Consider the following 115343-nt stretch of genomic DNA (forward strand, 5'->3'; position numbering starts at 1 on the left):
CTCTTCGTGGTCCTGCTGCTCGTCGCGGGCGTGCTGCTGTGGCGCCGGGACCGGAGCTGGAACACGTGGCTGCGCACGGCGGTGACGGCGACCGGGGTGTTCCTGGGGACGACGCTGGCCGTGGCGCTCGCCCTGCCTGCGGACTCGAAGCGGTTCTGGACGGAGACGCTGTTCGAGACCGGCCGGGTCGGCTTCGCCGAGGAGACGGGCAACCAGTCGATCCGTGGCGTCCTGGCGCGGCTGATGCACACCGACGACCCGGGCATGTGGTGGGCGGTGACCGCGGCCGTGCTGGGTGGTGTGGCGATGGTGCTCGCGGTACGGGCCGCGCTGCGCGGCGACAAGGCGGTGGCGGTGATCGTCTGCGCGTTCACGGCGCTGATGATCAGCCCGATCTCGTGGTCCCACCACTGGGTCTGGTGTGTGCCGCTGCTGATCCTGCTCGCGGACCGCGCCACGCGCGTGTGGCCGGTGACGGGGGCGGTGGCCCTTGCCTTCGCGTCGTTCGCCCTGTGGTGGGTTCCGCACGACCCGGGCCGGCCCGAACTGGACCAGAACGTGGGTCAGATGGTGCTGTCCGCGATCTATCCGCTGACGACGACGGCACTGCTGGTGGGGTACGTGCTGACGCTGCGGCGTCAGGCGGTGGCGAAGGAGTAGAACCGCTTGAGGGTGCAGTGCTCGTCGAGGAGCCGACCGTAGATCGGCTCCCCCTCCAGCTCGCGGTACGTCTCGATGGGGTCGCCTTTTATGATCAGCGCCCGCGCGCACTCCTCGCACCAGTACTGGAACCCTGGGTTGACGGGGTCCATGTCGCGCACGATGGGCGTGCCGCTGCCGCACCAGTCGCACTTCCGCCTGTGTGCACCCATCAGTCAGCTCCAGCTGTGGCCGCAGGCCGTGCACCCATAGGACACCCCGCCGTTGTCGCCGAGCACTTGGGCCACCCTCCCGTCCGGATCCTCGTCCCCCTCCGGCCGTCCGATTCTGCCATGGCCCCGCAAGGGGGTCAGCGTGCTCGGCGCCACGGTCCGGCCATCGCGCCGGCGACGGCGGCGACAGCCAGGGCGATCATGGTCGCCCACAGCGCGTCGGCGGAGTTCTGCGCTCCGGATCCGTCCGCCGCGCCGAGGAACAGGGTCCCGAACGCGGCGACCCCGATGAGCTGACCGAGCTGGGTCACCGTGGCGAGCAGTCCGCTCGCGTCGGCCGCGTCCTCCGGTCGTACGCCGGCCAGCGCGCCGGTCAGGGCGGGGCTGAACGCCAGCGAGATGCCGGCGCCGAGCGCGCCCAGGGCCGGGTAGAGCCCCCAGCCGCCCGTGCCGCCGTCCGCGAGCAGCCCGCCGACGCCGAGGGCTCCCGCGGCGGCGAGCAGGAATCCGCCCGGGACCAGTGCGCGGTGCAGCCGGGCAGGCCAGCGCCGCCAGGTCAGTCCGACGGTGCCGAAGACGACGGCCGCGGGACCGAAGGTGAGTCCGGCGCGCAGCGCGCTGAGGCCGAGCCCGCCCTGCAGATGCAGGGTGAGGGTGAACAGGAAGCCGGCGTTGACTCCCATCGACACGGCGATCCAGAAGACGGCCCGTCCCATACCCGGGAGCCGCAACACGCGCGGGGCGATGAGCGGGGCGCCGCCGCGCCGGGCGAGCCGCGACTCGTACGCGCCGAAGAGGGCGAGGAACACCAGGGAGCCGCCGAGCGAGAGCCAGGACCACAGCGGCCAGCCCTGTTCCTGGCCGAGGACCAGGGGGACGGTCAGCAGGGACACGGCGCCGGCGAGGAGGACGAGGCCCGGCAGATCGAGGGCACGCGCACGCGTGGGTGCGGTCCGGGCGTCACGGGGCAGGACCCGGGCGCCGAGGACGAGCAGGACGATGCCGATCGGGACGTTGACGAGGAAGACGGGCCGCCAGCCGGTGCCGAAGAGGTCGGCGCTCACCAGGACCCCGCCGACGACCTGTCCCGCGGCGGCGCCGGTGGCCAGGACGGCGGAGTACGCGCTGAGCGCCCTCACCCGGTGCTCGCCGGTGAACTCTCGCTGGATGAGGCTGAGCACCTGAGGGATCATCAGGGCGGAGCCCGCGCCCTGGACGAGCCGGAAGGCGATCAACTGGCTGCTTCCGGCGGCGAGTCCGCAGGCGAGGGAGGCCACGGTGAAGAGGGCGAGGCCGCCGAGGTACATCCGGCGGTGCCCGACGAGGGCGCCGAGGCGCGCCCCGGTGATCAGTAACACCGCGTAGGCGATGGTGTATCCGGCCACGACGAGCTGGAGCGCGGCTCCGGACGCCGAGAGTTCGACGCGGATCGTCGGGGCGGCGACGTTGACGATGAAGACGTCGAGGAGCGCCATGAACTGGGCGGCGAGGACCACGCCGAGCAACAGTCCGGGGCGGTTGTCGGTGCCACCGTCTTTACTGAGTACGGGACGTGTTGTGGTCGAGGTCATGCGTCGAGCGTGACCTCGATCGGATACGGGTAACGAGAGCCCGCTGATGCTGGTACTGACAGCACCTGGCAGCGGCGGCACGGGGACTCGACCATGGGGGTGTGACGATCGTGGCAGCAGTACCGACACAGCGACGCAGACGGCCGGAGCTGGCCGCGTTCCTGCGCGGCCGCCGGGCCAGGGTGACACCGGAGGACGTGGGGATGCCCCCGGGACTCCGCCGCCGTACGCCGGGGCTGCGCCGCGAGGAGGTCGCCCAGCTCTCCGGGGTCGGCGTCACCTGGTACACCTGGCTGGAGCAGGGGCGCCCGATCAACGCCTCGGCGCAGGTGCTCGACGCGGTGGCCCGGACCCTCCGGCTCGACCGGCCCGAACGCGAGCACCTCTACCACCTGGCCGAGGTGCCGTACGCGCCGGAGCGGTCGGCAGCGGACGTGTCGGTGGTGAGCCCGGAGATCCAGGGCATCCTCGACGCCCTGGACCCGCACCCGGCGGTGCTCTACAACGCGCGGTACGACGTGCTCGCGACCAACTCGATGTACGAGCGGCTCTTCTTCCAGGAGGGCCGGGACGACCTGGACACGGGCCCGTTCGGCGTACGCAACGTGCTGTGGGCACTGTTCAGCGTGCCCGGGCCCACCTGCCCGGTGGTCGACCGGAAGCGGGAGCTGCCGCTGATGGTGGCCCAGCTGCGGGGCGCGTACGGACGCCATGTCGGCGAGCCGGCCTGGGAGGAGTTCGTACGGGCCCTCGCGGAGGCCAGCACGGAGTTCGCCCGGCTGTGGCGCAGCGGCGACGTGGTCCCGCCGGGGACGCGGGTGAAGGTCTTCCGTCACGCGTTGATGGGCGAGGTCCGGTTGACCTCGGTCTCCCTCTCGGTGAACGGGATGCCGGAGTGCAGGATCGTGGCCTACACGCCGAACGACGAGGAGAGCCGCCAGGGGCTCGCGTCCCTGCGGGAGGTGACGTAACGACGAATCCCGCCCCCTGCTGGGGACGGGATCCGGTGATTGTGGAGCTAAGGAGAATTGAACTCCTGACCTCCTGCATGCCATGCAGGCGCTCTACCAACTGAGCTATAGCCCCTCGTGTTCTTCGCGCTCTGCGCTGCGAACAAGAAGAACTTTAGCCTGTGACCTGCCGGAAAGTGAAATCCGGGTCCGGCAGGCCGGTCGCGGGGCTCAGTCGTCGTCGCCGAGGACCGGCTCGGGCAGGGTGCCCGCGTTGTGCTCCATCAGACGCCAGCCGCGGGCGCCCTCACCGAGGACCGACCAGCAGCAGTTCGTGAGGCCACCCAGGCTCTCCCAGTGCTGGGACTCCAGCCCGAGGAGCCGGCCGATGGTGGTGCGGATCGTGCCGCCGTGGCTCACCACGACGAGCGTGCCGTCCTCGGGAAGCTTGTCGGCGTGCTCCAGAACCACCGGGGCGGCCCGGTCGGCCACCTCGGTCTCCAGTTCGCCGCCGCCCCGGCGCACGGGCTCGCCGCGCTTCCAGGCGGCGTACTGCTCGCCGTACCGCGCAACGATCTCGTCGTGGGTCAGCCCCTGCCACTCCCCCGCGTACGTCTCGCGCAGCGCGGAGTCGTGGGCGACGGCGTGGCCGGTGAGCACGGCCAGCTCGGCGGCGGTGGCCGCCGCCCGCTTCAGGTCGGAGGCCACGATGGCGTCCGGCTTCAGCGCGGCGAGCAGCCGGGCGGCCCGGCGCGCCTGGGCGACGCCGGTCTCCGTCAGCTCGATGTCCGTCGAGCCCTGGAAGCGGCGCTCCAGGTTCCATGAGGTCTGACCGTGACGCCAGAGGACGATTCGGCGGCCAGTGCCGCCCTTGGTGGTGCTCAGCTCAGCTCACCGTCCGGTCCGTCGGGCAGCCCGGCGGCGTGCTCGGAGAGGTCGACACCGGTCAGGGCGGCGTGCTCGGCGCCCTTGCCGCGGGTCTTCGCCGCGTCCTCGGGGAGCGGGAGCTCGGGGCAGTCCTTCCACAGGCGCTCGAGCGCGTAGAAGACGCGCTCCTCGCTGTGCTGGACGTGGACGACGATGTCGACGTAGTCCAGGAGGATCCAGCGGGCGTCGCGGTCGCCCTCACGGCGGACCGGCTTGGCGCCGAGGTCCTTGTTGAGGCGCTCTTCGATCTCGTCGACGATCGACTTGACCTGGCGGTCGTTGGGCGCGGAGGCGAGCAGGAAGGCGTCGGTGATCGACAGCACATCGCTGACGTCGTACGCGATGATGTCGTGCGCGAGCCGGTCGGCGGCCGCCTGAGCGGCGGCGTTGACGAGTTCGATGGAGCGATCCGTGGCGGTCACAAGCAGGCTTTCGTCGGCGGTCGGTTACCCCTCCAGGGTCTCACGGACCGCCGACGGCCCCGCCAACGTTTTCCGGAGCGCCGTTACCGGGCCCCCGGCAGCTTGTAGTCCTGGCCCAGGACCACGGTCACCACGGCCGCTCCCGAGGGCCTGCCCTTGGTGACCGAGCCGGCCGGCAGACCCAGCGTCTTGGCCACCTCGGCCGCCGTCGCCTTCTGGAGATCGTCACCGTAGACGACCTGCGACTTCTCCTGGGTGTCCGCCTCGCCGCCACCCACGAAGGCGTAGCCGCCGTTGATCAGCACGATCCGGGCCGCCTCGGTCGCCTTCTTGCCGGAACCGTCGCGCAGCGAGACCCGGGGCACGTCGCCCGCCTCGGGAGCGGTGACCTTTCCGCCGAGGATGTCCTTCACCACACTGTCGCTCGCGCCCTCGGTCAGCGTGCCGTCCTGCCCCACCGGGAGCAGGGCCGTCTTGTAGTCGCCGATCTTGGCGTGCTCGGCGAGCTTGGCCAGGGCGGCGCCGAGGTCCTTCTCGGAGAGCGAGGGGTCGAAGATCTGGGTGAGGCTCTCGACGGTCATCGTGGCGGACTCGGGATTGTCCGAGATCTTGCGCAGCACCGCGTACATGACCTGGCCGAAGCGCTGGAGCTGCTTGGTCTCGGCCTCGCCGGGCGCCCGGTAGGTCGCGTAGGCGACGGCGGCGCGGCCGTTGAGGGACTGCTTCTCGCCCTTCTTGACCAGCGGCTCGGCGCCCTTCTTCGGGTCGGGCACCTCGGTGTCGGTGTCGGTCTCGATACCGCTGACGAGGTCGACGAGGGTGTCCAGGTACGGCGTGTCCAGCCGCCAGGTGCCGGTGATCGGCGCGCCGAGGAGGTTGCCGATCGCCTCGCGGGTCCCGCTGGACCCGTCGTCCTCGACCGACTTGCCGAGGGTGGTCGCGTCGCCCTCGCCGTCGGCGACGACGACGGAGTTGGGGATGAGGACCGAGGTGCCCTGGCGGGTGGTGGTGTTGTTGACGAGCAGGACGGTGGAGGTCCCGCCTCCCGTGGTGTTGTGGAGGTGGACGACGATCGTGTCGCGCTTCTGCGGACCGGTCGCGGTGTTCTCCTTCTGGTCCCCTTCGGACGCCCCGGGGAGCAGCCCCGCGGACCAGAGGTAGCCGACGCCGCCCACGGCCGCGAGGACGAGCACGACGACGAGCGCGATGATCCGGTTGCGGCCCCGGCGCCTGGCCTCTTCGCGACGCTCCGAGCGGCTCTCGGTGAACTTCAGCCAGTCGATGACGTCCTCGGAGTCCTCGTCCGGCTCCTCGATGAACGAGAACTGCTCGGTGCGGTACTCGCGGTCGTCGTCGGTGCCGGGCCGGGCCGGGGCGGAGCGCTCGGATGCGGGGCGCTGGCCGGGGACACCGACCGGCGCCGCGACGGGCGCGGCCGGCGCTGCCTGCACATGGGCCGGGGCGGAGGCCTGGGCCGGTGCCTGGTCGGCGGGGTCCGCCTGGACGGCCCACTGCTGCCCCGTGTCGTAGGACGGGTACGCGTAGCCCTGCTGCCCGTACGGGTCGTACTGCGGCTCCTGGGGCTGCTGAGGCTGCCCCTGGTACTGCTGCTGGGCGTAGGGGTCGTAGCCGTACCCCTGCTGCGGCTGCTGCTGGGCCTGCTGCTGACCGCCGTACGGGTCGTAGTGCTGCCCCTGAGCCTGCTGGGGCGCCTGCGGCTGCTGGTACACCGGTTGCCCGTACTCGTCGTAGCCGATGATCTGCGGCTGCGGATAGTACGGGTCGTACGGATGCTGCTGATCGTTCACCGGTGCCCCTCCCCGAAGCTCACTCGCCGCGGTACAGCTGGCGCTTGTCGATGTAGCGCACCACGCCGTCCGGGACCAGGTACCAGACGGGATCGCCCTGCGCGACCCTCGCCCTGCAGTCCGTGGAGGAGATGGCGAGCGCGGGCACCTCGACCAACGAGACGCCGCCCTTGGGCAGTCCGTCGTCGGTGAGGTCGTGGCCCGGCCGGGTGACGCCGATGAAATGCGCGAGCGAGAAGAGTTCCTCGGCGTCGCGCCAGGTGAGGATCTGCGACAGCGCGTCGGCCCCGGTGATGAAGAAGAGGTCCGAGTCGCTGTTGAGGGAGCGCAGGTCCCGCAGGGTGTCGATGGTGTAGGTCGCGCCGCCGCGGTCGATGTCGATCCGGCTGACCGAGAACTGCGGGTTGGAGGCCGTCGCGATGACCGTCATCAGATAGCGGTCCTCGGCCGCCGACACGGTCGTGTCGCTCTTCTGCCACGGCTGACCGGTCGGTACGAACACGACCTCGTCCAGATGGAACAGGGCGGCGACCTCGCTGGCCGCCACCAGGTGTCCATGGTGGATCGGGTCGAAGGTTCCGCCCATCACGCCGAGTCGGCGCTTCCCGCGCCCGCCAGTAGGCATTTCCTGCTCTCCCATGCGTGCAGAGCCTACTGGCACGGCAGCGGACGCCGGATCAGGGTCGCCGGTTCAGCGGTCGCGGTTGAAGCGGGTGGTGATCCACAGCAGCAGAAGCAGGGCACCGAAGGCGCCGAAGCCGGTGAGGTAGGGGCTGAGGCTGTCGTGGTTGCCGCCGTGCTCGGCGCCCTCGGCGAGAGAGACCAGGTTGGCGGCGGTGCTGTGGAGGCTCATCTTCGGCAGACCTATCGATCGGGGATGGGAGCGGAGACTTCGCGCACATCGTATGCGGGCGGTCCGGACGGGCTCACGCCGACTCAGGCACTCGCGTCACGGTCCGTGTTGCCTTCGGTGTTGCCTTCGGTGCCGCCGTCCGTGCCGCGGGTGGTGCTGCCGTCACCCGTGTCGTCGGTGCGATAGCCGCGCAGCAGGAACCAGGCGAGCAGGGCGCCACCCACCATCGAGACGAGCAGCACGATGCGGAGCGTGTCACCCGGCCCCTGCTGCGCGGTGGCCGCGAGCAGGGCGGCAGCGGTGTCGGCGGTGTCCGGCATGTCGGTCGTGCTCCTCGGTCGTCCTCGGTGCCCGAGTTATCCACAGGCCCCGGCACACGGTAGCGCCAGCACCTAGGCTGGGGTTCGTCAGGGGGACGAGCACCGACTCGTACGAACAGGGGGCATCCATGACCGAGAAAGACCAGGGGAACGTGCCGAGCAGGCAGCGGAAGCGGTTCCCCGGTATCTCCTCGCGGTCCTACGAGCATCCGGCCGACCGCTCGGCGCTGGTGGCGCTGCGCAAGCTCAGTGGCTTCGACACGGTCTTCAAGACGCTCAGCGGACTGCTGCCCGAGCGCAGTCTCCGACTGCTCTTCCTCTCGGACTCCGTCCGGGTGAGCGACGCACAGTTCAGCCATCTCAACGACATGCTGCGGGACGCCTGTTACATCCTGGACCTGGAGAAGGTCCCGCCGATGTACGTGACGCAGGACCCGAAGCCCAACGCGATGTGCATCGGCCTGGACGAGCCGATCATCGTCGTCACCACCGGTCTGGTGGAGCTCCTCGACGAGGAGGAGATGCGGGCGGTCGTCGGCCACGAGGTCGGCCACGCGCTCTCCGGGCACTCCGTGTACCGCACGGTGCTGCTCTTCCTCACCGGTCTGGCGCTCAAGATCGCCTGGATCCCGCTGGGGAACGTCGCGATCATGGCCATCGTCACGGCGCTGCGCGAGTGGTTCCGCAAGTCGGAGCTCTCCGCCGACCGGGCCGGGCTCCTCGTCGGGCAGGACGTGCAGGCCTCGATGCGCGGTCTGATGAAGATCGCCGGCGGCAACCACCTCCACGAGATGAACGTGGACGCGTTCCTCGCCCAGGCCGACGAGTACGAGAAGGCCGGGGACCTGCGGGACTCCGTCCTGAAGATCCTCAACGTGCTGCCGCGCACGCATCCCTTCACCACCGTCCGGGCGGCGGAGCTGAAGAAGTGGTCGGAGAGCCGCGACTTCCAGCGGATCATGGACGGTCACTACCCGAAGCGCTCGGAGGACAAGGACACCTCGGTCACGGACTCGTTCCGCGAGTCGGCGGGGCACTACGCCGACACGGTGCGGACCAGCAAGGATCCGCTGATCAAGCTGGTCGGCGACATAGCCGGGGGCGCCGGTGACCTGGCGGGCGATCTGGGCGGGAAGCTGCGCAACGCCTTCGGCGGCGGCCAGGGCCAGAAGAAGCAGGACACCGAAGGGACAGCCGGTACCGACGGAACCGCGGGCGACGGCAGGAACAGCTCGGACGGCGGCGGGACCGCTCAGAGCGAGGGCTGAGCGCTCGGCGCCAGTGCTCCGCACAGTGAGGGGGTGGCGGGCCGGCCCGTGGCGTACGGGTCGGTGACCGCCGGTCCGCCGCCCGCCTCGGGTGCCCGCGCTCCCGCCAGGAGCGGCTTCAGGGAGCCTGTGGTGTCCGCGCCGCACGCCTGCGGACCCGCCTCGACAGTGCTGGTCACCAGCTCGGCCCGGTGCATGCGCAGGTCCTCGCGGTCGAAGCGGAAGTGCACCTCGCGGTGGACGGTGAAGAGCGAGGCCTGGGCGACCGGCCCGGCACCCTGGGCGGCCGGGCGCAGGGCGTAGGTGTACGTGTGGTCCGCGGTGACGTCCAGCGTGTCGGGGCTGGTCTCCTCGAAGCGGAGGGTGCCCTGGACACGGGTCCCGGGGTCGGCGAGGACGACCTGCCGGGGGTCGAAGCGGACGAGCCAGCCGGCGAGGGCGTGCCGGCCGTCGTCGGCCGGTGCCTCCACGCTCCGGTCGAACTGTTCCAGCTGGTCGGGGTCGAGCAGCAGGCGCGCGGGCCGCACGGTCACCCCGGACAGGACGTCGGGCTCCAGGGAGGAGGCCACCAGGTAGTCCTTGGCGATGCTGAGAGCGGTGACGACCTGGCCCTCGGCGAAGTGGGTGGTGCGTCCCGCCACGGGCAGGTTGATGCCGGCGGCCCCGGTGCGATACTCGGCGACCGGGCTGTGGTCGAAGAGCCGGTCGGGCACACCGCCCGCGACGGTGCCCTGCGGGGCGAGCGGGACCACAGTGGTCCGCAGCGGCTCGGCCCGCTGGTCGACGGGGGGCTGGTACGGGTTGCGGACGCCCAGATAGATGGCCGTACCGAAGGCGAGGAGGATCAGCAGGACCAGCATGAGGGCCTGGCGGGAGCCGCTCCGGCCCTGCCAGGAGGAGGGGCGGCTGCGGACGGCCTCGGCGTGCTCACCCATCCGCTCCCGGGCCGAGAACTCCTGGAGGTGGGCAGCACGGACGAACGCCTCGTCGAAGACGACGGACCTGTACTCGTCCTCACCACCGGGGAGACCGTCGGGCGTCCCCTCAGGCGGGTCGCCACGCCCTGCCATACCTTCAGGGTAGGTCTGCGGGGGCTTCGGTAAACGCCGAGGTACACGACAAGTTCGGAAGAATTCCGCCGTCCGGGTGTCCCGGCGCCACCGTGGCGCCGGAAACGGCTCGGCCACTCGGGGGACTCGGACTCCACGGAGACGGAAGCCGACCCTACCGAGACGGAAACGGACCGCTACCCGGGGGACGCGGAGCGTGCCGCGGGGGCATGGGCGGCGGGTGGGGCCGGGTTCGGGTTGGGCGTGTCGACGCCCGTCGTGGCCGGCGGAGGGACCTGGTCCTGACGGTTGGCGGCCGCGCCCCGGTAGACGGCGCTGAAGGCCAGGGCGACCATGCCGACCCCCATGACGAGGGCGAGGACCCAGGCGACGGGCCGGAGCCAGCGGGCCCTGCCCCGGTAGGGGCGCAGAGCGCCGCCGTGGCGACCGTAGGGGCTGGCGTCGTCGCCGACGTCGTCCGGCTCGTAGGTGAGGCCGGAGGGGTCGTGGAACTCCTCGTAGAGGTCGTCGTCGCCCGATCCGCCACCGGCACGGGCGCGGGCCGCCTCGGCCTCCGCGCGGGCCTGGGCGGCGGCGAGGAGCCGCTCGACCGCGGTGGGCTCGTGAATCGTCGCGGCCCGTACGAAGTCCTCGTCGAACACCACGTCGGCGTAGACCTCGTCGGCGCCTCCGCGGTCGACAGAGTCCTCAGGGTCCCCGCCGTCCTGGAACGGCCTGCCCCCCACGTCGTCCGGCACGGATTCAGAGTAGACCCGCGAGGTGCTTTTGGGCAGGGAGAGTGCGAACCCTCCCCGCCCGTACCGAAAGGAGCGATTACCGCACGTGACCGTCACCGGTGACGATGTACTTGGTCGAGGTCAGCTCCGAAAGGCCCATGGGGCCCCGGGCGTGCAGCTTCTGGGTGGAGATGCCGATCTCCGCGCCGAAGCCGAACTGTCCTCCGTCCGTGAACCGGGTGGAGGCGTTCACGGCGACCGTGGTCGAGTCGACCAGCTGGGTGAAGCGGCGCGCCGCGGCCTGCGAGGTGGTGACGATCGCCTCGGTGTGGCCCGAGGACCACGTCCGGATGTGCTCGACGGCCTTGTCGAGGGAGTCGACGACGGCGGCGGCGATGTCGTACGAGAGGTACTCGGTCTCCCAGTCCTCCGGCGTGGCCGGTACGACGGTGGCCTTGGTGCCCTCGGCGAGGGCGAGGACCCGCTCGTCGGCGTGGACGGTGACGCCGGCCGCGGCCAGCGCGTCGAGGGCCCTGGGCAGGAAGGCCGCGGCGACGTCCTGGTGGACGAGGAGGGTCTCGGCCGCGTTGCAGACGCTGACCCGGTGGGCCTTGGAGTTGATCAGGATGTCGACGGCCATGTCGAGGTCGGTCTGCGCGTCGACGTAGACGTGGCAGTTGCCGGTGCCGGTCTCGATGACCGGGACGGTGGACTCCTCGACGACCGTGCGGATCAGGGAGGCGCCGCCGCGCGGGATGAGGACGTCGACGAGGCCGCGGGCGCGCATCAGTTCACGGACCGATTCGCGGGACTCGCCGGGGACGAGCTGGATGGCGTCGGCGGGCAGCCCGGCGCCGCCGATGGCGTCGCGCAGGACCTTCACCAGGGCGGTGTTGGAGGCGTACGCGGAGGACGAGCCGCGGAGCAGGACGGCGTTGCCGGACTTGAGGCAGAGGGCGGCGGCGTCCACGGTGACGTTGGGCCGGGCCTCGTAGATGATGCCGACGACGCCGAGCGGCACGCGGACCTGGCGCAGGTCGATGCCGTTGGGCAGGGTCGAGCCGCGGACGACCTCGCCGACGGGGTCGGGCAGCGCGGCCACGTCACGGACGTCGGCGGCGATGGCCCGGACCCGCTCGGGGGTGAGGGTGAGCCGGTCGACGATCGCCTCGCTGGTCCCGGCTTCGCGGGCCTTGGCGATGTCCTCGGCGTTGGCCTCGACGATTTCGGCGGTGCGCACTTCGAGGGCGTCCGCGATCGCCAGCAGAGCGTCGTCCTTGGTCGCGCGCGGGAGTGGCGCGATTTCGGCGGCGGCGCCACGGGCCCGGTAGGCGGCCCGGGTGACCGGGGACAGGTTGTCGAGGGGCGTGAGCGAGGTCATGCCCGCAGGGTACTGGCACCCCTGCGGACATCCCTCACGTATCCCGCACTCCGAGACGTACCCCGGTCGTTCCGAGACGCCCCGCACGGGGGGGCGTCTCCAAGGCTCCCGCTCAGTACGGGTGGACGCCGACCGGGGCCGCGGGCGGCGGGCCGTAGCCCTCCGCGATCCGCTGGTGGTAGGTCTCGCGGTCGATGACCTCGAGGCCGACGATCTCCCACGGCGGCAGCTTGGCGGTCTGCCGGTGCTCGCCCCACAGGCGCAGGGCGACGGCCGCGGCGTCGTGCAGGTCGCGGGCCTCCTCCCAGTACCGGATCTCGGCGTGGTCGTTGGCATAGCGGCTGGTCAGCAGGAAGGGGTGGTCGTGGGCCAGCTGTTCGAGCCCGCGTCGCACCTCCTTCAGCGGTGACTCCACACCCGACACGCTGAGGGTGATGTGCCAGAGTTTGGACACTGGCTGTTCCTTGGCGCGTGCCTCACGTGCCTCGCGAACCTCGCGTGTCTCGGTGGTGGTCTCGGTCTTCGTGTCCGTGGACCTGTCCCGTGCCTCGTCGAAGTCGGCTCCGGCCTCGACACTGGTCAGGGCGCGTTCGGCAGTCCCTCGGGGCGGTGCCCCTGGGCGCGCTCGTCTCACCGGCGGCCTCCTGTGTGATGCGTGTGGTGCTGTACCCCGCCCTGGTCTCTTACCCCCGAGACAAAGTTGACCAGCCCGAGGCGGCACTTGGGGCGGTTTTGGTAAACGTCCCTTCCGGATGGCCGCACTTTCAGCCGTTTCGGGAGGGGCGCGAGGGTCAGCGGATGACGACCAGGTCGTCGCGGTGGACGACCTCGCGCTCGTACTCGGGTCCGAGCTCCTTGGCGAGCTCGGGGGTGGAGCGCCCGAGCATCCGGGGCATCTCCTTGGCGTCGAAGTTGACGAGACCGCGGGCGACGGCCCGGCCCGCGGTGTCGCGCAGTTCGACGGGGTCACCTGCCACGAAGTCGCCCTCGATGCCTGCGACACCGGCCGCGAGCAGGGACTTCTTGCCCTCGACGACGGCGCGTACGGCTCCGTCGTCCAGGGTGAGGGAGCCCTGCGGGGTGGAGGCGTGGGCGAGCCAGAGGAGCCGGTCGGCGGAGCGGCGGCCGGTGCGGCGGAAGTACGTACCGGTGTCACGGCCGGCGAGGGCGTCGGCGGCGCGGCTCGCCGAGGTGAGGACGACGGGGATGCCGGCGGCCGCGGCGATCCGGGCGGCCTCGACCTTGGTGACCATGCCGCCGGTGCCGACGCCCGCCTTGCCGGCCGAGCCGATCTCCACATGGGCGATGTCTGCGGGGCCCTCGACCTGCGCGATCCTCGACGTGCCGGGCTTGGCCGGGTCCCCGTCGTAGAGGCCGTCGACGTCGGAGAGCAGGACGAGCAGATCGGCGCGGACGAGGTGGGCGACGAGGGCGGCGAGCCGGTCGTTGTCGCCGAAGCGGATCTCGTCCGTGGCGACGGTGTCGTTCTCGTTGACGACCGGCAGCGCGCCCATCGCGAGGAGCTGGTCGAGGGTCCGGTAGGCGTTGCGGTAGTGGGCGCGCCTGCTGGTGTCGTCGGTGGTGAGGAGGACCTGTCCGACGCGGACGCCGTAGCGGGCGAAGGAGGCGGTGTACCGGGCGACGAGGAGTCCCTGGCCGACGCTGGCGGCGGCCTGCTGCCGGGCGAGGTCCTTGGGGCGGCGGGTGAGGCCGAGCGGTGCGAGGCCTGCGGCGATGGCGCCGGAGGAGACGAGGACGATCTCCTTCTCGCCGCCGCTGCGGACCTTGGCGAGCACGTCGACGAGGGCGTCGACGCGGTCGGCGTCGAGGCCTCCGGAGGCGGTGGTGAGCGAGGAGGAGCCGACCTTGACGACGATCCTGCGGGCCTCCGTCACATACTGCCTCGACCCGTCCGTGTCACCGGTCATCTGCGTCGTCACCTGTGCCGCCACCTGCGTCGTCCTCACTCGGCTGTCCCACGCGCCGCGTGTTCCCCGCCGCGACTGCCAGGCAATCTACGCGAGCCGGGAGGGCTGCCGCTCGTCCGTTTCGCTCCCTGGACCGGGGGCCCCGGTGTCCTGTCCGGTGCTCCGGGGCACCAGGATCCGCTGGGAGATCAGGTAGGTGAAGGGGATGGCGACGACGGCCGCGACGAGTGGCGCGATTCTGTCGTCCATGCCGGCCCAGGTGACGAGCGCGTACAGACCGACGCTCTGCACCAGGTAGTTGGTGACGTTGGTGAGCGGGAAGAGGGCGAACTTCTTCCAGGTCGGCCGGGTGCGGTAGGTGAAGTAGGTGTTGAGGAAGAAGGAGCCGACCATGCTGAGGAGGAAGGCGAGGGAGTACGCGGCGAAGTACGGCATCCAGGGGTGGAGCAGCAGGTAACAGCCGAAGAAGGTGACGGTGTTGACGCCGCCGACGAGTCCGAAGCGGAAGATCTCGGCGAGCCGTGCGCGCCTCGCCGGGCCTGTCACCTGCTCCGTCCGCCGCTCGGGCGCCTGCTTCGTCGGCCTGCCGGTCACCTGCTCCGTCAGCCCGTCGGGCGCCTGCGCCATCAGTGCTCTCCCTCGGTGGCCACGACGCGGATCCGCTCGGCGGCGGCGCGTTCGGACGCCCCGCGGCCGAAGGAGCGGTGGGTCTCCTTCACGAGGAAGTGCGGTCGGCGCTTGGTCTCGTAGTAGATACGGCCGATGTACTCCCCGATCAGCCCCAGCATCACCATCTGCACGCCTCCGAGTCCCGCGATGATCGCGACCAGGGTGACGTATCCGGGGGCGGTGACGCCCTGGGTGAGGGCGGCGGCGACGACCCAGACCGCGTAGAGGGCAGCGAGCCCGGTCAGCATCATTCCGAGCCAGAGGGCGATGCGCAGCGGACGGTTGTTGAAGGAGATCAGTCCGTCCATGCCGTAGTTGATCAGGGAGCTGAACTTCCACTTCGTCTCACCGCCTTCGCGTGCGGCGTTCTGGTAGTCGAAGGTGACGGTGTCGAAGCCGATCCAGGAGAAGAGGCCCTTGGAGAAGCGGTTGTACTCGGGCAGCGAGAGCAGCGCGTCGACGGCGGGGCGGGACAGCAGCCGGAAGTCGCCGACGCCGTCGGTGAGTTCCACGTCGACCCAGCGGTTGACGGCCCGGTAGTACATGCGGCTGAGCGCGGAGCGGAGCTTCTTGTCCCCTTCGCGGGTCCGGCGCGCCATGACCTGGTCGTGGCCCTGGTGGTGCAGGTCCAGCATGCGCGCGAGGAGCTCGGGCGGGTGCTGGAGGTCGGCGTCCATGATGACCACGGCGTCGCCGGTGGACTTGCGCAGGCCGGCGAGCATGGCGGCCTCCTTGCCGAAGTTGCGGCTGAAGGAGGCGTACTGGGTCTGGTGGGGGTGCCGGGCGGCGATCTCACGCAGCTTGCCCAGCGTTCCGTCGGAGCTGCCGTCGTCGACGTAACAGATCTCGTATCCGACGGGCAGGGTGTCGAGCACCTGGCGCATCCGCGCGTCGAAGCGTTCGACGACGTCCTCCTCGTTGAAGCAGGGGACGACGACGGAAAGCCTGGTCATGAGCGGTCACTCCAGAGGGATGGGCAAGAGAACGTCCTGAGGGACCGCCACCGAACTCTCCTTCGAGCAGCGCGGCCAGGGTACGAAGCGGCGGTGACCGTCCGGCGTCGCCCGGGTGGCCGCCCCCGGTCGGCATGTCGTCCATGCGGCAAAGCATGCGGGGCAGATATTGATATACGTGGCATTTTTTATCTTTTGTCACCCATAGAGCCCCGTAGCTGGAGCGATGAACCGTGAGTAGAACGACCCTGTCGGAGCGCGGTGACGTACGAATGTCGGACGACGACGGAGAGAACATCGACGCGGCACGCGGACTCCGGCAGGCACTCCCCTGGGTCGCGCTCGTCATCGCCATGGGGGCCGGGGCGCTGCTCTCGGTCGGCGCCTTCCTCGGTGTGTACCTGCGCCCCACGTCGGACGACTGGTGCGCCCTCTGGAAGACCCGGGACATGGGAGTCCTCGGCATCACCGCGGACTTCTACCGCACCCAGAACGGACGGGTCACCAACGCCTTCCTGACCGGGCTGCTCTACACCGACGACATGCGGGGGCCGAAGCTGCTCCCCGCCTTCCTCGTGGTGACGCTCGGGGCGGGACTGTTCCTCCTTGCCCGCGCCGCGCTGCGCGCGCTCCGCCTGCCGTTCCCCGCCACGGCGGCCGCGGCGGCCGTTCTGGTACTCGAAGCGCTGCTGTTCTTCGCGGGAACGCGCTCGTACCAGGTACTGCTCTGGGCTCCCTCCACCATCTCCCACACCCTCCCGAGCGTCCTCGGCGTCTGGGCGGTCCTCTCCGGTGTGTGGGGGGCCCGCAGTCGCCGGCGCTGGGCGCGGGGCACCGCCGTCGGCGCCGCCGCCCTGCTCGGCACGGCGGCCGGCATGCTCAGCGAGCCCTTCGTCGCGATGTCCGGGCTGATCGCCGCGGCGACGGGCGTGCTCTGTCTGCCCCGGTTCGGCCGGACGCGCGACCGGTTCGCGTCGACCTGGTGCGCGGCCTGGTGCCTCGGCCTCCTGATCGGTCTGGTGATGCTCACCACGTCCCCGGGCGCCCGCTGGCGGCGCGCCCAGCAGCCGAAGGAGCCGCTGAGCCTGTCCGGGGTCGGGGAGACGTTCCACGACTGGTGGCGGATCTGGGAGACGATCGGCGGGCAATGGGCGTACGCGGGCGCTCTCGGCGCAGGGGTGCTCCTCGGCCTGGCGGTGGCCCTCTCCGACCGTCGCGACCGCCGCGGGGAGGATGCGCGGGCCGGCCGGACCTCGTCGGGAGGAACGTTTCAGGTCGCCGTCGTGCTGCTGCCCCTGCCGCTGATCGTGCTCGGGAGCCTCGTGGCCGCGTACGGACTGCGCAGCGGTTACGGAGCGAGCGGCTGGACGTACGCGCGCACGTGGACCAGCTTCCTCGTGCCGTTCCTGCTCGCACTCAGCGGCTACGGGGCCTGGTTCGGGTACCGGCTGGGGCGCGGGCTCCGGGACGGACATGCGACGAGCAGCGAGGGCGACGGGCCCGGAGGCCGACCCGCACCGGGAGACGGACACCGGCTCGGAGGGTCGCCGTCACCGGCCGGTGTCCGTGCCGCCCGGCTCGCCGCCCTGGTCGTCACCGGCGCCGTCGCCGTGGCGAGCCTGGCGGCCCTGGTGCCCGCGGTGCGCGCCCTGACGGAAGAGACGGTGGTGCGCAGCGTGGCGTGGGACCGGCAGGACGCCCGGATCCGCGCGGAGGTGGCGGCCGGCCGCCGCGAGGTCACGTACCGTCCCCTGTACATCGGCGCGCTCGCCGAACCCTTCTTCACCGAGGTGTACGAGAAGGACTGGGCCGCCCGGTGCACGGCCTCGTACTACCGCGTGGACCGACTGGTCCGCCCGTGACCCCGGTCCGGTCCCGCCCGACCCCCGTCGGCACGCCCGGGCACTGTGTTCCCTGTCACCTCGCGTGCCCGGAGGTGGGCAGGTTTGGGGTAAGTTCTCGCCTCATGTGCCGCCGTCCGGGCCGCCGCACCCCGACAACGCCCCTGAGTGCGACTCCGCAGGCGTGTCGATGGTTGCCCCCGAGACCCTCTCGGCCCCGTAACGATCCGGGCACGGCGGTCATTGTCACGCCCTCGGGCGCGGCAAAGCACGGGGGGAACACCAGGTAGCTTGGGTGTGTCTGGAGGAAAGACAAGTGGATCGAGGTGGAAGTGCCTGACGTCTCCGTGGTCGTCATCGCATACAACGACGCAGAGCGTCTGCCGACGGCCGTACAGTCGGTGCTGGATCAGACCCTGCACAGCGTCGAAGTCGTGATCGTCGACGATTGCAGCAAGGACGACACCTTCGAGGTCGCCCAGGCGCTCGCCGCCGGCACCCCGGACCGGGTCCGGGCGTTCCAGCTGCCGCAGAACAGCGGCGGCTGCGGTGCGCCCCGCAACTTCGGCATCCAGCGTGCCACCGGCACGTACGTCATGTTCCTCGACAGCGACGACGTGTTGGAGCGCAACGCCTGTCGCAACATGCTCGACGCCGCCCAGAGCACCGGTTCCGACCTGGTCTCGGGCCTGTGCGTCCGCGTCCACCTGGACAGCCGCAACAAGAAGACCACCGAGTGGTACCCCTGGCTCTACTCGCAGACCCGGACGATCGAGTCGATCACCGAGCTGTCCGACCTGCTGGTGTTCGACACCCTCTCGACGAACAAGTGCTACCGGCGCGAGTTCCTCATCGAGCAGGGCCTGGAGTTCCCGGTCGGCATCCACTACGAGGACCTGCTCTTCTCGGCCCAGGCCTACGTCGCCGCGAGCCGGATCACGCTCATCCCGAACCACGTCTACTACTGGAACGTGCAGGAGAGCGCCGCCTCCAAGTCGATCAGCAACAGGCGCCACGAGATCGCCAACTTCGTGCACCGCATGGAGATCCACCGCCGCGTGGACGCCCTGCTGGAGAGCAAGGGCTACGACGAGCTCAAGTACCGCAAGGACATCAAGTTCCTCAAGCACGACCTGGTCCTCCACCTGCGCGACCTGCCGCTGCTCGGTGACGACTACCGGCGCGAGTTCGCCGAGCTGGCCAACGGCTACCTCGCCGAGATCGACCCGAAGGCGTACGAGGAAGTGCAGCGGATGCACGCCATCTGCGCCTTCCTGCTGAGCAAGGAGGACTGGCACAACCTCCTCCCGGCCACCGACGCGCTCACCAACCCCGGCCGGCTCACCGTCCCGCTCGCCGAGCGCGACGGAGAGGTCTACTGGTGTGCCGAGCACCTCGACACCGAGCGGGGCCGCCAGATCCTGGACGTCACCCCCTCCCGCTACGACACCAGGTCGCTGACCTCGCTCGCCCTGGGCAACCGGCTGACCTCGTACTCCAGCGATGACGGTGTCGTCAGCCTCGGCGGACGCGTGGTCAACCCGCTGGGCCGGATCAGCCCGGACGCGGAGATCAGCGCGGTCCTCGAGTTCTCGGCCCGCCGCAGCGTCGGCGGCAAGACCGCCCGCATCCCGGTCACCACGCTCCGGCACGCCGGTGCCTGGATCGAGTGGAAGGGCACGGCGGACATCGCCCGCACCGTCCGCCCGCTCGGCATCATCGACGCGGTCTGGGACGTCCGGCTGATCCTCACGGTCGACGGTCAGCACATCCGGACCCGGGTCTCCGTCGGCGGCACGCCCATCGACGAGGCCGACAGCCTGCGGATCCGCCCCCGGCTGACCAAGCTGGTCTCGGACCGCTTCGTGCCCGAGGTCACCAAGAAGGGCAACCTGTCCTACGTCCTCGCCGCCGAGGGCAAGGCGGCCGTGCACACCACGGCCATGATCGAGGGCGCCATGCACGGGCGCACCGCCCAGCTGGCGAAGACGAGCCTGCGCCGCCTGCTCAAGGCCAAGAAGGACCTGAACTCGGGCGAGACCAAGCTGCGCGTCTACCACGAGTTCTACAGCAAGCTGCCGATCCGCAAGGGCCTCGTGGTCTTCGAGAGCCACCTCGGCAAGCAGTACAGCGACAGCCCCAAGGCGATCTACGAGGAGATGCGCCGTCAGGGCGTCGCCTTCGAGGCCGTCTGGTCGTACGCGGGTGCCAAGCCGACCGGCTTCCCCGAGGACGCCACGCTGGTGAAGCGCTGGAGCTGGCAGTACCTGCGGGCGCTGGCCCAGGCCGAGTTCTGGATCGACAACCAGGGCTTCCCGCTGCGCCTCACCAAGCGCCCGGGGACCACGTACATCCAGACCTGGCACGGCACGGCCCTCAAGCGGATGGGCTTCGACGAGCCCAACACCAAGTCCCGCGGACTGGCCGCCCAGGCGTCGTTCCAGCAGGCTCTGGACCGCTTCGACCACTTCCTGATCCGCGGTGAGCACGACCGGCGCACCCTCGCCCGGGGCTTCCGGCTCCGCGAGGAGGTGCTGCTTCCCGTCGGCTACCCGCGCAACGACGACCTCGCCGAGGCTCGTCGCAAGGAGGCCGAGACGGGCCACCGCGACCGCGGTGCGCTCGCCGCGGAGCTGGGCATCGACCCGGAGAAGAAGGTCCTGCTGTACGCGCCGACCTTCCGTGCCGCCCCCGGCGGCAAGGTGCGTGCCTTCCAGGCCCCCTTCGACGTCGAGGAGTTCGCCGAGCGCTTCGGTGACACGCACACGCTGCTGATCAGGACGCACTACCTGAACAGCGTGTCGCTGCCGCCGTCGGTCCGGGGGCGGGTCATAGACGTCTCCAGCCACCACGACATCACCCCGCTGCTCGCCCTCGCGGACGGGCTGATCACCGACTACTCGTCCGTGATGTTCGACTACGGGCTGCTCGACCGCCCGATGATCTTCTTCACGTACGACTACGACGAGTACTCCAAGGAGAACCGGGGCACCTACTTCGACCTGAAGGAGCGCGCTCCCGGCCCCGTCGTGGGCACCGAGGAGGAGCTCTTCGGAGTGATCGCCAACTTCAAGGACGAGGCCGACACCAAGTTCGCGGCGGCCCGCCAGCGGTTCAACACGGAGTTCAGCGAGTACGACCGGGGCGACGCGGCCCGTCAGATCGTCGCCAAGTTCTTCACCAGGAGCGGGAAGTGACCAACCAGACCACCGTGTCCGGCGGCCGCGACATCTTCATCGTCTCCAACAGCGTGGACGAGATGGGCGGTGTCACGACCTGGACCCACCAGATGGCGCGGGAGTTCACCGACCGCGGCAACCGGGTCCACGTCATCGGCATCACCCCCGCCCCCGAGGGACGGCAGCACGAGTTCCCGGAAGCCCTGCCGTACGACACCACCACGCTGTACGACGCGCACCCGCCGCAGGTCCGTGCCCTGCGCGGCCTCAAGGGCAAGCTCAACGCGCCCGAGCGGCGGCGCCACGCGGCCCGCGCGGCCGGCATGCGGGAACGCGCCGACCGGATGACGGCGCTCTTCGCCGCCGCCCGGCCCGGTGCCGTCGTGATCGTCACCCAGGTCTGGGCGATGGAGTGGGTGGCCCTCGCCGACACCAAGGGCCATGTCGTCATCGGCATGAGCCACGAGTCGTACGCCGCCAGTGCCGGCTCCTCCCGGCTCGGCCGGGTGAAGCGGTACTACAAGGGTGTCGACCGGCTCCTCGTCCTCACCCCGGGCGACGCGGACCGGTGGATCCGGGCCGGTATGGACAACGTCGGGCACATGCCCAACGCCCTGCCCTTCATGCCCGACGTCCCGGCGCCGCGCACCGAGAAGGTCGTCGCCTGCATCGGTCGCCTCTCTCACGAGAAGGGCGTGGACATGGTGCTCGACAGCTGGGCCGAGATCGCGTCCCGCCACCCCGACTGGAAGCTGCGGATCTACGGGACCGGGGACGAGGAGGAGGCGCTGCAGCGTCGTACCACCCAGCTCGGTCTCGACGACTCCGTGGAGTGGATGGGGCGCACCAACGACGTCCTCGGGGCGCTCTCCGAGGCCTCGGTGTTCGCGCAGGCCTCCCGCGCCGAGGGCTTCCCGATCACCCTGCTCGAGGCGATGGCGGCGGGCGTGCCCTGTGCCGCCTTCGACTGCGCGCCGGGCGTCCGGGAGATCATCCGTGACGGTGAGGACGGTCTCCTCGCCCGTCTCGGCAACACCATGGAGCTCGGCGGCCACATCAGCACGCTGATCACCGACAAGGAGCTGCGGGACCGGATGGGCGACGCGGCCTTCGTGAACGTGAAGCGGTACGCCGCCGACGAGATCACCGACCGCTGGGAGGCGCTCTTCGCCTTCCTGGAGCGCTGACGGTTCGGCGAGAACGCCGAAGGGGCGGGGCGGGGAGTTCACACTCCCCGCCCCGCCCCTTTGCTGTCGCGGTCTGACCGTCGCTCGCTGCTGCGGTCAGACCGTCGCGCCGCGGCGCGCGACCCAGCCGGCCCAGGCCGAGTCGATCATGTCTCGCACGTCGTGCCGTGCCTTCCAGCCGAGCTCCGACGCGATGCGGTCGGCGGCGGCGACGACCCGGGCGGGGTCGCCGGCGCGGCGCGGGGTGACCACGGGCGCGATGGTGTGGCCGGTGATCTCGTTGATCAGCTCGACCATCTCGGTGACGGAGACGCCCTCGCCGCGGCCGATGTTGACCGTCAGGTCGCGCGGCTCGCCGGCCTCGGCCCACTCCGCGAGCTTGCGGGCGGCGACGAGGTGCGCGTCGGCCAGGTCCTCGACGTGGATGTAGTCACGGATGCAGGTGCCGTCGGGCGTGTCGTAGTCGTCGCCGAAGATCCGCGGGGACTCGCCCGCGTCGAGGCGCTCGAAGACCATCGGGACCAGGTTGAAGACCCCGGTGTCGGCCAGCTCGGGGGCCGCGGCACCGGCCACGTTGAAGTACCGCAGGCAGGCCGTCGAGATGCCGTGCGCGGCGCCCGCCGCGCGGACCACCCACTCGCCCGCCAGCTTCGTCTCGCCGTACGGGCTCAGCGGCAGGCAGGGGGTCTCCTCGGTGACGAGGTCGACGTCCGGCATGCCGTAGACCGCGGCGGAGGAGGAGAAGAGGAAGTTGCGCACGCCCGCGGCGGCGACCGCCTCCAGGAGGACCGTGAGACCGATGATGTTCTCGCGGTAGTAGTGCAGCGGCAGTTCGACGGACTCGCCGACCTGCTTCTTGGCGGCGAGGTGGACGACACCGGTCACGCCGTGCTCGGCGATCGTCCGGTCCAGGACCTCGCGGTCGAGCGTGGAGCCGACCACCAGGGGGACGCCTTCGGGCACCCGCGCCTCGTATCCCGTGGACAGGTCGTCGAGGACGACGACCCGCTCACCGGCCTGCGTCATCGCGCGGACCACGTGGGAGCCGATGTATCCGGCGCCGCCGGTGATCAGATAAGTCATAGCGCCCCAAACCCTTTCACTGTGAACTGCGGGCAAGCCGACGGAGCCGGGCCCTGACCGCCCGGAATCCGTCCCGGGCTCCAGGTGCGATCCGTACCGCCAGCGAACCGTTCGCCGTGGCGTACTGCTGCACCAGAAGTACACCGTACCGGCTGCTCGGAAGGACCGAGCGCCGCTGGGCGCCGTCCGGCAGCCGCAGAGACGTGGTGAACGACTCCCCGTTCGCACACGTCACGGTGACCCCGATGTCCCACAGCTGGACGCCCTCACGGCCGCGGCGGCGCCCCGTTCCGGCGAGCCCGGTGAGGCGGACCGGCACGCGGGCGGACCAGCCGCCCCCGGCCCCGTCCGACCCGTCGGCACCTTCCGGCGTGTCGCCTCCGTCCGGACCTCGGACGGCGTGCAGCTCGGCTCGTTCCGTGCGGGCGGGCTCGGTGTCGCCGCGCGGCAGGAAGGCGAGTTCGGCGGTACGAGGACCGGCCTCGGCCAGCCGCCCGTACAGGTCCCGGACCGTGAACAGCAGGTCGCCGCCCCCGCCGATGCGCAGCTCCGCGTCCACGACGAGCGGCAGCTCGTCGAGCGGCAGACCGTCCACGCCGTCCAGCGGGGCCTCCGGCAGGTCGTCGGCCCAGACGGCGGCGGTACGGGTGCCCGCGTACGGGGGCAGCAGCCGGGCCGGGTTCGCGGCGAGCCGGGACAGCCGGAGCAGATCGCGCGGCTCCTTCGCGGCGAGCAGGAACCGGGCGATCCAGCGGGCGGGAGCGACCGCGGCGGCGATCTCCGGCTCCTGGAAGCCGGCCAGGTGGTCCCGGGTGAGCGTCCACCACTCGGCCCGGTGGGCGGCGTCACGCAGCCGCAGGTCACGGGCGTACATACGGAGGTCGTGTTCGAGGAACTTGGTGCGGCAGGCCGCGGCGAGCTCCGCGCGTCCCGCCGTGGCGAAGGTGTCGACGGCGGCGCGGTGGGCGGCGATCCGGTCCTGCCAGTTGGAGACGCCGACACGGTCGAGGGAGATCGACAGCTGGGCGGCGGCGCGGCGCACATGCCAGACGTACACGGTGTCGGGGATCACGGCGACGCGGGGGGCGGCGGCGTACACCCGGGCGGTGAAGAGGAAGTCCTCGTAGACGAAGCGGCCCTCGGGGAAGAGGATGCCGTGCTCGGTGAGGAAGGCCCGGTCGTAGACCTTGTTGACGCAGAGCGTGTCGTGGACCAGCGGGCGCAGGTCCGCGGGCGTCTCCAGGACGGCGGCCTCCCGGTACAGAGCGGGCTGCCAGCGGACGTCCCTGCCTTCGGGCAGTTCGCGCCGGACGCAGACGCCGACGGCCACCTCGGTGCCGTGCCGCTCCGCGGCGGCGACCAGGGCCTCGGCGGCGCCGGAGGGCAGGATGTCGTCGCTGTCCAGGAACATGACGTACGGGGCGGTGGAAGCCCGGATGCCGTCGTTACGGGGAGAGCCGCATCCGCCGCTGTTCTCCGTGCGGTGGACCACGCGTACGCGGGGGTGCCGGGCGGCGAGCTCGTCGAGGACGCGGGCCGTGCCGTCGCTCGAACAGTCGTCGACGGCGACGACCTCCGCCACCACGGGGCCCTGGTCCAGCGCGGACCTGATCGCCTGGCCCACCAGCGCCTCGTCGTTGTAGGCGATGACGACGACGCTGAGCCTGCCTGCGGTCTCGGGCGGGGGGACGGTACTCACACCAGGATCCTACGGGAGACGCCCGCACCCCCCACCGGGGGTACGGGCGCCTGCCGAGCGGCTGCCGGGACGGTCACGCCCGCTGGAACGCCGGACTCCGTCCGTCGGACCGGCGTGCCGTCCGGCCCTGCTAGAACGGGTCGAACTCGTCGAACTCGCGCTGCGGGTCGTCCCGCTCCGCGTCGCGGTCGCGACGGCGCTGGGCTGCCGGACGCGGGGCCTCCAGGCGGTGGTCCTCGCCTCGGCGGCCGAGCATTTCGGCGCCGGCCATCATCGAGGGCTCCCAGTCGAAGACGACCGCGTTCTCCTCGGAGCCGATCGCGACACCGTCACCCGCGCGGGCACCGGCCTTCATCAGCCTGTCCTCGACGCCGAGGCGGTTGAGGCGGTCGGCCAGGTAGCCCACGGCCTCGTCGTTGTTGAAGTCGGTCTGGCGGACCCAGCGCTCCGGCTTCTCGCCGCGCACCCGGTACACGTCCTCGGCCTCGTCGTAGATGACCGTGAAGCCCGCGTCGTCGACGGCCTTCGGGCGGATGACGATACGGGTCGCCTCCTCCTTCGGCTTGGCCGCGCGCGCCTCGGCGACGATGCCGGCGAGGGCGAAGGAGAGCTCCTTGAGGCCCAGGCGGGCCACGGCGGAGGCCTCGAACACCTGGTAGCCGCGCTCCTCCAGGTCCGGGCGGATCATGTCCGCGAGGTCCTGGCCGTCGGGGATGTCGACCTTGTTGAGGACGACGATGCGGGGCCGGTCCTCGAGGCCGCCGTACTGCCGCAGCTCCTCCTCGATGATGTCGAGGTCGGTGACCGGGTCACGGTCCGATTCGAGGGTCGCGGTGTCGAGCACGTGCACGAGGACCGAGCAGCGCTCGACGTGGCGCAGGAACTCCAGGCCCAGGCCACGGCCCTGGCTGGCGCCCGGGATGAGGCCCGGCACGTCGGCGATCGTGTAGACGGTCGAACCGGCCGTGACGACGCCCAGGTTCGGGACGAGCGTGGTGAAGGGGTAGTCCGCGATCTTCGGCTTGGCTGCCGACAGGACCGAGATGAGCGAGGACTTGCCGGCGCTCGGGTAGCCGACGAGCGCCACGTCGGCGACGGTCTTCAGCTCCAGGACGATGTCCCGGGCCTCGCCGGGCTCGCCGAGGAGCGCGAAGCCGGGGGCCTTGCGGCGCGCGGAGGACAGCGCCGCGTTGCCGAGGCCGCCGCGGCCGCCCTGGCCCGCGACGAAGGTGGTGCCCTGGCCGACGAGGTCGGCGAGCACGTTGCCGTCCTTGTCGAGGACGACGGTGCCGTCGGGCACGTTCAGGACGAGGTCCTGGCCGTCCTTGCCGGAGCGGTTGTCACCGGCGCCGGGCTGACCGTTGGTGGCCTTGCGGTGCGGCGAGTGGTGGTATTCGAGGAGCGTGGTGACCGCCTGGTCGACGACCAGGATCACATCGCCGCCACGGCCGCCGTTGCCGCCGTCGGGTCCGCCGAGCGGCTTGAACTTCTCCCGGTGAACGGAGGCGCAGCCGTGGCCTCCGTTACCCGCGGCGACATGCAGCTCGACGCGGTCCACGAAGGTGGTCATGGTTGTGCCTCCATCTACTTACGTGCGGAATGTCTATCTAGTAACACGCGAAAGGCGGACCCGCTTCCCGAACGGGAAGTGAGGTCCGCCTCCGCAAATGAACCGATCAGGCGACCGGAACGATGTTCACGACCTTGCGGCCACGGTGGGTGCCGAACTGCACCGCGCCGGGCTGCAGGGCGAACAGCGTGTCGTCGCCACCACGACCGACACCCGAGCCCGGGTGGAAGTGGGTGCCGCGCTGGCGGACCAGGATCTCACCGGCGAGGACGGTCTGACCGCCGAAGCGCTTCACGCCGAGCCGCTGGGCATTGGAGTCGCGCCCGTTCCGGGTGGACGATGCGCCCTTCTTGTGTGCCATGTCTCAGTCCCTCTTACTTCGCAGCCGCGGGGATACCGGTGACCTTGATCGCCGTGTACTGCTGGCGGTGACCCTGGCGACGGCGGTAGCCGGTCTTGTTCTTGTAGCGCAGGATGTCGATCTTGGCGCCCTTGTGGTGGTCCACGATCTCGGCCTGAACCTTGATCCCGGCCAGGACCCACGGGTCGCTGGTCACGGCGTCGCCGTCGACAACGAGCAGGGTCGAGAGCTCGACCGTGTCGCCAACCTTGGCAGTGGGAATCTTGTCAACTTCAACGATGTCGCCGACAGCAACCTTGTGCTGGCGACCACCGCTGCGCACGATGGCGTACACGCGGATCTCTCTCTCACTCGGGATCGAAACCTCTGAGGCCAGCCGCTCACACGGACCCGAGGGCCCGCGGCGTTCCGGAATCGGACGAGCGGCCTCTCCCGGCGAGCGGGAGGGAAGTGCTCAGAGGCGCGACGCGTCGATAGACACGCCGACGGTCTAGGTTACGGGCGGCTGCCTCGGAGGGTCAAATTCGCCCGTTCGGTACGGGCCGCCGCCTCGACGTGCGGGGCGGCGGCCCGTACCTCACCGGTCAGTCCTGGGCCGGGGCGGCGGTCTTCTCCGCCGCCTTCTTGGCCGGGGCCTTCTTGGTGGTGGTCTTCTTCGCCGCGGTCTTCTTGGTCGCCGCCGTCTTCTTGGTGGCGGCCTTCTTGGCCGTGGCCTTCTTCGCCGCGGTCTTGCGCGCCGCCGTCTTCTTGACGGGGGCGGGCTCGGCCTCGGTCTCGGCCTCTGCGGGGACCTCGGCCGGGGCCGTGGTCACCACGAGGACGGCCGCCTCCTCGGCGCCCGAAGGCGAACCGGCGGGAGCGGTGGCCTTACGGACCACCCGGCGGCGGGCACGCGGCGGGGCGGCCACGGGAGCCTCCTCGACGACGGGCTCGGCGACGGCCTCGGCGACCGGCGCCACGACGGGCTCCGGCTCCGGGGCGGTCTCGACGACCGGCTCGGCCACGACCGGCTCGACGACGGTCGGCGCGGCGGCCGGCTCCGTGGTCGAGACGACCGGGGAGGTCACCCGGCGGGTGGCACGGCGACGGCCGCGCGGGGCCGGGGCCGCGGTCTCCTCGACCACCGGCTCGGCCACCGGCTCGACGACGGCCTCGGCGACCGGCGCCACGACGGGCTCCGGCTCGACGACCGGCTCGGGCGCCGCGACGGGCTCCGGCTTCCGCTTCGACTCGAAGACGACGGCCTCGGTCTCCACGACCGGCCGCGCGGCGACCGGCGCGGACACCCGGCGGGTCGCCCGACGACGGCCACGACCGCGCGTGGCGGCGGCCTCCGCCTCGGCGATGGAGCCGTACAGCTCCTCGTCCGCGGCGATCGGCTCGGGCAGGGCCACCGGGGCGGCCAGCTCGGCGGCGACCTCGGCCTCGGTCTCGGCCTCCGCGGTCTCGACCTCGGTCTCCGCGGCCTCGGCGTGCTCGTGCTCGTGGACGTGCTCGGCGCCGCCGCGGCCGCGCTTCTTCGAGCGCTTGCCGCCGCCACCGCCACCGGCGGTGGTCGGCTGCTCCATGTGCACGATGACACCGCGGCCGTTGCAGTGGACGCAGGTCTCGGAGAAGGACTCCAGGAGGCCCTGGCCGACCCGCTTACGGGTCATCTGCACCAGGCCGAGCGAGGTGACCTCGGCCACCTGGTGCTTGGTCCGGTCCCGGCCCAGGCACTCCAGGAGGCGGCGCAGCACCAGGTCGCGGTTGGACTCCAGGACCATGTCGATGAAGTCGATGACGACGATGCCGCCGAGGTCGCGCAGCCGGAGCTGACGCACGATCTCCTCGGCCGCTTCGAGGTTGTTCCTCGTCACGGTCTCTTCGAGGTTGCCGCCCTGGCCGGTGAACTTGCCGGTGTTGACGTCGACGACGATCATCGCCTCGGTCTTGTCGATCACCAGCGAGCCGCCGCTCGGCAGCCAGACCTTGCGGTCGAGCGCCTTCATGAGCTGCTCGTCGATCCGGTACGTCGCGAAGACGTCGACCTCGCTCGTCCACTTGGACAGGCGGTCGGTCAGGTCCGGGGCGACGTGGTGCACGTAGCCGTGGATGGTCTCCCACGCCTCGTCACCGCTGACGATGACCTTGGAGAAGTCCTCGTTGAAGATGTCGCGGACGACCCGGACGGTCATGTCCGGCTCGCCGTAGAGCAGCGTCGGGGCGTTGCCGCTCTTCGCCTTCTTCTGGATGTCCTCCCACTGCGCCTGCAGTCGCTCGACGTCGCGGCGCAGCTCGTCCTCGCTCGCGCCCTCGGCGGCGGTGCGCACGATGACGCCCGCGTCCTCGGGGACGATCTTCTTGAGGATGGTCTTGAGGCGGGCGCGCTCGGTGTCCGGGAGCTTGCGGCTGATGCCGGTCATCGAGCCCTCGGGCACGTACACGAGGTAGCGGCCGGGCAGCGAGACCTGGCTGGTCAGGCGGGCACCCTTGTGGCCGATCGGGTCCTTCGTCACCTGGACGAGGACCGACTGGCCGGACTTGAGGGCGGTCTCGATGCGACGCGGGCCGTGGCCCATGCCGAGCGCCTCGAAGTTGACCTCACCGGCGTACAGGACGGCGTTGCGGCCCTTGCCGATGTCGACGAAGGCGGCCTCCATGGACGGCAGGACGTTCTGGACCTTGCCCAGGTAGACGTTGCCGACGTACGAGGTGGCCTGCTCCTTGTTGACGTAGTGCTCGACGAGCACGTTGTCCTCGAGGACGCCGATCTGGGTGCGCTCGCCGCTCTGGCGGACGACCATGACGCGCTCGACGGCCTCACGGCGGGCCAGGAACTCGGCCTCGGTGATGATCGGGACGCGGCGGCGGCCCTGCTCGCGGCCCTCGCGGCGGCGCTGCTTCTTGGCCTCCAGGCGGGTCGAGCCCTTGATGGACTGGACCTCGTCGGCGCCGGTGCCGGGCTCGGCCTTCTCACGGGCCGGGCGGGGCTCGCGGACCTTGACGACCGTACGGACGCCCTCCTCGTCGGCGCCCTCGACGTCGGCGGAGGCGTCCCCGCTGCGACGGCGGCGACGGCGACGGCGACGGGAGCTGCTGGATCCGCCGGAGAAGCCCTCGGCCTCGTCCTGCTCGTCCTCGCCCTCCTCGGACTCATCGGTCTCGTCCTCGGCGCGCGGCTCCTCGCCCTCCTCGGCCTCGTCGACCTCGGTGAGCTCGCCGCGACGACGGCGACGGCCGCCACGGCGGCGACGGCGGGACGGGCGGTCCTCGTACTCGTCGGTCTCCTCGGCCTCGTCGGCCTCCTCGACCTCGTCGGCGACGGCCTCGACCTCGGGCTCGTCGGCGACGGTGGCCGGGACGGGCTCGACGGGGACGGCCTCGCCACGGCGGCGACGGCGACGGCGGGAACCGGCCTCGGCGCGCTCGGCGGCGGGCTCGGGGGTCTCCACGACCTCGGCCTCGACGGCCTCGACCGTCTCGTCCGTCTCGACGAGCTCGTCCTCCTCCGGCTCCACCGCGACGGAGGCTGCCGCGGCGGCGGCGGTCTCCGGGGTCTGGAACATGGGCTCCGCGAAGACCGGGGCCTGGAAGACGGCGACGGCGGGGCGCGCGGCACGGCGCGTCTCCCGGACCGGGGCCGGCTCGGAGGTGAACTGCGGGGAGGTCGCGCGACGGCGGCCACGGCCTCGGGTGGCCGCGGTCTCGGCGGCGGTGACCTCCGCCTCCTCGGCGGCGATCTGCGCGACGGCCGCCGTCGGCAGCGACTCGCCGGTGGCGGCCTCGGTGGTCGCCTCGGTGGTCGCCTCGGGCGAGGTGACCTTACGGGTGGCACGGCGGCGGGTACGCGGGGCGGGCGCGGCGGCCTCCTCCGTGACCTCGGCGGCCGGGGCGGTCTCGGCGACCGGAGCCACGACCACGGTCTCCTCGGCGGCGGCGGGCGCGCCGGCCGGGGCGGTGGCCTTGCGGGTGGCGCGGCGGCGGGTACGGGCCGGGGCGGCCTCGGGGGCCTCCTCGACGGCCTCGGCGGCCACGGCCTCCGGCACAGCGGTCTCATCGGGGGCCTCGGCGGCGACCGGGGAGGTCACCGGCGAGGTGGCCTTACGAGTGGCGCGGCGGCGCGTACGGGCCGGGGCGGCCTCGGGGGCCTCCTCCACGTCCTCGGCCACGGCGGCGACGGTCTCCACGACCGGCTCCGGGGTCTCCACGGCGGGTGCCGTGGCCTCGGCGGCCGATGCGGTGGCCTTGCGGGTGGCCCGGCGGCGGGTCCGCGGCGCGGGTGCGGCCTCGGCCTCGGCCGGGGCGGCCTCCACGGCTGCGGCCTCGGTGGCCGCTGTGGTGTCGGCGGTCGCGCCCGTCACCGGCGGACCGGCGGGGCGGGAAGCGGCGCGGCGCCTGCGGCGCGGCGGCAGCTTGTCACCGGGGGCGTTGGTGTCTTCGTTGGACTCGAGCATGCGGGGTTCTCCCGTCACGCTCCCGGGCGCCGCGCCTGGTTCCGGTCCGGCGGCACGGTCGCGCCTGTGGCGCGGTGCCGCCGTCCGGGGCGCGGGCGCCGCACGGGAGCTCTATGTCTGGCTCGCCGGTTCCGTACGCCCTGTGCGGACGGCCTGGCGAAAGTCTCCTGGTCAGTGCGCGGCCCGACCCAGGTGGCTCCCGAGTACCAGGGCTGCGCTACAACGACCGCTCCCTACGCGGTGCCGGCACCCGGCGCCGTCGCAGAGGCGGTCTCGGCGGCCGTGGTAGATGCGGCCGTGACTGCCTCGCGGTCGGGCGCGAGCGGGTCGGTCACCGTGCCGGACTCCTCGTCGAAGAGCCCCTGCGCCAGCCTGGTCACCGCAGCGGGGACCGGCGGCGCCAGGTCGGCCACAGCTCGGAGACCGGACAGGACGTCGTCGGGTCGTACGGCAGGTGTCACGTGCCGAACAACCAGCCGCAGTATCGCACAGGCGCTGTCCAGCGGCCTATCGCCCTGGGGATCGCCCTGGGGAGCGGCTGCCGTCAGCTCGGTGACCGCGGAACGCGCGTCGAAGGTGCGGACGCCGTTCTTGGTCTTGCGCTGTACTTCCACGGTCTCGGCCGCGAGAAACGCCTCGGTGGCCTTCTCCACGTCCTCGACGGTGACGCCTTCGAGGCGCAGCTCCCAGATGGAAGCGGTGAGCCGGTCGGCGAGACCCGAGGTCCGGGCCTCGACGGCGTCGGTGATGTCGAGGCCGGCCGGGAGGGACTCGTCGAGCAGGACCCGCAGGGTCTCCGGGTCGCGCGTCTCGGTGAGGGCGATCTCCAGGTACTCGGCCTCGGAGCCCGTGCCCGTCGGGGCGGCGTTGGCGTACGACACCTTGGGGTGCGGGGTGAAGCCGGCCGAGTACGCCATGGGCACCTCGGCACGGCGGAGCGCACGCTCGAAAGCGCGCTGGAAGTCACGGTGGCTGGTGAACCGGAGGCGGCCGCGCTTGGTGTAGCGCAGTCGGATGCGCTGCACCGCCGGTGCGGGCGGCGGGCCTTCGGGCTGTCGCTTGCCCAGTGGTTCTTCTCCTCGGTGCGGGGCGGCGCGGGTGGCGCCGTCCACGAGATGTACGGGTTGCCCTGGGGGTCCCGCCCGGTTCACCCCCGCTTTCGCAGGGAGATCTCGGGGGCGGGCGCCGCGCCGGGGACGTTCGTTGTACTACCCAGAGTACGCGCCCGGGCCACCTCCGGTTCCCCGGGCTCGGCCGACCTGACTCCGCCGACCAGGGCACGCCAGGCATCCCGGCGGGCCTCGCGCACGGCGGCGCGGGCCGAGGCGAGCGCGTCCCGGGCCACCCGCCCCGCTTCGACGGCGGCCTTGCGGGCGGGGGCCCACACGCTGTCGCGGACCCAGTGCCCGACGGGCGTGCAGACGTTCCGCCAGGCCCAGACCGTGGGCCGCCCGACCACATTCCAGGCCATCCACTTCAGCGCCCGCCCGACGGCCCGCGAGAGGTACCCGGCGACCCGCCAGCAGACGGCGAACGCGTCCCGGACCTCCCGCGCGACGGGCACGAGGACCCGCTTCCAGAGCCAGAGGACGGGCACGACCACCCCGTACCGGAACAGAGGGACCAGGACGTACCGGAAGAGTGCGGCGACCGGCACGAACACCGCCTTCTCCAGCAGGAACAGGAGCCCCGTGCCGAGCGGAGCGAGGACCTGCCGGTACAGCCATGCGGCGGGTACGGCGATCCCGTAGCGGCAGACGGGCACGACCACGTACCGCCAGAGCCCCACCCACGGCCACACGAACACGAGGTTGGCGAGCAGGCGACCGGCGGCCGACAGCCCCCGCCACAGCCATCCGGCCCCGACGGCGATCCCCCGCCCGACACCGGTGAACACCCACGCGATCCCCCGCCCCACCGGCGCGAGCACCGCCCCGTACAACCAGCGCGACGGGCGGCTCACCGTGTGACGGAAAACCCAGGCGAGGCCCCTCCCCACGCGGGTGAACACCCAGGCCAGGCCCCTCCCCACGCCCGTGAACACCCAGGCCAGACCCCGGCCGATCCCCGTGAACACCCACGCGATCCCCCGGCCCACCGGGCGGAGGGCCGTGCGGTCGAGGAAGTGGGCCGTGGCCGTGAGGGCGTCCCAGGTCATGCGGATCGGGAGGACGACCACGAGCACCACGATCCGGATCGGGATGCGGATCAGCGCGGGCGGCGGCGGGTTCTCCATGCTCATGCCGGAAATGACGCGACGGCCCGGTGGAGGGTTTCCCCTCGCACCGGGCCGTCGCCGGAGTGTTACCCGAACGGACCTACTTCACGACCGACAGCGGCAGCAGCTTCTTGCCGGTGGGGCCGATCTGGATGTGGGTGTCCATCTGCGGGCAGACACCGCAGTCGAAGCACGGCGTCCAGCGGCAGTCCTCGACCTCGGTCTCGTCGAGCGAGTCCTGCCAGTCCTCCCAGAGCCAGTCCTTGTCGAGACCGGAGTCCAGGTGGTCCCAGGGCAGGACCTCCTCGTAGGTGCGCTCGCGGGTCGTGTACCAGGCGACGTCGACGCCCATCTCCGGCAGCGTCTTCTCGGCGCAGGCCATCCAGCGGTCGTACGAGAAGTGCTCGCGCCAGCCGTCGAAGCGGCCGCCGTCCTCGTACACCGCGCGGATGACCGCGCCGATGCGGCGGTCGCCGCGCGAGAGGAGGCCCTCGACGATGCCGGGCTTGCCGTCGTGGTAGCGGAAGCCGATCGAGCGGCCGTACTTCTTGTCGCCGCGGATCTTGTCGCGGAGCTTGCGCAGCCGCTCGTCCGTCTCCTCGGCCGACAGCTGCGGGGCCCACTGGAACGGGGTGTGCGGCTTGGGGACGAAGCCGCCGATGGAGACGGTGCAGCGGATGTCGTTCTGGCCGGAGACCTTGCGGCCCTCGGCGATCACGTTCATCGCCATGTCGGCGATCTGGAGGACGTCCTCGTCGGTCTCCGTCGGCAGGCCGCACATGAAGTACAGCTTCACCTGGCGCCAGCCGTTGCCGTACGCGGTGGAGACGGTCCGGATGAGGTCCTCCTCCGAGACCATCTTGTTGATGACCTTGCGCATGCGCTCGGAGCCGCCCTCGGGGGCGAAGGTGAGGCCGGAGCGACGCCCGTTCCTGGTCAGCTCGTTGGCCAGGTCGACGTTGAAGGCGTCGACACGGGTGGACGGGAGGGACAGGCCCACCTTGTCCTCCGTGTACCGGTCGGCGAGGCCCTTCGCGATCTCACCGATCTCGGAGTGGTCCGCCGAGGACAGCGAGAGGAGGCCGACCTCCTCGAAGCCCGTCGCCTTGAGACCCTTCTCGACCATCTCGCCGATGCCGGTGATGCTTCGCTCCCGTACGGGGCGCGTGATCATGCCGGCCTGGCAGAAGCGGCAGCCGCGGGTGCAGCCGCGGAAGATCTCGACGGACATGCGCTCGTGGACGGTCTCCGCGAGCGGCACGAGGGGCTGCTTGGGGTACGGCCACTCGTCGAGGTCCATGACGGTGTGCTTGGAGACGCGCCACGGCACACCGGACTTGTTGGGCACGACACGGCCGATGCGGCCGTCCGGCAGGTACTCCACGTCGTAGAACCGCGGGATGTACACCGAGCCGGTCTTCGCGAGGCGGAAGAGGACTTCCTCGCGACCGCCCGGCCGGCCTTCGGCCTTCCAACCGCGGATGATCTCGGTCATGTCGAGGACGGCCTGCTCGCCGTCGCCGATGATCGCCGCGTCGATGAAGTCCGCGATGGGCTCGGGGTTGAAGGCCGCGTGGCCGCCCGCGAGCACGATCGGGTGGTCGACGGTCCGGTCCTTCGCCTCCAGCGGGATGCCGGCCAGGTCGAGGGCGGTGAGCATGTTCGTGTAGCCGAGCTCGGTGGAGAAGCTCAGGCCGAACACGTCGAACGCGCCGACGGGCCGGTGGCTGTCGACCGTGAACTGCGGGACCTTGTGCTCCCGCATCAGCTCTTCGAGGTCCGGCCAGACGCTGTAGGTGCGCTCGGCGAGGACGCCCTCGCGCTCGTTGAGCACCTCGTACAGGATCATGACGCCCTGGTTGGGCAGGCCGACCTCGTACGCGTCCGGGTACATCAGCGCCCAGCGGACGTCGGCGGACTCCCACGGCTTGACCGTGGAGTTCAGCTCTCCACCGACGTACTGAATCGGCTTCTGCACGTGCGGGAGCAGAGCTTCGAGCTGCGGGAAGACAGACTCGGCAGCAGACATCTCGAACCTTCGTGAGCTGGCAGGGGGGCGACTCTCAAGCGTACCCCGGTGCTCAGCGGGTCAGAGCCGCCACGAGTTCCGGTGCCGAGGCCCTGGCCCAGACCTCGGGGAGCTCACGCTCGGCGGCCTCCGCCGCGGCCTCCTCGTGTCCGTACAGAAGTCCCCAGGTGAAGGCCGATTCGCCGGCCCCGTGGGCCTGGATCCCGAGCTCGCGCAGCGCCCCGCGGGCGACGACGGCGTCCTGGTGTTCGCCGAGCAGGGTCTGGACGGCCTTCACTCTTTTCGCCAGCCGCTTCGCCGGCTTCCCGAGGGTGGGCCGGGCGGCCTCGGCCGCGTACCGCGCGCGCTTGGCGGCCTTGCGGGCCTCGTGGAGGGCGAGGTCGCGCTCGCCCGGGGATTCGAGGGAGAGGGCATGCCCGATCCGGCCGGCGAGGCGGTGGTGGTCCTTGCGGACGGCGCGGGCGAGGACCGTCCGGGCGTCGCGGGCGGCGTCCTTGCGCAGGGGCGGGTCGGCGAGGAGCGCGTCGAGGGTTCCGAGGAGGGCGAGATAGCGGGCGGAGTCGAGGGCGGCGAGGGCCTGGCGCCGGGCGCTCCTGCCGTGGGCGGCGTCGCGGCGGCGCAGCCGGGCCCGGACCGGGCCGAGGACGAGGGTGCGGGGCAGGTCCGTGAGGCGGGCGCGCAGCCGCTCGTCGAGGACCTCCTGGTCGCGGGCGACGCCGAGTTCGCCGGCGAGCCATTTGAGTTCCTCGCCGATCGGGTCGGTGACCTCCCGGTCGAGGACGCGTCCGTAGGTCTTGAAGGCGCTGCGCAGCCGGCGGCAGGCGACGCGCAGCTGGTGGACGGCATCGGGCAGGTCGCGCCGTACGGCGGGGTCGTACGCGACGATCGCGTCGACCTGTTCGCGTACGCAGGAGAGGACGGCGGCTCCGGCGGTGCCGGGCGCCGCGGGGGTGACCGGGGTCGCCTCGGACTCGGGGCCCCGGGCCTGGTCCCGGCCTTCGTCCTGTTCCGGGCCCGCGCCTGTCTCGGCCAGGGCGCGCGCCAGTTTCGACGGCGAGTCCGAGGGCAGGATGCCGGCCTTCCGGAGGCGTTTCTCGACGGCGTCGAGGATCGCCGGGTCGGTGTCGTCGGCGAGTTCGACCTCGATCTCGGTCCAGGCGGCCTCTCCCCCGCGCGTGAGGCCTTCGGCGTGGACGGTGTCCACGGAGAGTTCGGCGAGGAGGGTGCCGTCGCCGTCGCGGAGGTGGCGGACGTCCCGGGAGGAGCGGAGGCGGACGACGGGGACGATCTCACCGTCCCGGACGCGGGAACGCAGGAGCCCCGCCAGGGAACGCGGGAGCGTGTCCGAGAGCGGGGCTCTGATCTCGTCGCGGATGCCGGAGGCGACGGGGAACTTCAGGTGCCAGCCGGCGTCCTCGCCTCCGGTGCGGCGGCGCAGGGTGAGCGCGTCGGCGGCGAGCCGCAGATCGGGGGTGTCGTAGTAGACGGCGTCGAGTTCGGTGACGCCCTCGTCGGTGACCGAGGCCACCCCGGCCGCCCGGGTCAGGTCCGGGAGGCCGGTCCGGGTGGTGGCTTCGTACTTCCGCTCGATCTCTCGCTTCGTGTCCGCCATGAATCGAATCTAGACGGGAAGTGAACACATGGGCAGAGGGCCTCGGCGGCTCAGGCCGTCATCGGTCGCTGCACCCTGATCGACTGGAGCAGTCCGATCGCCACCCACACGGCGAACATGGACGAGCCGCCGTACGAGACGAACGGCAGCGGCAGGCCCGCGACCGGCATGATGCCGAGCGTCATGCCGATGTTCTCGAAGGACTGGAAGGCGAACCAGGCGATGATGCCGGCCGCGACGACCGTGCCGTAGAGCTCGGTGGTCTCGCGGGCGATCCGGCAGGCCCGCCAGAGGACGACGCCGAGGAGGAGGAGGATCAGGCCGGCGCCGACGAAGCCGAGCTCCTCCCCCGCCACCGTGAAGACGAAGTCGGTCTGCTGTTCCGGTACGAACTGGCCCGTCGTCTGCGAGCCCTTGAAGAGGCCCGCGCCGAGGAGGCCGCCGGAGCCGATCGCGATGCGGGCCTGGTTGGTGTTGTAGCCGACGCCGGCCGGGTCGAGGTCGGGGTTGGCGAAGGCCGCGAAGCGGTTGATCTGGTACTCGTCGAGCATGCCGAGCGCGGTGACGAGGACCGCTCCCCCGATGCCCGCGCCGATCAGGCCGAGGACCCAGCGGTTGGAGGCGCCGGAGGCGAGCAGCACGCCGAGGACGATGACGGCCATGACCATGACCGAGCCGAGGTCGGGCATCAGCATGACGATGCCCATGGGGAGCGCGGCCAGCGTGAGGGCCTTGGCGACGGTGCGGTGGTCGGGGTGGAGCTGGTCGCCCGCGTCGACCTTCGCGGCCAGCAGCATCGCCATCACCAGGATGATCGTGATCTTCACGAACTCACTGGGCTGGAGCGAGAAGCCGCCGCCGACGACGATCCACGCGTGGGCGCCGTTGATGGTGGCGCCGAGTGGGGTGAGGACGGTGAGGATCAGCACGATCGAGAGGCCGTAGAGGACCGGGACCGCGCCGCGCAGGGTGCGGTGGCCGAGCCAGATCGTGCCGATCATCAGGGCGACGCCGATGCCGGTGTTGAGCAGGTGCCGGAAGAGGAAGTAGTACGGGTCGCCGTTGTTGAGCTCGGTGCGCCCGCGGGTGGCGGACCAGACGAGCAGCGCCCCGATGAAGGAGAGCGCGAGCGCGGAGAGCAGGATCGGCCAGTCGAGCCGGCGGACCACCGAGTCGCGCGCGGCCAGCTTGGCGAGCGTGCCGCGCTCGGGGGCGTACCGGGAGACGGAGAAGCCGTGGGGTGCGGTCATCGGTTCAGTCCCTCCGCCAGGTGGCGGGCGGGCCCGCGAGTTCCTGCTGGTCCGGCTTGTCGGGGTCGGTCTGGCCCGGGTCGGCCGGGTCGGCCGGGTCGGCCGGGTCGGTCTGGCCCGGGTCGGCCGGCGTGTTCAGGGGCGCGTTCGGGTCGATCTTCCCGATCTCCGGGTCGTACGGCTTGATCTTCGGGGCGTCGATGGAGCCATCGGGCTCGATCTTCGGGAGGCTCCGCTGCGGCTGCGGCAGGAGGGCGCGCTTGAGGTCCTGGTTGCCGGCGTCGTCGAGTCCGTAGAGCGCGTCGTAGATGTTGCGGACGGCGGGGCCGGAGGCGCCGGAGCCCGTACCACCCTGGGCGATCGTCATGATGATCGCGTAGTCCTTGGTGTACGTGGCGAACCAGGAGGTCGTCTGCTTGCCGTAGACCTCGGCGGTACCCGTCTTGGCGTGCATCGGGATCTTGTCCTGCGGCCAGCCGCCGAATCGCCAGGCGGCCGTACCGCGGGTGGCGACTCCCGCGAGGGCTTCCTCTATCAAGGCCTGCGTCTTGGCGTCCATGGGGAGCCTGCCGTGCGCCTTGGGCTTGATCTCGGTGACCTTCTTGCCGTCGGGGCTGATGACGGCCTTGCCGACGGTCGGGTTCCAGAGGGTGCCGCCGTTGGCGATGGCGGCGTAGATGGTGGCCATCTGGATGGGGGTGACGAGGGTGTCGCCCTGCCCGATGGAGTAGTTGACGGAGTCACCGGCGCGCATCAGGTTGCCTTCGAGGCAGTTCTCGTAGGAGAGCTGCTGGACGTACGTGCCGCCGCGCTTGCCGATCTTGCACCAGTAGTCCTTGTTGGCCGCCCAGAAGTCCTGCTTCCACTTCCGGTCGGGGACACGGCCGGTGACCTCGTTGGGGAGGTCGATGCCGGTCTCGGCGCCCAGGCCGAACTGGTGGGCCGTCTTGTAGAACCAGTCCTTGGCGTCCTTCTTCGGCTTCATGCCGCCGTCGTTCAGCCACTGCTGGTGGGAGAGGGCGTAGAAGACGGTGTCGCAGGAGACTTCGAGGGCCTGGCCGAGGGTGATGGAGCCGTGGCCCTGGGACTCGAAGTTCTTGAAGACCTGGCCCCCGATGGAGTACGAGGACGGGCACGGGTAGCGGCCGTTGAAGTCGTATCCGGCGTTGACGGCGGCGGTGGTCGGGACGACCTTGAAGATCGAGCCGGGGGCGGCCTGGCCCTGGATGGCCCGGTTGAGGAGCGGGAAGTTGGAGTCCTTGCCGGTGAGGGCCGCGTAGTCCCTGGCGGAGATGCCGCCGACCCAGGCGTTGGGGTCGTAGTCCGGCTGGGAGGCCATGGCGACGATCCGGCCGGTCTTCGTCTCCATGACGACGACGGCGCCGGAGTCGGCCTTGTAGTTCTCGCTGGTGTTCTTGTCGTGGACCTTGCGGGCTTCCACCATCGCGTTGTGCAGCTCCCACTCGGCGACCGCCTGCACGCGGGCGTCGATGGAGGTGACGACGTTGGAGCCGGGGACCGCGGGGTCGTTCTTGGCCTGGCCGATGACCCGGCCGAGGTTGTCGACCTCGTAGCGGGTGACGCCGGCCTTGCCGCGCAGTTCCCTGTCGTACGTGCGCTCCAGGCCGGAGCGGCCGATCTGGTCGGAGCGGAGGAACGGCGAGTCGCTGTCCTTGGCCTTCTCGATCTCGGAGTCGGTGACGGGCGAGAGGTAGCCGAGGACCTGGGAGGTGCGGGACTTGCCGGGGGCCGGGTAGCGGCGGACGGCGGTGGGTTCGGCGGTGATGCCGGGGAAGTCCTCGGCGCGCTCGCGGATCTGGAGGGCCTGCTGGGTGGTGGCCTCGTCGGTGACGGGGATCGGCTGGTACGGCGAACCGTTCCAGCAGGGCTTGGGCGTCTTCGAGTCGCAGAGCCGGATCTTGTTGATGACCTCGTCGGGCTTCATGTCGAGGACGTCGGCGAGCCGGGTCAGGACCGTCTTGCCGCGGTCCTTCATCTTCATCAGCTCGGTGCGGGACGCGGAGACCACGAGGCGGGTCTCGTTGTCGGCGAGCGGCACGCCGCGGGCGTCGAGGACGGAGCCTCGCACGGCTGGCTGTACGACCTGCTGGACGTGGTTGTTCTTCGCCTCGTCCGTGTACTCCTTGCCGTTGCGGATCTGGAGGTACCAGAGCCGGCCCCCCAGGGTCAGCAGCAGCGAGAAGACGAGGATCTGGATGACGACGAGCCGGATCTGGACCCGGGGGGTCCGCCCAGTCTCGGGGATGTTGCTCATACCGCCGGTGCCCCCTCGGTCACAGTCGCTTGACTCCCTTGATGCGTCCGGCCCGTGAGGCGCGGCTGCGGGCGGCCTTGACGCGCAGGCCGCCGCGCTGGTTCCCGATCCTCAGGCCCGTGCCGGAGGAGAGCCAGCCGGAGGCGACGTCGGCACCGTTGCCCCCGCCGGCGTCGGCGAGCGGGTCGTTCTCGGCTCTGCGGGCCAGGGCCATGATGAGCGGCACCGTGAAGGGCGCGAGGAGCAGGTCGTACACGGCCGCGGTGAACAGCAGGAACCCCAGGCCGACATGGCGGGCGGCGGTGTCGCCGACGAGGGCGCCCACCCCCGCGTACAGCAGGGTGGAGCCGACGGCCGCCACGACGACGACGACCATGGGGCCGGTCGCGGAGGTCAGCCGGCCGTTCTCCGGGCGGGCCAGGCCGACCAGGTAGCCGATGACGCAGAGCACGAGGGCGTAGCGGCCGGCGGCGTGGTCGGCGGGCGGGGCCAGGTCGGCGAGGAGCCCGGCGCTGAAGCCGATGAGCGAGCCGCTGACGGGTCCGTAGACGAGGGCGAGGCCGACGACGGTGAGCAGGACCAGGTCGGGGACGGCGCCGGGGAGCTGGAGCCGGGCGAGGACGGAGACCTGCACGACCAGGGCCACCACGATCAGGGTGGCGGAGAGGAGGATCCGGTTGAACTTCACGGTGTCGCGTCCCCCTGGTCCTGGCCCTGCTGGTTCCGGCCCTGCTGGTCGGTGTTCGGCGGCTGCTGCCCGTCGGCGGCCTGCTGTCCGTCCGGTGGCGGTGGCGTGACCGTGACCGTGACGGTCGGCGCGGGCTTGGGCTTCTGCGGCAGGACCGTGTCGCGCGGGTCGGAGCGGGGGGCCTGGACGACGACGCCGACGATGTCGAGCTTGGTGAAGCCGACGTACGGGCGGACGTAGATGTTGCGGGTCAGGCCGCCGCCCGCGGGGTCGACGCGGACGACCTCGCCGACCGGGACGCCGGGTACGAAGGGCTTGTCGGCGCGCGAGCCGAAGGTGACGAGCCGGTCGCCGGGCTTCACCTTGGCCTTGCCGTTGAGGAGCTGGACGAGCAGCGGGCGGTCGCCCTGGCCGGTGGCGAAGCCGAGTTCGTCGGACTTCTCCATGCGCGTACCGACGGTGAAGTCGGGGTCGTTGGCGAGGAGGACCGTGGAGGTCGACGGGCCGACGGTGGTGACGCGGCCGACCAGCCCGGAGCCGTTCAGTACGGTCATGTCCCGCTTGATGCCGTCGCGGGCGCCCACGTCGACGGTCACGGTCCAGGAGAAGCCCTGGGCCGCTCCTATGGCGATGACCTGCGCGCCCTTGATGCCGTACTGCCCGGCGCCGGCGGTCTTCAGCATGGAGTCGAGTTCACGCAGCCGGTTGCGGTTGCGGTCGTCGCTGCCGAGCTCCGCCTTGAGCTCGGCGTTCTCCTTCTCCAGAGCGGCGATCCGGGTGTGTCGCTCGCCGGAGTCCCGGACCGCGCCTATGGCGTTGCCGATGGGATCGACGGCGGCCGCCACACCGTTCTCGACGGGCCCGAAGACCGCCGCTGCGGCCTGCCGGGCACCGTCGACGGGTGACTCCTGACCGCCGCGGATGTCCACCGTGATCAGTGCGAACGCGATGGCGATCAGCAGCACCAGGAGCAGCCGGCTCTCTCGTGTGTCCCTCACGTGCGGCGGCCGTGCCTTTCCTCGTGGTTCGTTGTTCGGCTGTGCGGGTGAAGCAGGTGCGGGTGAAGCGGCTGTGCGGTGGAAACGTTGCTTCTAGCGGCGCGGCTGGGCGTCCAGCACCTGCTGGAGGGCCTCGAACTCCTCCACGCACTTGCCGGAGCCGAGCACCACCGAGTCCAGCGGGTCCTCGGCGATGTGGATCGGCATGCCGGTCTCGCGGCGGAGCCGCTCGTCGAGGCCGCGCAGCAGAGCGCCTCCACCGGTGAGAACGATGCCACGGTCCATGACGTCACCGGAGAGCTCCGGCGGGCACTTGTCGAGGGTGGTCTTCACGGCGTCGACGATCGCGTTGACCGGCTCCTCGATGGCCTTGCGGACCTCGGCGGCCGAGATGACCACGGTCTTGGGCAGACCGGAGACGAGGTCACGGCCGCGGATCTCGGTGTGCTCGTCCTTGTCGAGGTCGTACGCGGAGCCGATGGTGATCTTGATCTGCTCGGCGGTCCGCTCACCGAGGAGGAGCGAGTACTCCTTCTTGATGTGCTGGATGATCGCGTTGTCCAGCTCGTCGCCGGCGACCCGGATCGACTGTGCCGTGACGATTCCGCCGAGGGAGATGACGGCGACCTCGGTGGTGCCGCCGCCGATGTCCACGACCATGTTGCCGGTGGCCTCGTGGACCGGGAGGCCCGAGCCGATGGCCGCCGCCATGGGCTCCTCGATGATGTGCACCTGGCGGGCGCCGGCCTGCGTCGAGGCCTCGATGACGGCGCGGCGCTCCACGCCGGTGATGCCGGAGGGCACGCAGACGACGACCCGGGGGCGGGCCAGGTAGCGGCGCTTGTGGATCTTGAGGATGAAGTAGCGGAGCATCCGCTCCGTGATCTCGAAGTCGGCGATCACGCCGTCCCTGAGCGGGCGGACTGCGACGATGTTGCCGGGGGTCCGGCCGATCATCTTCTTCGCCTCCGCGCCGACCGCGAGGATGCCGCCGGTGTTGGTGTTGATGGCGACGACGGACGGCTCGTTCAGAACGATGCCTCGACCCCTGACGTACACCAGCGTGTTGGCGGTCCCGAGGTCGACAGCCATGTCACGGCCGATGAACGACATTGAGTTCCCCTTGTTTCCCATGAGGATGCTTCGGGCCTTCCCCAGCGAGCGTTGACGGCTTCTCAGGTAGGCGAAACGGTGGCTGAAATGGGTGGCTGAAGGTGGTGCGGCGTGGAGTTTTCCATCGTAGTGCCGCCCGCCCGGATACCGCGCGGTGGTCCACCTCTGTACAGGTGACGGTAGGACGCGGCGATCCGTTCCCGGGATCGACGTTCATATGCCTGGGGGCGACCGAAATTCCTTCGGTCGCCCCACAGGCTGCTGCGTTCGGCTGATGCCGGGTCAGCATTGCTCAGACAAGACCCGGGAAGAAGATCTTCAGCTCGCGGAGGGCCGACTCCTCGGAGTCGGAGGCGTGGATCAGGTTCTCCCGGACGATGGTGCCGAAGTCACCGCGGATCGAGCCCGGAGCGGCGGCGATCGGGTCGGTCGGACCGGCCAGCTGGCGGACGCCCTCGATGACCCGCTCACCCTCGACGACGAGCGCGACGACGGGACCGGAGGACATGAAGCCCATCAGCGGCTCGTAGAAGGGCTTGCCCTTGTGCTCGCCGTAGTGCTGCTCCAGGGTCTCCTGGTCCAGCTCGCGCAGCTCCAGGGCCGCCAGGGTCCAGCCGGCCTTGCGCTCGATACGGCCGATGATCTCGCCGATCAGGCCACGGCGGACGGCGTCGGGCTTGAGCAGGACGAGCGTGCGCTGGCTCACGGGGGAACTCCTTCGGAAAAGCGGTGTGCGGGACCTCCGAGGCTACAGGTCCCGCACGCCCCTCGATTACGCAGCGTCAGGCCCTGCCGAAGCCCCTGCGGCCTGCGCCTCGGCCCAGCGTGCCTTGATGTCGTCGATCCGTCGCCCATAGTGAACGGATGCCCACCACAGGCCGGCGAAGACCGCGCCGAGGAAGAACATCGTCGGGACGACGAAGCCGCTGAGGATCAGGCCGATCTGCAGGGCCCAGCCGAGCTGCACACCGCCGGGGCGGGTGACCATCCCACAGAGCAGCACCGAGATGACCATCGCGACACCGCAGACCCACCAGACGGTGGACATCGCGAGGCTGTCGTCCTTCATGGCGACGAGACCGGCGAAGCCGATCACGAAGAACTCGCCGATGAGCGTCGAGGAACAGAGCGTACGCATCGGGTTCAGCCCCTTCGCAGCAGCAGCCGGGCGTCGCCGACCGTGAAGATCGAACCGGTCACGAGGACGCCCGCGCCGCCGTACTCGGCCTCTTCCTCGGCGAGGGTGATGGCCACCTCGATGGCGTCGGGGAGCCGCGGCTCGACGACGACCCGGTCCTCGCCGAAGACCTCGACCGCGATCGCGGCAAGCGCGTCCACGTCGGTGGCACGGGGGTTGGAGTTCGCCGTGACGACGACCTCCGCGAAGATCGGCTCGAAGGCCTCCAGGAGCCCCCTGGCGTCCTTGTCGCCGCTCGTGGAGACCACGCCGATGAGCCGGGAGAAGCCGAAGGCCTCGCTGACGCCCTCCGCCGTCGCGCGCGCGCCGTGCGGGTTGTGCGCGGCGTCCAGGATCACCGTCGGGGAGGAGCGGACGATCTCCAGCCGGCCGGGCGAGGCCACCTGGGCGAAGGCCTGGCGGACCGTGTCGATGTCGAGGGTCCGCGCGTGCTCCGCGCCGATCCCGAAGAAGGCCTCGACCGCCGCGAGCGCCACCACCGCGTTGTGCGCCTGGTAGGCGCCGTGCAGCGGCAGGAAGATGTTGTCGTACTCGCCGCCCAGACCGCGCAGGGTGAGGAGCTGGCCGCCGACCGCGACCTCGCGGGCGACGATGCCGAACTCCATGCCCTCGCGGGCGACGGTGGCGTCCGCCTCGACGGCCTTCTTCAGCAGGACCTGCGCCGCGTCCACCGGCTGCTGGGCCAGGATCACGGTCGCGCCCTGCTTGATGATCCCTGACTTCTCGCCGGCGATCTCGGCTGTCGTCCCGCCGAGCCGGTCGGTGTGGTCCAGGTCGATCGGGGTGACGACGGCGACGGAGGCGTCGATGACGTTCGTCGCGTCCCAGGTGCCGCCCATTCCGACCTCGACGACGGCCGCGTCGACCGGGGCGTCGGCGAAGGCCGCGTACGCCATTCCGGTGAGGACCTCGAAGAAGGAGAGCCGGTACTCCTCGCGGGCGTCGACCAGCTCCACGTACGGCTTGATGTCCTGGTACGTCTCGACGAACCGCTCGGCGGAGATCGGGGCGCCGTCCAGGCTGATCCGCTCGGTGATGGTCTGCACGTGCGGCGACGTGTACCGCCCGGTGCGCAGCTCGAAGGCGCCGAGCAGGGCCTCGATCATGCGGGCCGTCGACGTCTTGCCGTTGGTGCCGGTGATGTGGATCGAGGGGTACGCGCGCTGCGGGTCGCCGAGGACGTCCATCAGGGCCGCGATCCGGGTGACCGAGGGCTCCAGCTTGGTCTCGCCCCAGCGGGTGGACAGCTCGGTCTCGACCTCGCGCAGCGCCTTGTCGAGCTCCGGGTCCTCCGGGCGGCTCGGCACGGGGTCGCCCTGGGGCGCGCCGCCCTGCGTGCGCAGGGTGCGGCTGCCGGCCTCGATCACCGCCAGGTCGGGGTCACGGGTGGTTTCGGCGTCGACGATGTCGTCGAACTGGTCACTCGGGTCGCTCGGCTCACTCACGGGCCCAGTCTACGGACGGGTACCGACACCACGACCGACAGGACCATGGACCCGCCCTTTCGGGACTTTCGGTCCACCGTCCGCCGTACCGGCCCGGCAAACTTGGCGATCATGGACATAGGGATCGACCTCGGCACGGCCAACACGCTCCTCTACGCACGCGGCCAGGGCATCGTGCTCAACGAGCCGTCCGTGGTGGCGGTGCAGGAGGGCTCGCGGCACGCGCTCGCGGTCGGCACGGAGGCGAAGGAGACCATCGGGCGTACACCGGGTTCGATCACCGCGATCCGGCCGCTGCGGGACGGTGTGATCAGCGACTACGAGGCGGCCGAGGAGATGATCCGGCACTTCGTGCGCAAGGCCGTCCCAGGTCGCCGCCGGCCGCGCACGCGCATGGTGGTCTGCGTGCCGAGCGGGGTCACCCAGGTCGAACGGCGGGCGATCGTGCACGCCTCCCTCTCCGCGGGCGCGCGGGCCGTCCACCTCATCGAGGAGCCGATGGCGGCGGCGATCGGCGCCGGGCTGCCGGTCTCCGACCCGCGCGGCTCGATGGTCGTCGACATCGGCGGCGGTACGACCGAGGTGGCCGTCATCTCCCTCGGCGGGATCGTCACGGCCCAGTCCCTGCGGGTGGGCGGCGACCGGCTCGACGCGGCCCTCACCGAGTTCGTCCGCAAGGAGCACTCGCTGCTCATCGGCGAACGGACCGCCGAGGACGTCAAGGTCGCGATCGGCACGGCCTGGCCGGTGCCGGGCGAGGAGGAGCGGGAGGGGCGGACCTTCACCGTGCGCGGCCGGGAGAGGGTCAGCGGGCTGCCCCGGACGGTGGAACTGACGGTGCCGGAGGTACGGGCGGCGCTCGACGAGCCGGTCGAGGCGATCATCTCGGCGGTACGGGTGACCCTGGAGGAGTGCCCGCCGGAGCTGTCGGGCGACGTCATGGAGCACGGCATCGTGCTGACCGGCGGCGGGGCGCTGCTGCCGGGCCTCGACCTGCGGATGGCGTCGGCGACGGGCATCCCGGTCTTCGTCGCGGACCGGCCGCTGGACTGTGTGGCGCTGGGGTCGGGGCGGTGCGTGGAGGACTTCGACGGGCTGCAGAGGGTGATGGGGAAGGCGGAGACGGTGCGCTAGCCGGGGGTGATGCCGGTCGGCAGGAGCGCCGTCACCGCATAGCCCTCGCCCTCCCGGCGGGCCTTCAGCGTGCCGCCCATGCTGGTGACCCGCTCCTCCATCGAGAAGAGCCCGGTGCCGGTCGAGACGGGGGCCGGGTCCGGCGGGGTCTTCGGCAGGGGGTTGCGCACCTCGATGCGCAGATCGGGGCCCTCCACCGTGATCGCGACCGTCACCGGCAGCCCGGGCGCGTGCTTGGCGGTGTTCGTCAGGCACTCCTGGACGACCCGGTGAACGGCCGCCTGCCGCAACGGCGAGAGGGCCTTCGCCTCCTCGGCGACCGTCAGCTCGACGGGGCTGCCCATCCGCTCGCTCTCCTCGGCGAGCCCGGCGAGCCCTTCGAGGCCGGGGGTGGCCGCCTCCCGGTCGGCGCGGCGCACGATCGTCTCGTTGAGCATGAGGTGGGCCCGTCGGGCGGTGTCCGCGAGCTCCTCGAAGTCCTTCTGGTGACCGTCTCCCCTGGCCCGTACGGCGAGGACCTCGGCCCGTACCGCGAGGACGGTCAGCTCGCGGCCGACCAGGTCGTGGACGTCCCGGCCGACGGAGATCCGCTCCTCCTGGACGGCCTGCCGGGCGGCGGCCTCGCGCCGCTGGACCTCCAGGGCGCGGACGAGGTCCTGCCGGTAGGCGGCGATGCCGACGCCCGCGGCGAGGACGCCGATCGGGACGACCAGGCTCAGGAAGTCGCTCAGGGTGTCGCCGTGCCGGGCGGGCCAGCCGGGTGTCTGGAAGAGGCCGTAGGCGACACCGACGTACAGCAGGGTGGCGACGACGGCGGCGCGGCGGCCCCGGTAGCGGCCGATCGAGTACAGCGCGAACTGGATCATGGTCAGCTCGTGCAGCCACCCCATGAGCCCGAGCGCCACCAGGTACGGCAGCCAGGGCAGCCGTCGCCGGAGCACCAGGGTGGCGGCACCGGCGGCGAGGACCAGGGTGGCGGTGACCCCGGTCAGGGAGTTGTCGGCGCGGGCGAGCCCCGGCACGTCCAGGCACATGAGGCCGAAGGCGCTGAGCGCGGCGACGACGTCGAGGGCGCGGGGCGAGACCGCCCACCGGTCCACGCAACGGCGCAGCGCGGGGACGGTGGGGAGGCGGAGCATGCCTTCCATCATCCAAGGTCTTTCGTCCCGATGCCGTGGACCTGAAGTCCCGTCTGATGTGACATCGGGCACTTCGTCCCTATTCCTGCCCTGAGGGGCATGACGAAGGGGCCCGGAACCGTGTCACGGTTCCGGGCCCCTTCGTCATGCCGTACTAGGCCTGCGGCAGGCTCGCCAGCTGGGCCTCGATGCGGGCGATGTCCTCGTCCGCCTTGGCGAGCCGGGCACGGATCTTGTCGACCACGTTGTCCGGGGCCTTGGCCAGGAACGCCTCGTTGCCGAGCTTCCCGTTCGCCTGGGCCTTCTCCTTCTCGGCGGCCGCGAGGTCCTTCGCGAGGCGCTTGCGCTCCGCGGCCACGTCGATCGTGCCCGACAGGTCGAGCGCGACCGTGGCGCCCGCGACCGGCAGGGAGGCGGTGGCGGCAAAGCCCTCACCCTCCGGCTGGAGGCGCAGGATCTGGCGGATGGCGGCCTCGTGCGCGACGAGCGGGGTGCCGTCGACGGTCAGGCGGGCCGGCACCTTCTGGGCGTCCTGGAGGCCCTGCTCCTTGCGGAAGCGGCGGACCTCGGTGACGACCCGCTGGACCAGCTCGATCTCCTTCTCCGCGGCCTCGTCGCGGAAGCCGCTGTCCTTCGGCCACTCGGCGATCACCAGGGACTCACCGCCGGTGAGGGTCGTCCACAGGGTGTCGGTGACGAACGGGACGATCGGGTGCAGCAGCCGCAGCATGACGTCCAGGACCTCGCCGAGGACCCGGCCGGAGACCTTGGCGCCCTCGCCGCCCGCGAAGAACGTGGTCTTCGACAGCTCGACGTACCAGGCGAAGACCTCGTCCCACGCGAAGTGGTAGAGCGCGTCGGCGAGCTTGGCGAACTGGAAGTCCTCGTAGTACGCGTCGACCTGGGCGACGGTCTCGTTGAGGCGGGACAGGATCCAGCGGTCCGTGGCGGACATCTGGGAGGCGTCCGGCAGCGGGCCCTCGATCGTGGCGCCGTTCATCATCGCGAAACGGGTCGCGTTCCAGATCTTGTTGGCGAAGTTCCGCGACGCCTGGACCCAGTCCTCGCCGATCGGGACGTCGACGCCCGGGTTGGCGCCCTTGGCCAGGGTGAAGCGCAGGGCGTCGGAGCCGTACTTGTCCATCCAGTCCAGCGGGTTGACGGTGTTCCCGAACGACTTCGACATCTTCTTGCCGAACTCGTCGCGGACCATCCCGTGGAACGCGATCGTGCGGAACGGCGGCTGACCGTCCATCGCGTACAGACCGAACATCATCATCCGGGCGACCCAGAAGAACATCAGGTCATAGCCGGTGACCAGGACGGAGTTCGGGTAGAACTTCTCCAGGTCCGGGGTCTTCTCGGGCCAGCCGAGCGTGGAGAACGGCCACAGGCCGGACGAGAACCACGTGTCGAGGACGTCGGTGTCCTGCGTCCAGCCCTCGCCCGTGGGCGGCTGCTCGTCGGGACCGACGCAGACCAGCTCGCCGTCGGGACCGTGCCAGACGGGGATGCGGTGGCCCCACCACAGCTGGCGCGAGATGCACCAGTCGTTGAGGTTGTCGACCCAGTCGAAGTACCGCTGCGACATGTCGGCCGGGTGGATGTCGACCCGGCCGTCGCGGACCGCGTCACCGGCGGCCTTGGCGAGGGTCTCGACCTTGACCCACCACTGCAGCGACAGACGCGGCTCCAGCGTCGTCTTGCAGCGCGAGCAGTGGCCGACGGAGTGGACGTACGGGCGCTTCTCGGCGACGATCCGGCCGTCGGCCCGCAGGGCGGCGACGATCGCGGAGCGCGCCTCGAAGCGGTCCAGGCCCTGGAAGGGGCCGTGGACGGTGATCACACCGCGCTCGTCGAGGACCTCGATGGACTCGAGGTCGTGGCGCTGGCCGATGGCGAAGTCGTTCGGGTCGTGCGCCGGGGTCACCTTGACGGCGCCGGTGCCGAACTCCGGGTCGACGTGCGTGTCGGCGACGACCGGGATGGTCCGGTCGGTCAGCGGCAGCTTGATCCGCTTGCCGATCAGGTGGGCGTAGCGCTCGTCGTCGGGGTGGACGGCGACGGCGGTGTCGCCGAGCATCGTCTCCGCGCGGGTCGTCGCGACGACGATGGTGTCGTCACCCTCGCCGTACTTCATGGAGACGAGCTCGCCGTCGTCGTCCTGGTAGTCGACCTCGATGTCGGAGATGGCCGTCAGACAGCGCGGGCACCAGTTGATGATGCGCTCGGCGCGGTAGATCAGCCCGTCGTCGAACATCTTCTTGAAGACGGTCTGGACGGCCCGGGACAGGCCCTCGTCCATGGTGAAGCGGTCCCGGCTCCACGCGAGGCCCTCGCCGAGGCGCCGCATCTGGCCGGCGATCTGCCCACCGGACTCGGCCTTCCATTCCCAGACACGCTCGACGAAGGCTTCGCGGCCCAGGTCGTGGCGGGACTTGCCCTCCTTGGCGAGCTCACGCTCGACGACGTTCTGGGTGGCGATGCCCGCGTGGTCCATGCCGGGCTGCCAGAGCGTCTCGAAGCCCTGCATGCGCTTGCGGCGGGTGAGGGCGTCGATCAGCGTGTGCTCGAAGGCGTGGCCCAGGTGGAGCGAGCCGGTGACGTTCGGCGGCGGGATGACGATCGTGTACGCCGGCTTCTCGCTCTTCGCGTCCGCCTCGAAGTACCCGCGCTCTACCCAGCGCTCGTACAGCTCCCCCTCTACCTCGGCCGGCGCGTACTGGGTCGGCAGTTCGGTGGTGGGCGCTGTCTGCTGCTGAGTGTTCTCGGTCACGGGGCCAGTTTAGGGGTGTCCTCGCCTTGTCCTGAAACGCTTTGGTTCGGTAACGGTGTGGCCCCCGCCGCACTTCCGCCCCGGCGGTTCCGCCAGGATGTTCGGTAGGCATAAACATCCTGTGAGGGGAACCTGTCGATGAGCTACAACCAGCCGGGCCCGTACGGCCAGCAGCCGCAGCAGCCCGGGCCCTACGGCCAGCAGCCGGGCCCTTACGGCCAGCAGCCGCAGCAGCCGGGCCCGTACGGCCAGCCGCAGGCCCCCCAGCCTGGTTACGGGTACCCCCAGCAGGCCCCGCAGGGCGTCCCGCCGCAGCAGCAGCAGCCGTACGGCTACCCGCAGGCCCAGCAGCCCGGCCCCTACGGCCAGCAGCCCCAGTACGGCGCCCCCCAGGGCCCCGGCGGCTACATGCCGCCCCCGCCGGCCGCGAAGAAGTCGAAGGCCGGCTGGATCATCGGCGCGGTCGCAGTGGTCGCGGCGCTGGGCGTGGGCGCGTACTTCGTGTTCGGCGGGGGCGGCGCCTCGGTCGCGGACGACGGCCCGCACAAGCTGACCACCCCGGAGACGGTCCTCGGCGAGTACAAGAAGGACGCCAAGGACCAGGACTCCGACGGGAAGAAGTTCCTGGAGAAGGCGGAGCAGAGCGGCGTCAAGAACGCCACCCAGGTCCAGGCCGGCTACAAGGTGGAGAACAAGGCCAACCCCCTGGGGGGCAAGGCTCTCTCCTTCAGCGGTCTCTACGGCGAGATCGACGACCCCGAGAAGGTCGTCGACGGCATCTTCGCCAGCATCAAGGCCGAGGCCGAGAAGGACAAGGGCAAGGGTGACGAGCCGCAGCTCGTCGACAGCCCCAAGACGTACACGCCGGCGGAGGCCGACGGCGCGGTTCTCAAGTGCCAGCAGGCCAAGACGGAGGCCGACGCCACCGAGGGAACCCCCGCGATGACCATGAACATGTGTGTCTGGGCCGACCACAGCACGGTGGGCTTCGTCGTCCCGATCGATGTGGCCTCGCTGCTCGCGGGCAAGTCCGGGACCGGCGAGGAGGCGGCCGCCATCACCGCCAAGTTCCGCAAGGAGATCCGCGTCAAGGTCTGATCCGCGACGCGCGTACGGAGAAGGGGCGCCCCGCCAGTCGGCGGGGCGCCCCTTCCATGTCCGTACGGCTCAGGCCGACTTCTCGTGCCTGCCGTCGTTCTTCACGATCCGCGGGACCAGCGTCGGGTTGACGTTGTTCCGGACGACGTCCGCCGTGATGACGACGCGGGCCACGTCCTTGCGGGACGGGACCTCGTACATCACCGACTGGAGGACCTCCTCCATGATGGCCCGCAGGCCACGCGCGCCGGTGCCGCGCAGGATCGCCTGGTCGGCGATGGCCTCCAGGGCCGGGCGGTCGAAGTCCAGCTCCACGCCGTCGAGTTCGAAGAGGCGCTGGTACTGCTTCACCAGTGCGTTGCGCGGCTCGACCAGGATCTGGAGGAGCGCCTCGCGGTCCAGGTTGTGGACGGAGGTGAGGACGGGGAGACGGCCGATGAACTCGGGGATCATCCCGAACTTCACCAGGTCCTCCGGCATGACCTCCTGGAACTGGTCGCTCGCCTCGATCTCGCGCTTGGAGCGGATGGTCGCCCCGAAGCCGATGCCCTTGGCGCCCGCCCGCGACTCGATGATCTTCTCGAGGCCGGCGAAGGCGCCGCCCACGATGAAGAGCACGTTCGTCGTGTCGATCTGGATGAACTCCTGGTGCGGGTGCTTACGGCCGCCCTGCGGGGGAACCGAGGCCGTGGTCCCTTCCAGGATCTTCAGGAGGGCCTGCTGCACGCCCTCGCCGGAGACATCGCGGGTGATCGACGGGTTTTCGCTCTTACGGGCGACCTTGTCGATCTCGTCGATGTAGATGATCCCGGTCTCGGCCTTCTTGACGTCGTAGTCGGCCGCCTGGATCAGCTTGAGCAGGATGTTCTCGACGTCCTCGCCGACATAGCCGGCCTCCGTCAGCGCCGTCGCGTCGGCGATGGCGAACGGGACGTTGAGCATGCGGGCCAGGGTCTGCGCGAGCAGCGTCTTCCCGGAGCCCGTGGGGCCGAGCAGCAGAATGTTGGACTTCGCCAGTTCGATGGCGTCGTCCCGGCCCTGCGCGCCGCCGTTCTCGCCGGCCTGGACGCGCTTGTAGTGGTTGTACACCGCGACCGAGAGGGCCTTCTTCGCGGGCTCCTGCCCGACGACGTAACCCTCGAGGAACTCGTAGATCTCGCGGGGCTTGGGGAGTTCCTCCCAGCGCACCTCGCTCGTCTCCGCGAGTTCTTCCTCGATGATCTCGTTGCAGAGGTCGATGCACTCGTCGCAGATGTACACACCGGGTCCTGCGATGAGCTTCTTCACCTGCTTCTGGCTCTTTCCGCAGAACGAGCACTTGAGCAGGTCGCCGCCATCACCGATGCGTGCCACGAGGTGCTTCCCCTTCGCCTGGGAGTGCTTGGTTCAGCGACTCCTGGTGCCTCATATTCGACGGTACCTTGCCGGGCCCCCCGTTCGGGCCCCCCTTGGCACGGTTCACATGGTCGTGATTCGGCCACACGGGCCGTGCCAGGGGAAGGTCGGGCGTCAGCGCTCGGCGGAGGCCGTGCTCTTACGGGTCGAGACGATCTGGTCGACCAGGCCGTACGCGAGGGCGTCCTCGGCGGTCAGGATCTTGTCACGCTCGATGTCGTCGCGGATCTTCTCGATCGGCGTCGAGGAGTGCTTGGCCAGCATCTCCTCGAGCTGGCTGCGCATGCGCAGGATCTCGCGGGCGGCGATCTCCAGGTCGGAGAGCTGCTCGCGGCCGGTGCCGCCGGAGGGCTGGTGGATCAGCACACGGGCGTTCGGCAGGGCCATCCGCTTGCCGGGCGTACCGGCGGCGAGCAGCACGGCCGCGGCGGAGGCCGCCTGGCCCATGCAGACCGTCTGGATGTCCGGCTTCACGAACTGCATGGTGTCGTAGATCGCCGTCAGCGCGGTGAAGGAGCCACCGGGGCTGTTGATGTAGATCGAGATGTCGCGGTCCGGGTCCATCGACTCCAGGCACAGCAGCTGCGCCATGACGTCGTTGGCGGAGGCGTCGTCGATCTGCACGCCGAGGAAGATCACGCGCTCCTCGAAGAGCTTGGCGTACGGGTCGTACTCGCGGATGCCCTGCGAGGTGCGCTCGACGAAGCGCGGCACGACGTAGCGGTTGTCCATCGGCGCGCCGGTGTAGAGGCCGCTCGCGGAGAGGTTGTTCTGCATCTGGGTGTTCACCGTCCTGGTGGCGTTCGGTGGGCTGGGGCTCTTGGGTGGGCGGACGGGGCTCAGGCGCCCGTACCGCCGCCGCCCGGAACACCTGCGGCGTGCGTGATGATGTCGTCGATGAGGCCGTAGTCCTTGGCCTCCTCGGCGGTGAACCAGCGGTCGCGGTCACCGTCGCGGATGATCGTCTCGACGGTCTGGCCCGAGTGGTGCGAGGTGATCTCGGCCATGCGCTTCTTCGTGCGCAGGAGGTACTCGGCCTGGATCTTGATGTCGGAGGCGGTGCCGCCGATGCCGGCGGAGCCCTGGTGCATCAGGATGTCGGTGTTCGGCAGCGCGAAGCGCTTGCCGGGGGTGCCGGCGGTGAGCAGGAACTGGCCCATCGAGGCCGCCATGCCCATACCGATGGTGACGACGTCGTTCGGGATGAACTGCATGGTGTCGTAGACCGCCATGCCGGCCGTCACCGAGCCGCCGGGGCTGTTGACGTAGAGGAAGATGTCCTTCTCCGGCTCGGCGGCCAGGAGGAGCATCTGAGCGGTGATCTTGTTGGCGATCTCGTCGTCGACCTGCTGGCCGAGGAAGATGATCCGCTCGCCGAGCAGCCGGTTGTAGACATGGTCGCCGAGGCCGCCACCGATGGACGGCTCACCCGCGGCGTAAGGCTTCAGATTCGTCACGTATCCACCTGCTCGTCTCCGACGGCCAGGGCCGTCTCAGCGTCTCGTACCGAGGGCACTGCCCTCTCTTCATGGACCCTAACGCGCAGGTAGGACAACGCCATCCCGGTTCCCGAACTGTTCGCTGGGAGCGCAAGGTAGTCGGGGGCGCGTAGCCGGGTCCTCGTACGTCCACGGGCCCGTACGCACAGGAGTGCGTACGGGCCCGTGTCACAGGGTCCGCGCGGGGCGGGGGCCCCTTACTTGTCCTCGGAGACCTCGGCCTCGCCGGTGACGGCCTCGACGGCCTCGGCGGCGGTCTCGACCTCGTCCTCGTCGTCCGAGAGGTCGACGACCTCACCGTTGCTGTCGAGGACCTTGGCGGCCTCGACGACGACCGCGAGGGCCTTGCCGCGGGCGACCTCGCCGACGAGCATCGGAACCTGGCCACCCTCGGCCACGGCCTGGGCGAACTGGTCGGGGCTCATGCCGGAGGAGGCGGCACGGCGGAACAGGTGCTCGGTGAGCTCCTCGCGGGAGACGTCGAGCTTCTCCTTGTTGACGAGCTCATCGAGGATGAACTGCGTCTTGATGCCCTTCTCGGCCTGCTCCTTGGTCTCGGCCAGGAACTCTTCCTCGGTCTTGCCCTGGATCTCCAGGTACTTCGCGAGGTCGAGGCCCATCTGGCCGAGCTGGTGGTGCTCCAGGTTGTGCTTGCGGGTGTTGATCTCGTCCTCGAGAAGCTTCTCGGGCATCGGGACCTCGACCAGCTTGAGGAGCTCGTCGAGGACGCGCTCCTGGGCCTGGGTGGCCTGGTCGAACTGCTTCATGTTCTCGAGGCGCTTGCGGCTGTCGGCCTTGAGCTCGTCGAGGGTGTCGAACTCCGACGCCATCTGCGCGAACTCGTCGTCGAGCTCGGGGAGCTCACGGGCGGAGACGGTGGTGACCTTGACGGTGACCTCCGCGTCCTTGCCCTCGGCGGAGCCGCCCTTCAGCTGCGAGGTGAAGGTGGCCTCGCCACCGGCCTCCAGGCCCTTGACGGCCTCGTCGATGCCGTCGAGCAGCTCGCCCGAACCGATGGTGTACGAGACACCGTCGGCGACACCGTCGGGGAGGACCTCGCCCTCGACCTTGGCCTCGAGGTCGATGGTGACGACGTCACCCTCCTGGGCGGCGCGCTCGACCGCGGAGGTCGAGGCGAAGCGCTCGCGGAGCTGCTCCACGGACTTCTCGATGTCCTCGTCGGTGACCTCGACCGCGTCGACGGTGACCTCGATGCCGGAGTAGTCCGGGATCTCGAGCGTCGGGCGGATGTCGACCTCGGCGGTGAAGGCCAGCAGCTCGCCGTCCTTCAGCTCGGTGATGTCGACCTCGGGCTGGCCGAGCGGGTTGACCTCGGCCTCGTTGACGGCCTCGGTGTAGAACTTCGGGAGCGCGTCGTTGACGGCCTCTTCCAGCACGGCGCCGCGGCCGAACCGCTGGTCGATCACGCGAGCAGGGATCTTGCCCTTACGGAAGCCCTTGACCGTGACCTGCTGGTTGATCTTCTTGTACGCCGCGTCGAGGCTGTCCTTGAGCTCCTCGAAGGGCACCTCGACAGTGAGCCGAACCCGGGTCGGGTTCAGGGTCTCCACGGCGCTCTTCACGGTTCGGTCTCCTTGTGGCTGATTCCTGGAATCCACCGGCGCCGCGTGAAGCGGTTCCGGTGGCTCGGCCCGGTCAGAAAGACACACGGGCACGCAGCTTGCATAGTAACCGCAAGCGGGATGACGCCCACAACGTGATCAAGAGCGCGCGAGGTGGCCGCGTGATCGTCATGGTCGGGGTGGCGGGATTTGAACCCACGGCCTTCCGCTCCCAAAGCGGACGCGCTACCAAGCTGCGCCACACCCCGTCGGTGCGACACGTAGGGTACATGGACGGGGACTGTCCGGCGCCCCCTGATTTCGGGGTGTGCACGATCGGCCCCGGAACCGCTACCATGCTCTTCGTGCCGCGGTCCTCGTGACCTGCGGCGCGATGCTGTGCGGGTGTAGCTCAATGGTAGAGCACTAGTCTTCCAAACTAGCTACGCGGGTTCGATTCCCGTCACCCGCTCCAACGGTCCACGGCCCGGTTCGCCTCGCGCGAGCCGGGCCGTGGTCGTTTCCCGGCCAAGTGCCGGTACGGACCTGCCGGATTCGCGTCAATCGCGCGACCCCCCGCCCGGCCAGTGGCTACGTTTCCCCCTTGCCGATGAGCTGTTGATCAACGGATCCGGGGAGGGGACCTCATGGAGAAGAGCCGGAGAAGACCCACCGTCGTGGCCTCGCTCGCGCTGGCCTGCGCGGCGGGACTGCTGGGCGGGGGGACCGCGCGGGCGGCGGAGTTCCCGTACACGGCGGCCGAGCCGACGGCGTGGCCGGGCGGATGCGTGACGGGCGGCGAGCTGCCCTGGGTGGGGAACACCGACGTCAGCCTGTCCGTGCGAATCGAGGGCGAGGACCCCGCCGGGAGCTCCTTGGACGCCCGGTTCCGGGTGTGGAAGGAGGGCGCCGCGGAGACTCCCGTCGTCGACACCGCCGTTCACACGTCGTCCGGATCGGCGGCCGGAACGGTGCTTCTCAAGGAGCAGATCCCGGCGGAGGGCCCGTACTGGTGGCAGGCCCGGGTCGAGAGCGCGGACGGCGCCTCGGCGTGGACCGCGCCCTGCGGGTTCGGCACGGACCAGACCCGGCCCGCCGCTCCCACGGTCGAGTTCCTGGACGCGGCGTCGTACCCGAACGGGGCGCCGTCCGGCACCGTCCGGACGGTGCGCATCAGCCTGCCGGCGGGGACGGAGGCCGCGTACTTCTGCCTCGACCCGCTCGCCGAATGGGGCACCTACGACTGCGCGGCCGACCGCCGCATCCCGGTCGGCGCGGACGGCACCACCACCACCACCACGTTCGTGACCCCGGAGCGCACCGGGCCGGCGGGCGTCTGGGTGCGGGCCTTCGACCGGGCGGGCAACCTCTCCGACACCGCGAGCGCCGACTACCGGGTCACCCACCCGTTCATCGAGCCGTTCGGCGACTACGACAGTGACGGCCGCCCCGATCTGCTCGGCGTCGACGCGGCGGGCCGGCTGACGCTGCTCGCGGGCCGGGAGAGCGGCGGTTTCGCGGCCCCGGCCGTGAGCGACACCCGGGACTGGGCGAACACGCGGGTGGCACGAGCCGGTTGGCTGATCAACCGGTACGGGCCGCAGGAGTCGAACGACGTCCGCAACGACCTCGTGGCGCTGCGGGACGGCCGGCTGTACGCGTACCCGGGCAATGGCGCGGGCGGTTTCGGGGAGCCGGTGGAGATCACCGGGTTCGACTGGTCCGGTGTCAGCCGGTTCGCGCTCAGCCGCCAGGACTACGGGAGTCCGAGCCTGGTCGCCGTGAAGGACGGGCGGTTGCTCCACTTCGAGGTGTACGCGAGCCGGCAGGGCATCCATGTCGCGGAGCCGACCGTGCTCGCCGCGAGCGGCTGGGACACGAAGGAGCTCAGAGCCTCGGACACCAACCCGGGTGCCGTCCTGGGGACCTTCTGGGCGCGTGACACCCGCAGCGGCACGCTGGAGTTCTTCGGCGTCGACTACGGGACGGAGGCCCCGTACACGCTGGTCGCACCGGTGACGGTCGCCGCCTCCGGGTTCGGCGCCCGGCAGGTGCCGTCGCTGGTCGCCGTCGGGGATCTGACCGGGGACGAGCGGATCGACCTGGTCACCGGTGACCGGCGGGGCGGGCTCGCCCTGCGTCCGGTGCAGGCGGACGGCGCTCCGGGCGCCCCTGGGCCGGTCCAGGGTGCGGTGCCGGCCGGGACGCGGCTGTTCTGAGTCGACCGGTCTCGCGCGAAGGGCCCCTGCCGGTCTCGGCGGGGGCCCTTCGTCGTACGCGCGGCACGCCGCTCAGAACTTTATGGAGGCGACCGTCTGCGTTATCGAGTCCAGGAAGCGCTGGATGTCGTCGGCCATGCCGGTGGAGGCGAGGAAGAAGCCGAAGAGCACCGCGACCACGGCCGGGCCGCCCTTGAGGTTCCCCCCGCGGATCAGCACCACCAGGATGATTGCCAACAGCAACACCACAGACAGTGAAATGGCCACAACTGATCACACCCTCGGTCGGTCCCGCCTTGCCCACCAGGGAGCCCGAATCCCGGATCACCCCCCGCTGTCTCCATCGTGCCACCAACCCCCCTGCCCCCGCTGCCCGGTGACGAATCGTCGGGGCCGAGGGGTTCCCGGGGGAGACAAACGGCACACAGGTACAACCAAGCGGCTTTTGCCCCGATTCAAGAGGGTTGAGTGTGCCTTATTGTGTCGATTCATGACCGAATCTGACGGTTCGAATACTCTCGGTCGACCGCTTTGCGCACAGGTAACACACAGCTAGCGTCAACGGCCATGTCGTCCATCACTCAACAAGGCTCCACCGATGCGGTGCACATATCCGTGGAGCCCGCGACGGTCCCCGAGGTCAGGACCCCGGCCGCCTCCCGTCGCGACCCGTACTTCGACAACGCGAAGTACCTGGCCATCCTGCTCGTGGCCCTCGGGCACATCCTGCCCGTCGTCGTCGAGGGCAGCCGGGCCACCCGCACGCTCTACATGTTCGTCTACTTCTTCCACATGCCGGTGTTCGTCCTGGTCTCCGGATACCTGTCGCGGAGCTACACCGGGCGGCCCGACCAGCTCAAGCGACTGCTCACGGGCGTCGCGCTGCCGTACGTGGTCTTCGAGGTCGTGTACACGCTGCTGATCCAGTACGGAACGGGAAGCGACCGGCCGATCAGCCTGCTGCACCCCTCGTACCTGATGTGGTTCCTGCTCGCGCTGTTCCTCTGGCGCGTGACCGCCCCGTTCTGGTCGGTCGTCCGGTGGCCGGTGGCGGTGTCGATCGCGATCGCGGCGCTCGCAACGGTGACCCCGGGCCTCGGCGGTGCGCTCGACCTGCCCCGTGTCCTGCAGTTCCTGCCGTTCTTCGTGATCGGACTGCGCATGAGGCCGGAGCAGTTCCGGGCCCTGCGCCGGCGGCCCGTGCGCGTGGCGTCGGCCGTCTTCCTCGCCGCGTCGCTGGTCGTCACCTACAAGGTGACCCACTCCATCCCCCTGAACTGGCTCTACCGGTCCCGGAGTGTGCAGGACCTGAACGCGGAGCTCGTCCCCGGACTGATGTGGGCAGGACTCCTCTTCGTCTTCACGCTGCTGCTGACGGCGGCCTTCCTCTCGCTCGTCCCCGGCAGCCACCGCTGGTTCACCGTGCTCGGCGCCGGCACCATCTGCGGCTATCTGCTGCACGGCATCCTGATCCGGACGGGTCAGTACGCGGGGGTCTTCGAGGAGCTCGAGTGGCTGAACACCCCGGCGGGCCGGGTGGTGACCACCCTGGCGATGGTCGCGGTGATGACGCTGCTGTGCACCCCGCCGGTACGCAAGCTGATGAAGCCGGTGACCGAGCCGGAGCTCGCGTGGGCGTTCAGGCGGGCCGAGAAAGCAGGAGCAGAGCGCGGTCGTCGTTGACGTCCTTGGCGACGGCCTCGATCAGGTGCCAGGCGACGCCGTCGAAGCCCTCGGCGACGCAGCGGTCGGCCTCGCCCGTGAGGCGGTCGATGCCCTCGGCGATGTCACGGTCGGAGGCCTCGACGAGGCCGTCGGTGAAGAGCATGAGGACGTCACCGGGGCGCAGCGAGCCCTTGACCGGGTGGAACTCGGCGCCGTCGTAGACGCCGAGCAGGGGTCCTTCGGCGGCCTTCTCCTCCCAGCGTCCGCTGCCCGCGTGGAGCTGGAGGGCGGGCAGGTGGCCGGCGGAGAAGAGCTCGTAGTCGCCTGACTCCAGGTCGAGGACGAGGTGGATGGACGTGGCGAAGCCCTCGTCCCAGTTCTGCCGCAGCAGATAGCCGTTGGCCGCGGGCAGGAAGCCGTGCGGCGGGAGCGAGCCGAGGAGTCCCCCGAAGGCGCCGGAGAGCAGCAGGGAGCGGGAGGCCGCGTCCATGCCCTTGCCGGAGACGTCGGTGAGGACGACCTCCAGGGTCCGGCCGCCGTGGGTGCGGGCGGCGACGACGAAGTCGCCGGAGAACGACTGGCCGCCGGCCGGGCGCAGTGCCATCTCGCGGTGCCAGCCCTGCGGGAGCCGGGGCAGGGCGCTCTGGACGCGGATGCGCTCGCGCAGGTCGAAGAGCATCGTGCCGCCGCGCCGCCACGGCACTCCGACCCGGGCCCGGAACTGCGCGATGAGCAGTCCGAAGAGGCCGCAGGCGGCGACGACCAGGACGGTGCCGGGGGTCACGCGCGCGGGGCCCTGGGTGTACGGGCCGAGGACGATGGACTCGACGATGAGAGCGCCGGCGGCCGCCGCGTACAGACCGAGCAGGCTCGCGGGGCGCAGCAGCAGTCCGCCGGCCACGATCGGCAGGACCAGTGCGGCGGGTGCGCACCAGACCGGGTCGAGCAGTGTTCCGCAGGCGATGGCCGGAATCATCAGCAGAAGTCCGGCGAAGGCGAGCCAGTCGGAGCCGTCCCCGCGGAAGTAGTCGACGCCGGACCTGCGCAGCGCGATGCGGGCCCGGCGGGCGCGTCGGCGCATCCGGGCCGCGTACGTGTTCACTCCGGCGCGGTGTCCCATTGGCCTGGACCCTATCCATCCCGTCCGACATCGCGCAGGGGTACCCCGGTGACAATGCGCGCGAAATCGGGTCGCCCCGGACGCGAGCCGCTGATATCGATGGCATATGACGACTGAACTGCGGGTTCTCGACCCGACCGAGTGGGACCGCTGGTACGGAGTTCTCGAACTCGCCTTCGGGGGTGTGCCCGAGGCCCCGGAGGAGCGGGAGCTGTGGCACGACCTGACCGAGTTCGACCGGTCTCTGGGGGTTTGGGACGGTGACCTGTGCGTCGGTACGGCGGGGGCGTTCACGTTCCGGCTCACGGTGCCGGGCGGGGCGTCGGTCCCGGCCGGCGGCGTGACGATGGTGAGCGTGGCCGGCACGCACCGGCGGCGCGGGATCCTGACGTCGATGATGCGGCGGCAGCTGGACGATCTGCGGGCCGCCGGCGAGTCGATCGCGGTGCTCACGGCCTCGGAGCCGGAGATCTACGGGCGGTTCGGGTACGGGGTGGCCGCGTACGCGGCGCGGGCGACGATCGACACCACACGGGTGCGGCTCTCGGTGCCGGAGGGCACGGACGACGTCGCCCTGCGCCGGGCGGATCTGACGGAGTCCTCTGCGGCGTGCGAGGCGGTGTACGCGAAGCTGGTGCCCAGGCGGCCGGGGATGCTCGCCCGGCAGCCCCAGTGGGAGCGGCTGCCCCTGATCGACCCGCCGGCCGACCGGGAGGGTTCTTCGCCGCGGCTGTGCGTGCTCGCCGAACGGGCCGGTGAGGTCGTGGGGTTCGCCCACTACGCGATCAAGCCGGAGTGGTCCTTCTCGGGTGCCGATGGGTCCGTCGCGGTCCATCAGTTGATGGGGCTCGACGCGGCGGCGGAGGCGGCGCTGTGGCGGTTCCTCTGCTCGGTGGACCTGACCAGGGAGGTACGGATCCACAGCCGGCCGGTGGACGACGCCTGGCAGCACCTGGTGAGCGACGTACGGCGCTGCGCCCCGACGGTGCGGGACTCGCTGCACGTGCGCCTGGTGGAGGTCGGCGCGGCGCTGGAGGCGCGGACGTATCAGGCGCCGGTGGATGTGGTGTTCGAGGTCGAGGACACGTTCTGTCCTTGGAACGAGGGGCGGTGGCGGCTGACCGGGGACGCGAAGGGGGCGAGCTGCGTCCGGACGGATGACGCGGCCGATCTCGCCTTGTCCGTACGGGAGTTGGGTGCGGCCTATCTGGGCGGGACCTCGCTGGTGTCACTCGCGGGCGCCGGGCGGGTGCGCGAGCTCCGCGAAGGGGCGCTGGTCGAGGCGTCCGTCGCCTTCGGGTCGCAGGTCGCGCCTTGGCTGCCGCACGGGTTCTAGCGGGGCGCGCCCTCTAGTGCTGCTGGCAGCCCGGGCACCAGAAGAGGTTTCGGGCTGCCAGGTCCGCCGTGCGGATCTCCGTGGTGCAGAGGTGGCACGGCATGTGGGCGCGGCGGTAGACGTAGACCTCGCCGCCGTGGTCGTCCACGCGCGGCGGGCGGCCCATCGCCTCGGGGGTGTGTTCGGGGCGGACCGTGTCGATGCGGTTCAGGCGGACGCCTTCCCGCATGAGTCCCACGAGGTCCGTCCAGATCGCGTCCCACTCGCGCGCCGTCACGTCCTTGCCGGCGCGGTAGGGGTCGATGCCGTGCCGGAAGAGGACCTCGGCGCGGTAGACGTTGCCGACGCCCGCGATGACCTTCTGGTCCATGAGCAGGGCGGCGATCGTGGTGCGGGACTTCGAGACGCGGCGCCAGGCACGGTCGGGGTCGTCGCCCTCGCGGAGCGGGTCCGGGCCCAGGCGCTCGTGTATCGCCTGCTTCTCGCCGTCGGTGATCAGCGCGCACGTGGTGGGGCCGCGGAGGTCGACGTACGACTCCGGGTTCGCGAGCCGCAGCCGGACCGTGTCGGTGGGCGGTGGGGCGGGCGCGTCGCCGAAGTTCACCTTGCCGAAGAGGCCCAGGTGGATGTGGACCCAGCCCATGCCGGTGAAGCCGAGGAAGAGGTGCTTGCCGTGGGCCTCGGTGGTGTCGAGCACGGCGCCGTCGAGCAGCGCGGCCGAGTCCGTGAACTTGCCCTGCGGGCTGGTCACCCGCACGGACCGGCCGCCGAACCGTTCCCGGTGGTCGGCGGCCAGTCGGTGGATCGTGTGCCCCTCGGGCATCAGGCGGTCGGCTCCTGCGGGTGGTGGGCCGGGATCGGGGGGAGCTCGCCGGTGTTCTCGTACGCGGTGAGCATGTCGATCCGGCGGGTGTGACGCTCGTCACCCGAGTACGGGGTGCTGAGGAAGATCTCGACGAACTTGGTCGCCTCTTCCCGGGTGTGCATCCGGCCGCCGACGGAGATCACGTTGGCGTTGTTGTGCTCGCGGCCGAGGGCGGCGGTCTGCTCGCTCCAGGCGAGGGCGGCGCGCACCCCCTTCACCTTGTTCGCGGCGATCTGCTCACCGTTGCCGGAGCCGCCGATGACGACGCCCAGGCTGTCCGCGTCCGCGGCCGTCTTCTCGGCGGCACGCAGGCAGAACGGCGGGTAGTCGTCCAGGGCGTCGTAGATGTGGGGACCGCAGTCGACGGGCTCGTGGCCGTGTGCCGTGAGCCACTCGACGAGGTGGTTCTTGAGTTCAAAGCCGGCGTGGTCGGAACCGATGTAGACGCGCATGAAGCCGAGTGTGGCATGTCAGGGGCCGGGTAGCAGGCAGCGGGGTCGGGACCTTCATCCGACCTGGTACGGACCTTCGACTCTCGCGCAGTGGTCCACACAACGATCCGGAATGAGGTCTTCCGATCACACCCGTTCACGGTGTTCAATGCTCGGGCTCGCGACCCGAGCGCCCCCCACACGCAAGGAAGCGTTCATGAACCCGCAACCGACCCTGACGAAGGACGGCGAGGAGACCGGTACCCCCGGGACACCGCACTCCTCCGACGGCCTCAAGGCCGGTCTCAAGAACCGTCACCTGTCGATGATCGCCATCGGCGGCGTCATCGGTGCCGGTCTCTTCGTCGGCTCCGGCTCCGGCATCGCCGCGGCCGGCCCCGCGATCCTGCTTTCCTACGCACTCGTCGGCGCCATGGTCGTCTTCGTGATGCGGATGCTCGGCGAGATGGCCGCCGCCCGGCCGTCCTCCGGCTCCTTCTCCGCCTACGCCGACCGCGCCCTCGGCCGCTGGGCCGGTTTCAGCATCGGCTGGCTCTACTGGTTCTTCTGGGTCGTCGTGCTCGCCGTCGAGGCGACCGCGGGCGCCAAGATCCTGGAGAGCTGGGTCCCGGCCGTCCCGCAGTGGGGCTGGGCGCTCATCGTGATGGTGGTGCTCACCGCCACCAACCTCGGCTCGGTCGCCTCGTACGGCGAGTTCGAGTTCTGGTTCGCGGGCATCAAGGTCGTGGCCATCGGCGGCTTCGTCGTCATCGGCATGCTCGCCGTCTTCGGCGTGCTGCCCGGCTCGGACAACCCGGGGGCCGGATTCGCGCACCTCACCGACAGCGGGGGCTTCTTCCCGATGGGTGCGGGAGCGATCCTCACCGGTGTGCTGATGGTCGTCTTCTCCTTCATGGGCAGCGAGATCGTCACCCTGGCGGCCGGCGAGTCCGAGGACCCGCAGAAGGCCGTCACCAAGGCCACCAACAGCGTGATCTGGCGGATCGGCGTCTTCTACCTGGGTTCGATCTTCATCGTCCTGACCCTGCTGCCGTGGAACGACAAGTCGATCGTCGACAAGGGCTCGTACGTCGCCGCCCTCGACTCCATCGGCATCGCGCACGCCGGTCAGATCATGAACGTGATCGTCCTCACGGCCGTGCTCTCCTGCCTGAACTCGGGCCTCTACACCGCCTCCCGCATGGCCTTCTCGCTCGGTCGGCGCGGTGACGCGCCCAAGGCCTTCGCCAAGGTCAACAAGCGGGGCGTGCCGACGGCGGCGATCCTCGGCTCGGTCGTCTTCGGCTTCGTCGCGGTCTTCTTCAACTACAAGTGGCCGGACACCGTCTTCGCGTTCCTGCTGAACTCCTCCGGCGCGGTGGCGCTCTTCGTCTGGCTGGTCATCTGCGTGACCCAGCTGCGGATGCGCGGCATCATCCTGCGCGAGACGCCGGAGAAGCTCGTCGTGAAGATGTGGCTCTTCCCGTACCTGACCTGGGCGACGATCGCCATGATCGTCTTCGTCCTCGGCTACATGCTCTACGACGGCGGCAGCGCCCGCGAGCAGGTCGTGCTCTCGCTGCTCGTGGCCGCGCTCGTGATCGTGATCGCGCTGGTCAAGGAGCGGTTCGCGAAGGCCTCGGCGAAGGCTTCGGCGGAGGTCTCCGAGCGCGTCTAGCGCCGGGGCACCCATGCGAGAGGGCCCGCCGTTCCTCGGGGAACGGCGGGCCCTCTTCGTGTGCGTACGGGGCGTACAGGCGTACGGGGCTCAGCCCTTGCGGCCGAGCAGCTTCCAGGCGGTCGGCAGGGCGCCCATCGCGAGCGCCGCCTTGAGCGCGTCACCGATGAGGAACGGGGTGAGGCCCGCCGCGACGGCCTGGCCGAGGGTCATGCCGGTGGCGAGCGCCAGGTAGGGCACGCCGACCGCGTAGATGATCGCGGAACCGAGGACCATCGCGCCGGCCGTGCGGAGCACCGAGCGGTCGGCGCCGCGGCGGGCGAGGGCTCCGACGACGGTCGAGGCGAGAAGCATGCCGAGGACGTAGCCGAAGGACGGCATGCCGTAGCCGGAGGAGGCCTGCGCGAACCACGGCACGCCCGCCATGCCGGCCACCGCGTACAGGGCCAGGGCGAGGAAGCCGCGGCGGGCGCCGAGCGCGGTGCCGACGAGCAGGGCGGCGAAGGTCTGGCCGGAGACGGGGACCGGGGAGCCGGGGACCGGGAGGGAGAGCTGCGCGGCGAGGCCGGTGAGGGCGGCGCCGCCGACGACCAGGGCGATGTCGCGGGTGCGGCTCGCGGGGAGGAGGTCGGCGAGGACGGTTCCCGCACGGAGGGAACGGACGGGGGCGGCGGCGGTGCTCATCGGTACTCCGCGGAGGTGAGGGTGGGTGGGACGCCTTGACCGTATGCCAGGAGTGAACGCTCGATCACCGTCAGCCGCCGACAAAGCGACGGTCGAGTGCTTCGTGGAGACCGAACAAACCTCGCCGATCACACCTCTCGCCACGTGACGCTTGTCACTGGGAACTCATGCGCGGAGGTCCCTTTTGCGCCAAGGGTCGTTCACTGGAGAGACTGTGGGGTCTCCATAAACCGTCAGAGAGCACGAGCCCCCACATGCACGACTCCCTCGCCTCCGAACCGGAGCCCCTCTCCCACGGTCTGAAGCAGCGTCATCTGACGATGCTGGGGCTCGGCGGTGTGATCGGCGCCGGGCTCTTCGTCGGCTCCGGCGCGGGCATCGCCGTCGCCGGGCCCGGCATCGTGGTCTCGTACCTGATCGCCGGGGCGCTCGCGATGCTGGTCATGCGGATGCTGGGTGAGATGTCGGCGGCGATGCCCGCGTCGGGGGCGTTCTCGGTGCATGCCGAGCGGGCGCTCGGGCGGTGGGCCGGTTTCTCGGTGGGCTGGCTGTACTGGTTCCTGCTCGTCGTGGTCCTCGCCGTGGAGGCGACGGGCGCGGCGCGGATCGCGCACGGCTGGGTGCCGGACGTCCCGCAGTGGGGCTGGGTACTGATCTTCATGATCGTGTTCACCCTCGCCAACCTCGCGGCGGTGAAGAACTTCGGCGAGTTCGAGTTCTGGTTCGCGGCGCTCAAGGTCGGCGCGATCGTCCTCTTCCTGGTGCTCGGCGTCCTCGCGATCGCGGGCTGGCTGCCCGACACGGACCCGGTGGGGCTCGCGAACCTGACCGGGCAGGGCGGCTTCCTGCCCAACGGCTGGTCGGGAGTGATCTCCGGGGTCCTCGCCGTCGTCTTCGCCTTCGGCGGTCTGGAGGTCGTCACGATCGCGGCGGCCGAGTCCGACGACCCGGCGCGGAACGTGGCGCGGGCGGTGCGCAGCGCGGTCTGGCGGATCCTCCTCTTCTACGTGGGCTCGATGCTCGTCATCGTGACGCTGCTGCCGTGGACCTCGATGAAGCCGGGCGAGTCGCCGTACGTGGCGGTCCTGGACGCGATCGGGGTGCCGGCGGCGGGCCAGATCATGAACGTGGTGGTGTTCGTGGCGCTGCTCTCGGCGCTCAACGCGAACCTGTACGGCTCCTCGCGGATGGTGTTCTCGCTGGCCGAGCGCGGCGAGGCACCGAAGGGGCTGCTCCGGGTCTCCGGTGGAGGGGTGCCGCGCCGGGCGGTGCTCGCCTCGGTGGCCTTCGGCTTCGTCTCCGTACTCCTCAATCTGAAGTGGCCGGATTCCGTCTTCCTCTACATGCTCAACGCGGTCGGCGCGGTGCTGCTCTTCGTCTGGGCGCTGATCGCGGTCTCGCAGCTGCGGCTGCGGCGCCGGATCGAGCGCGAGGCCCCGGAGACGCTGACGCTGAAGATGTGGGGCTTCCCCTGGCTGACGTGGGTGGCGCTCGCGGCGATGGGCGCGGTCCTGGTCCTGATGCTGACGGACGACGCGGCCCGGCCGCAGGTGCTGTGGTCGGGCGCGGCGACCGGTGCGGTGCTGCTCGTGGCCTGGGCGCGGGAGCTGCGTACGAAGCGAGGTTAGATCTTCACCTTGTGTGAAGGTCGTGCCCGTATAGCGGACATGCGTTCCCTGTGAGCGGTGGCGCCCCACAGACTGTGGACTCCCTCCCCCGTCTCAGCTAGTGAACAGGGCTCGCCCATGTCTCGGACCACCGCGCCCGCGCCGGCCGACCGCAAGGACGGCGCGACCGCACCTGCCGAAGGCCTCACCCACGGCCTCAAGCAGCGCCATCTCTCGATGATCGCCCTCGGCGGCGTCATCGGTGCCGGGCTCTTCGTCGGCTCCGGCGCCGGTATCGCCGCCGCCGGGCCCTCGATCGTGATCGCCTACGCGATCTCCGGCATCCTCGTGATGCTGGTGATGCGCATGCTCGGCGAGATGTCCGCGGCGAACCCGGCCTCCGGCTCCTTCTCCGTCCACGCCGAGCGGGCCCTCGGCCCCTGGGCCGGCTTCACCGCCGGCTGGGCCTTCTGGTTCCTGCTCTGCGTCGCCGTCGGCCTGGAGGGCATCGGCGCCGCGAAGATCATGACCGGCTGGTTCCCGGGCAGTCCCGAGTGGGCCTGGGTCGCGCTCTTCATGCTGGTCTTCTGCGTCACCAACCTCGCGGCCGTGAAGAACTTCGGCGAGTTCGAGTTCTGGTTCGCCGCGCTCAAGGTCGGCGCGATCGTCCTCTTCCTCGGCATCGGCGTCCTCGCGATCGTCGGCGTCCTGCCCGGCACGGACGCCCCGGGCACCACGAACCTCAGCGGCGACGGCGGCTTCTTCCCGCACGGCTCCGAGGGCCTGATCGTGGGTCTGCTCGCCTCTGTCTTCGCGTACGGCGGTCTGGAGACGGTCACCATCGCGGCGGCCGAGTCGGAGCATCCGGTGCAGGGTGTCGCCAAGGCCGTGCGGACGGCGATGTGGCGGATCGCGCTCTTCTACATCGGTTCGATGGCGGTCATCGTCACCCTCGTCCCGTGGGGCGACAAGGCGGTCGTCGAGAAGGGCCCGTACGTCGCGACCCTCGACCACCTGGGCATTCCGGCAGCCGGCCAGATCATGAACGTGGTCGTGCTCGTCGCCCTGCTGTCGGCGATGAACGCCAACATCTACGGCGCCTCCCGCATGGCCGGTTCGCTCGTCTCGCGCGGCCAGGGCCCGAAGGCGCTCGGCCGCACCTTCGGCGGCGTCCCCCGCCCTGCGGTGCTCGTCTCCTCCGTCTTCGGCTTCTTCTGTGTGCTGCTCAGCTACTGGCGTCCGGACGACATCTTCGTCTGGCTGCTCAACACGATCGGCGCGATCATCCTGGTCGTCTGGTTCTTCATCGCCGCCTCACAGCTGGTGCTGCGCCGCCGCACCGAGCGCGAGGCGCCCGAGAAGCTGGTCGTGCGGATGTGGGCCTTCCCGGTGCTGACCTGGGTGGCGCTCGCCGGCATGGCGGCGATCTTCGTCCTCATGGCCCGCGAGGAGGGCACGCGGGTGCAGCTGTACTGGACGGGCGCCCTGACGCTGCTGCTCGCCGTGGTCGGCTACGCGCGGCAGAAGCTGCGGGGGCCGGTGGCCGAGGAGGTCTGAGCCTCTCCCTTCCGACGCCGCGCCCCGTCGAGCTCACGCTCGGCGGGGCGCGGTGCCGTGTCCGGGCCGGCGCGGTCGGACTCCGCAGTGCTCAGACTCCGCGGTGCTCAGGCTCCGCAGTACGGGGCCGTCCTCACGAACCCGCCGGTGTTCTCGTCGTCCGTGCCGAGCAGGGCGTCGCCCGTGCCGGGCAGGCATTCCACGGCCTTCGACGGTCCGCTCCGGTGCCGCGGTCCGCCCACAACGCGGCGACCTCGATCGCCTGATTGCCCCGTCCGGCGGAGCGCGCGGAAGCACTCCGCGATGGGGCGAGCGGCCCGAGGGAGGCCTGGCACCGGCCTAGGACCGTCCTAGGACCAAGGGCTGATCAACTTCCACTGCACCTACTGTTAGCCTGCACTTGCATATAAGTTGCAATAAGCAGGAGCCGTTGAAGGGGCCGGGCACATGGCGATCTACACACTTCCGGAGCTGCCGTACGACTACGCGGCGCTGGAGCCGGTGATCAATCCGCAGATCATCGAGCTGCACCACGACAAGCACCACGCCGCGTACGTCAAGGGAGCGAACGACACCCTGGAGCAGCTGGAGGAGGCGCGCGACAAGGACCAGTGGGGCGCGATCAACGGCCTGGAGAAGAACCTGGCCTTCCACCTCTCCGGCCACATCCTCCACTCCATCTACTGGAACAACATGAACAGCCCGAAGGACGGGGGCGGCGGCGAGCCGCTGGCCGCCGACGGCGTCGGTGACCTCGCGGACGCGATCACCGAGTCCTTCGGCTCCTTCGCCAAGTTCAAGTCCCAGCTGACCAAGGCCTCCGCGACCACCCAGGGCTCCGGCTGGGGTGTCCTCGCGTACGAGCCGATCAGCGGCCGGCTCATCGTCGAGCAGGTCTACGACCACCAGGGCAACGTCGGCCAGGGTTCGGTCCCGGTCCTGGTCTTCGACGCCTGGGAGCACGCCTTCTACCTGCAGTACAAGAACCAGAAGGTGGACTTCATAGAGGCCATGTGGCAGGTCGTCAACTGGCAGGACGTGAGCAGGCGTTACCACGCCGCCAAGGCCTCCGTACCGTTGATCTCCTTCTGATCCGGAGCCTGCGAAGGCTCCCCCGTCGTCCTGCTCGTGATCGTCTTCTCAACCTTCGCTTGCAGGCGGATGAAAGAAGAACCCCCGTGATGACGTGAATCACGGGGGTTCTTCCATGCCTCCGGAGAGGCCGTGACGGCTAGTGGAAGCTGGGGTCAGCCGTCCGGGTGCGCTTGATCTCGTAGAAGCCCGGCGTCGACGCCACCAGGAGGGTGCCGTCCCACAGCCGGGCCGCCGCCTCGCCGCGCGGGGTCGGGGTGACGACGGGGCCGAAGAAGGCGACCTCGTCGCCGTCGGCGCCCGGCACCGCGATGACCGGGGTGCCGACGTCCTGGCCGACCTTCTCTATGCCCTCCGTGTGGGAGGCACGCAGCTCGGCGTCGTAGGTGTCCTTGTCGGCGTACTCGACCAGGTCCTCGGGCAGGCCGGCGTCCGTCAGGGCGCCGACGATCGCCTCGCGGGTCGGGCCCTCGCCGTTGTTGTGGAAGCGGGTGCCGAGCGCCGTGTAGAGCTTGCCGACGACCTCGTCGCCGTGCAGCTGCTGGGCGGCGATGACGACCCGGACGGGGCCCCAGGCCTGCGTCTCCAGCATCTCCCGGTACTCGGCGGGGACCTCGTCGAGCCGGTTCTCGTTGAGCACCGCCAGGCTCATGACCTTCCAGCGCACGTCGACCGGGCGGACCTGCTCGACCTCCAGCATCCAGCGGGAGGTCATCCAGGCCCAGGGGCACAGCGGGTCGAAGTAGAAGTCGGCGGTGGTCCTGCTCTCGGACATGTCACTCCTCGGTACGGCCGTGGGAAAGCTGGCGGGAAACAAGAAAGAAGGCGGAAAGACGACGGTGGTGCGCCGAAAGGAGGGAACCCGCGGACGCGCGACGGCATTCCCGTGTCTCGGGTGACAGCTGCACATGGGAGGATCGGTGCTGTTTCGAACGCGCCACGAAGGAGTGACCGTGCCCGGTGAGAATCTGTCCCGCGACGAGGCCCACGAGCGGGCGGCGCTGCTGTCCGTCGACGGGTACGAGGTCGTCCTCGACCTGCGCTCGGCGGTCGGCGACTCCGCCGAGGCGGTGCGCACCTTCCGCTCGGAGACGACGATCCGCTTCCGCCGCACCGGCGAGGGCACGAGCACGTTCGTGGATCTGATCGCCCCGTCCGTGACCGCGGTCACCCTCAACGGGCGCTCCCTCGACCCGGCGGTCGTCTTCGACGGCTCCCGGATCGCCCTCGACGGCCTCGCCGACGAGAACACGCTCGTGGTGGACGCGCAGTGCGCCTACAGCCGGACCGGCGAGGGCATGCACCGCTTCGTCGACCCGGAGGACGGCGAGGTCTACCTCTACACGCAGTACGAGCCGGCCGACGCCCGCCGGGTGTACGCCGACTTCGAGCAGCCCGACCTCAAGGCCCCGTACCGCTTCTCCGTGACCGCGCCCGAGGGCTGGACGGTCTGGTCGAACGGCGCGGGCGAGCAGGACGCCGAGGGCGTGTGGCGCTTCGCGGAGACGGCGCCGATCTCCACGTACATCACCTGTGTCGTGGCGGGGCCGTACCACTACGTCACGGACACCTACAAGCGCACGCTGGCCGACGGGACCGAGCTGGAGATCCCGCTCGGCGCGATGTGCCGCAAGGGGCTCGCCAAGCACTTCGACGCGGACGACGTCTTCCTGATCACCAAGCAGGGCTTCGACTTCTTCCACGACAACTTCGACTATCCGTACCCCTTCGGGAAGTACGACCAGGCCTTCGTCCCCGAGTACAACCTCGGCGCGATGGAGAACCCGGGCATGGTGACCTTCCGCGAGGAGTACATCTACCGGGGCAAGGTGACGCAGGCGGCGTACGAGCGCCGGGCGAACGTCATCCTGCACGAGATGGCGCACATGTGGTTCGGCGACCTCGTCACCATGGTGTGGTGGGACGACCTGTGGCTGAAGGAGTCCTTCGCGGACTTCATGGGCTCCTTCTCGCTCGCCGAGGCGACCCGCTTCACCAACAGCTGGGTGACCTTCGCCAACAACCGCAAGGCCTGGGCGTACCGCGCCGACCAGCTGCCGTCCACACACCCGATCACGGCCGACATCCGTGACCTGGAGGACGCCAAGCTCAACTTCGACGGCATCACGTACGCCAAGGGCGCGTCGGTGCTCAAGCAGCTCGTCGCGTACGCGGGCCGGGACGCGTTCCTGGAGGGCGCGCGCCGCTACTTCAAGCGCCACGCGTACGGGAACACGCGGCTCGCCGACCTCCTCGCGATCCTGGAGGAGACCTCCGGCCGCGACATGAAGACCTGGGCCAAGTCCTGGCTCCAGACCTCCGGCGTGAACACCCTGACGCCGGCCGTCACCTACGACGCGGAGGGCCGGATCACCGAGCTCGCCGTCGTCCAGGAGGGCGACGAGCTGCGCCCGCACCGCGCCGCCGTCGGCCTCTACCGGCTGACGCCGGACGGTTCGCTCACGCGGTACGCGCGCGCCGAGGCCGACATCACCGGGGCCCGGACCGTCGTCGCCGACCTGGCGGGCGAGGAGAAGCCCGACCTGGTCCTCGTCAACGACGACGACCTCACCTACTGCAAGGTCCGCTTCGACGAGGGCTCGCTCGCCACCCTGCGCGCGCACCTCGGCGACATCGCCGACCCCCTGGCCCGCGCCCTGTGCTGGTCGGCGCTGTGGAACCTGACCCGCGACGGCCTGATGCCCGCCCGGGACTTCGTCTCCGTCGTCCTCGCCTTCGCGGGCCGCGAGACCGACATCGGCGTCCTCCAGATGGTGCACGCCTGGGCCAAGTCGGCGGTCACCCACTACGCGGCCCCCGAATGGCGCGAGGAGGGCGGGCGGCTGCTCGCCGAGGGCGCCCTGCGCGAGCTGCGGGTGGCCGAGCCGGGCAGCGAGCACCAGCTGACCTGGGCGCGGTTCTTCGCCGCGACGGCCTCCTCCGAGGCCGACTTCCAGCTCCTCGAAGGGCTGCTCGACGGTACGGCCAAGATCGACGGGCTCGACGTCGACCAGGAGCTGCGCTGGTCGCTGCTCTCCCCGCTCGCCGTGCACGGCCGCGCGGACGAGACCCGGATCGGCGAGGAGCTGACCCGGGACGACACGGCGACGGGCAAGCGCCACCAGGTCCGCTGCCTCGCCTCGCGCCCCTCGGCCGCCGTCAAGGCGCAGGCCTGGGCGCAGGTCGTCGAGTCGGACACCCTGTCGAACGCGCTGGTCGAGGCGACGATCGCGGGCTTCGTCCAGCCCTCGCAGCGTGAACTGATCGCCCCCTACGCGGAGAAGTACTTCGCGGTGATCGAGCGGCTGTGGGCCGAGCGGTCGATCCAGATCGGCATGGACATCGTCCGGGGCCTGTTCCCGGGGCTCCAGGACGACGAGGCGACGCTGGCCGCGACGGACGCCTGGCTGTCGGCGCACGAGTCGGCCGCGCCGGCCCTTCGCCGTCTGGTCCTGGAGTCGCGGGACGACCTGGCGCGGGCGCTGCGGGCCCAGGACTGCGACCGGCTCGCCGCCTGACGTACCGGCGGATGACGGTGGGGGTCGCGGACTTCGGTCCGCGGCCCCCGTCGCCGTTTCGGTCGCTGGCCCCGTCGCCGTTTCGGTCCGCGTCCCGTCGCCGTTTCGGTCCGCGCCCGTCGCCGTTTCGGTCGCTGGCCCCGTCGCCGGGTGGGATCCGTCCGGGCGTGCCCCTCATCGGCACTCGAACGCGCGTCCTTTAGGGCGAGCTTGTCCCTAATTGTCGACGAGCGTGTAACAGGGGTTAGGGGAGCCTTCGGGCGCGGAAGACCCCCGACATGAACCACAACACCCCCATCACCCCCCGCCCCCTCCCCCTCGCCTCCCGCACCGGCCGGACCCAACGCATCGCGTCCGCCGACCAGTTGAGGGCCCAGGGCATTCCCGCCGGTGAGGTCGCCGCGCGCTGCCGGCCGGGCGGCTGGCAGCAGCTCCTCCCCGGCGTCTTCCTGCTCCAGCCCGGGCCGCCCACCAGCGAGGACCGGCTCCGGGCGGCTCTCCTCTACGCCCGCAGGACCGGGGCCGTACCCCCGCAGGGTCCCGACGCGATGATCACCGGGCTCGCGGCGCTGACCCTGCACCGCTTCTCCTCCGCTCCCCCGCTCACCGCCCTCGACCGGATCGACATCCTGGTCCCCCGCACCCGGCGGCTGCGCTCCACCGGCTGGGTGCGGGTCGTACGCGCCTCCGACTCCCCGGAGCCGGTCGAGCTGACGGGCGTACCCGTCGCCCCGGTCGCCCGCGCCGTCGCCGACGCGGTGTCCGGGCTCTCGGACGCGGAGACCGTACGCCGGCTGCTCACCGAGGCGGTACGCGGCGGGCACTGCGAACCGGGCGCGGTGGTACGCGAGTTGAGCCGCGCCCGGCTGCTCACCCGGCCGCACGTGGTGGACGCGGTGGACGCACTGCTCGCCGAGGGACGCTCGCTCTCCGAGGAGCGTCTGTACGAGATGGTCCGGGAGTTCGCCCTGCCGGACCCGCTGTGGAACGTGGACCTGCGGCTGCCCGGCGGCCCCCACCTGGGCGGGGTGGACGCCTTCTGGCCCGACCAGGCGGTCGCCGTCGAGCTGGACACCCGGGCGCCGCGGCAGGACGAGGACGCGCTGTGGTCCGAGTACACCCGCAAGCGGGAGCACCTGGAGCGGCTCGGCATCACGGTCGTCCACCTCACCCCGCGCAAGCTGCGCGAGGCGATGGACCAGCAGGCCACCGTGGTGCGTACGGCCCTGATGGCCGCGCCCGACCGGCAGCCCCCCGCGTATGTCGTCGTCCTGCCGCGGTGACGGCTCGCCGCGGGGGCTACTTCTTCGGCGCCGTGCCGCAGAACTCGGCCTCCACGACGGTGAGGGTGTCGCCCGTCCAGTCGGCGTTGAAGTTCAGGGCGAGCGAGTGGCGTCCGTCCTTGGTGGTGACGGCCTCCGAGGAGGAGCCGTGGATGCCGCCGCCGTGACCCCAGACCTCCTTGCCGCAGCTCAGCTTCTGCTTCATGAGCCCGAGTCCGTACCCGGCTCCGGGGAGTTCGGGAGAGACCTGGACGGTGGTGGTCATCTCCCTCAGCTCGGCCTTCGGGAGGAGCCGGCCCTTGAGCAGGGCGCGGTAGAAGGTCTGGAGGTCGTTGGAGTCGGAGATCATCTCGCCGGCCGCGTAGGCGATGGTGGGGCTCAGTCGGCTGACGTCGTGGACGGGCGCGTTCGGGCCGGCGTCGGGGACGAGCGTGGACCAGGCCGGTGAGCTCGGCTTCGGCATCGTCACGTCGGTGCCGGGGACGCTGGTGGCGCGGAGCTTGAGCGGCTTGATGATGCGGTTCTCGACCGCCTTGCCGTACGGGCGGCCCGTGACCTTCTCGATCACCATGCCGGCCAGGACGTAGTTGGTGTTGGAGTAGTTCCAGTCGGTGCCGGGGGCGAAGTCCGGTGCGTGGGTCATCGCGATGTCGACGAGCTGCTTCGGGGTCCAGCGGTCGTAGCGGTGCTCCAGGAAGCCGGGGCCGAAGATCTTCTCCTGGAAGCCGGGGTCGGAGGTGACGCTGTAGACGCCGCTGGTGTGGTTGAGCAGCTGGCGGACGGTGATCTTCCGGCCGTCGTGGCCGTTGCCCCGGACGACTCCGGGCAGCCACTTCTCGACCGGGTCGTCGAGGTCGATGCGGCCTTCGGCCTGGAGCTGGAGGAGGACGGTGGCGACGAAGGTCTTGGTGATGGAACCGACGCGGAAACGGTCGTTGCCCCCGCGCTCGCCGGCGGTGCCGGTCCAGTTGCCCCGGCTGTCCCGGGCCTGGGCGACGACGCCGGGCACGCCGGCGTCGACCGCGGCCCGGAGCGCCTCCTGGGCGGCGGCGTGGTCGCCCTTCGCCGGCGCGGACGCCGCCAGGGCGGGGGTGGCGAGCGCCGTGGCGGTGAGCCCCGCCACGAGGACGGCGGCGAGGACGGTGCGGGTCGTGCGTACGGCTGACATGCGGGCTCCCCTGAGACTCTGCTGCTGAGCGTGTACTGCGGTCGGCGGGGAGGACCGCGGGGCCTGCGGGACGGTTGAGCGGGGTTGCACCGGTTGAGCGGTTTCCGGCCGATCCTCAGCCGTTCGGCCGACCCTCAGCTGATCGACGGATCGGCGAGCCGGGAGCGGCCGACCGGGGGCCGCTCGCGCCACAGGTCGAGGCCGATGTCGACGAGTCCGACGCGGGGCAGTTCGGGGACGGTGTCGAGTGGATGCCAGGCGGCGAGGTCCGTGGAACCGCCGGTCTCGTTGCGCAGCGCACCGCCGGTGACCCGGGCCTCGTAGAGGATCCGGAGGCCCTGGAAGTCGCCGGGGCCGGCGAGGCGGCGCAGCCAGCCGCGGCGGATCGAGTCGATCCCGAGGAGGGCGGTGGGCTCGGTGAGATAGCCCGTCTCCTCCTCCACCTCACGGACGACGGTCTCCACGGGCTCCTCGCCGTGGTCCATGCCGCCACCCGGCAGCGTCCACCGCTTGGTGCCGTCGCTCGCCACCCAGCGGGCCAGGAGTATCTGCCCGTCCCGTACGCACACGGCGTAGGCCGCCACCCTCAACTCCTTCTTCATGAGCCGAGGTTAGAACCAGTACGTGGGGTACGTCCGGCCGGTGGCGCGGGCGGCCCCGAGACCGACGACGACGAGGAGGAGGCAGGCGAGGGCGAGAAGGCCGAGAAACAACCAGAACGGCGGGGCCGTGACGGCGACGATCACGGCGGTGGCCGCGGCGGGCGAGTGCGGGGTACGGGCCAGCATCATCACGCCCAGGGCGAGGCCGCCCGCGACGGCGGCGCCCCAGAGCCCGGGGCCGGCCACGGCGAGGACGGCGAATCCGGCGAGGGCGGAGAGCAGCTGGCCGCCGACGACCGAACGCGGCTGGGACAGCGGCAGGTCGGGGGCACCGGCGACCAGGGCCATGCTCGCGGCGAGCGGCGGTATGAGCAGGGGCTGATCGAGCACGGTCCCGACGGCGACCAGGAGGAGGAGCGCGGCGACGGTCCCGGCGGTGGAGGTGAGGAGGATCCGTGGACGGGGTCGCGGGGGCGGGCCGGGGCGACGGGGGGTTCCGGCGGCGGTTCCCGCGGATGCCGGGGCCGGAACCGGGAAGGGGGCGGTTCCGGTGGTGGGCAGGGTGGCGTCGGGGGCCGGGGTGGTGGTCACGGAGCGGTCCTCGGGGTGTCGGTTGATGTGCGGTGGGCGGTGGCGGTGGCGGTGGCGTACGGCATCGACGAAAGGCGCGTGGCCTCGCGGTGGCGCATCTCCGGGGCCGCACTGGCGCCGCCCCGTACTGACGCGGGGCGGCGGCGTGGGGATACGGCGTGGGGATGCGGCGCGGGGCGGCGGCGTGGGGCGGCGGCGTGGGGATGAGGCGGGTCGCCGTCAGGCCGCGGTCGGGTTGGCCGGGGAGTACTCCGGGGGCGACCAGCGCAGGGGGCTGGCGGCCGGGGTCTCGGCCGTGCGCTCGATGCGGAAGCGGGTGACGCGTCCCTCAGGACCGTACTCGGTGTGGGCGAGGCCGCTGAGCTGCAGGGTCGTCCCGGTCTCCCAGTCGAGGAACAGCAGGCCCGCGCGGCCGTCCGCCTCCAGGTTCCCCAGGGTCAGGAACATCGCGTTGCCCGGATAGTCGCGCCAGCTGAGCTCCCGGGGCGCGTCGACCCGGACGAACCCGGGGTTGCCCCCGCGATGACTGGTGTCGACGCGGTCGGGGGCGACGCTGGCCACGAAGAACGTGTCCGCCGCCCGGACGCGGCGCACCTGGTCGGGGGTGAGCACCTCGCCGTGCCGGACGGCGCCGGTCGCGGAACGGGCGGGATCGGAGCCGTACCACTCCCGTTTCTGGAGGTATTTCGGGCAGTTGGCGAAGACCTGCTCGGCCTCGATCGTGAAGCCGCGCACGCTGGGCCGGGCGGTGCCGTTGAGGCGCAGGCGGCGGCGGGTGCGGGGGTCGAGGGCGAGGGTGCCGACGGGCGTGCCGTCGGGGGTGATCACGCCGGCGAGCGGGTCGTACGCGGGGACGCCGCCGGCGACGGAGACGGTGTGCGGGCCGGTGGCGCGGGTGAAGCCGGGCGGGCCGGTGAGGAGGCTGCCCCAGACGCGGCCCGCGTGGTCCGCCGCGCCGATCATCAGCATCGGTTGGGCCTCCAGGAAGGCGGCGGCGACGGGGCGGATGCCGGTGCGCTCCGCGAGGTCGCGGACTCGGGCGCCCATGGGGTCCTCCTTGAGGGTACGGGGACTAACCTCTTACTTTGACTTTAGAGGTTAGCCTGAGAGGCGTCAACCGCTCACGTACTCTTGAGGGGTTAGTCCATCGAGAAGGGTTTCCCGCCATGACCGCCATCGACCCACGGCCGCTCACCGGCGAGCCCGTCTCCCTGGACCTCCTCAACACCCGCTGGAACGACGAGGGCGTCCGCCAGGACCTGCTCACCGGGGTCGAGGGACTCGCCGTCTGGCTCGCCGCCAACGGCCTGGCGGGGCGGTTCACCGCCGACGCCACCACCCTGCGCCACACCCTCACCGCCCGGGACGCGCTCGCCGCGCTCGTCGACCACCCCGGCGACCCCGCCGCCACCGCCCGCGTCGACGCCGTCCTCGGCCACGGCCGCATCCGGGCCACGCTCACCGCCGAGGGCCCGGGCGAGCAGCCCGAGTTCGCGGACCCCGCCCGGGGCCCCGGCTGGACCGCCGCCCGCGACTACCTCGACCTGCTGCGCACCGCCCCCGACCGCATCCGGGCCTGCGCCCACGAGGCGTGCATCCTGCACTTCTTCGACACCTCGCGGAACGGCACCCGCCGCTGGTGCTCGATGGCCATCTGCGGCAACCGCGCCAAGGCCTCCCGGCACTACGCCCGCTCGAAGGAGAACTGACGGGCCCCGCTCCGACGTCCCCGTAGCTGTCCCGTCCCTTGGACAATGGATTGGACAAGGCCACCCGGGACATACGCATCATGGACCGGCAGCAACCTGCACAAACGTACGGAGGAGTCCCCGTGAAGGTCGGAATCGTCGGAGCCACCGGTCAGGTCGGCACAGTCATGCGCAGCATCCTGGCCGAGCGCGGCTTCCCCCTCGACGAGCTGCGGCTCTTCGCCTCCGCCCGCTCCGCCGGCACCGTCGTGGACGGTGTCACGGTCGAGGACGCCTCCACCGCCGACTACACCGGCCTGGACATCGTCCTGTTCTCCGCCGGTGGCGCCACCTCCCGGGCCCTCGCCGAGAAGGTCGCCTCCCAGGGCGCCGTCGTGATCGACAACTCCTCCGCCTGGCGCGGTGACCCCGAGGTCCCGCTGGTCGTCTCCGAGGTCAACGCGCACGCGATCAAGGACCGCCCCAAGGGCATCATCGCCAACCCGAACTGCACCACGATGGCCGCGATGCCGGTCCTCAAGCCGCTCCACCAGGAGGCCGGCCTCACCGCGCTGATCGCCACCACCTACCAGGCCGTCTCCGGCTCGGGCGTGGCCGGTGTCGCCGAGCTGCGCACGCAGGCGTGTGCCGTGGCCGAGACCGCCGACCAGCTGGCGTTCGACGGCGGGGCCGTCGAGTTCCCCGAGCCCGCCGTCTACAAGCGTCCGATCGCGTTCAACGTGGTCCCGCTGGCCGGTTCGATCGTCGACGACGGCTCCTTCGAGACCGACGAGGAGCAGAAGCTCCGCAACGAGTCCCGCAAGATCCTGGAGATCCCCGAGCTCAAGGTCTCCGGCACCTGCGTGCGCGTCCCGGTCTTCTCCGGCCACTCCCTTCAGGTGAACGTCCGCTTCGACCGCCCGATCAGCGTCGAGCGCGCCTACGAGCTGCTGGGGGACGCCGAGGGCGTCGAGCTCTCCGAGATCCCGACCCCGCTCCAGGCCGCCGGCAAGGACGCCTCGTACGTCGGCCGCATCCGTGTGGACGAGACCGTCGACAACGGTCTGGCGCTCTTCCTCTCCAACGACAACCTGCGCAAGGGCGCGGCGCTGAACGCCGTGCAGATCGCGGAGCTGGTCGCGGCCGAGCTCAAGGGCGCCTGACGCCCGAAACGGTACGAGGGCGGCCATCCGGAGACGGGTGGCCGCCCTCTCGCGTTCGCCCTGGGAAATGTCCCGTGCGCTGCCGACACGCCCCGTGGAAGGATGGGCCAAACATCACAAAACCGAGGAGTTGACCGGGTGCCTGGCACAAACCTGACCCGTGAAGAGGCTCAGCAGCGGGCAGCGCTGCTCACCGTGGACGCGTACGAGGTCGAACTCGACCTCACCGGTGCGCAGGAGGGCGGCACCTACCGGTCCGTCACCACCGTCCGCTTCGATTCCGCCGAGGCCGACGCCGAGACCTTCATCGATCTCGTCGCGCCCGCCGTCCACGAGGTCGTGCTCAACGGCCACGCGCTGGAGATCGGCGCCGTCTTCCGGGACTCCCGGATCGCGCTGCGCCATCTGCAGGCCGGCCGCAACGAGCTCAAGGTCGTCGCCGACTGCGCATACACCAACACCGGTGAGGGTCTGCACCGCTTCGTCGACCCGGTCGACGACCAGGCCTATCTGTACACGCAGTTCGAGGTGCCGGACGCGCGTCGCGTCTTCGCCTCGTTCGAGCAGCCGGACCTCAAGGCGACCTTCCAGTTCACCGTGAAGGCACCGTCGGGCTGGAAGGTCATCTCCAACTCGCCGACCCCGGAGACGCCGAAGGACGACGTGTGGGTCTTCGAGCCCACCCCCCGTATCTCCACGTACATCACGGCGCTGATCGTCGGCCCGTACCACTCGGTGCACTCGTCGTACGAGAAGGACGGGCAGCGCGTCCCGCTGGGCATCTACTGCCGTCCGTCGCTCGCCGAGTTCCTCGACGCCGACCACATCTTCGACGTCACGCGCCAGGGCTTCGACTGGTTCCAGGAGAAGTTCGCGTACGACTACCCGTTCGCGAAGTACGACCAGCTCTTCGTGCCGGAGTTCAACGCGGGCGCGATGGAGAACGCGGGCGCGGTCACCATCCGCGACCAGTACGTCTTCCGCTCGAAGGTGACGGACGCGGCGTACGAGCGGCGCGCCGAGACGATCCTGCACGAGCTCGCCCACATGTGGTTCGGCGACCTCGTCACCATGGAGTGGTGGAACGACCTCTGGCTGAACGAGTCGTTCGCCACCTACACCTCCGTCGCCTGCCAGGCCTCGGTGGCGGGCACCCGCTGGCCCCACGCCTGGACGACCTTCGCCAACGCGGAGAAGACCTGGGCCTACCGCCAGGACCAGCTGCCGTCGACGCACCCGATCATGGCCGAGATCAACGACCTGGAGGACGTGCTCGTCAACTTCGACGGGATCACGTACGCCAAGGGCGCGAGCGTCCTGAAGCAGCTCGTCGCCTACGTCGGCCAGGACGAGTTCTTCAAGGGCGTCCAGGCCTACTTCCAGGCCCACGCCTTCGGCAACACCCGCCTGTCCGACCTCCTCGGCGCCCTGGAGGAGACCTCGGGCCGCGACCTGAAGACCTGGTCGAAGGCATGGCTGGAGACGGCCGGCATCAACATCCTCCGCCCGGAGATCGAGACCGACGAGAACGGCGCCATCACCGCCTTCGCCGTCAAGCAGGAGGCCCCCGCGCTGCCCGCCGGCGCCAAGGGCGAGGCCGTCCTCCGCCCGCACCGGATCGCGATCGGCTTCTACGACCTCGACGCGACCGGCAAGCTGGTCCGCACCGAGCGCCTCGAACTCGACATCGAGGCCGCCGCGCTGACCGCGGTACCGCAGCTCGTGGGCAAGTCCCGCCCGGCGGTCGTCCTCCTCAACGACGACGACCTGTCGTACGCCAAGGTCCGCCTCGACGAGGTGTCCCTGAAGAACGTCACCGCGCACCTCGGCGACTTCGCCGAGTCCCTGCCGCGCGCCCTGTGCTGGTCCTCGGCCTGGGACATGACCCGCGACGGCGAGCTGGCCACCCGCGACTACCTGGAGCTCGTGCTCTCCGGGGTCGCCAAGGAGTCGGACATCGGCGTGGTCCAGTCGCTCCAGGGCCAGGTCAAGGCCGCCCTCGAGCTGTACGCGGCGCCGGAGTGGCGGGCCACCGGCCTCGCGCGCTGGGGCGCCTTCGCCCAGGAGCAGCTGCGCGCCGCCGACGGCGGCAGCGACCACCAGCTGGCGTGGGCGCGGGCCTTCGCGGCGACCGCGCGTACGGACGCGGAGCTCGACGTGCTCGCGGGGCTGCTCGACGGCTCCGAGGTGATCGAGGGCCTCGCCGTCGACACCGAGCTGCGCTGGGCGTTCGTGCAGCGCCTCGCGGCCACCGGCCGCTTCGACGAGGCGGAGATCGCCGCCGAGCTGGAGCGCGACCGTACGGCGGCGGGCGAGCGGCACGCGGCCACCGCGCGCGCGGCCCGTCCGACGAAGCCGGCGAAGGCGGAGGCCTGGGCCTCGGTCGTCGAGGACGACAAGCTGGCGAACGCCGTGCAGGAGGCCGTCATCGGCGGCTTCGTCCAGTCCGACCAGCGCGAGCTGCTCGCCCCGTACACGGCGAAGTACTTCGCGTCGATCAAGGGCATCTCGGAGACCCGCAGCCACGAGATCGTCCAGCAGATCGTGGTCGGCCTCTACCCGACGCTCCAGGTCTCGCAGGAGACCCTGGACGCGACGGACGCCTGGATCGCCGAGCACAACCCGGCCCCGGCGCTGCGGCGTCTGGTGACGGAGAGCCGCGCGGGCGTCGAGCGCGCGCTCCGGGCCCAGGCGGCGGACGCGGCCGCCGCGAAGTAGTACGTACGCGGAGAAGGGGCCCCGGACCGCATCGGTCCGGGGCCCCTTCGGCGTATCGGCGTGCCGGTGGATCAGCCCAGGGCCTTCATCCACTGCCAGCCGCCGGTACCGATGGTGACCGGCGTGCCGAGCCCGGTCGGGACGCCCGGCAGGAACTCCAGGTTCTCGGCGGTGCCCGCGGTCCGGGTCGTCCACAGGTCGGGCGTGCCGTCACCGTTCACGTCGCCCGACGTCACGGCCAGGCGCCGGTCGGCCGGCGTCAGCGGTCCGCCGCCGAGGGTGCGGATCTCGACGAGCTCCTGGGCGCCGTCCGAGCGGTACTCCTTGAGGGCGCCGGTGGCACGGTCGCGCGCCCAGAGGTCGGCCCGGCCGTCGTGGTCGACGTCGCCTGGGACGAGCACGTCGTACCCCGCCCACTCCGGCTTGCCGATCAGGACGGCGGCGCGGGGGGCGAAGGTGGGCGCGCCGTCGACGGCCGCACCGCCGCGGTGCAGCCACAGCCCGGTGACGCTCCTGGCCACGACGTCCGGCAGTCCGTCGCCGTCGACGTCTCCGGCGCTGATCGGGGTGCTGTTCGTCCAGCCGGTGGGCCGGCCGCCCATGGCGATACGGGGGCCGAGCTCGCCGCTCCCGGTGTTGGGGTAGACCCAGAGGGCGTCGCCGATCCGGGCGACGACGTCCTCGCGACCGTCGCCGGTCCAGTCGCCGCGGTGGCTGATCACCGCGTCGGCCCAGCCGCCGGTGCCGACCTGGCGCTGGACGCCGACACTGCCGCCGCCGGTGCCGGAGTACAGGCGCAGGTTGCCGTCGTCCTTGGCGGCCAGGAAGTCCGGGCGGCCGTCGCCGGTGAGGTCGCCGCCGGTGCCGGAGCCCGCCCGGGTCTCGGGGTGGGCGGCGGCGCGCAGCAGCTTGTGGTCGGAGAGCGGGGGCGTGCCCTCGGGCTCGGGTTCGATCGCGTCGGCGCGCACCGTGTGGAAGTCGCGGGCGCTGAGGAAGACGTGGTCGAACTTCATGTCCTCGTAGGTCGTGCTCTCGCCCGACCGGCAGACGGTGGCGTGGTTGTCCTTGCACGCCTTGGTGAAGAAGTCCGTGTCGTTCTCGTCGGCCTCGGCGAACGGGCCGGTGCCGGGCAGCCCGGCGCGGATCGGATCGAGCTGGGAGTACCCGGGGCCCGCGTTGAAGTCGCCGCCGAGGATGACGGGGACTCCGGCGGCCCAGGAGTCGATCTTCGCGAGCGTCTCGGAGGTCCCGAAGTCCGGGACGATGTACTGGGCGAGGTGCGTGGTGCAGGCGAGGGTGGTGCGGCCGTCGACGGGTCCCCGGGCGCAGAGCACGGCACGCGCGGTCTGCCCGTCGGGAACGGTCAGCTGGGCCGCGTACCGGTCGGCCGACGGTGCCTTGAGGAAGACGCCCATGCCGAACCGGGTGTCGGTGGCGGACCACTTGGCGCATCCTTCGTGGGACCTGGCACTGGTCCACACACCGGTGTAGCCGGGCAGTGCGTCACGCAGGGCTGCCCACTGCCCGAAGCAGAGCTCCTGGAGCATGAGCGCGTCGGTGTCCCACGCGACCGTCTGGTCACGGAGCTTGCCGGTCCAGGTCGCGAGGTCCAGTTGACTCTGGCAGTCCCAGGCACCGCAGACGTTGTACGTGATCGTGCGCACCGGCGGCGCGGTGGCCGGGTCCACGGTGTCGGCCGCGGCCACGGTCACCGTGCCGGCGAGCAGCACCAGGACGGCGGTGAGCCGAACTCCCCAGCGCAGGGCGGTTCTTCGAAGGCGTGTCATTCGGATCAGCCTACTGATCATCATGACGCGTACCGATCATCCAGAACCGGCCGTGAGGTCCGCCCGGCGGGCGGGCGTCGGCGCGCTGCCGCGCCGCCGGGCGGAAGTCCGAGGGTCAGCCGCCGAGCGCCGTGAACCGGGCGCGCAGATCCGCCGCGCCCTGCTCCGTCAGCGCCCCGTGCAGCCGCATCCGGGCGACGCCACCGTCGGGGAAGGCGTCGAGGCGGACGTGGGTGACGACGGCCTGGGCCGGGAGCTTGAAGCGGTGGAGGGTGTCGGGCTGGAGCTTGGTCCGGGGGATGATCTCGAACCACTCGCCCGTGTCGCCGTTGCGGCCCTGGAGGGCGATCCAGCCGGCCGAGTTGCCCTTGAGGTAGGCGGTGTCGATCTCGACGGCACGGACGGCGCCCTGCGCGGCGAGCCGGAAGCGCACCCAGTCATTGGTGCCGCGCACCCGGCGGCGCCGGTTCTCCCAGCCGTCGTCCATCTTGCGGGAGGTGCCGGGCAGGATGATCTGGGTCGGCGACGAGTAGAACTTGTCCGAGGCGTCCTCGTACGAACCGCCGTTGAGCACGGAGATCAGGTCGAGGGTGCCGAGCAGCTCCAGCCACTCGGGGTCGGGCACGACCTCGCCGTGGACGCGGAGGCGGGCGATGCCGCCGTCGGGGTGCTGGCAGACGCGGAGGTGGGTCCAGCGGCGCTCGGCGGAGATCGTGAAGCCGTTGGCGGCGTGGCCGCGGACGGGGGTCGGCGGGACGAGCTCCTCCCACTTGGCGTCGAGCAGCTCCTCGGGGCTCGGCGACCCCTCGACCGAGGTGGCCTGGATGCTCACGCGCTGCGGGTAGTTGCCGCGGAAGTGGGCGGTGTCGACGATGATCCCGCGGATCACGCCGGGGGCGCCGAGCCGGACGATCGCCCAGTCGTGGTCCTCGGGGGCGGGAAAGACGTTCTCGGCGTCGGCGCCACGGCGGCGGCGGGTCTCCCAGCCGTCCATGATCTTGCCCTTGTGACCGAAGTGCTCCGGGTCGAAGACGGCGCGCTCACGGACGAGGAGGTTCTCCCGCTCGGCGAAGAACTCGTCGTTCGCGGCGACGACACCGGCGCCGAGACGACGGTCGGCGAGGTCCACCAGCTCGGTGAAGGGGAAGTCACCGGTGCGGTAGTCGGCGTACGGGTCGCCACCGGAGTAGGGGGCGGCGTCGTTGGCGTGCGGGTCCTGGCTCGTCTCGAAGGTCATGCGTCGACTGTGCGCCCGGAGGACCTGGTCGGTCCATCGAATGTTTTCGATGGGCATATTCAGCTCTGCTGAACAATGTCGGGGCAGCTCTGCTGAACAATGTCGGGGTAGCCGTGCCGAACGATGTCGGGGTCAGCTCTGCTGAACGACGTCGGGGTCAGCTCTGCCGAACGACGTCGGGGTCAGCTCTGCCGAACGACGTCGGGGTCAGCTCTGCCGAACGACGTCGGGGTCAGCTCTGCTGAACGATGTCGGGGTCAGCTCTGCTGAACGGTTTCGCGTTGGGCGGCCGCCTGCCGGAGCGCGGCGAGCACCCGGGCCACCGCCGGGCCCTCCTCCGCCCCGCGCCGTACGGCCGCGACGACATGGCGGCGGGGCTGGTCGGCGGCGAGGACGCGCATGACGATCCCGGCGCCGCCCCGGCGCTCCGCGGAGGCCATCCGGGGCACCAGGGCGATCCCCATCCCGGCCTCGACCATGGCGAGGATCGCGGTCCAGCCGGAGGCGCTGTGGGCCTGCTCGGGGACAAAGCCCGCGGCCTCGCAGGCGGCGGTGGTGATCTCCGACCAGGGTCCCGAACCGCCGAAGATCCAGGGCTCGGCCGCGAGGTCGGCGAGCCGCAGGCCCGGCGCGTCGGCGTGCGGGTGCCCGGCGGGCAGGGCCACGTCGAGGGGGTCGGCGAGCAGCGGGACACGGCTGAACTTGGGGTCGCGCACGGAGGGCGCGTGGGCGGCGAGCGAGAGCGCCAGATCGACCTCGCCGGCCGAGAGCAGCTCGTACGCCTCCCCCGCCTCGGCCTCCCGGATCCGGACGTCGAGCCCGGGGTGCGCGCTCCGCAACTGCCGTACGGCGGGCACGACGAGCGCGGGCACGGACGTCGAGAACGCCGCCACCCGCACCTCGCCGGCCTCGCCCCGCAGATACCCGTCGAGCTCGGCGTCGGCGCGCTCCAGCTGCGCGAAGACCACCTCCGCGTGCCGCAGCACGAGGTGGGCGGCGTCGGTGAGCCGGACCCGGCGGCCCTGGGCCTCGAGGACCGGTACGCCGAGCTGTCTGGCGAGATTGGTGAGCTGCTGCGACACGGCCGAAGGGGTCATGAGCAGCGCCTCCGCGGTCGCGGTGACGGTGCCCCGGTCACGGAGGGTGCGGAGGATCTGGAGCTTCTTGATGTCCCAGTCGGTCATGGGCGCAACCTACCGGGCCGAACTCAGGGCCACTCCGCCGAGGATGAGCGCCATGCAGGCCACGCCGAGGGCGCCGAGGCGCTCGCCGAGCAGCGCGTCCGACAGGAGGGCGACGCAGACCGGCTGGAGGTAGTAGACGATCCCGGCGCGGGCGGCGCCGATGAGGCCGATGGCCTTGTTCCAGGCGAAGAAGGCGACGGCCGAGGAGAGGACGCCGACGTAGACGAGCGGGCCGACGGTGCCGGCGGTGGGCTCGAAGCCGCCCTGGGCAGCGACGCTGACCACGTGCACCGGAAGCAGCATCAGGGCGCCGAGCAGGAAGGTCGCGTAGAGGAAGACGACCCCGCCGAGTCCGTCCGGACGGCGCTTGAGCAGGGCGCTGTACGAGGCGAAGCTGAGAGCCGCGGCGAACATCCACAGGTCGCCGGCGCCGAGCCGGGCCGGGAGTGCCCCCTTGCCGACCAGGAGCAGCACGCCGGCACAGGCGATCACCATGCCCGTCACGCGCCGGGCCCCGAGCCGGGCGCCGCCGAACCGCTCGTACAGCGCCATGACCACCGGCGAGGCGGCCATGATCATGCCCATGTTGCCGGCGGAGGTGGTGAGTCCGGCCTGGTTGACGAGGGTGTTGTAGACGGTGATGCCGAGGAGTGAGGCGAGGGCGACGAAGCCGAGGTGACGGCGGATCAGGTGCCGCTGCCGCCAGGTGGCGCGGGCGGCGAAGGGGGTGACGACGAGGATCGCCACGATCCAGCGCCAGAAGGCGGCCTGGACGGGCGGGACGGTGTCGTGCAGGGCGCGGGCGGCGACGAAGCTGCCGGACCAGACGACGGTGGCGAGCAGGGCGAGGAGCACGCCGAAGCCGGCGCCTCGGACGGGCGCCGGCTTCCGGGTGACGACTGTGGTCGGGTGACGGGCGGTGATCAGGCTCATGCGGCCTACCGTCGCACTCCCGAAACCTCCAGGTCCATCGAAACTTCTCGATCGATCTTTTCAGTCGAGCTGAACGATTCGGCGCTCCCAGGAGCGCTGCCGGTGGCTCCCTTCGCCGCACGGGGGCCCTTCGGCGTACGGGGGCTCAGCTGGCCCGCCAGGGTGGCACCGAAGGCGATCGTCATGCCGATCAGCTGCACCGGGCCGAGCGCCTGACCGAGCGCCGCCCAGCCGATGATCGCGGCGGTGATCGGCGAGAGCGGGCCGAGGAGGGTGGCGGAGGAGGCACTGAGCTGCTCGATGCCGCGGAACCAGAGGAAGTACGAGATCGCGGTGTTGCCGAAGGCGAGGTACGCGTAGCCGGCCAGGTTGGTGCCGGTCAGGGCCGGCGGGGCGCCCTCGATCAGGAAGGCGATCGGCAGGATGATCAGGCCGCCCGCGGTGAGCTGCCAGCCGGTGAGCGCGAGGGCGCCGACGCCCTCGGGGCGGCCCCAGCGCTTGGTGAAGACGATGCCCGCAGACATCGAGAGGGAGGAGAGGAGTCCGGCGAGCACGCCGACCGTGTCGAACGCCGCCCCGGCCTTCAGGACCACGAGGCTGACGCCGAAGGCGGCGGCGACGGCGGTGAGCAGGGTCTTCACCGTGGGCTTCTCGCCGAGGAAGAGGGCGGCGAGGCCGACGACGAAGAGCGGGCCGACGGAGCCGACGACGGCGGCGATGCCGCCGGGGAGCCGGTAGGCGGCGAGGAAGAGCAGCGGGAAGAAGGCGCCGATGTTGAGGGCTCCGAGGACGGCGGACTTCCACCACCAGGCGCCCTGCGGGAGTTTGCGGGTGAGCGCCAGGAGCAGGAGTCCGGCGGGCAGGGCGCGCATGAGGCCGGTGAAGAGCGGCCGGTCGGGCGGCAGGAACTCCGTGGTGACGAAGTAGGTGGAGCCCCAGGAGATCGGGGCGAGGGCGGTCAGTGCGACGACGGCTGCCTTGCGGGACATGGCGGGTTCCCCCTTGATGCGGGTGCCGGGACTCGCGGACTTACCGACCCCGGACTGGCTTGGCGATAATTAACTTACCACTAAGCTACTTACTTGCAAGTGGCTTTCTTGCCATCGAGTCACGAGGAAGAGGAGACTGGTCACATGGAGACGAAGAACCCCGGCCCCGCCCACGATGCCGTCGACGCCATCACCGACCAGTGGGCGGCCGTCCGGCCCGACCTGGACACCGTGCCGATGGCCGTGTTCGGGCGGATCTACCGGCTCGCCAACGCCATGCGCGGCCGGGTGGACAAGGCGTACGCGCCCTACGGCCTGGCGCTCGGGGAGTTCGACGTGCTCGCGACCCTGCGCCGCTCCGGGGAGCCGTACACGCTCTCACCGCGCGAGCTGACGGCCACGCTGATGATCACCACCGGCGGGATGACCGGCCGACTGGACAAGCTGGAGAAGGCGGGGCTCGTCACGCGCAGCCCCGACCCGCACGACCGGCGCGGGCTGCGCGTCACGCTCACCGAGCACGGCCGGGAGCTGGTGGACCAGTCCGTCACCGCCGGCCTGGCGCAGCAGCGGGCGGCGCTCGAAGGCGCGCTCTCCGAGGAGGAGGCGGAGCAGCTGGCCGGGCTGCTGCGCAAGCTGCTCGCGACCACGGCGTGAGGCGCTGAGCGGGGCCCGAACGGGCCCTGGAGCGCCCTCGACGCACGCGAGGGCGCCGCACGGTACGTCGTACCGTGCGGCGCCCTCGGCGAAGCGGAGGAGAAGGCGGTCAGACCTTCTTGGACTTGTCGAGCACCATCACCAGGCCGATGATCACCAGGAACAGCGCCAGCGGTGCGGCCACGAACAGGCCGAGGGTCTCGACGACCGACAGCTTGGGGGCCGGGTCGTCGCCGTCGTCGCGGGTGAGCGCGAGCGCGGGGGACGACATGAGCAGCATCATCAGCGTCGTACCGGCCGCGAGCGAGCCGGCGCGCAGTGCGTTCTTCTTGTCCACGGTGCAAACGTAGCGAACACCTAATCGGACCGCGCGCCCGGGGGTGCCGTACGGGCGTCCCGGGCCGCCACGCGAGCGTCCGAGGTCGCTGTACTCACCTCCTGGGCCGCCGTACGCGCGTGGAGTTCGCGCAGCAGGGCGTGCGCCCGGGGGGAGGCGGCGAGGCGCTCCAGGGTGATCGGCTGCCCGTCCGCGTCCGCGAGCGGCAGCCGCCAGTTGGGGTACTCGTCCCAGGTGCCGGGCAGGTTCTGCGGTCTGCGGTCCCCCACCGCGTCCGGCAGCCAGACCCCCACCATGCGGGCCGGGGTGTCGAGCAGGAACCGGTGGACGGCCCTGATCTCGGCCTCCTCGCCCCCCGGGCCCTCCGGGAGCAGCCCGAGCCGCTGGAACAGGCCCAGCCACTCGGCGGTCTCGGCCGCGTCCGACGCCCGCTCGCGCTCCAGGTCGCCGGGGAGCAGGCCGAGGCGGTGCCGCAGGGTGACGTGGTCACCGGCGAGCCGGGCCGCGGTCGGGGGCAGGTCGTGGGTGGTGGCGGTGGCCACGCACGCGGCGCGCCACTCGGCCGGCGGCAGCGGGAGGCCGGTGCCCGCCCAGTCCCGCTCGAACCAGAGCACGGAGGTGCCGAACACCCCGCGCGCGGCCAGCTCCTCCCGTACGCCCGGCTCGACCGTGCCGAGGTCCTCGCCGATGACGAGGGCGCCGGCGCGGTGGGCCTCCAGGACGAGGACGGCGAGCATCGCCTCGGCGTCGTACCGGACGTACGTGCCCTCGGTGGGCTCGTGGCCCTCCGGCACCCACCAGAGCCGGAACAGGCCCATCACGTGGTCGATGCGCAGCGCGCCCGCGTGGCGCAGGAGTTCGCGGAGGAGACCGCGGTACGGGGCGTAGCCGGTGGCGGCCAGGGCGTCGGGCCGCCAGGGCGGCAGACCCCAGTCCTGGCCACGGGAGTTGAAGGCGTCGGGCGGGGCGCCGACCGACATGCCGGCCGCGAAGGCCTCCTGCTGCGCCCAGGCGTCGGAGCCCTCCGGGTGGACGCCGACCGCGAGGTCGTGGACGATCCCGACCTCCATCCCGGCCTCGCGGGCGGCCGCGGCGGCGTCGGCGAGCTGCCGGTCCGTCAGCCAGGCCAGCCGGCAGTGGAAGTCGACCCGGGCGGCGAGGGCGGGGTCGTCACGGACGACGGCCTCCGCCGTGCGGGGGGCACGCAGCTCCTCGGGCCAGGTCCGCCAGTGGTGGCCGTGCCGCTCGGCGAGCGCCTGGTAGGTGGCGTGGTCCTCCAGGGCCCGGCCGCGGGCGGCGAGGAAGTCGTGGAAGTCGGCGCGCCGCCCGGGGCCGGGTTCGACGCTCCCGACGACGAGTTCGAGGGCCCGCCTCTTCACCTCCCACACCGCGTCCCGGTCGATCGCCGCGCCCTTGCCGAGGACCCGCTCGCGCAGGTCGGCGGCCTCGGCCAGGATCAGGTCGAGCTCCTCGCGGCGCTCGGGCCCGACCAGGGCGTACTCGGGGATCGCCTCGATCCGCAGATGGACCGGGTCCGGGAAGCGGCGCGAGGACGGGCGGTACGGGGAGGGGTCGCCGGGCGCCCCGGGCACGCCCGCGTGGAGCGGGTTGACCTGGACGAATCCGGCGCCGTGCGTGCGGCCCGCCCAGGTGACGAGTTCGCGCAGGTCGCCGAGGTCGCCCATGCCCCAGGAGCGGGTGGAGAGCAGCGAGTAGAGCTGGACGAGCAGCCCGTACGCTCGCCGCCCGGGTCCCGGCACGCGCGTGGGGCTCACGATCAGGGTGGCGGTGGCGGCGCGCCCGTCGGGGGCCTCCGCCTCGACCGCGTGGACGCCGGGGGGAAGCCGCTCCCAGTCCGGGCCGGTGACGAGGGCACCGTCCTCGGTGGTGACCCGGAGCCGGGTGCCGGGCGGCAGGTCCGCCGGCGGGCGGGCGGGCTCCGCACCGCGCCACCGGACCAGGGTCGGGGGCAACAGGCGCTCCCGGTCGCTCCGTTCGGCCGCGGCGAGAGCGGCGGCGACCGCTTCCGGCGTCGCCGCGTCCACGCCGAGGGCGCCGAGGACGGCCACCACGGTCGCGTCCGGCACGGGCACGGTGACGCCCGCGGAGGGGCTGTAGGCGGTGGCGACGCCGTGACGGGCGGCGAGACGGGCCAGGGTCACTTCACACTCCGGGGGACTCCGTGCCCGCACTTCCTGGGGCGGTGGGTTCGCTGGTGAGGGGGGCCGCCACGGTCAGGGGCGGTTCGCTGGTGAGGGGCGCGGCGTCGGGGAGCGGCGGTTCGCTGGTCAGCGGCTCGCCGGTACGGGCCGGCTGCTGCGGAATCCGTATCCGTCCGAGGTGCGGGGTGGTCGTGGCCACGGGGGTCTCCCGATTCGTCTCGACAGGTTTGACCTGGGTAACGACTGAGCCCTACCCACCGCACCTCGTTTTACCGGCGGAAAGTGACGAAGTGACGTCACCTCGCCGACGGCTCACCGGGCAAAGCCGACACATCGGCCACGCGCATTGACACCTCAGTGCGACGGGTGGTGGGCTCGTGACCCACTCGTGACCATCCGGCGAGCGGCCGGCGGCCCCGGCCGAAAGGGAGACCTCCGTGCACCTAGGGCACCTCGGGCGCAGGAAGCGCACCGCGACGGCCGTCGCCGCCGCCGTCATCGGCGGCCTCCTCGGCGGCGCGGTGCCGGGCTCGGCGCAGGCGACCCCGAGGACGGCCCCGTTCGCCCCCACGGCGCCCCTGGCGCCGACGGCACCGGCCGCGCCGGCGGACCCGACCGGCCCGGCGGACTCCGCGACCCCGGTCGCCCCCACGCCCCCCTCCCCCACCGCTTCCTCCCGCACGGCCGCGGACCCCGCCACCGCGCGCGTGCCCGCCGTCTGGCCGCGCCCGCAGTCGCTGACCGGCTCCGGGCCCGCCGTACGCCTCGGGGACGAGGTGACGCTGCTCGCGGACGCCGACGCCGATCCGTACGCCCTCGCCGCCCTGCGCGAGCTGCTGCGGGCCGCCGGGGTACGGACCGTCCACACCGGACTCCCGGGCCGGGGACCGCTCTTCCGGGTCGCGGGACCCTCCGGCGGGGCCGCCGAGGACGCGCTGAGCGCCCTGCGCGTGCCCGACCGACTCGATCTGCCGCGCGGCGGCTACCGGCTCGCCACGGGCCGCCTCCAGGGCCGGGACACGGTCGTCCTGGACGGGGTGGGCGAGGACGGTCTGTTCCACGCCGTGCAGACGCTGCGCCAACTCCTCGGCACGGGCCGGGAGATCCCCGGGGTCGTCGTGCGCGACTGGCCGGGCACGGCCGAGCGCGGGATCACCGAGGGCTTCTACGGCACCCCCTGGACCGCCGGACAGCGGCTCGCCCAGGTCGACTTCCTGGGCCGGACCAAGCAGAACCGCTATCTGTACGCGCCCGGCGACGACCCGTACCGGGGAGCGCAGTGGCGCGAGCCCTACCCGGCCGCGCAGCAGGCCGAGTTCCGCGCGCTCGCGGAGCGGGCCCGGGCCAACCATGTGACGCTCGGCTGGGCCGTGGCGCCCGCCCAGTCCATGTGCCTGTCCTCGCCCGGCGACATGGCGGCGCTGACGCGGAAGCTCGACGCGATGTGGGCGCTCGGGGTGCGCTCCTTCCAGCTCCAGTTCCAGGACGCCTCGTACGACGAGTGGCACTGCGACCGGGACGCCGACACCTTCGGGCGGGGTCCCGAGGCCGCGGCCGCCGCCCACGCGCGCGTGGCGAACACGGTCGCCCGCCATCTCGCCGAACGGCACCCGGACGCCGAGCCGCTGACGGTGATGCCGACGGAGTACTACCAGGACGGCCCGACCGCGTACCGCACCGGGCTCGCCGGGGCGCTCGACCCGGACGTGCGGGTGGCGTGGACCGGCGTCGGCGTCGTGCCGCGCTCGATCACCGGCGGCGAACTGGCGCAGGCCCGGAGCGCGCTGCGCCACCCGCTGGTCACCATGGACAACTACCCGGTCAACGACTACGCGCAGGACCGGCTGTTCCTCGGACCCGCGACGGGCCGGGAGCCTGCCGTGGCCGCCGGTTCCGCCGCCTTCCTCGCACTCGCCATGGAGCAGCCCGCGGCCTCCCGCGTCCCGCTCTTCACCACCGCCGACTACGCCTGGAACCCGCGCGGCTACCGGCCGGAGGAGTCCTGGCAGGCGGCCGTCGACGACCTCGCGGGACCGGAACCCACCGCCCGCGAGGCCCTGCGGGCGCTCGCCGGGAACGGCGCCTCCTCGGTCCTCGACCCGGCGGGCGAATCGGCGTACCTGAAGCCGCTCCTGGCGGCCTTCTGGGACCCCCGGACGAGCGCGGACACCGGCGCGAACGCACAGCGGGAGAAGACGGCGCGGGAGCTGCGGGCCGCGTTCACCGTGATGCGCGAGGCTCCCGGGCGGCTCTCGGGCAGCGCCGGCGGCACCCTCGACGACGAGACCGACCCCTGGCTCGACCAGCTGTCCCGGTACGGCCTGGCGGGCGAGACGGCGGTCGACATGCTCGTGGCCCAGGAGTCCGGTGACGGCGCGGCGGCCTGGCGGGCGCAGTTGAGCCTGGAAGCGCTGCGGAAGGACATCGCGGGGAGCCGGGTGACGGTCGGCGCGGGGGTGCTCGACCCGTTCCTCACGCGCGCGGTGGACCGGGCGAAGGCCTGGACCGGCGCGGACCGGACCCCGGCGGCCCGTGCCGAGCGCGCCACCGACTCGTACACCGTGCGGCTCGACCGGGCGCGGCCCGTGGAGGCCCTGACGGTGATGACGGAGCCGGGTGCAGGGGACGCGGGCGACGCGCGCGTGGAGGCGTACGTCCCGGGCGAGGGCTGGCGGCCGCTCGGCCCGCTGTCGGCGTCCGGCTGGACGCAGGCCGAGCTGAAGGGGCTGCGGGCCGAGGCGCTGCGGGTCGTGTGGAGCGGCGAGGGACCGGCGCCCGAGGTGCGTTCGCTCGTGCCGTGGTTCGCGGACGGGCCGCGCGCGGGACTCGACCTGGCCCGTACGGAGACGGACGCGGAGATCGGCGGCCGGTCCCAGCGGGTGGACGTGGAGTTGTCGGGCCTGCGCGCCGGCGAGGTGCGCGGGCCGCTGACGGCGAAGCCCCCGAAGGGGATCACGGTCACCCTGCCGAAGCAGGCGGTGGTCGAGCGCGGCGCCCGGTCGACCGTCCCGCTGGAGGTGTCGGTGGCACCGGACGCGCACGCGGGCACGTACCGGGTGCCGGTGTCCTTCGCGGGCGAGGAGCGGGTGCTGACGGTGCGGGCCTTCCCCCGTACGGCGGGCCCCGATCTGGCGCGGACGGCGACGGCCTCCTCCTCGGGCGACGAGACGCCGGACTTCCCGGCCTCCCAGGCGGTGGACGGCGATCCGGCCACCCGCTGGTCCTCCCCGGTGGAGGACGGCGCCTGGTGGCAGCTGGAGCTGCCGGAGCCGGCCCGGATAGGGCAGGTGGTGCTGCACTGGCAGGACGCGTACGCCTCCCGCTACCGGGTCCAGGTCTCGGCCGACGGGCGCGTCTGGCGCACGGCGGCCACGGTCGCGGAGGGCCGGGGCGGCCGGGAGTCGGTCCGGATGGACGCGGCGGACACGCGCTTCCTGCGGGTGCAGGGCGAGACGCGGGCGACACAGTACGGCTACTCGCTCTGGTCGGTGGAGACCTATGCCGTACTGCCGCAGGACCCGGTGAAGTCGCCTGCCGTACCGCCGCAGGACCCGGTGAAGTCGTCGCAGCCGACGGAGCCGACGGCTGAGGCCGAGGGCACGCCGGAGGAGCGGCCCGCCCCCTGAGGGGCACGCCGCTCCCGTGCCGTACCGCCCCCGCGTACGTACGCCGGTACCGCGTGCGTACGCGAAAGGCCCGGCTCAACCCGTCGTCAGCGCCCTCACGGGGGCGTCGGCGACGGAGTCGATCCGGGCCATCACATCCTCGGCTCCGTACGGCTGGAGGTACGGCAGCCAGCGGGGGTCCCGGTGTCCGGTCCCGATGATCCGCCAGGCCAGGCCGGTCGGCGGGGCCGGTTGGTGGCGCAGCCGCCAGCCGATCTCGCGCAGGTGCCGGTCGGCCTTGACGTGGTTGCAGCGGCGGCAGGCCGCCACCACGTTCTCCCAGGCGTGCGTACCCCCGCGGCTGCGGGGGATGACGTGGTCGACGCTGGTCGCGACACCCCCGCAGTACATGCAGCGCCCGCCGTCGCGGGCGAAGAGGGCTCTGCGGGTCAAGGGAACGGGCCCCCGGTAGGGGACCCGCACGAAGCGCTTCAGTCGCACCACGCTGGGCGCGGGGACGACTTGGGTCTCGCTGTGCAGGAAGGCGCCGGATTCCTCGAGGCAGAGAGCCTTGTTCTCCAGGACGAGGACGAGTGCGCGGCGGAGCGGTACGACGCCGAGCGGCTCGTACGACGCGTTGAGGACCAGGACATGCGGCACGGATGCCTCCTATGACGCCGGCGGCGCGTGGCTCGCGCCGGGACGAACTGCTCTCAGTCTCTCCTCATGCCTGGTCGGAACGCCACCACGTACCGGGATCGGGGTGACGGGCCCGGCGTGTTCTCGACCACATCGGCATGACTCCTTCTCTCTGCCCGGGTGAGGTCCGTCTCTCCCTCGAACAGGGCTACGGGACCACGTCCGACGCCCCGTTACTGTGGATGGTCTGCGTACGCGATGCCTGGAGGTTCCCCCGTGTTTTGGTCCGCCCCAGCGGCTGCCACCGAACCCGAGCCCATTCCGGTGACCCTCGACGAGGCGGCGGAGAAGGCCACGAACGCGGCGAGCTGGGTGGAGCAGAACTGGTCCACCTGGCTGAACACCGGCCTGCGCATCCTGCTGATCCTGGTCGTCGCGCTGCTCCTGCGGATGGCCGTCCGCCGGGCCCTGACGAAGCTGATCGAGCGGATGAACCGCTCGGCGCAGGCGGTGGAGGGGACGGCCCTGGGCGGCCTTCTCGTCAACACCGAGCGCCGGCGGCAGCGCTCGGAGGCGATCGGTTCGGTCCTGCGTTCGGTGGCGTCGTTCCTGATTCTGGGCACGGCCGGGCTGATGATCCTGGGCGCCTTCAAGATCGACCTGGCGCCGCTGCTCGCCTCGGCCGGTGTGGCCGGTGTGGCGATCGGTTTCGGCGCCCGGAACCTGGTGACGGACTTCCTGTCGGGTGTCTTCATGATCCTGGAGGACCAGTACGGCGTGGGTGACTCCGTCGACGCGGGCGTGGCCTCCGGCGAGGTCGTGGAGGTCGGCCTGCGGGTGACCAAGCTGCGGGGTGTGGACGGCGAGATCTGGTACGTGCGCAACGGTGAGATCAAGCGGATAGGGAACCTCAGCCAGGGTTGGGCGACGGCGGGCGTGGACGTGACCGTCCGGCCGACGGAGGACCTGGACCGGGTGAAGTCCGTGATCGTCGGGGCGGCGGAGTCCATGGCGAAGGAGGAGCCGTGGAACGAGCGCCTCTGGGGTCCGGTGGAGGTGCTCGGTCTGAACGAGGTGCTCCTCGACTCGATGACCGTCCGGGTCTCGGCGAAGACGATGCCGGGGAAGGCGCTTGGCGTGGAACGCGAGCTGCGCTGGCGGATCAAGCGGGGCCTGGACGAGGCCGGCATCCGGATCGTGGGCGGGGTTCCGGCCCAGGCCGAGGAGTCGGCCGCCGATCCGACGGCCGGCATGTCGGCCCCTTCGGCCTTCGCCTCGGCGACCTCGCCGCAGTCGGCGGCGGCGACCCCGCTGCCGAGGCCGGATCTCAACAAGTAGGAGCACGCGGACGAGCAGCAGCACGCGCGTACACGACGCCCCCGCAGGTAACGCTTTGGTTGCCTTCGGGGGCGTCTCGTGTGCCCGGGTATTGACGCCCCCGTGACGGCCGCCTTATTTTCCTCCCACCGAATAGGAAACTTTCCTAACAGTGGTAGGGGAAGACGGGCCGCCGACAGGCAGCAGAATGGCCCGACCAGAAGCCGAAGGGCAGGTGCGACCTCATGGCCGGTACGACCCCGGGAACGCCCGGCACGCCGCGCGTACTGCGTGCCATGAACGACCGCGCAGCCCTGGACCTGCTCCTGGAGCACGGCCCCCTCTCACGGACCCGGATCGGCAAGCTCACCGGCCTGTCCAAGCCGACCGCCTCCCAGCTCCTCGCCCGCCTCGAAGCGGCCGGGCTCGTCGTCGCCACCGGGACCACCGAAGGCCGGCCCGGACCGAACGCCCAGCTCTACGCGGTCGACGCGCGGGCCGCGTACGCCGCCGGACTCGACGTCAACCAGTTCCGCATCCGCGCCGCCGTCGCCGACATCACGGGCGAGATCGTCGGCGAGTACGAACTCCGCACCCCCGGCCGTGCCGCCTCCGGCGTCGTCCGCCAGGTCACCGACGCCCTCGACGGGGCCGTCAAGGCGGCCGGGATCGGCCGCGAGGACGTCCGGCGCCTGGTCATCGGCACCCCCGGTGCCTTCGACCCTGCCACCGGGCGCCTGCGGTACGCCTCCCACCTGCCCGGCTGGCACTCCCCCACCCTGCTGGAGGAGCTGGCCGCCGTCCTCCCGATGCCGTTCGAGTACGAGAACGACGTCAACCTCGTCGCCGTCGCGGAACAGCGCGTCGGCGCCGCCCGCGGCCACGCGGACTTCGCCCTCCTGTGGAACGAGGAGGGCATGGGCGCCGCCCTCGTCCTCGGCGGCCGACTGCACCGCGGCTTCACCGGCGGCGCCGGCGAGGTCGGCTTCCTGCCCGTGCCCGGCACCCCGCTCGTACGGCAGGTCACCAAGGCCAACTCCGGCGGCTTCCAGGAGCTCGCGGGCGTCCAGTCCGTGCCCCGGATCGCCCGCGCCGCGGGGATCGACACCCCCGAGCAGCCGTACGTACAGGTCGCCGCCCGGCTGCTCGGCCACGCCGTCGAGGCGCACGGCGACGACCCCCGGTACGCGGAACTGCTCGACCGGTACGCCGAGCGCCTCGCCACCGGACTCGCCTCCCTCGTGGCCGTCCTCGACCCCGAACTGATCGTGCTGTCCGGAGACGCCCTCGTCACCGGCGGCGAACCCCTGCGCGCGCGCGTGCAGTCCGAACTCGCCGACCTCGCCCCTTCCCGGCCGCGGCTCGTCCTCTCCGCCGTACGCCGGAGTCCCGTGCTGCGCGGCGCACTCGAAAGCGCCCTCGCCACCACGCGCGACGAGGTCTTCGACACCTCGCGCTGACCGTCCCTGCCCCTCCGCACGCCCCGACCCGCCACAGGGAGACACCGTCATGCCCGTACGTCCGCGCAGAGCAGCCGCCGCGCTCGCCGCCACCGCATCGATCGCCCTCTTCGCCTCCGCCTGTACGGGCTCCGCGAACAACGCGGCCTCCGGCGACCCCAAGGCCGAGACCACCATCACCTTCTGGCACGGCTGGGCGGCGCCCGCCGAGGTCAAGGCGATCGAGGACCAGATCGCCCGCTTCGAGAAGGCCCACCCGAACATCAAGGTGAAGGTCGTCGGCGGCATCAACGACGACAAGCTGGGCCAGGCGCTGCGCGCGGGCGGTTCGAAGGGGCCGGACGTCGTCTCCTCCTTCACGACGGCCAACGTCGGCAAGTTCTGCGCCTCGGGCGCGCTCACCGACCTCGAGCCCTTCATCGAGAAGGACAAGCTGGACCTGGACAAGACGTTCCCGAAGGTCCTCCAGGAGTACACGCAGTTCGAGGGCAAGCGGTGCAGCCTGCCGCTGCTCTCCGACGCGTACGGCCTCTTCTACAACAAGGACGCGTTCAAGGCGGCCGGCCTCGACCCGGAAGCCCCGCCGAAGACCTGGTCCGAGTTCACCGAGGTCGCCAAGACGCTCACCAAGACCAAGGGCGACTCCTACGAGCAGCTCGGCTTCATGCCGAACTACCTCGGCTACGAGACCGTCGTCTCGCACTACATGTCGCAGTGGGGTCACCAGGGGTACTTCGACGCCAGCGGCAAGTCGAGCGTCGGCAAGGACCCGGCGTTCGCCGAGATGATGACGTACCAGAAGTCCCTGGTGGACGCCCTCGGCGGCTTCCAGAAGCTCGACAAGTACCGCACCACCTTCGGCGACGAGTGGGGCGCCCAGCACCCCTTCCAGACCGGCCAGGTCGCGATGCAGCTGGACGGCGAGTGGCGGCTGAACTTCGTCAAGAACGCCAAGGTCGACTTCGAGGTCGGCGTCGCGCCGCTGCCCGTCGCCGACGACGAGGTGGCCGATTACGGCAAGGGCTACCTCTCCGGCACGATCATGGGCATCGCACCGCAGAGCAAGAAGCAGAACGCCGCCTGGGAGCTGGTCAAGTACATGACCACGGACACCGAGGCCGTGGTGAACTTCGCCAACAACATCGGCAACGTCCCCTCCACCCTGGAGGCGCTGAAGTCCCCGAACCTGAAGCTCGACGCGCGCTTCAAGACCTTCCTGGACATCGCCCAGCACCCCAGGTCCACCACCTCGGACGGCGCCGTGAACGGCTCCGCGTACCAGGACACCCTCCAGAAGTTCGCCCAGCAGTACGAGAAGGGCCAGGTCACGGACCTGAAGAAGGGCCTTGAGGACACCGCGGCCCAGATCGACCGCGACATCGCCGCGGCGAAGTGACGGCCGGGACCCGCCACCCATGAGCACGGACACCCTGCCCGCGAAGGAGGCGGCCGCCCCGGCCGCCCCCTCCCCCGGGGGACGGAACACACTGCGGTCCAAGCGCCGGCGCAACGCGCTCCGCACCCTGGCGTTCATGTCGCCCTGGCTGATCGGATTCGGCGTCTTCTTCGCCTATCCGCTCATCTCCACGCTGTACTTCTCCTTCATGCGGTACGACGGCCTCAACCCGCCGGAATGGCGGGGCCTGGGAAACTGGTCGTACGTCTTCGGCGACCTCCCGCAGTTCTGGCCGGCCCTGCAGAACACCCTCTGGCTGGCCGTCGTGATGGTCTCCTGCCGGGTGCTCTTCGGCCTCGGCATCGGCATGCTGATCACCAAGATCAAGACCGGCGCCGGGATCTACCGCACCCTCTTCTACCTGCCGTACCTGGCACCGCCGGTGGCCGCCACGCTGGCCTTCGTCTTCCTGCTCAACCCCGGCACCGGGCCGGTCAACTCGTTCCTGGAGGCGGTCGGCATCCCCGCCCCCTCCTGGTTCAACGACGCCGACTGGTCCAAGCCCGCGCTGACCGTCCTCGCCGTGTGGGGCGTCGGCGACCTCATGGTCATCTTCATGGCCGCGCTGCTCGACGTACCGAAGGAGCAGTACGAGGCCGCCGAGCTGGACGGCGCCTCGGCCTGGCAGCGGTTCCGCTACATCACCCTGCCGAACATCTCGCCGATCGTGCTCTTCGCGGTCGTCACCGGGATCATCGGCGCGATGCAGTACTACACGCAGCCGATCGTGGCCTCGAAGGTCGCCTCGGGCGCGATGGGCGGCTCCGGAGTCACCTTCGTCCCCGGCTATCCGGACGACTCCACGCTGACCCTCCCGCAGCTGGTCTACAGCCTCGGCTTCAGCCAGTTCAACTACGGCGCGGCCTGCGTCGTGGCACTGGCGCTCTTCGCCTTCTCCATGGCCTTCACCGCGCTCCTCATGCGCCGGCGCGGCGGCCTGATCGGCTCGGGTGACTGACTCATGACGAACGCAACCGCCCCCGCCCGTCCCGTGGAGAACCGCACGGTGAGCCCCGCCGAGAAGCGGGCCCGCCGGAAGTCGCTGCTGCACTGGATCGCCGTGCACTCGCTCGGCATCGCCGCGGCCCTGTTCTTCGTGCTCCCGTTCGTCTTCGTCTTCCTGACCTCCCTGATGAGCGACCAGCAGGCGCTCACCCGGGACCTGACGCCGAACTCCTGGCACTGGGAGAACTACGTCAAGGTCTTCGAGACGGACGGCTTCCTCACCTGGTGGAAGAACTCGCTGCTGTACGCGGGACTCGGCACCGTCCTCGTCGTGGTGTCGTCGATACCCGTGGCGTACGCGCTCGCCAAGCTCCGTTTCCGCGGCCGGCACCTGTCGCTGCTGCTCGTCATCTCGATGATGATGCTGCCGCCGCAGGTGATCATCATCCCGATGTACCTGTTCTGGGCCAAGCAGATGGACCTCTCCGGCAGCCTGTGGCCGCTCATCATCCCGATGGCCTTCGGTGACGCCTTCGCCATCTTCCTGCTGCGCCAGTTCCTGCTGACCATCCCGAACGAGTACATCGAGGCCGCGAAGATCGACGGGTGCGGCGAGTTCCGCACCCTGATCCGGGTCGTGCTCCCGATGGCGAAGCCCGGCATCGCCGCCGTGGCCCTCTTCCAGTTCTTCTACTGCTGGAACGACTACTTCGGGCCGCAGATCTACGCCTCGGAGAACCCGGGTGCCTGGACGCTCAGTTACGGACTGGAGTCCTTCAAGGGCGCGCACCACACCGACTGGAATCTGACCATGGCCGCGACCGTCCTGGTCATGGCCCCTGTGATCCTCGTCTTCTTCTTCGCCCAGAAGGCGTTCGTCGAGGGAGTCACACTGACCGGAGTGAAGGGCTGAACACACGATGAAGCTCACTGTCGTGGGGGGCGGTTCCACCTACACCCCCGAACTGATCGACGGGTTCGCGCGGTTGCGCGACACCCTGCCCATCACCGAACTCGTCCTCGTCGACCCGGCCGCCGAGCGGCTCGACCTGGTCGGCGGTCTCGCCCGGCGCATCTTCGCCAAGCAGGACCACGAGGGGAAGATCACCACCACCTCCGACCTCGACGCCGGGGTCGACGGCGCCGACGCCGTGCTGCTCCAGCTGCGGGTCGGCGGGCAGGCCGCCCGTCAGCAGGACGAGACCTGGCCGCTGGAGTGCGGCTGCGTCGGCCAGGAGACCACCGGCGCCGGCGGTCTCGCCAAGGCGCTGCGCACGGTCCCGGTCGTCCTGGACATCGCGGAGCGGGTCCGGCGCGCCAACCCGGACGCCTGGATCATCGACTTCACCAACCCGGTCGGCATCGTCACGCGGGCCCTGCTCCAGGCCGGACACAAGGCCGTCGGCCTGTGCAACGTGGCCATCGGCTTCCAGCGGAAGTTCGCCGGGCTCCTGGGCGTCGCCCCGTCCGAGGTCCACCTGGACCATGTCGGGCTCAACCACCTGACCTGGGAACGCGCCGTGCGCGTCGGGGGCCCCGAGGGCGAGAACGTGCTGCCCGGGCTGCTCGCCGAGCACGGCGACACGATCGCCGACGACCTGCGGCTGCCCCGCCCGGTCCTCGACCGGCTCGGCGTCGTCCCCTCGTACTACCTGCGCTACTTCTACGCGCACGACGAGGTCGTGCGGGAGCTCGGCACCAAGCCCTCGCGGGCCGCCGAGGTCGCCGCGATGGAGCGGGAACTCCTGGAGATGTACGGGGACCCGGCGCTCGACGAGAAGCCGACCCTGCTCGCCAAGCGCGGCGGCGCCTTCTACTCGGAGGCGGCCGTGGACCTGGCGGCCTCCCTCCTCGGCGGCGGGGGTTCGCCGTACCAGGTGGTCAACACGTACAACAACGGCACGCTTCCGTTCCTGCCGGACGACGCCGTCATCGAGACGCAGGCCGCGGTCGGCGCCCGCGGTGCCGCGCCGCTGCCGGTCGCCCCGCTCGACCCGCTGTACGCCGGTCTCATCGCCAACATCACGGCCTACGAGGACCTGGCGCTCGAAGCGGCGCTGCGCGGTGGCCGGGACCGGGTGTTCAAGGCGCTGCTCGCGCACCCGCTGGTGGGTCAGTACGCGTACGCCGACGGGCTCACCGACCGGCTGATCGCGCACAACCGGGAGCACCTCGCGTGGGCGTGAACCTGAACGGCGTGCTCCTCGCGATCGACGCGGGGAACAGCAAGACCGACGTCGCGGTCCTCGCCCCGGACGGCACCGTCCTCGGCGCGGCCCGCGGCGGCGGGTTCCAGCCGCCGGTGGTGGGGGTGGAGACGGCCGTCGACTCCCTGGCGGAGATCGTCGGGCGGGCGTGGGCGGAGGCCGGCGGCACCGGCCTCTCCCCCGCGTTCGCCCATGTCGCGGCCTGTCTCGCCAACGCCGACCTGCCCGTCGAGGAGACCGCCCTCCAGGCCGAACTCCTCCGCAGGGGCTGGAGCCGGTCGGTGCGGGTGCACAACGACACCTTCGCCATACTGCGGGCCGGGCTCGACGAGCCGCGCGGTGTCGCGGTGGTGTGCGGGGCGGGCATCAACTGCGTCGGGATGACCCCGGACGGGCGGACCGCGCGCTTCCCCGCGATCGGGAAGATCTCCGGCGACTGGGGCGGCGGCAGCGGCATGGCCGAGGAGGCGCTCTGGTTCGGGGCGCGCGCCGAGGACGGGCGCGGCGAGCCGTCCGAGCTGGCCAGGGCGCTGCCGGCGCACTTCGGTCTGGAGACGATGTACGCGCTGATCGAGGCGCTGCACCTGGGTCTTGTGCCCTTCGAGCGACGGCACGAGCTGACGCCGGTTCTCTTCCGGGTGAGCGCGGACGGCGACCCGGTCGCGCTGTCGCTGGTGCACCGGCTCGCCGAGGAGGTCGTCGCGCTGTCGGCGGTCGCGCTCGGGCGGCTCGGGCTGCTCGACGAGGAGGCGCCGGTGATGCTGGGCGGCAGCGTGCTCGCCGCGCGCCATCCGCAGCTGGAGGAGAAGATCCGTGAACTCCTCGCCGAGCGGGCGCCGAAGGCCGTCGTCGGCTTCGTGACGGCGCCGCCGGTCCTCGGGGCGGGGCTGCTCGCCCTGGACGAGGTGGCGGCGGGCCCGGAGGCGGCGGCGCTGCTGCGGGAGCACTACGGGTCCTGAGGAACGGGACCTGAGGAACAGGGCTTGAGGAACAGGGCGGTTCGCGGGGCGTCTCTTCGCTGTGAAGAGACGCCCCGCGACCATGTTCACCTGTTCGAGCGATGTCCGATACGGAACCGATCACGGCTTGGCGACGTATTCAGAGTGAGGGGATTCGCCCGCGGATGTGCCGGGGGCATGCGGCACGATAAGAACAAGATCCAGTCAATCCCGGTGTGCGGACGGCCCCCTGCGGCCATACTGCAGGCCGGACCGGCCGAAGTCGGCGACCAAGGGGGAGGTCACGTGACACACCCGCCGAACGCACCTGCCGCCCCGGCGGCGCGGAGCACGGCGCCCGCGCCCGCGCGCCCGGCCGGCGTGCCCGCGCAGCCGTCACCCGCGCCCGGCGCCGCCCCGCCCGCGGGGCAGAGCGCCTGGGCCGTGGGACGGGAGCGGCTGCGGGTCGCCACGACGACCGAGCCCGGCCGGCTCCAGATCCTCGGGGCCGTCCTCGCCCTGCTCGTCGTCGCGTTCGGGGCCGTCACCGCCCTCCAGGTCGACGACCGGGCCACCGCCGCCGACGACGTCGTCAGCCGCAGCCAGCCGCTGTCCGCCGACGCCGCCGCGATCTACCGCTCCCTCGCCGACGCGGACACCACCGCCGCCAGCGGCTTCCTCGCGGGCACCCTGGAGCCCGCGGAGTCCCGCGCGCGGTACGACCGGGACATCTCCACCGCCGCCCGGCTGCTCGTCAAGGCCGCCGCGAGCACCGACGGTTCGGGCGAGTCGGCCCGCGAGATCGCCACCCTCAACCAACAGCTCCCGCGCTACACGGGCCTGATCGAGCGCGCACGGGCCGCCAACCGGCAGGGCCTCCCGCTGGGCGGCGCCTATCTGCGGTACGCCAGCCAGCAGATGACCAGCACGCTGCTGCCCGCCGCCGAGCGGCTGTACGCGGCCGAGACGGTACGGCTCCAGAAGGACGACGAGTCGGCCCGCACCTGGCCCTTCCTCTCCCTCGGTCTCGGCCTGCTCACCCTCGCCGTCCTCGTCTGGGCCCAGCGCCGCAACTACGCGAGGACGAACCGGGTCTTCAACCACGGACTGCTCGCCGCCACCGCCGCCACGGTGATCGTCGTGCTCTGGCTCCTCGCCGCCCACACCGTCACGCGCGCCGGGCTCGACAGCGCGCGCAAGCAGGGACAGGAGTCCCTCCAGGTCCTCAACACGGCCCGGATCGGCTCGCTCACGGCCCGCGCCAACGAGAACCTGACCCTGGTCGCCCGGGGCGCCGTCCTCACCGAGGACGGCAAGACCGACAAGTACGAGGCCGAGTACACGGCGAGCATGGACACCCTGACGGAGTCGCTCGCCACGGCGCGGGAGCGGGCCGACGACGACGCCGGCCGCACCCCCGTCGACGAAGCCGCCGCCCGCACCGGGGAGTGGCAGAAGCGCCACAAGGACGCCCGCGCCAAGGACGAGTCCGGCGACTTCGAGGGCGCCCTCGGCCGGATCGTCGGCTCGAAGGATTCGACGGGCCAGGCCTTCGACCAGGTCGACGCGGCCCTGGAGCGCGCCCTCGCGCACGAGCAGGCCGAGTTCACCCGCTCCGCCGGGGACGCCAGGGACGCGCTGACGGCGCTGCCCCTGGGCGCGGCGGCCCTCGGGATCCTGGGCGCGGCCGGCGCCGTGCTCGGCATCAACCGCAGACTGTCGGAGTACCGGTGAGAGGGGGCGGGATGCCGAACGGCACGTACCCGCTGGTGCGGCGGACGGCGCAGCGCTTCCGGGGCTGGGGCGGGGTGGCCGCCATGGCCGTGGCCTGCGGGCTCACCGCCTCGCTCACCCTGCTCCCGCTGGCCCACGACGGCGCCGACGCGGCGGCCGTGCCCGGCACGCACGGTCCCGGAGCCGGCATCGGCACCGGGGTCCAGATCAAGGCGGACACCTGCGAGAAGCCCTGGGCCTCCCTCACGCCCTCGTCGGCGGACGGACCGTCGATCGAGGCGATCAGGAAGCGCGGGAAGCTCGTCGTCGGCGTCGACCAGTCCAGCTACCGCTGGGGCTACCGGAACCCGGAGACCCGCGCCCTCGAAGGCTTCGACATCGATCTGGCGCGGGAGATCGCCAGGAACATCCTGGGCAGCGAGGACGCCGTCATCTTCCGGGCGATCCCCACGAACCAGCGGATCGCCGCCCTCGACAGCGGCAAGGTCGACCTCGTTGTGCGCACCATGACGATCAACTGCAAGCGGATCCAGCAGGTCGCCTTCTCCACCGCCTACTTCCAGGCCGGACAGCAGGTCCTCGCGCCCAAGCTCGCCAAGGACATCACCGGCTACGACACCTCGCTGAAGGGCAAGCGGGTCTGCACCGCCGAGGGCTCCACGGCCTACGAGGCCCTGGAGGAGAACTCCTTCGGCGCGCTCTTCAAGGACGAGGCCGACGGCACCAAGGACGACAAGGACCTGCTGACCGTCCCCAACCAGCTGGACTGCCTGGCCAGACTCCAGATGGGCGAGGTCGACGCCGTCGTCACCGACAACGCCCTGGCGGCCGGCCAGGCCGCCCAGGACCCCGCGGTCGAGCTCAAGGGCCGCCCGTTCACCACCGAGTTCTACGGAGTGGCCGCCAAGCTCGGCAACGACGACCTGGTCCGCCGGGTCAACCAGGTCCTCGTGGGCTACCGGCAGGGCCCCTGGCAGCAGGCGTACAAGGACTGGCTGGAGAAGGACCTGCCGGGGATAACCGGGCCGCCCACTCCGCTGTACAAGTAGCCCTGCCCCGTACGACCAGCCCTGTACACGGAGAGGAAGAGGTGATCGATGGGCGTCACGGGACCCCCTGGGCCGGTGATGGACCGGGACGAGGTGGACCGTGCGCTGGCGCGCCTCGGCGCCGAGCACAAGGCGGTCGAGGACTCGCTCCTCGCGCTCCAGGACCACGCGGGCCGCAGGCTGCTCGAAGGGGCCGAGCTGACCGGCACGACCCGGGACCGCTGGGCGGCGACCGAGCGGACCATCACCCTGCTCTGGACCTGCTTCGACGTGTACACCGGCGCCCTGCGGGACGCCCGTGAGGTGCGTGCCCGGCGCCGCTGGCCCGGCCGTGAGGAGCTCGTGGAGCTGACCGACCGGCTGCGCGGCGAGAGCGTCCACGTGGCGGGCGGGGCGGGTGAGCAGGGGCTGCTCACCGAGCGGTTCACCCTGGAGGGCCTCGTCCGGCGGATGAACGAGCTGTACGCGTCCTCGCTCGACCTGGTGGTCACCGCCGACGCGGTCTGGTCGGCGCTGCCCGCCCGGATAGACCTCCTCGCCGCCGAGCTGGGCCGGACGCGCTCGCTCGCGCACTCGGTCGGCGTACGGCCCGGGGAGCACCCGGCCGGCGACGAGCTGGAGGACATCACCGCCGAGCTGACCGCGCTGCGCTCCCAGGTCGTGACCGATCCGCTGACGTTCTGGCGCCCGGCGGCGGGGAGTTCGGCGCCCGGTGGGGGCCGCCCCGACACCGAGCGGTACGACCGGGCGGCGCTGGCCCTCGAGGACATCCGGCGGGAGATCGAGGCGGTGCTCGCGGTCCGGCAGGACTCCGAGGACCGGCTGCTCCGGCTGCGGGACGTGCTCTCGCGGGCGGACCGTACGCTCGCCGAGGCGCGGGCGGCGCGCGGCGAGGTCCTCGCGAAGATCGCCGCCTCCGAGGTGCCGGCCGTCAGCGGGCCGCCGATCGTGCTCCAGGAGCGGCTCGTGGCCGCCGCGGAGTACCGCAGGCACGCCCAGTGGCACCGGCTCTCCCCGCTCCTGGAGTCCCTGGAGCGGGATGCGGAGGACGAACTGCTGCGGGCCCGGGAGTCGCTGACCGCGGTCACGGCCCCGCTCGCGGTCCGGGCAGAACTGCGCGGCCGGCTCGACGCGTACAAGGCGAAGGTGGCACGGCTCGGCGCGGCGGAGGACCCGCTGCTCGTGGAGCGGTACGACGCGGCCCGCCGGATGCTGTGGAGCGCGCCCTGCGATCTGCGGGTCGCGGAACAGGCCGTACTGCGCTACCAGCAGGCGGCGGCGGACGTACTGTCCGGCCCGAGAGACGCGGGAGGACGACAGTGGTGAGCGGGGAACAGTGGTGAGCGGGGAGACGGGCGTGGGGAGCTGTCAGCGTCCTTCGTGCGAGGGTTCGTACGAGGACATGGGAGGCGGCGAGCTGTACTGCGACACCTGCGGGCTCGCCCCGGTGGTCGCGCCCGGCGGGCTCATCGGGTCGACGCCGACCGGGATCGCCGTGCCGGGCAGGAACACGGGCACGGGCACGGGCACGGGCAGCAACGTCGGTTCCGGGGTCGGCGGGCCGGACTCCAGCTCCTCACGCAGCAGTTCGCGGGCGTCCTCGCGGGCCTCGTCGCGCTCCTCGACCTCCCGCCGTTCGGTCTCCGGGCGACTCTCGCGCGCGCTCTCCGGGGCCTCCACGTCCCGCTCGGTGTCGGTGCGCAGTTCCGGTACGTCGACGGGTCAGTCCGCCCGGAACCGGCTGGGCGCCGGCCTGGTGTCGATCCCCGAGGTGCCGCGCCCCGACCCGCGGGCCGCGGTCATGGAGAACCCCGAGGTCCCCGAGCGGAAGCGTTTCTGCTCCCGCTCCGACTGCGGTGCGCCCGTGGGCCGTTCGCGGGGCGAGCGGCCGGGCCGTACGGAGGGCTTCTGCACCAAGTGCGGGCACCCGTACTCCTTCGTGCCGAAGCTGCGCGGCGGGGACATCGTCCACGGCCAGTACGAGGTCGCGGGCTGCCTCGCGCACGGCGGCCTCGGCTGGGTCTACCTCGCCGTCGACCGGGCCGTCTCCGACCGCTGGGTCGTCCTCAAGGGCCTCCTCGACACCGGCGACCAGGACGCCATGGAGGCCGCGATCTCCGAGCGCCGCTTCCTCGCCGAGATCGAGCACTCCAACATCGTCCGCATCTACAACTTCGTCGAGCACCTCGACCAGCGCACCGGTTCCATGGACGGCTACATCGTCATGGAGTACGTCGGCGGCAAGTCCCTCAAGGAGATCGCCAACGACCGGCGCACCCCGGACGGCCGCCGCGATCCGCTGCCGGTCGAACAGGCCTGCGCGTACGGGATCGAGGCCCTGGAGGCGCTCGGGCACCTGCACAGCCGCAACCTGCTGTACTGCGACTTCAAGGTCGACAACGCCATCCAGTCCGAGGACCAGCTGAAGCTCATCGACATGGGCGCGGTCCGGCGGATGGACGACGACGAGTCCGCGATCTACGGCACCGTCGGCTACCAGGCACCGGAGGTGGCCGAGGTCGGGCCCTCGGTGGCGAGCGACCTCTACACGGTGGCACGCACCCTCGCGGTGATGACCTTCGACTTCCAGGGCTACACGAACGTCTTCGTGGACTCGCTGCCCGACCCGGACAACATCACGGTCTTCCGGACGTACGAGTCGTTCTACCGCTTCCTGGTCCGCGCCACCGACCCCGACCCGGCGCGCCGGTTCGCCTCCGCGCAGGAGATGGCGGAGCAGCTGACGGGTGTGCTGCGGGAGGTCGTGGCGCTCCAGTCGGGGCGGCCGCGGCCGGCGCTGTCGACGCTGTTCGGCGCGGAGGTACGGGTCACGGACACGGCCCTGTTCGCCGAGCTGACGGGGGACGTGTCGCTGTTGGGGGCACGGAGGGGGCGCAAGCAGCAGGCGGAGGCCGGTGCGAGTGCGGCACTGCCCGGCACTGCCCCCGGTGGGGCGTTGCCCGGCGGGCCCGGTGCCGTCCCCGGTGCGGTGCTGCCTGCCGGGCCCGGTGCCGTGGCGCCTGCCGCCGCGCCCGGGCTCGGGGCGTTGCTCGCGCCTCTCGACACGCCCGCCACCGCGCTCGCGCTGCCCGTCCCGCGCGTCGACACGGGCGACCCCAACGCCGGCTTCCTCGCCGGTCTCGCCGCCGCCGCTCCCGGCGAGCTGCTCGCCGCGCTCCATGCCGCGCCCGCGCCCTCCGCCGAACTGCGGCTGCGCACCCTGCGGGCCGAGCTGGAGCTGGGCGACCTGCCGTCCGCCGTCCGGACCCTGGCGGGTCTGGAGGAGCGGGACCCGGACGACTGGCGGGTCGTCTGGTACCGGGGCGTCGCCTCCCTGGTGACCGGCGACCACGAGCACGCGGCGCTCGCCTTCGACGCGGTGTACGACGCCTTCCCCGGCGAGCCGTCGCCGAAGCTGGCCCTCGGGATCTGCGCCGAGGTGCTGGGCCAGCTGGACAACGCCGCCGAGTACTACCGCCTGGTGTGGGCCACCGACCCCAGCTTCGTCAGCGCGGCCTTCGGGCTCGCCCGGGTGCAGCTCGCGGCCGGGGACCGGATCGGAGCCGTACAGACGCTGGAGTCCGTACCGGAGGCCTCGATCCACTACACGGCGGCCCGGGTGGCGACCGTACGGGCGCGGCTGCGGCGGCGCCCGGCGTGGGAGCCGCTCGGCGCCGATCTGACGGCGGCCGCGGCGCAGGTCTCGGCGCTCCAGGGCTTCGGTCTGGACGCGGTGCGCCGGGAGCAGTTGTCGACGGAGGTCCTCGGGACGGCCCTCGACTGGGTACTCTCCGGGAGTCCCGGTGCGGAACCGGGCGGCGGCGCGCTGCTGCTCGGGAGTGAACTGGACGAGCGCGGACTGCGCTTCGGCCTCGAACGCTCGTACCGGGTGCTGGCCCGGCTCGCCCAGCGGGGCGAGGAGAGGATCGAACTGGTGGAGCGGGCCAACCGCTTCCGCCCCCGGACGTGGGTGTGAGGATGTCCCAGAAGCCGAAGCCGTCGCACGGTCTGACCGTCTGCCCGGACTGCGCGGAGCCCCTCGAGTCGGGTGACCGGTTCTGCGGGGCGTGCGGTCACGACCTGACGGCCGTGCCGGCCGCCGGGGTCGAGCCGGACCGCCCGACCGTGGCCATCGGTGGCCCCGTGGCCTGGCCGGACGCCCCGCCCCGGGACCCCGGTTCGCTGTCGACCGCGACCCAGCACCCGGGCGACCTCCCGGGCGCCGACTCGGGTGGCCACGACCTGCCCACGATGGCGGTCCGCACGGACGGGCCAGTGCCGCCCGGCGCGACCGGGGCCACCGGCGCGACCGGGGCCACCGGGGCCACCGGGGCCACCGGGGCCACCGGGAAGACCACGACGGGCAGCGGGGACTTCGAGCTGGCGGCCCCGGACCCGCGTGCGGCGGTACGGGCGGACCCGGCGCCGCCGCCGGCCGCGCCTGCACCAGCCGCCGCACCCGCCCCTGCCTCCGGCTCCGGCTCCGGCTCCGCCCTGTGCGTGGCGTGCCGGGCCGGGCACGTGGACACCGACGGCTACTGCGAGAACTGCGGGCACGCGCAGCCCCGCGAGCGCGACCACATGGAGCGGGAGCTCGGCAGTGTCGCCGCCGTCTCCGACCGGGGCCTGCGCCATCACCGTAACGAGGACGCCTTCGCCGTCTCCGCGACCACGCTCCCCGACGGCTCCCCCGCCACCCTCGCGATCGTCTGCGACGGTGTCTCCTCGGCGACCCGGCCCGACGAGGCCTCCGCCGCCGCCGCCGCGGCGGCCGGCGCCTCGCTGCTCGCCGCGCTGCCCCGGGGCACCCACCCGCAGCAGGCGATGCACGAGGCGATCGTGGCCGCCGCCGAGGCCGTCAACTCCCTCGCGGAGGAGCCCGGCCAGGACGGGGCCGAGCACGACCCGCACCGCCATCGCAACGCCCCGGCCTGCACCATCGTGGGTTCCGTGGTCGCCGACGGTCTGCTCGTGGTGGGCTGGGTCGGCGACAGCCGCGTCTACTGGGTGCCGGACGACCGGGCCACCCCGGCCGCCCGGCTCACCGAGGACGACTCCTGGGCCGCGCAGATGGTCGCGGCGGGCCTGATGAACGAGGCGGAGGCGTACGCGGACGAGCGCGCCCACGCGATCACCGGCTGGCTGGGCGCCGACGCCTACGAACTGGAGCCGCACACGGCCGCGTTCAAGCCGGACCGGTCCGGCGTGGTCGTCGTCTGCACCGACGGCCTGTGGAACTACGCGGAGGGCGCCGAGGACATGGCCCGGGTCATTCCGGCCGACGCGGCCGACCGCCCGCTGCACAGCGCCCAGGTCCTCGTCGGCCACGCCCTGGACGGCGGAGGCCACGACAACATCACGGTCGCGCTCGTGCCGTTCACCGTCACTCCCCAAGGGGCAGGATCCGCCTGAGCGGTCGCCGGTCCCCTGTCCCCTTCACCGTTTGACCGTTGTTGCCCGAGGAGCCGTAACAGATGGCGAACTTCTCCAAGTCGACCGTGCCGCAGTTCTCGGTGGACGTCTACCAGAACGAGTTCCTGCCCGAGGGCGGCCGGGACGTCAGCGCGATCGTCACGGTCACCTCGACCGGGGGCGGCACCACCGGCCGGCAGCCGCTCGCCCCGGCGGGCGGCCGCGCCGCCGGTGTCGTGATCATGGTCGACTGCTCCGGCTCGATGGACTACCCCGCCACCAAGATGCGCGGCGCCCGGGAGGCGACCGCCGCCGCCGTCGACACCCTGCGCGACGGCACGGCCTTCGCCGTCGTCGCCGGTACGCACGTGGCGAAGGAGGTCTACCCGGGGAACGGCGGCCTCGCCGTCGCCGACGCCAGGACCCGGGCCGAGGCCAAGGACTCGCTGCGGCGGCTGAGCGCGGGCGGCGGTACGGCCATCGGCACCTGGCTGCGGCTCGCGGACCGGCTGCTCTCCTCCGCCGACCTCACCATCCGCCACGGCATCCTGCTCACCGACGGCCGCAACGAGCACGAGTCGCCGGAGGAGCTCCGGCTCGCGATCGACGCCTGCGCCGGCCGCTTCACCTGCGACGCGCGCGGAGTGGGCACCGACTGGGAGGTCAAGGAGGTCACCGGGATCGCCTCGGCGCTCCTCGGCACCGCCGACATCGTCGCCGACCCGGCCGCCCTCGCCGGCGACTTCACGGCGATGATGGAGGACGCGATGGGCAAGGGCGTGGCGGACGTCGCGCTGCGCCTGTGGACCCCGGTCGGGGTGGAGATCGCCTACGTGAAGCAGGTGGCGCCGACGGTCGAGGACCTGACCGGGCGGCGCACCGAGGCCGGACCGCGCGCCGGGGACTACCCGACGGGCTCCTGGGGCGACGAGTCCCGCGACTACCACGTGAGCGTGCGGGTACCGCAGGCCGCGGTCGGCCAGGAGATGCTGGCCGCCCGGGTCTCGCTGATCGCGCCGGACCCGCTGGGCGGCGACCCGAAGCCGCTGTCCCAAGGACTGGTACGGGCGGTGTGGACGGACGACCTGGCGATGTCGACGTCGATCAACCCGCAGGTCGCGCACTACACGGGCCAGGCCGAGCTCGCGGACGTCATCCAGCAGGGTTTGGATGCCCGCAAATCGGGCGATCACGACGGCGCGACGGCGAAACTGGGCCGCGCCGTGCAGCTCGCGGCGGCCTCCGGCAACGCGGATACGGCGAAACTGCTTTCGAAGGTGGTCGACGTCGTCGATGCGGCGACCGGTACTGTGCGTTTGAAGGCGAAGGTCGCGGAAGCGGACGAGATGACACTCGAGACCCGCTCCACCAAGACCGTTCGCGTCAAGAGGTAGCCCGGCCACGGGCCGGACGACGAGAGGGGGAAGCACCGACATGCCTACCTGCCCGAACGGACACCAGTCGGTCTCCGACGACTGGTGCGAGGTCTGCGGCCATCGCATGGCCGGGGCGGGTGCGCCGACGGGTGCCGTACCACCGCCTCCCCCGCCGCCGCCCCCCGCGTACGGATACCCCGGCCCAGGTGGCTACGACGCTCCCCCTGCTCCCGGCGGTTACGGCGGCCCCGAAGGCCCCGGTGGCTACGGCGGTCCCGCCGGTCATGGTGCTCCGCCCGCTCCCGGTGGCTTCGGCCACGGTGGCGACCCGAACGCGACGGCCCAGGCGGAGCTCTGCCCGCAGTGCCGTACTCCGCGCGAGCACATGGCGCCGTTCTGCGAGGAGTGCCGCTGGAACTTCCTCACGAACACGGCGACCTC

At 71.5% G+C, this 115343-nt stretch carries 94 protein-coding genes and 3 tRNA genes (2 of these 97 running past the window's edge); 37 read left to right on the forward strand and 60 right to left on the reverse strand.

Annotated features, from left to right (window positions below; all coding sequences use genetic code 11):
* On the forward strand, positions 1–660 hold the 3' portion of the coding sequence (locus OG462_RS16125) for a glycosyltransferase 87 family protein (protein WP_406058174.1). It extends 561 nt beyond the left edge of the window; 660 of the gene's 1221 nt are visible here — the last part of the coding sequence; the start codon falls outside the window, past its left edge; it ends in the stop codon at positions 658–660.
* On the opposite strand, the gene OG462_RS16130 is transcribed toward OG462_RS16125, so the two are convergent.
* Positions 639–872: a hypothetical protein gene (locus OG462_RS16130; RefSeq protein ID WP_015033559.1), complete on the reverse strand. Its 234-nt coding sequence runs from the start codon at positions 870–872 to the stop codon at positions 639–641. The genes OG462_RS16125 and OG462_RS16130 overlap by 22 nt on opposite strands.
* Before the next feature lie 137 nt (positions 873–1009).
* The gene (locus OG462_RS16135; RefSeq protein WP_406058176.1) at positions 1010–2443 is read right to left on the reverse strand and encodes an MFS transporter; all 1434 of its coding nucleotides are present in this window, start codon (positions 2441–2443) and stop codon (positions 1010–1012) included.
* Positions 2444–2544: 101 nt separating this feature from the next.
* Between OG462_RS16135 and OG462_RS16140 the strand changes: the two genes are divergently transcribed.
* A complete protein-coding gene (locus OG462_RS16140; RefSeq protein ID WP_406058177.1) occupies positions 2545–3414 on the forward strand; it encodes a helix-turn-helix transcriptional regulator in 870 nt (289 codons plus the stop codon).
* 42 nt (positions 3415–3456) lie between these two features.
* Here OG462_RS16140 and OG462_RS16145 read toward each other — a convergent pair.
* The 7 genes from OG462_RS16145 to OG462_RS16175 all read right to left on the reverse strand — a co-directional run bounded on the left by OG462_RS16145 (position 3457) and on the right by OG462_RS16175 (position 7723).
* Positions 3457–3529, reverse strand: a tRNA-Ala gene (locus OG462_RS16145).
* A 95-nt stretch (positions 3530–3624) separates the two neighbouring features.
* On the reverse strand, positions 3625–4278 hold the full coding sequence (locus OG462_RS16150) for a histidine phosphatase family protein (RefSeq protein ID WP_406066564.1): 654 nt from the start codon (positions 4276–4278) through the stop codon (positions 3625–3627).
* Positions 4275–4742, reverse strand: coding sequence for a ribosome silencing factor (rsfS, locus tag OG462_RS16155; protein ID WP_318211167.1), 468 nt, complete (start codon positions 4740–4742; stop codon positions 4275–4277). Before rsfS ends, OG462_RS16150 begins: the two co-directional genes overlap by 4 nt.
* Before the next feature lie 83 nt (positions 4743–4825).
* Positions 4826–6550, reverse strand: a complete 1725-nt coding sequence (locus tag OG462_RS16160; protein ID WP_406058179.1) for an LCP family protein — start codon at positions 6548–6550, stop codon at positions 4826–4828.
* A gap of 19 nt (positions 6551–6569) precedes the next feature.
* Positions 6570–7190: a nicotinate-nucleotide adenylyltransferase gene (gene nadD, locus OG462_RS16165; RefSeq protein ID WP_328944687.1), complete on the reverse strand. Its 621-nt coding sequence runs from the start codon at positions 7188–7190 to the stop codon at positions 6570–6572.
* Positions 7191–7241: 51 nt separating this feature from the next.
* Positions 7242–7403: a hypothetical protein gene (locus OG462_RS16170; protein ID WP_017239290.1), complete on the reverse strand. Its 162-nt coding sequence runs from the start codon at positions 7401–7403 to the stop codon at positions 7242–7244.
* 83 nt (positions 7404–7486) lie between these two features.
* Entirely contained in the window at positions 7487–7723 is a 237-nt protein-coding gene (locus OG462_RS16175) for a hypothetical protein (RefSeq protein WP_406066931.1), read from the reverse strand.
* 128 nt (positions 7724–7851) lie between these two features.
* On the opposite strand from OG462_RS16175, the gene OG462_RS16180 reads away from it, so the two are divergent.
* Positions 7852–8991 (forward strand): M48 family metallopeptidase, encoded by a 1140-nt coding sequence (locus OG462_RS16180; RefSeq protein WP_406058181.1) that lies wholly within the window; start codon positions 7852–7854, stop codon positions 8989–8991.
* On the opposite strand, the gene OG462_RS16185 is transcribed toward OG462_RS16180, so the two are convergent.
* The 7 genes from OG462_RS16185 to OG462_RS16215 all read right to left on the reverse strand — a co-directional run bounded on the left by OG462_RS16185 (position 8976) and on the right by OG462_RS16215 (position 15708).
* The gene (locus tag OG462_RS16185; protein WP_406058183.1) at positions 8976–10061 is read right to left on the reverse strand and encodes a hypothetical protein; all 1086 of its coding nucleotides are present in this window, start codon (positions 10059–10061) and stop codon (positions 8976–8978) included. The two genes, OG462_RS16180 and OG462_RS16185, sit on opposite strands and share 16 nt — an antisense overlap.
* A 176-nt stretch (positions 10062–10237) precedes the next feature.
* A complete protein-coding gene (locus OG462_RS16190) occupies positions 10238–10798 on the reverse strand; it encodes a hypothetical protein (protein WP_406058185.1) in 561 nt (186 codons plus the stop codon).
* A gap of 76 nt (positions 10799–10874) precedes the next feature.
* Positions 10875–12158: a glutamate-5-semialdehyde dehydrogenase gene (locus OG462_RS16195; RefSeq protein ID WP_406058187.1), complete on the reverse strand. Its 1284-nt coding sequence runs from the start codon at positions 12156–12158 to the stop codon at positions 10875–10877.
* Between the two features lie 112 nt (positions 12159–12270).
* Positions 12271–12792: a hypothetical protein gene (locus OG462_RS16200; RefSeq protein WP_187624528.1), complete on the reverse strand. Its 522-nt coding sequence runs from the start codon at positions 12790–12792 to the stop codon at positions 12271–12273.
* Between the two features lie 157 nt (positions 12793–12949).
* A complete protein-coding gene (proB, locus tag OG462_RS16205) occupies positions 12950–14086 on the reverse strand; it encodes a glutamate 5-kinase (protein ID WP_406066566.1) in 1137 nt (378 codons plus the stop codon).
* Between the two features lie 87 nt (positions 14087–14173).
* Positions 14174–14713 carry a GtrA family protein gene (locus OG462_RS16210; protein WP_406058189.1) on the reverse strand — a complete coding sequence of 180 codons (540 nt, stop codon included), beginning with the start codon at positions 14711–14713 and terminating at the stop codon, positions 14174–14176.
* Entirely contained in the window at positions 14713–15708 is a 996-nt protein-coding gene (locus OG462_RS16215) for a glycosyltransferase family 2 protein (protein WP_406058191.1), read from the reverse strand. The genes OG462_RS16210 and OG462_RS16215 overlap by 1 nt, the downstream gene beginning before the upstream one ends.
* Positions 15709–15941: 233 nt before the next feature.
* Between OG462_RS16215 and OG462_RS16220 the strand changes: the two genes are divergently transcribed.
* The 3 genes from OG462_RS16220 (at position 15942) to OG462_RS16230 (ending at position 21915) form a co-directional block, all read left to right on the forward strand.
* Positions 15942–17570 (forward strand): hypothetical protein, encoded by a 1629-nt coding sequence (locus OG462_RS16220; RefSeq protein ID WP_406058193.1) that lies wholly within the window; start codon positions 15942–15944, stop codon positions 17568–17570.
* A 305-nt stretch (positions 17571–17875) separates the two neighbouring features.
* Positions 17876–20746: a CDP-glycerol glycerophosphotransferase family protein gene (locus tag OG462_RS16225; protein WP_406058195.1), complete on the forward strand. Its 2871-nt coding sequence runs from the start codon at positions 17876–17878 to the stop codon at positions 20744–20746.
* A 62-nt stretch (positions 20747–20808) separates the two neighbouring features.
* A complete protein-coding gene (locus tag OG462_RS16230) occupies positions 20809–21915 on the forward strand; it encodes a glycosyltransferase (RefSeq protein ID WP_406066568.1) in 1107 nt (368 codons plus the stop codon).
* Positions 21916–22011: 96 nt separating this feature from the next.
* Here OG462_RS16230 and galE read toward each other — a convergent pair whose 3' ends face one another.
* The 18 genes from galE to folC all read right to left on the reverse strand — a co-directional run bounded on the left by galE (position 22012) and on the right by folC (position 45890).
* The gene (gene galE / locus OG462_RS16235; protein ID WP_406058197.1) at positions 22012–22998 is read right to left on the reverse strand and encodes a UDP-glucose 4-epimerase GalE; all 987 of its coding nucleotides are present in this window, start codon (positions 22996–22998) and stop codon (positions 22012–22014) included.
* A 16-nt stretch (positions 22999–23014) separates the two neighbouring features.
* Positions 23015–24697, reverse strand: coding sequence for a glycosyltransferase family 2 protein (locus OG462_RS16240; RefSeq protein WP_406058198.1), 1683 nt, complete (start codon positions 24695–24697; stop codon positions 23015–23017).
* Between the two features lie 130 nt (positions 24698–24827).
* Complete coding sequence (gene obgE / locus OG462_RS16245) at positions 24828–26267, reverse strand: GTPase ObgE (protein WP_406058199.1); 1440 nt, start codon at positions 26265–26267, stop codon at positions 24828–24830.
* Positions 26268–26373: 106 nt separating this feature from the next.
* On the reverse strand, positions 26374–26628 hold the full coding sequence (gene rpmA, locus OG462_RS16250; RefSeq protein ID WP_406058201.1) for a 50S ribosomal protein L27: 255 nt from the start codon (positions 26626–26628) through the stop codon (positions 26374–26376).
* Positions 26629–26641: 13 nt separating this feature from the next.
* The gene (gene rplU, locus OG462_RS16255; RefSeq protein ID WP_056558958.1) at positions 26642–26962 is read right to left on the reverse strand and encodes a 50S ribosomal protein L21; all 321 of its coding nucleotides are present in this window, start codon (positions 26960–26962) and stop codon (positions 26642–26644) included.
* 250 nt (positions 26963–27212) lie between these two features.
* The gene (locus tag OG462_RS16260; RefSeq protein ID WP_406058202.1) at positions 27213–31064 is read right to left on the reverse strand and encodes a ribonuclease E/G; all 3852 of its coding nucleotides are present in this window, start codon (positions 31062–31064) and stop codon (positions 27213–27215) included.
* Between the two features lie 233 nt (positions 31065–31297).
* The gene (locus OG462_RS16265; protein WP_406066570.1) at positions 31298–32089 is read right to left on the reverse strand and encodes a TIGR03936 family radical SAM-associated protein; all 792 of its coding nucleotides are present in this window, start codon (positions 32087–32089) and stop codon (positions 31298–31300) included.
* Positions 32090–32211: 122 nt separating this feature from the next.
* Positions 32212–33306, reverse strand: a complete 1095-nt coding sequence (locus OG462_RS16270) for a hypothetical protein (protein ID WP_406058204.1) — start codon at positions 33304–33306, stop codon at positions 32212–32214.
* Positions 33307–33382: 76 nt separating this feature from the next.
* Entirely contained in the window at positions 33383–35311 is a 1929-nt protein-coding gene (locus OG462_RS16275; protein ID WP_406058206.1) for a TIGR03960 family B12-binding radical SAM protein, read from the reverse strand.
* A gap of 52 nt (positions 35312–35363) precedes the next feature.
* On the reverse strand, positions 35364–36923 hold the full coding sequence (locus OG462_RS16280; RefSeq protein ID WP_406058208.1) for a CHAD domain-containing protein: 1560 nt from the start codon (positions 36921–36923) through the stop codon (positions 35364–35366).
* 50 nt (positions 36924–36973) lie between these two features.
* On the reverse strand, positions 36974–38173 hold the full coding sequence (gene rodA, locus OG462_RS16285) for a rod shape-determining protein RodA (RefSeq protein WP_406058210.1): 1200 nt from the start codon (positions 38171–38173) through the stop codon (positions 36974–36976).
* A gap of 4 nt (positions 38174–38177) precedes the next feature.
* On the reverse strand, positions 38178–40448 hold the full coding sequence (gene mrdA / locus OG462_RS16290; protein ID WP_406058212.1) for a penicillin-binding protein 2: 2271 nt from the start codon (positions 40446–40448) through the stop codon (positions 38178–38180).
* Between the two features lie 19 nt (positions 40449–40467).
* Entirely contained in the window at positions 40468–41136 is a 669-nt protein-coding gene (mreD, locus tag OG462_RS16295; RefSeq protein WP_406058214.1) for a rod shape-determining protein MreD, read from the reverse strand.
* Positions 41133–42134, reverse strand: coding sequence for a rod shape-determining protein MreC (gene mreC / locus OG462_RS16300; RefSeq protein WP_406058215.1), 1002 nt, complete (start codon positions 42132–42134; stop codon positions 41133–41135). Before mreC ends, mreD begins: the two co-directional genes overlap by 4 nt.
* A gap of 93 nt (positions 42135–42227) precedes the next feature.
* A complete protein-coding gene (locus OG462_RS16305) occupies positions 42228–43247 on the reverse strand; it encodes a rod shape-determining protein (RefSeq protein WP_376405907.1) in 1020 nt (339 codons plus the stop codon).
* A 292-nt stretch (positions 43248–43539) separates the two neighbouring features.
* Complete coding sequence (gene ndk / locus OG462_RS16310) at positions 43540–43953, reverse strand: nucleoside-diphosphate kinase (RefSeq protein WP_015033594.1); 414 nt, start codon at positions 43951–43953, stop codon at positions 43540–43542.
* Between the two features lie 66 nt (positions 43954–44019).
* Complete coding sequence (locus tag OG462_RS16315) at positions 44020–44385, reverse strand: DUF4233 domain-containing protein (protein WP_030317602.1); 366 nt, start codon at positions 44383–44385, stop codon at positions 44020–44022.
* A 5-nt stretch (positions 44386–44390) separates the two neighbouring features.
* Positions 44391–45890 carry a bifunctional tetrahydrofolate synthase/dihydrofolate synthase gene (gene folC, locus OG462_RS16320; RefSeq protein WP_406058218.1) on the reverse strand — a complete coding sequence of 500 codons (1500 nt, stop codon included), beginning with the start codon at positions 45888–45890 and terminating at the stop codon, positions 44391–44393.
* Between the two features lie 111 nt (positions 45891–46001).
* Between folC and OG462_RS16325 the strand changes: the two genes are divergently transcribed.
* A complete protein-coding gene (locus OG462_RS16325; protein WP_406058219.1) occupies positions 46002–47024 on the forward strand; it encodes a rod shape-determining protein in 1023 nt (340 codons plus the stop codon).
* Here the strand turns inward: OG462_RS16325 and OG462_RS16330 are convergent.
* The gene (locus OG462_RS16330; protein WP_406058221.1) at positions 47021–48163 is read right to left on the reverse strand and encodes a sensor histidine kinase; all 1143 of its coding nucleotides are present in this window, start codon (positions 48161–48163) and stop codon (positions 47021–47023) included. The two genes, OG462_RS16325 and OG462_RS16330, sit on opposite strands and share 4 nt — an antisense overlap.
* Before the next feature lie 154 nt (positions 48164–48317).
* Positions 48318–50939 (reverse strand): valine--tRNA ligase, encoded by a 2622-nt coding sequence (locus OG462_RS16335; RefSeq protein WP_406058223.1) that lies wholly within the window; start codon positions 50937–50939, stop codon positions 48318–48320.
* Between the two features lie 138 nt (positions 50940–51077).
* On the opposite strand from OG462_RS16335, the gene OG462_RS16340 reads away from it, so the two are divergent.
* Positions 51078–52037 (forward strand): hypothetical protein, encoded by a 960-nt coding sequence (locus tag OG462_RS16340; protein ID WP_406058225.1) that lies wholly within the window; start codon positions 51078–51080, stop codon positions 52035–52037.
* Positions 52038–52106: 69 nt separating this feature from the next.
* On the opposite strand, the gene clpX is transcribed toward OG462_RS16340, so the two are convergent.
* The 5 genes from clpX to OG462_RS16365 all read right to left on the reverse strand — a co-directional run bounded on the left by clpX (position 52107) and on the right by OG462_RS16365 (position 56762).
* Positions 52107–53390 (reverse strand): ATP-dependent Clp protease ATP-binding subunit ClpX, encoded by a 1284-nt coding sequence (gene clpX, locus OG462_RS16345; protein ID WP_015033605.1) that lies wholly within the window; start codon positions 53388–53390, stop codon positions 52107–52109.
* Between the two features lie 156 nt (positions 53391–53546).
* Positions 53547–54209 carry an ATP-dependent Clp protease proteolytic subunit gene (locus OG462_RS16350; protein WP_328944659.1) on the reverse strand — a complete coding sequence of 221 codons (663 nt, stop codon included), beginning with the start codon at positions 54207–54209 and terminating at the stop codon, positions 53547–53549.
* Between the two features lie 62 nt (positions 54210–54271).
* Positions 54272–54889: an ATP-dependent Clp protease proteolytic subunit gene (locus tag OG462_RS16355; protein WP_406058228.1), complete on the reverse strand. Its 618-nt coding sequence runs from the start codon at positions 54887–54889 to the stop codon at positions 54272–54274.
* Between the two features lie 239 nt (positions 54890–55128).
* Positions 55129–56514 carry a trigger factor gene (gene tig, locus OG462_RS16360; RefSeq protein ID WP_406058230.1) on the reverse strand — a complete coding sequence of 462 codons (1386 nt, stop codon included), beginning with the start codon at positions 56512–56514 and terminating at the stop codon, positions 55129–55131.
* A 171-nt stretch (positions 56515–56685) separates the two neighbouring features.
* A tRNA-Pro gene (locus OG462_RS16365) sits at positions 56686–56762 on the reverse strand.
* Positions 56763–56894: 132 nt separating this feature from the next.
* On the opposite strand from OG462_RS16365, the gene OG462_RS16370 reads away from it, so the two are divergent.
* Together OG462_RS16370 and OG462_RS16375 are read left to right on the forward strand one after the other, a co-directional pair.
* Positions 56895–56968 (forward strand) — tRNA-Gly (locus OG462_RS16370).
* 172 nt (positions 56969–57140) lie between these two features.
* Positions 57141–58712 (forward strand): hypothetical protein, encoded by a 1572-nt coding sequence (locus OG462_RS16375; protein ID WP_406058232.1) that lies wholly within the window; start codon positions 57141–57143, stop codon positions 58710–58712.
* A gap of 72 nt (positions 58713–58784) precedes the next feature.
* Here OG462_RS16375 and OG462_RS16380 read toward each other — a convergent pair whose 3' ends face one another.
* Positions 58785–58979 (reverse strand): hypothetical protein, encoded by a 195-nt coding sequence (locus tag OG462_RS16380; RefSeq protein WP_015033610.1) that lies wholly within the window; start codon positions 58977–58979, stop codon positions 58785–58787.
* A 300-nt stretch (positions 58980–59279) separates the two neighbouring features.
* Here OG462_RS16380 and OG462_RS16385 point away from each other — a divergent pair, with 300 nt between their 5' ends.
* The gene (locus OG462_RS16385) at positions 59280–60395 is read left to right on the forward strand and encodes an acyltransferase family protein (RefSeq protein WP_406058234.1); all 1116 of its coding nucleotides are present in this window, start codon (positions 59280–59282) and stop codon (positions 60393–60395) included.
* Here OG462_RS16385 and OG462_RS16390 read toward each other — a convergent pair.
* Entirely contained in the window at positions 60352–61497 is a 1146-nt protein-coding gene (locus tag OG462_RS16390; protein WP_406058235.1) for a PP2C family protein-serine/threonine phosphatase, read from the reverse strand. The genes OG462_RS16385 and OG462_RS16390 overlap by 44 nt on opposite strands.
* A 106-nt stretch (positions 61498–61603) precedes the next feature.
* Between OG462_RS16390 and OG462_RS16395 the strand changes: the two genes are divergently transcribed.
* A complete protein-coding gene (locus OG462_RS16395; RefSeq protein ID WP_406058236.1) occupies positions 61604–62833 on the forward strand; it encodes a GNAT family N-acetyltransferase in 1230 nt (409 codons plus the stop codon).
* 13 nt (positions 62834–62846) lie between these two features.
* Here OG462_RS16395 and OG462_RS16400 read toward each other — a convergent pair whose 3' ends face one another.
* The gene (locus tag OG462_RS16400) at positions 62847–63656 is read right to left on the reverse strand and encodes an Fpg/Nei family DNA glycosylase (RefSeq protein ID WP_406058237.1); all 810 of its coding nucleotides are present in this window, start codon (positions 63654–63656) and stop codon (positions 62847–62849) included.
* Positions 63656–64150 carry a ribose-5-phosphate isomerase gene (locus OG462_RS16405; protein ID WP_406058239.1) on the reverse strand — a complete coding sequence of 165 codons (495 nt, stop codon included), beginning with the start codon at positions 64148–64150 and terminating at the stop codon, positions 63656–63658. Before OG462_RS16405 ends, OG462_RS16400 begins: the two co-directional genes overlap by 1 nt.
* A gap of 196 nt (positions 64151–64346) precedes the next feature.
* Between OG462_RS16405 and OG462_RS16410 the strand changes: the two genes are divergently transcribed.
* The gene (locus tag OG462_RS16410) at positions 64347–65807 is read left to right on the forward strand and encodes an amino acid permease (protein WP_406058241.1); all 1461 of its coding nucleotides are present in this window, start codon (positions 64347–64349) and stop codon (positions 65805–65807) included.
* 90 nt (positions 65808–65897) lie between these two features.
* Here OG462_RS16410 and OG462_RS16415 read toward each other — a convergent pair whose 3' ends face one another.
* Complete coding sequence (locus OG462_RS16415; protein ID WP_406058243.1) at positions 65898–66491, reverse strand: biotin transporter BioY; 594 nt, start codon at positions 66489–66491, stop codon at positions 65898–65900.
* Positions 66492–66745: 254 nt separating this feature from the next.
* On the opposite strand from OG462_RS16415, the gene OG462_RS16420 reads away from it, so the two are divergent.
* From OG462_RS16420 to OG462_RS16430, 3 genes are all read left to right on the forward strand, one after another.
* Positions 66746–68119 carry an amino acid permease gene (locus tag OG462_RS16420; RefSeq protein ID WP_406058245.1) on the forward strand — a complete coding sequence of 458 codons (1374 nt, stop codon included), beginning with the start codon at positions 66746–66748 and terminating at the stop codon, positions 68117–68119.
* Positions 68120–68236: 117 nt separating this feature from the next.
* Complete coding sequence (locus tag OG462_RS16425) at positions 68237–69655, forward strand: amino acid permease (protein WP_406058247.1); 1419 nt, start codon at positions 68237–68239, stop codon at positions 69653–69655.
* A 447-nt stretch (positions 69656–70102) separates the two neighbouring features.
* Entirely contained in the window at positions 70103–70747 is a 645-nt protein-coding gene (locus OG462_RS16430; protein ID WP_406058248.1) for a superoxide dismutase, read from the forward strand.
* Between the two features lie 139 nt (positions 70748–70886).
* On the opposite strand, the gene OG462_RS16435 is transcribed toward OG462_RS16430, so the two are convergent.
* Entirely contained in the window at positions 70887–71522 is a 636-nt protein-coding gene (locus OG462_RS16435; protein ID WP_406058250.1) for a DsbA family protein, read from the reverse strand.
* A 178-nt stretch (positions 71523–71700) separates the two neighbouring features.
* Here OG462_RS16435 and pepN (OG462_RS16440) point away from each other — a divergent pair, with 178 nt between their 5' ends.
* Together pepN (OG462_RS16440) and OG462_RS16445 are read left to right on the forward strand one after the other, a co-directional pair.
* Positions 71701–74265: an aminopeptidase N gene (pepN, locus tag OG462_RS16440; protein ID WP_406058251.1), complete on the forward strand. Its 2565-nt coding sequence runs from the start codon at positions 71701–71703 to the stop codon at positions 74263–74265.
* A 278-nt stretch (positions 74266–74543) separates the two neighbouring features.
* The gene (locus OG462_RS16445) at positions 74544–75548 is read left to right on the forward strand and encodes a hypothetical protein (RefSeq protein WP_406058253.1); all 1005 of its coding nucleotides are present in this window, start codon (positions 74544–74546) and stop codon (positions 75546–75548) included.
* Between the two features lie 16 nt (positions 75549–75564).
* Here OG462_RS16445 and OG462_RS16450 read toward each other — a convergent pair whose 3' ends face one another.
* From OG462_RS16450 to OG462_RS16465, 4 genes are all read right to left on the reverse strand, one after another.
* Positions 75565–76716 (reverse strand): serine hydrolase domain-containing protein, encoded by a 1152-nt coding sequence (locus OG462_RS16450; protein ID WP_406058255.1) that lies wholly within the window; start codon positions 76714–76716, stop codon positions 75565–75567.
* Between the two features lie 134 nt (positions 76717–76850).
* The gene (locus tag OG462_RS16455) at positions 76851–77318 is read right to left on the reverse strand and encodes an NUDIX hydrolase (RefSeq protein WP_406058257.1); all 468 of its coding nucleotides are present in this window, start codon (positions 77316–77318) and stop codon (positions 76851–76853) included.
* A 9-nt stretch (positions 77319–77327) separates the two neighbouring features.
* Complete coding sequence (locus OG462_RS16460) at positions 77328–77909, reverse strand: HPP family protein (RefSeq protein WP_406058259.1); 582 nt, start codon at positions 77907–77909, stop codon at positions 77328–77330.
* Positions 77910–78128: 219 nt separating this feature from the next.
* Positions 78129–78956 (reverse strand): pyridoxamine 5'-phosphate oxidase family protein, encoded by an 828-nt coding sequence (locus tag OG462_RS16465; RefSeq protein ID WP_406058261.1) that lies wholly within the window; start codon positions 78954–78956, stop codon positions 78129–78131.
* Between the two features lie 119 nt (positions 78957–79075).
* On the opposite strand from OG462_RS16465, the gene OG462_RS16470 reads away from it, so the two are divergent.
* The 3 genes from OG462_RS16470 to pepN (OG462_RS16480) all read left to right on the forward strand — a co-directional run bounded on the left by OG462_RS16470 (position 79076) and on the right by pepN (OG462_RS16480) (position 83478).
* The gene (locus OG462_RS16470; protein WP_406058263.1) at positions 79076–79618 is read left to right on the forward strand and encodes a CGNR zinc finger domain-containing protein; all 543 of its coding nucleotides are present in this window, start codon (positions 79076–79078) and stop codon (positions 79616–79618) included.
* Positions 79619–79740: 122 nt separating this feature from the next.
* A complete protein-coding gene (locus tag OG462_RS16475) occupies positions 79741–80760 on the forward strand; it encodes an aspartate-semialdehyde dehydrogenase (protein WP_406058264.1) in 1020 nt (339 codons plus the stop codon).
* A 138-nt stretch (positions 80761–80898) separates the two neighbouring features.
* Positions 80899–83478: an aminopeptidase N gene (gene pepN, locus OG462_RS16480; protein ID WP_406058266.1), complete on the forward strand. Its 2580-nt coding sequence runs from the start codon at positions 80899–80901 to the stop codon at positions 83476–83478.
* A 71-nt stretch (positions 83479–83549) separates the two neighbouring features.
* Here pepN (OG462_RS16480) and OG462_RS16485 read toward each other — a convergent pair whose 3' ends face one another.
* The 5 genes from OG462_RS16485 to OG462_RS16505 all read right to left on the reverse strand — a co-directional run bounded on the left by OG462_RS16485 (position 83550) and on the right by OG462_RS16505 (position 89608).
* Positions 83550–85265 (reverse strand): FG-GAP-like repeat-containing protein, encoded by a 1716-nt coding sequence (locus OG462_RS16485; RefSeq protein WP_406058268.1) that lies wholly within the window; start codon positions 85263–85265, stop codon positions 83550–83552.
* 115 nt (positions 85266–85380) lie between these two features.
* A complete protein-coding gene (alc, locus tag OG462_RS16490) occupies positions 85381–86502 on the reverse strand; it encodes an allantoicase (protein ID WP_406058270.1) in 1122 nt (373 codons plus the stop codon).
* Between the two features lie 257 nt (positions 86503–86759).
* The gene (locus OG462_RS16495) at positions 86760–87686 is read right to left on the reverse strand and encodes a LysR family transcriptional regulator (RefSeq protein WP_406058272.1); all 927 of its coding nucleotides are present in this window, start codon (positions 87684–87686) and stop codon (positions 86760–86762) included.
* A 9-nt stretch (positions 87687–87695) separates the two neighbouring features.
* Positions 87696–88619, reverse strand: coding sequence for a DMT family transporter (locus OG462_RS16500; RefSeq protein ID WP_406058273.1), 924 nt, complete (start codon positions 88617–88619; stop codon positions 87696–87698).
* 5 nt (positions 88620–88624) lie between these two features.
* Positions 88625–89608 (reverse strand): EamA family transporter, encoded by a 984-nt coding sequence (locus OG462_RS16505; protein WP_406058275.1) that lies wholly within the window; start codon positions 89606–89608, stop codon positions 88625–88627.
* A 144-nt stretch (positions 89609–89752) separates the two neighbouring features.
* Between OG462_RS16505 and OG462_RS16510 the strand changes: the two genes are divergently transcribed.
* Entirely contained in the window at positions 89753–90265 is a 513-nt protein-coding gene (locus tag OG462_RS16510; RefSeq protein ID WP_406058277.1) for a MarR family winged helix-turn-helix transcriptional regulator, read from the forward strand.
* 109 nt (positions 90266–90374) lie between these two features.
* Here the strand turns inward: OG462_RS16510 and OG462_RS16515 are convergent, their stop codons facing one another.
* The 3 genes from OG462_RS16515 to OG462_RS16525 are packed head-to-tail and all read right to left on the reverse strand — an operon-like array spanning position 90375 to position 92963.
* Entirely contained in the window at positions 90375–90602 is a 228-nt protein-coding gene (locus OG462_RS16515; RefSeq protein ID WP_406058279.1) for a hypothetical protein, read from the reverse strand.
* A gap of 20 nt (positions 90603–90622) precedes the next feature.
* Positions 90623–92764 (reverse strand): 4-alpha-glucanotransferase, encoded by a 2142-nt coding sequence (gene malQ / locus OG462_RS16520; protein ID WP_406058281.1) that lies wholly within the window; start codon positions 92762–92764, stop codon positions 90623–90625.
* Position 92765: 1 nt separating this feature from the next.
* Positions 92766–92963: a hypothetical protein gene (locus tag OG462_RS16525; protein WP_406058282.1), complete on the reverse strand. Its 198-nt coding sequence runs from the start codon at positions 92961–92963 to the stop codon at positions 92766–92768.
* Positions 92964–93201: 238 nt separating this feature from the next.
* Here OG462_RS16525 and OG462_RS16530 point away from each other — a divergent pair, with 238 nt between their 5' ends.
* On the forward strand, positions 93202–96390 hold the full coding sequence (locus OG462_RS16530) for a beta-N-acetylglucosaminidase domain-containing protein (RefSeq protein ID WP_406058284.1): 3189 nt from the start codon (positions 93202–93204) through the stop codon (positions 96388–96390).
* A gap of 75 nt (positions 96391–96465) precedes the next feature.
* On the opposite strand, the gene OG462_RS16535 is transcribed toward OG462_RS16530, so the two are convergent.
* The gene (locus OG462_RS16535) at positions 96466–97029 is read right to left on the reverse strand and encodes an HNH endonuclease (RefSeq protein WP_030325842.1); all 564 of its coding nucleotides are present in this window, start codon (positions 97027–97029) and stop codon (positions 96466–96468) included.
* A gap of 237 nt (positions 97030–97266) precedes the next feature.
* On the opposite strand from OG462_RS16535, the gene OG462_RS16540 reads away from it, so the two are divergent.
* The 14 genes from OG462_RS16540 to OG462_RS16605 all read left to right on the forward strand — a co-directional run.
* Positions 97267–98346 carry a mechanosensitive ion channel family protein gene (locus tag OG462_RS16540; protein WP_406058285.1) on the forward strand — a complete coding sequence of 360 codons (1080 nt, stop codon included), beginning with the start codon at positions 97267–97269 and terminating at the stop codon, positions 98344–98346.
* 224 nt (positions 98347–98570) lie between these two features.
* Positions 98571–99785 carry an ROK family protein gene (locus tag OG462_RS16545; RefSeq protein WP_406058287.1) on the forward strand — a complete coding sequence of 405 codons (1215 nt, stop codon included), beginning with the start codon at positions 98571–98573 and terminating at the stop codon, positions 99783–99785.
* 49 nt (positions 99786–99834) lie between these two features.
* On the forward strand, positions 99835–101181 hold the full coding sequence (locus tag OG462_RS16550; protein ID WP_406058289.1) for an ABC transporter substrate-binding protein: 1347 nt from the start codon (positions 99835–99837) through the stop codon (positions 101179–101181).
* 136 nt (positions 101182–101317) lie between these two features.
* Positions 101318–102199: a carbohydrate ABC transporter permease gene (locus tag OG462_RS16555; protein ID WP_406066572.1), complete on the forward strand. Its 882-nt coding sequence runs from the start codon at positions 101318–101320 to the stop codon at positions 102197–102199.
* Between the two features lie 3 nt (positions 102200–102202).
* The gene (locus OG462_RS16560) at positions 102203–103099 is read left to right on the forward strand and encodes a carbohydrate ABC transporter permease (RefSeq protein ID WP_406058291.1); all 897 of its coding nucleotides are present in this window, start codon (positions 102203–102205) and stop codon (positions 103097–103099) included.
* A 7-nt stretch (positions 103100–103106) separates the two neighbouring features.
* On the forward strand, positions 103107–104372 hold the full coding sequence (locus OG462_RS16565) for a 6-phospho-beta-glucosidase (RefSeq protein WP_406058293.1): 1266 nt from the start codon (positions 103107–103109) through the stop codon (positions 104370–104372).
* Entirely contained in the window at positions 104363–105352 is a 990-nt protein-coding gene (locus tag OG462_RS16570; protein WP_406058294.1) for an N-acetylglucosamine kinase, read from the forward strand. The genes OG462_RS16565 and OG462_RS16570 overlap by 10 nt, the downstream gene beginning before the upstream one ends.
* A gap of 285 nt (positions 105353–105637) precedes the next feature.
* A complete protein-coding gene (locus OG462_RS16575; protein WP_406058296.1) occupies positions 105638–107065 on the forward strand; it encodes a hypothetical protein in 1428 nt (475 codons plus the stop codon).
* An 11-nt stretch (positions 107066–107076) separates the two neighbouring features.
* Positions 107077–108114, forward strand: coding sequence for a glutamate ABC transporter substrate-binding protein (locus tag OG462_RS16580; RefSeq protein WP_406058298.1), 1038 nt, complete (start codon positions 107077–107079; stop codon positions 108112–108114).
* A 48-nt stretch (positions 108115–108162) separates the two neighbouring features.
* The gene (locus OG462_RS16585; protein ID WP_406058300.1) at positions 108163–109440 is read left to right on the forward strand and encodes a hypothetical protein; all 1278 of its coding nucleotides are present in this window, start codon (positions 108163–108165) and stop codon (positions 109438–109440) included.
* A gap of 76 nt (positions 109441–109516) precedes the next feature.
* Positions 109517–112090: a tetratricopeptide repeat protein gene (locus OG462_RS16590; protein ID WP_406066574.1), complete on the forward strand. Its 2574-nt coding sequence runs from the start codon at positions 109517–109519 to the stop codon at positions 112088–112090.
* Between the two features lie 2 nt (positions 112091–112092).
* Positions 112093–113526: a PP2C family serine/threonine-protein phosphatase gene (locus tag OG462_RS16595; RefSeq protein ID WP_406058301.1), complete on the forward strand. Its 1434-nt coding sequence runs from the start codon at positions 112093–112095 to the stop codon at positions 113524–113526.
* A 62-nt stretch (positions 113527–113588) separates the two neighbouring features.
* The gene (locus OG462_RS16600; protein WP_406058303.1) at positions 113589–114920 is read left to right on the forward strand and encodes a vWA domain-containing protein; all 1332 of its coding nucleotides are present in this window, start codon (positions 113589–113591) and stop codon (positions 114918–114920) included.
* Between the two features lie 40 nt (positions 114921–114960).
* Positions 114961–115343 carry the 5' end (the start) of an FHA domain-containing protein gene (locus OG462_RS16605; RefSeq protein ID WP_406058305.1) on the forward strand. Its footprint extends 1054 nt past the window's final position, so the window shows 383 of its 1437 coding nt (coding positions 1–383); it begins with the start codon at positions 114961–114963; its stop codon lies beyond the right edge, outside the window.

The organism is Streptomyces sp. NBC_01077, from assembly GCF_045162855.1.
Taxonomy (GTDB): domain Bacteria; phylum Actinomycetota; class Actinomycetes; order Streptomycetales; family Streptomycetaceae; genus Streptomyces.

Bases quoted from the DNA above. Each gene is read 5' to 3' on its own strand.
- OG462_RS16450 (WP_406058255.1), bottom strand. From the start codon at position 76,716: ATGTCAGCCGTACGCACGACCCGCACCGTCCTCGCCGCCGTCCTCGTG.
- OG462_RS16505 (WP_406058275.1), bottom strand. From the start codon at position 89,608: ATGTCCCGCAAGGCAGCCGTCGTCGCACTGACCGCCCTCGCCCCGATC.
- OG462_RS16330 (WP_406058221.1), bottom strand. From the start codon at position 48,163: ATGCTCCGCCTCCCCACCGTCCCCGCGCTGCGCCGTTGCGTGGACCGG.
- OG462_RS16305 (WP_376405907.1), bottom strand. From the start codon at position 43,247: ATGTCGTTCATCGGCCGTGACATGGCTGTCGACCTCGGGACCGCCAAC.
- OG462_RS16500 (WP_406058273.1), bottom strand. From the start codon at position 88,619: ATGAGCCTGATCACCGCCCGTCACCCGACCACAGTCGTCACCCGGAAG.
- nadD (WP_328944687.1), bottom strand. From the start codon at position 7,190: ATGGGAGAGCAGGAAATGCCTACTGGCGGGCGCGGGAAGCGCCGACTC.
- OG462_RS16315 (WP_030317602.1), bottom strand. From the start codon at position 44,385: ATGCGTACGCTCTGTTCCTCGACGCTCATCGGCGAGTTCTTCGTGATC.
- OG462_RS16545 (WP_406058287.1), top strand. From the start codon at position 98,571: ATGGCCGGTACGACCCCGGGAACGCCCGGCACGCCGCGCGTACTGCGT.
- OG462_RS16215 (WP_406058191.1), bottom strand. From the start codon at position 15,708: ATGACCAGGCTTTCCGTCGTCGTCCCCTGCTTCAACGAGGAGGACGTC.
- OG462_RS16430 (WP_406058248.1), top strand. From the start codon at position 70,103: ATGGCGATCTACACACTTCCGGAGCTGCCGTACGACTACGCGGCGCTG.
- OG462_RS16555 (WP_406066572.1), top strand. From the start codon at position 101,318: ATGTCGCCCTGGCTGATCGGATTCGGCGTCTTCTTCGCCTATCCGCTC.
- OG462_RS16275 (WP_406058206.1), bottom strand. From the start codon at position 35,311: ATGTCTGCTGCCGAGTCTGTCTTCCCGCAGCTCGAAGCTCTGCTCCCG.
- proB (WP_406066566.1), bottom strand. From the start codon at position 14,086: ATGACCGGTGACACGGACGGGTCGAGGCAGTATGTGACGGAGGCCCGC.
- mrdA (WP_406058212.1), bottom strand. From the start codon at position 40,448: ATGAGCAACATCCCCGAGACTGGGCGGACCCCCCGGGTCCAGATCCGG.
- galE (WP_406058197.1), bottom strand. From the start codon at position 22,998: ATGACTTATCTGATCACCGGCGGCGCCGGATACATCGGCTCCCACGTG.
- OG462_RS16375 (WP_406058232.1), top strand. From the start codon at position 57,141: ATGGAGAAGAGCCGGAGAAGACCCACCGTCGTGGCCTCGCTCGCGCTG.
- OG462_RS16130 (WP_015033559.1), bottom strand. From the start codon at position 872: ATGGGTGCACACAGGCGGAAGTGCGACTGGTGCGGCAGCGGCACGCCC.
- OG462_RS16210 (WP_406058189.1), bottom strand. From the start codon at position 14,713: ATGGCGCAGGCGCCCGACGGGCTGACGGAGCAGGTGACCGGCAGGCCG.
- OG462_RS16135 (WP_406058176.1), bottom strand. From the start codon at position 2,443: ATGACCTCGACCACAACACGTCCCGTACTCAGTAAAGACGGTGGCACC.
- OG462_RS16590 (WP_406066574.1), top strand. From the start codon at position 109,517: ATGGGAGGCGGCGAGCTGTACTGCGACACCTGCGGGCTCGCCCCGGTG.
- OG462_RS16580 (WP_406058298.1), top strand. From the start codon at position 107,077: ATGCCGAACGGCACGTACCCGCTGGTGCGGCGGACGGCGCAGCGCTTC.
- OG462_RS16485 (WP_406058268.1), bottom strand. From the start codon at position 85,265: ATGACACGCCTTCGAAGAACCGCCCTGCGCTGGGGAGTTCGGCTCACC.
- OG462_RS16325 (WP_406058219.1), top strand. From the start codon at position 46,002: ATGGACATAGGGATCGACCTCGGCACGGCCAACACGCTCCTCTACGCA.
- OG462_RS16595 (WP_406058301.1), top strand. From the start codon at position 112,093: ATGTCCCAGAAGCCGAAGCCGTCGCACGGTCTGACCGTCTGCCCGGAC.
- rpmA (WP_406058201.1), bottom strand. From the start codon at position 26,628: ATGGCACACAAGAAGGGCGCATCGTCCACCCGGAACGGGCGCGACTCC.
- OG462_RS16510 (WP_406058277.1), top strand. From the start codon at position 89,753: ATGGAGACGAAGAACCCCGGCCCCGCCCACGATGCCGTCGACGCCATC.
- OG462_RS16585 (WP_406058300.1), top strand. From the start codon at position 108,163: ATGGGCGTCACGGGACCCCCTGGGCCGGTGATGGACCGGGACGAGGTG.
- OG462_RS16385 (WP_406058234.1), top strand. From the start codon at position 59,280: ATGTCGTCCATCACTCAACAAGGCTCCACCGATGCGGTGCACATATCC.
- rodA (WP_406058210.1), bottom strand. From the start codon at position 38,173: ATGACCGCACCCCACGGCTTCTCCGTCTCCCGGTACGCCCCCGAGCGC.
- OG462_RS16565 (WP_406058293.1), top strand. From the start codon at position 103,107: ATGAAGCTCACTGTCGTGGGGGGCGGTTCCACCTACACCCCCGAACTG.
- OG462_RS16495 (WP_406058272.1), bottom strand. From the start codon at position 87,686: ATGACCGACTGGGACATCAAGAAGCTCCAGATCCTCCGCACCCTCCGT.
- OG462_RS16170 (WP_017239290.1), bottom strand. From the start codon at position 7,403: ATGAGCCTCCACAGCACCGCCGCCAACCTGGTCTCTCTCGCCGAGGGC.
- OG462_RS16340 (WP_406058225.1), top strand. From the start codon at position 51,078: ATGAGCTACAACCAGCCGGGCCCGTACGGCCAGCAGCCGCAGCAGCCC.
- OG462_RS16600 (WP_406058303.1), top strand. From the start codon at position 113,589: ATGGCGAACTTCTCCAAGTCGACCGTGCCGCAGTTCTCGGTGGACGTC.
- OG462_RS16270 (WP_406058204.1), bottom strand. From the start codon at position 33,306: ATGAGCATGGAGAACCCGCCGCCGCCCGCGCTGATCCGCATCCCGATC.
- OG462_RS16390 (WP_406058235.1), bottom strand. From the start codon at position 61,497: ATGGGACACCGCGCCGGAGTGAACACGTACGCGGCCCGGATGCGCCGA.
- OG462_RS16410 (WP_406058241.1), top strand. From the start codon at position 64,347: ATGAACCCGCAACCGACCCTGACGAAGGACGGCGAGGAGACCGGTACC.
- OG462_RS16230 (WP_406066568.1), top strand. From the start codon at position 20,809: ATGGGCGGTGTCACGACCTGGACCCACCAGATGGCGCGGGAGTTCACC.
- OG462_RS16560 (WP_406058291.1), top strand. From the start codon at position 102,203: ATGACGAACGCAACCGCCCCCGCCCGTCCCGTGGAGAACCGCACGGTG.
- OG462_RS16280 (WP_406058208.1), bottom strand. From the start codon at position 36,923: ATGGCGGACACGAAGCGAGAGATCGAGCGGAAGTACGAAGCCACCACC.
- OG462_RS16415 (WP_406058243.1), bottom strand. From the start codon at position 66,491: ATGAGCACCGCCGCCGCCCCCGTCCGTTCCCTCCGTGCGGGAACCGTC.
- OG462_RS16185 (WP_406058183.1), bottom strand. From the start codon at position 10,061: ATGGCAGGGCGTGGCGACCCGCCTGAGGGGACGCCCGACGGTCTCCCC.
- OG462_RS16195 (WP_406058187.1), bottom strand. From the start codon at position 12,158: ATGACCTCGCTCACGCCCCTCGACAACCTGTCCCCGGTCACCCGGGCC.
- OG462_RS16405 (WP_406058239.1), bottom strand. From the start codon at position 64,150: ATGCGCGTCTACATCGGTTCCGACCACGCCGGCTTTGAACTCAAGAAC.
- OG462_RS16350 (WP_328944659.1), bottom strand. From the start codon at position 54,209: ATGCAGAACAACCTCTCCGCGAGCGGCCTCTACACCGGCGCGCCGATG.
- OG462_RS16400 (WP_406058237.1), bottom strand. From the start codon at position 63,656: ATGCCCGAGGGGCACACGATCCACCGACTGGCCGCCGACCACCGGGAA.
- OG462_RS16540 (WP_406058285.1), top strand. From the start codon at position 97,267: ATGCCTGGAGGTTCCCCCGTGTTTTGGTCCGCCCCAGCGGCTGCCACC.
- obgE (WP_406058199.1), bottom strand. From the start codon at position 26,267: ATGACCACCTTCGTGGACCGCGTCGAGCTGCATGTCGCCGCGGGTAAC.
- OG462_RS16445 (WP_406058253.1), top strand. From the start codon at position 74,544: ATGAACCACAACACCCCCATCACCCCCCGCCCCCTCCCCCTCGCCTCC.
- OG462_RS16455 (WP_406058257.1), bottom strand. From the start codon at position 77,318: ATGAAGAAGGAGTTGAGGGTGGCGGCCTACGCCGTGTGCGTACGGGAC.
- OG462_RS16260 (WP_406058202.1), bottom strand. From the start codon at position 31,064: ATGCTCGAGTCCAACGAAGACACCAACGCCCCCGGTGACAAGCTGCCG.
- OG462_RS16435 (WP_406058250.1), bottom strand. From the start codon at position 71,522: ATGTCCGAGAGCAGGACCACCGCCGACTTCTACTTCGACCCGCTGTGC.
- OG462_RS16425 (WP_406058247.1), top strand. From the start codon at position 68,237: ATGTCTCGGACCACCGCGCCCGCGCCGGCCGACCGCAAGGACGGCGCG.
- OG462_RS16465 (WP_406058261.1), bottom strand. From the start codon at position 78,956: ATGGGCGCCCGAGTCCGCGACCTCGCGGAGCGCACCGGCATCCGCCCC.
- OG462_RS16395 (WP_406058236.1), top strand. From the start codon at position 61,604: ATGACGACTGAACTGCGGGTTCTCGACCCGACCGAGTGGGACCGCTGG.
- OG462_RS16470 (WP_406058263.1), top strand. From the start codon at position 79,076: ATGACCGCCATCGACCCACGGCCGCTCACCGGCGAGCCCGTCTCCCTG.
- OG462_RS16420 (WP_406058245.1), top strand. From the start codon at position 66,746: ATGCACGACTCCCTCGCCTCCGAACCGGAGCCCCTCTCCCACGGTCTG.
- OG462_RS16180 (WP_406058181.1), top strand. From the start codon at position 7,852: ATGACCGAGAAAGACCAGGGGAACGTGCCGAGCAGGCAGCGGAAGCGG.
- alc (WP_406058270.1), bottom strand. From the start codon at position 86,502: ATGACCTTCGAGACGAGCCAGGACCCGCACGCCAACGACGCCGCCCCC.
- OG462_RS16550 (WP_406058289.1), top strand. From the start codon at position 99,835: ATGCCCGTACGTCCGCGCAGAGCAGCCGCCGCGCTCGCCGCCACCGCA.
- OG462_RS16175 (WP_406066931.1), bottom strand. From the start codon at position 7,723: ATGCCGGACACCGCCGACACCGCTGCCGCCCTGCTCGCGGCCACCGCG.